The sequence below is a fragment of the Anaerovorax odorimutans genome, from assembly GCF_024459955.1.
Taxonomy (GTDB): Bacteria; Bacillota; Clostridia; order Peptostreptococcales; family Anaerovoracaceae; genus Hominibacterium; species Hominibacterium odorimutans_A.
Map to the genome: position 1 here is coordinate 1 of NZ_JANFXK010000013.1, position 115,343 is coordinate 115,343.

Sequence of the window (115,343 nt, forward strand, 5' to 3'; positions counted from 1 at the left end):
TCTTCACCATTTCTTGTTCTCTTGAATAACTGAAATCCATTTCTCTTCCTCCTGTAGTGTGGAATTATATTCTCTTCCTTTCGTGGAATTCTATCTGCCTACTTATATATCAAGAAGCGTGCCAAAACTTCCAGAGATGCGATTTATTTTTTTAATCGTTGAAATTTCAATGGTTTGATGTGGTTTTTCTGATGAGTTCCGGAAAGAATAAGATGGGACTTCAGTGATGCAGAAATTATATTGATGCCCGGGAGCATCAAGGGAATAATCCCATTTCTATGGAAGATGTTATAATTGAAATAAAAATTTCGAAATGATATACTCTAACAAGATGATTTTGCTTTTAATGCAATCAAACCGAGGTGTTTAAATTGAGTGAATATAAGCCGCCGTTTCATATGACGGATAACATGACCGTCTTAGTTGGAGAAATAAGTGAACAGGTGGGACGAATTACGGTCTTGCAGCAGGGCACCATAGGTCCGCATCTGCGGCGAGAAAACCGGATCAAAACCATCCATTCCTCTCTGGCAATCGAGCACAATTCGCTGTCTCTGGAACAGGTAACCGCCATACTGGACGGAAAGCGCGTGCTTGGAAACCCCAATGAAATCAAAGAGGTTCAAAATGCCTATGAAGCCTATGAAATGATGCTGCGGGTCAATCCCCTTTCAATAGATGATTTATTGAAAGCACATCGTCTGATGATGAATGGTCTGATCCGTGAAAACGGGACCTTCCGCTCCAAAGGCGTCGGGGTATTTGATGGTGAAGTACTGATGCACATGGCTCCCCCGGCAGAGTTGGTACCGGAACACGTTCATAATTTGTTTGATTGGTATCAGAAATCCCGAATGCACCCGCTGATTAAAAGCGCGATTTTCCATTACGAGTTTGAATTCATACATCCCTTTGCTGACGGCAACGGACGTATGGGAAGGATGTGGCACAGCATTCTTCTTGGACAGTGGAAGGAGTTGTTTTTCTGGCTTCCGATTGAAGAACTGATTCGGAGCAGGCAGAAGGAATATTACAATGCTCTCGGCATTGCCGACAAAGAGGCGGACAGCGCCTGCTTTGTGGAACTTATGCTGAAAATCATCAGAGACAGCCTGCAGCAAATGACAGTAGTCGGCAGCAAAAACGACCAAGATAGCGACCAAGATAGCGACCAAGATAATACTTTCGTAAATAAACTGCTGGAGGCTCTGGGTGATCATACCCTTTCTGCCGCAGAGCTTATGGAGCGCCTGGATTTATCTCATAGACCGACCTTTCGCAAAAACTATTTGAATCCGGCATTGGAAAAGCATTTAATCGAACGCACGATTCCCGATAAACCACGCAGCAAAAACCAAAAATATAAAAAAATCCGACGGCCCTAGCCAATCGGAAAGTCACGAGACCTCTGCCCTGTTAACGGGGCCGGGGTCTCTATTTTATTTATTACAAGTTGTATTTTCGAAGCTTTCTCACCACCGTGGACTGATTGACCTTTAGCTTGTCGGCGATCTCTCTGGTGGTACCGCAGGTTTCCCTTGCCCTTTGGAACATTAGTTTTTCAAGGGCTTCCGTTGCCTCATTCAATGACATGCCATCGCTGTTTTCCAAAACGGCGCCCACCATTTTCTGAGACGGGCTGCGCATTTCCTGGGTTACCCACGGCAGATCCTCCGTTTGCAGATAGTCGTTGCTGCTGACGATTACCATATTTTCAATGACATTTTTCAGCTGTCTTACATTGCCCGCCCACGGATATTTTTCCAGCTCCTTTATGACCTCATGGGTCAAAAGCTTTTCCTGATTATAAAGTTCATTATACCGACGCAGGTATAGAAAAGCCAGCGGCATGATGTCATCGACCCGCTTTCGCAGAGGCGGAACATCAATCTGCACCACGTTAAGCCGGTAATAGAGGTCTTCCCGAAAGGTTCCTTCCTCAACCATCTGAGCCAGATCCCGGTTTGTGGCGGCAATGATCCTCACGTCAATGTTTTTGGATTCTACCGCGCCCACACGGCGAATTTCTTTGGATTCCAGAAAGCGGAGCAGCTTTACCTGAAAGTCCAAAGGGGTTTCCCCGATTTCATCGAGAAATACCGTGCCGCCGTCAGCAGCTTCCAGCAGGCCTTCTTTTCCCGCCTGCACGGCGCCCGTAAAAGCGCCCTTCTCATAGCCAAACAGTTCTGATTCCAGCAAGTTGGCGGGAATTGCCCCGCAGTTGAGAACAACAAACGGTTTTTCGCTGCGCAGGCTATTGTTGTGAATATACTTGGCAACTTCCTCTTTCCCCACCCCCGACTCGCCCAAAATAAGCACGGTAGCCTGAAAATTAGCTACTTTTTTAGCCAAAGACAGAATGCTGCGCATTTCCTTGCTGGCTGCCAGGATCGGACTCTTTCCGTTATTCTCCATATAGCTTGCCGGCTCCGAATAGCTTTCCAGGTACATTTTTCCCATTTCCCTGGAGCGCTGCAGCTCTTCGGTCAGTTCATAGATCTCAGTGATATCTCTGGCATTGATAACAATTTTTTTGATATTGCCTTTTTTATCAAATACCGGGCGGCCTGTAACGATGATGTGACGGCCGGACTTTACAATTTGCCGCTTGGACACGGGCTGTTTTTGTTCTGCGACGATATATGCCACAGAATTGGGCATCCATACGGGATTTATCAGATCCTTCATGGTTTTGCCCTCCATGTCCTTCTTTCGAATCTCCGCCACCCGCTCATAAGAATGATTGGCATACAGAATTTTCCCTTCAGCGTCCGTCACCAGAATCCCGTCAAAGGACCCTTCCAGAATCTCTTCCAGTTCTCTGTTCAGTTCTTTTTGATAGGAAAGCTCTGACCGCAGGAGTTTGTTTTCATAAATATCGAGAATCAAAAATACGGTATCCTTCTGTTTGCCGCTTGTCTCCATTTGAAAAGGCAGCACGTAATAATCTTTATCGTTAATATTCGTTTTAAAGATCTGCTCATCCAGACTATCCACATCATTGAATTCAGGAATTATATCTTCCAGCTTTTTATGAATCGCAGAAGCCTCGTCTATGCCCCAGGCAGATTCCACAGCCCGGTTCAGCAGCCGGATCCGGTTGGCCTGATCCGTTACAATAATCCCATTGGGGCTGCTGTCAATAATATCTTTAAATAACTTTGAATCTTTTTCGTCTGGCATATGTATACACCTCTTTCTACTCCGCTCCTGTGCTTGATGCTATATATGCTCCTGTTTTATACAACGCAAAATTGCAAGGGTTCCCCTTTCATCAGCGAAACGGCATTTTGGGCGCAGATCATGCTTACTGCCTCCATCGCTTCTTTAGAGTACATTCCGATATGCGGCGTTATGACTACATTATCCAGGTCCCTCAGCGAGTTTTGAGCGCTCAGCGGTTCCCTTTCCAGGACATCCAGTGCTGCGCCGGAAAGCTTTCCCGAAACGAGCGCTACAGCCAGAGCCTGCTCGTCTGCGATGCCTCCTCTGGATGTATTGACAATAAAGGCTCCTGGTTTCATTTTTTCTATAGTCCCAGCCGATATAATATGTCTGGTTTCCTCGTTCAAAGGGAGGTGGGCTGAGAAAATATCACTCTCGGCCAAAACCAGATCTTTATGCGCAAGGGTTACAAAATCGGCAAATTCGTCGGGGATTCGATCCAAATACGGGTCGTATGCCAGAATCTTCATAGAAAAGCCCCTGGCCCTGAGCGCTACATTTCTGGCAATGGCGCCAAACCCCAAAAGTCCCAGAGTCTTGCCGAAAACATCGCAGCCTGTGACCGTCTTCCACTCCCCGTTTCGTACCGTGCGGTCCGCATAGGAGATCCTTCTTGCCAGGTCCAGAATCAGGCCAAAGGTCAAATCCGCCACTGCGTTGGCATTGGTTCCCGGTGCGTTGCAAACTTTTATTCCGGCTTCCCTGGCGGCTTTTAGCGGAATGTTGTCCAGCCCGGTCCCATGCTTTAAGATCAGCTCCAACCCCGTGCATCGTTTTATCGTTTTCGCAGGGAACTCGTGGCCGCCGATAATGAGAACCTGATAATCTCCAATTTTATTTTCGAATTCCGTCGGGTCGAAATCCCGGTTATAAAAATCCACTTGATACCCGGCGGCCTCCAGCATCCCCAGAGGCTCATCACTGATCTGCCCAAAGGATCTGGAAGTAATCAATATTCTTTTGTTCATTTCATTCTCCTCTTGACCGGATAATTTTTTCAAGTCCTTTTACTCCATAGGGCCGTTCATCCGTATCCCGCAGCCAGATGATTTCGGAAACCATATTGCTGTCCCGGAACAAACAACTGTACAGCTGGTACATAAATTCGTTTCCCATCAGGATCACATTTCTGCAGTCCGGCCATACGTTGGCGCAGTAGTACTCAATCGCCTGGCGAACGCCTCCGTTTATGACCCCCTCGGCAAAGGAAAACCGCTCTTTGGGGCTTCCCTGTTCAAAGATACGCATGGCGTGGGCAATGTAGATCGCCCGGTTAAATCCAAAGTCGATCAGGCTCCGATAGCCCCTTTCCACCATCTTCTCATTTAAATCCTCAGCCCCTGAAAGAATCGGCGCTAAGATGGTTTCTTCCTTCAGCGCGTAAAAAAGTTCTCCGGTAAAGCTGGAAAGGATTCCTTTTATCCTTTCTCCCTTTACATATGCCACATGGGTGTGGGATCCCGGCAGAATTACCGCCGAACCGCCGGGAAGCTCCTTGATCTCATCCAGCGCGCCGATCACCTGGATTTCTTCGCCCCTCATATTATTGACGAAAGAGAAATCAAAGCTGTCGGTTTTCAGGCCCGGAACCAGAATTATATCGCGTTGGAAACAAACGTCCTCTCTGTATCGGTACAGACTCCGGGAAAACTCGCCCACCGTTACAGGTGCCTGGCAGTGGGGAACTTCCTCCAACCCGTAAGGTGAAGTGACCATTCCCGAGGCAAAAATTTGCTCTACGTCGCAGTCTGTAAATCCGCGGGACGCAAGAGCCTCATCGTAGAGAGCTTTCATGCCTGTTATCAAAATCCGGCTGCTGCCGGATATGGCCGAATCCTTGGAGCCAATGGCCTTTTTCTTCCAGCAGAGGATATGAAAATTCCTATCCAGCAGATAGATTCTGGTGTTGGTTGTTCCAGAATCAAAATAGGCAATGATCCCATTCTTTCTGCTACTCATATTCCTGCCAGGACTTCCATATATTTTTCAGCAATATCCCTAATCGTCCCGAACTGTTTTTTCCTGACTAAATCAGGACTGACCAGTTTTCCCCCGCATCCCACTGCGCTGGCTCCGGCCCGGATAAAGGCCCCGCAGTTTTCCGGACCGATTCCGCCGACTGCTGTCAGCGGGATGTGCCCCAGCGGACCTCGCAGCGCTTTTATGTAGTCAGGGCCCAGCAGCCCGGCCGGAAAGACTTTGACCAGATCAGCGCCGTACCGGTAGGCCTCCGCCACCTCTGTGGCAGTCATGGCGCCGGGAATCGAAACCAGATCCAGTATTCTGGTTTTCTCAATTACTGCTTCATCCGTATTGGGGGAAATTATGTATTGGGCTCCGGCTTTTGCGGCCAGCTCCACCTGTACGGCGGACATGGCTGTTCCGGCTCCTACACAGAGCTTCCCGTCAAACTGCGTGCGGATTTGTTCTATGGAAGAAAGGGTATTTCTGAAATCACTGCCAGACTGATCAAATGTCACTTCCATGCAGGTGACGCCTCCCTGATGCAGCGCCTCTGCTAAATCCAATATTTCAGCACAGGATATGCCCCTGATAATCGCGATCAATTTGTTTTTCTTTATCTGTTGTAAAACCGTCTCTCTCATGTCTGTCACCTCATAACCGCTACAATCTTTCCCGACACATGGCGGGTTTTCAGCTCCGCCAGTCCTTCCGGGATTTCTTCCAGCCGGATCCTGCGGATGGCGGGAAGTTTGATCTTGGATTCCAGCAGCAGCCGGGTATAGCGTTCTCCGATTTCCGCAAGCTTTTTCTGCGCCCGAAGGTCCCCGTTTATATGGGCCCCGCCCAAGGCCACCTCATGGATGGACATACCCTTTTCATAAAACCGCAGTCTGCTGAAATCGGGAAGCTCCACAACGGCTACCAGCTCTCCGCTGAAGGCCAGCAGGTCAATATCCTTTGTGGCCGTCTCGCTGTCCACCGTGTTAACAACGTAATCTACACCCCGTCCATCGGTAAGCTCCAGAACTCTCTGTCCAATGTCCTCATCCCGGTAGTGAATAATCTCATCAGCTCCCAGGCTTTTGACATATTGGTCGTTTCTGGCCGAGCAGGTACTGAACACCCTTGCGCCTTTTAGCTTTGCCAGCTGAACTCCGTATCCGCCCACACCTCCGGCACCTCCGTGGATCAGTATGGTCTTGCTGGAATCCAGCTTCAGCTTTTCAATCACTGCCTGATAAGCGGTAAAGCCGGAGCATGGCAGCGCTGCCGCTGATTCGAAGTCAATTTCCTGCGGCAGTCTGCTCACAGTATGGGCCGTGGTACAGGCGTATTCGGCAAAACCCCCGCTGCATTCCGCCAGGCTTCCGTGGTAAAATACCCTCTCACCGGGAGCAAATCCCGTCACTCGGCTGCCCAGGGCATCCACAATCCCTGCCACATCCAACCCCAGAACCGGGGGCTGTTCCCACTGTACGTCTCCCCACCCCTCGGCCAGCTTATAGTCCACGGGGTTGAGTCCCACAGCCATTACCCGGACCCGAATTTCATTATCTCCGGGCTGGGGGATCTGCCTTTCTTCCGTATATTTCAAATTGTCCAAATGGCCGGTTTGCGTAAGTACGATCGCTTTCATTATTCATCCTCCTTTTCCATTCTTTTATCAGGACTGCGTTCATTTTGCTTTGCATCCAATTTTAAATTTTTCTTCATCCGTACAGAGGGGAAGCATGTTCTCCGATACTTGAATCTCTGTCAGATGCAGAGTGTCCTGAATTTTTACTACTTTGGCGTCGTTGACGTCGATACCGCTGCAGGTCTGGATCGCGGCCCGCAGCCCCTCTTCCTCATCCTTTACAATGACCGGAATCCTTCCCGCTTCCGGATTTCCCGAGGCAATGCAGTTGGTATACGTGGACGAAAACTCCATCTGCCGATACGCCTCCTCCGTTATAAAGTCCGCCACCCCGCAGCCGGTAGCGTTGTTGTGGGTTCCGGCTGACAGCCCCAGCACCAGGATTCGTTTAATATCCGGTCCGTCAAAATTTTCGATCTTACCTACGGATCTGCGGCCTGTGATGTTGGGGTCCATCCCGGCTCCGGTGATATCCTTGCCGATCTGCTCCACGATCAGCACATCGATTTGGTCAAACTGAAGGCGCGGCATCAGCTTCTTGCTGATTTCCAGCAGCTGCGGTTCTCGCTCCATAATGCAATCTCCCGGTACAGCCTCCACGTCGTAGGTCTCTTCATGGCCGTTCTCAATGATAGCTACACCAAAGGGAATGTTGAGCTTTTCCAGCATTACGGCCGCCACCTGCGGGATCAGCTTGGAAAAACGGTCAAAGCCTTCCTGATGCAGCCTGGAACAGCCGTTATGCTTGCCGCCTCCGATAGCCAGCATTTTACATAATCCGCTCTCAATAGGCCCGTCAAAATCCGTATGGACCTTGACTCTTCCCACCGGTACAATGCCGTCCGCCCCAAAGGCGTTTTTATCTATATGTACGGGCACCCCATCCGGAGTCTCCCCGATTATCTTCGTATCCATAGCAGCGATGACAGGAACGTCCATCTCTTTTTCCCCGATCCCGTAGCCTTGCAGAATTTTTTTCTGTTCCTCTGCGATCCCTCCGCCATGGCTGCCCATAGCCGGAATAATAAACGGCTCCGCACCCAGCAGCAGTAAGCTGTCTATCGTCTGCCTTACAATTATATCCAAGTTGGAGATGCCGCGGCTTCCCACAAGCAAGGCAATTTTCTGACCGGGAAGAATCCTTTTTCGGATTGCTTCCTTTTGTATTTCGCTTTTTACTTTTTCGCGAATATCTTTTAGTTTGTTATTGGGAAACAGCTGTGTGACGGAATACATTTTCGGCAGCTTAATATCGTACGCACTCTTTGGCAATATGGACATGTTTTCACCTCGATTTTCTATTTCTTTCCCTTTTTACCGCCGTATGCCGGATAGGGCACAAAGATATGCCTGCGGTCAAAGGCATCGTATAGTTTCTTTTTTGTTTGATAACTCACCTGCGGAAGGTGGATGGCATGATTATACGCATCTGTCAGATCTTCCGTCTTTATAAAAAATTCTGCGGCAAATGTCCTCTGAAGCAGCGCGGCAAAAATTTCCGCCCGTTTGTCGGTGGGAACAGCCTGCAGATTGTCCATGGACCTTCGAAGCATGTTGACCGACAGCAGCAGCCATACACAAAGAAATACGAACAGATACGGCAGGACAGCCGCCAGTCCCAGGTAAAGACCGGCCGTCTTCATACAGACGATCAGAACCACCGACACGGTCAGGACAATTGTCACAGCAATATTTTGTAGTTTACTCATAACTTTCACCTCCCTGGCTGCTACAGATTAAAAGGATCTCCGTAGGTCTTGTACACCCGCATCTTTTTCCCAAGTACCCGATATCTCATGAGCCACAGCGGCCGATAGATAATCCTGCAGTTTCTCATATCAATGTCATATTCTCTCCAAGCTTTCAGATTCTTGGGCAGGATTTTGAAAAGCAGTTCTTTTCTTGCTGTCTCCGTAATTTTTTCAACGTTAGGCTCCTGATATGCCACCATCCCGTCTTCCAGCGTCATCTCTTCGGTTCCGAAGTCCGCCAGATCGGTAAAGGATTTCATTCTTCCCGTGCCCAGCTCCATGCTCACATATATGTGCTGCATTCTCTTTGCTTTCTTTGTCTTTCCTACATTGGCTATGTTGAATTCCATGACAGCAAAGGGAACATAAAGGAGCAGCAGCTGTTCGATGGCATAGGTTCTTTTTAAAAATCTGGTTACGATCATTCCTTTAATGATATGGGCCAGTTCTTTTTCAGCATCCGCCTTTTCTTTCACTAACTCTGTTGCCAGAATTTGTCTCATTGCGCACCTCTTTTTATACAGAGCGCGCCGGCTGGCGCGCCCTGCTTCATTTAGAACCAAATTGTATGCTTCCACACTTTGCAGGCTTCCCCTGCTTTAAAGTTTCCTTCGTAGATACGGTCCTCTGTCAGACCGATGGTCCCCTGCTCATTTTCCGGAAGGGTCCCGATTATTTTTGCCCGGCATGATTTGGAACCGCTCCACCCGATGGAGGCGTAAACAAACTCGCCGACCTTTGCTTCGATCGCATCCAAATCCTTTTGCGCAAGCCATGCACCCACGACCACATTCGGCTCTTCATGCTTTTTTATAGTTAAAGATAATTTTTTAATAGCCATCGTTTACTCCTTTCTTCTCTATTTCTCAACAATCTCTTTGATTTCTTCTGTTGAAAGATCAATATAGCCTTTTCCTCCCTTTGCTATGGAAGCCCAGTAGATTTCCTCTAACTTGGAAGAAGGCTGTGCGAAGTAAACCATGCCGTAATATTCTTCATCGGCTTTTTCCTGTTTGTGCCAGATCAGCTGGCCAATTACCAAAGCTGCCAGTGCCCAGACTGTTCCGGCCAGAGAATTGTACCAGCTGCATCCCGGAGTGCCATATGTACCGAAGCAGAAAGGCTTTAGGAACACATCCGGTATAAAGATCGCCAGCATAACGCCTACGATACTGGCCAGAATGACTAACGTCGCCGTATTGGAATGAATTTTCTTGGTTACGATACCCAGAATCGCCGCTATTACCATTCCTGGCATTACGGCCGATGTTACGCTGTAGAGCGCTGTCATCAGGGAATCAAACTGCATGAAGTATTTGGCGAATACAAACGGTACCACGACCGCAACGACAACGGATGAAATTCTGGAAACCAGCAGGTAATGCTTATCCGATTTCTTATCCCAGATCTGCATATAGATATCGTTTACAAAGATCGTTACGCCTGAATTGATATAGGTACTTCCTGTTGACATCATCGCAGACAGCAGGAAGGCCACGATAACGCCCAGAACGCCGGGCTGCGCGATGAGTCCTACCAGCACCAGAAATGATGCGCTGGTATCCGCCGGAGCCGCGACGACACCCTGTTCAGCCAATGATCTTAAAATGATTCCCGGCATACCTGTAAACAATACGCCAATAGGCATCAGTATCCCCATAAATACGCCCGTAACCAGTCTCGCCTGGTTGAGCGTTCTGGCTGCCAGGATCTTTTGGATGTTTCCCTGGTGAGCAAAATACCAGGCGGCCGTAATGGCGAAAGCTCCCCCGAAGAACATTCCCAGCTGTGGATAGTTGGGATCCAGCAGCGGCGTAAATAAACTTCTGTGACCGGTTGGCAGATTTGTCATCATTTCTGTAAAGCCTCCGGCCATCTTGACCCCGCTGAATACGATAAATCCGCCCCCGACAAAGATCAGTACGGCCTGCAGGGTGTCGGTAATCATGACTGCCATGATCCCTCCGGCCGTGGTATAAATAGCCGTTATAATCGAAATGGCCATCATACCGATAAATACGTCCAATCCAAACATGGTGTTAAGCATAACGCCTACCGCATAGGCGTTGAAGGACATCAGCGCCAGCATGAAAATCAGCATGGCGATGGAGCTTACCACTCTTGTCTTTTTATCAAATCTCCGTTCCATATACTCCGGTACGGAATAGATTCCCGACAGAAAATAGATGGGAACGCCGATCGCCAGGAACAGTACCGCCCATCCGCAGTCATCCAGGTACATCTGGAAGGCCGCGAACCCCGCGTCGTACCCTGTCTGCGAATAGGAGACAATATCCTGCGCGCTGATCAGTACGGTCATAAATGCCAGTGAGCAGATCCACCACGGCAGCTTCTTACTGGCCACAAAGAATTCTCCCTGGTTTTTTACTCTTCTTCCGAAGAACAGGCCGATTCCGATAACTACTAAAATATATATTGCGATAATAACCCAGTCGATTTGATGCAAGGTAAATACTTTTGTTTCCACTTTATAATCACTCCTTCCTGGCTTGTCCTAAAGTATCGTGTCATGAAGCGGGAACATCTGCGGAAACACAAAATGCCAAATTGCTTCACCGATTGGGAATACCAAACAGATCCAGATAACGATTGCCAGCACGACTTTTCCTCCCGGCTTATCTGAAGAAAAATCTCCGGCTTTCCATAAAATAATAAATCCAATGATTGCGAGTGGAATATGCATCGCATATTCCACCAGCCAAGGTCCTACTTGCTCATATATAGGTGTCATAATTTATCCTCCTAACTCAGCTTACCTATTTCTATGCTCCGTTATATAAGAAACCTCCGTCTACAGGAATGGTGACTCCCGTCACATAGTTTCCCGCATCCGATGCCAGATAGACCGCACAGGCGCCTAACTCTTCCACATCGCCCCAATCGCCCAGAGGAATTTTATTTTTGATGCTTTCAAACAGCTCTTTGTTATCCTGTACCGGCTGGGTCAGCTCTGTCTTAAACCAGCCCGGCGCGATTCCGTTGACCTGAATGTTGTAGGGCGCGTATTCCAGAGCAGCCGCTTTAGTAAACTGAATGACGGCTCCTTTGCTGGCCGTATAGGCCGGCGCCTCTACGAGCCCCAGGAAAGAGGCCATCGATGCTACGTTGATGATTTTTCCTCTTTTGTTTTTAATCATTTCGTTGCCGAAAATCTTGGTTGCCAGAAATACGGAATCGGCATTGACGGACATTACCTTACGCCAGTCTTCAAATTTGTAGTCCCTGATATAGCCCCTCTGTTCGACGCCCTGGGAATTTACCAGAATATCGATTTTACCGAACTTTGCTATAACTTCATCTCTCAGCCGGTTAAGATCTTCTTCTCTCGTGGAATCTACAGAAGTCAGGAAGCTTTCCCTTCCCATGGCCTCGATTTCTTCCACTACTTTTTTCGCGTTTTCTTTGTTCCTGCTGGCCGGGATCACAACAGCGCCGTGATCGGCAAGGGTCAGTGCGATGCCCCTGCCGATTCCGCGGGTGCCGCCCAGGACAACCGCCACTTTACCAGTCAGGTCAAAGCTTATCTTCTTATAAGCCATCTCCTTCTCCTCTCGTAAAAAACGTTATTTTTTCAGTGTAAGGGCTTTTTCATAAAGCTTTTCAAAATCTTCGATTGTGGTTTCTCTTGGATTGGTGGATCGATCCCCGCCCTTCATAGCTTCTTCGGACAGTTTCTCAATATCGTCCTTGGTAACGTTCCAATCGGAAAGCGGCGGAATCGGCAGGGAATCAAGAAGCTCGTAAACCGTATCGACTGCCAGCTTAGCAGCCTCGATTTGATCCATTCCTGATGTATCTTTTCCGAACAGTTGCGCGATCTCAGCAATCTTATCCGGGTTGGAGTAAAGGTTGAACTCCATGGTCACCGGCAGACAAATAGCATTTCCTACGCCGTGAGGCACACCGAACATCGCTCCCAGAGGATGCGCCATGGAATGGGCGATTCCCAGGATTGTGTTGATAAAGCCCATGCCGGCCATCATGCTTCCCATCATCATGTCATAACGTGCGTCCTTATCGAATTCCCCCTTAAAGGTAGCTCTTTGCAGCGAACCTGCGATCAGCTTGATCGCCTTTCCGAGAATCGCGTCTGAAATAGGATCGCTGGCCCTGGAAATAAAACCTTCGATGGCATGGGTGAGCGCGTCCATTCCAGTGGCGGCTGTAAACAGCGGCGGAAGAGACGCCGTCAGCTCCGGATCACAGATTGCCAGCGAAGGGATATTGTAAGATCCACCGATAGCCATTTTCCACTCTTTTTCTACATCCGTTACTACTGCGAAGCAGGTGGCCTCTGCTCCGGTTCCCGCTGCTGTGGGAATGGCGATTACCGGCAGCGGAGCCTTCGGGAACAGGTCGCAGCCTTCATAATCACGAATGTCCCCGCCGTTGGTTACCATAATAGCTGCGGCCTTTGCCGGATCAATGGAGCTTCCGCCGCCCAGACCGATCAGCATATCCGCGTCTTTTGCCAGAGCCGTAACCTTTTCCACGGTTTCTACCGATGGGTTGGCTTCGCATTTGTCAAAGATGGAATATTCGATGTTGGCATCGCTGAGTGAATCAAGAACCTTCTGCGCCACACCGAACTTCACCAGGCCTTCATCTGTACAGACAACTACTTTTTTTCCGCCCAGACGTTTTACTTCGCTTCCTACCTTTTTAACGGCACCGTTTCCAAAGATAATGGACCCGGCCGGACTCCAGTTGAAAATTGAATCATGTCCCTTGAACAGATCATAATCCAACGGCAGTTGTGCAACTTGTCTAAACATATTTCTCCTCCATTTCTCTACTCTCTATTTTTAAAACGCCTTTATTTGTAAGCGTTTCTGAGTACGATTGATTTCACCTGACTCATTTCTTCCAGCGTATAGGTCCCGCCTTCCGCACCGATACCGCTCATCTTGTATCCGCCGAACGGCTGTCCGGGAGCACGATAGCAGCCTCCGCCGTTTACCACACAGCAGCCGGCTTCCATGGTTTTTGCTATGTGCATGCCCTTGTTGATATCGTTTGTAATAACCCCTCCTGACAAGCCATACATAGAAGCGTTGGAAATCTCACATGCCTCTTCTATTGTATCAAAGCCTATAATTGGCCACACAGGACCAAATATTTCCATGTCAAGCGCCACATCCATATCTTTCGTCACTTCAATCACAGTCGGTTCAATAAAGGTTCTGTCAAAGCGCTTGCCTCCCAGCAGCAGCTTACCGCCCTGCTTAATTGTCTCCTCTATATATCCTTCTACTTCGATGGCCGCTTTTTCACTGACCTGTGGGCCATACGTGCTTTCGGGGTCAAACTGGTTGCCCGGTTTTTCTTTTTTCAGCGCTTCGATCAGTTTTTCCGTAAATTCCCCTTTGATGGAGTTCTGTACCAGAATCCGCTTATTTGCGCAGCATACCTGACCGGAGCAGTAGGCCCTTCCGCCAATTACTTCCGCCACCGCGTAGTCCATGTCCGCATCTTCCAAAACAATCAGCGCGTCGTTTCCTCCCAGCTCCAGGGATACCCTCGTCAGGTTTTCCGCGCACTTCTTCGCGATTTCCGTCCCTACGGCCGTGCTGCCGGTAAAGGTAACGGCATCCACATCCTTGTTTGCGGTAATCCAGGAGCCTACTTTTCCGCCGCTTCCGGTAATAAAATTAACAGCCTTTGGCTCGACGCCCGCCTCCAGCAGCAGCCCAGCCATCTTCAGATTGCACAGTGGTGTTTCTGTCGCCGGTTTAATTACGACTGCGTTTCCCATCAGCAGCGCCGGAACGACTTTGTGGCAGAACAGCTCAAACGGGAAGTTGAACGGCAGAATGCACGCCACTACGCCGTGAGGCTCCCTTACGGTAATCATCATATCCGCTTCATTGGAATAATGATCTCCTGCCGGATAGGACTCACCCTTTAAGGTTCTGGCGGCATCACAGAAGTGTTCGATCAGACTGGCCGCATTGAGCACCTCCGCTTCCGCATGGCCCACTGTCTTACCCATCTCCTTCGCGGCCAATTCCACAAAGGCATCCTTTTCGCCAATGAATAGGTCGTGAAACTTCCTCAGAATGTCGATGCGCGTATGCAAGGGGATTTTCTCCCATACCTTCTGTCCCTCTTTCGCGGCGGCTACCGCCATTTTTACATCCTCCTCCGTAGCCATTGGAATGGTCTCGATGACTTCCATCGTTCCCGGGTCCAGCACATCTTTGACAGCCTTGTCAGAAGCATCTACATAGTTTCCTCCGATAATCATTTGCATAAATCAATTCCTCCTTATCGTTATTTTGTGCTTATATATAATCGCAAGCTCTGTGCCAAAATATTCTGAAACCATTTGCGCAACAAAAAAGGAGCTTGAAAATTCAAGCTCCAAAACAATAATTTTTTCTTTTTCGTCTTTTTTAAGTTTGATGCGTTTTTGCCTTTTAATGTAAAGTGTGTCCGTAATCCGAACAAGTCTGTCGAAATCCGGTCATTTTTTATGGGTTTTCAGAGGGTGCCCGTTTCATCCGGGTGCAGAATACATTTAAAAAAACCCTCTGGTTTTTCTCTGCGAACGCGCTCTATAAATTCGCCTCCCTCCGAAAGGGGTAGCATCCTGCTTATGGCATAATCGACACGGATCCGATCATTGGCGAGAAGCTCTATGGCCTCCGCAAGTTCTCCGCTGAAAGCACAGGATCCCTTTATGGTAAGTTCTCTGGTTATAAGTTTTGCCGCATTGAGAGAAAAAGAAGGCTTCAGATTGGCCAGAGTTACAAAAACGCCTCCCTTTCGCAGGATTTCGATTGCCTGGGAAAAGGTCGATTGCGCCCCTGCGGCATCCAGCACTTTATTGACTCCCCGGCCTGAAGTAATCTTCCGAATGGCAGATACTACGACCTGTTTGTTTGAGTTTATTACCCGATCGGCTCCCAGCTCTTTGGCAATCTCCATTTTCTTTTCGTTTCTTCCTATTACGATGATTTGAACTGGGTGAAGCAGCTTCAGCAATTGAACGCTGAACAGGGCAATGCTTCCCGTTCCCAGTACGGCAACCGTATCCTTTCTGTCGATCTTCATCTGTTTTATTGCATGAAGCGCTACAGATATGGGTTCTGCCAGCGACGCCTGGTCAAAGGTAATACTGGCTGGAATTTTATAGACAATATGCTCCGGTAAAACGATATATTGGCAGAAGGCTCCATGTTGGCGGTATTCGCTGCAGGAAACGCCCAGGACCCTGCGATGATTACACAAATTTACTTTTCCGTTCTGGCAGAATTCACATTCTCCGCAGTAGATCGTAGAATCGAAAGTAACGCGATCCCCTTTGGTAAATCGCGTTACTTTGCTTCCTGTCCGCTCTATAATACCACTGGCTTCGTGTCCCATTATAATAGGGGGAACTCTTCTTCCTGTGGTTCCACCGGCTCCTGCGATATCACTTCCGCAGACAGCTGCTGCTTTTATCTGAATCAAAACCTCTTTTGGACCTGGTACCGGTTTTTCTATATCAATGTATTCAAACTGCATATAGTCTTTCAGTATCAAGGCTTTCATGATTTTTCTTCCTCTTTTCGGCTGCGGCCAATAAAATCCGCTGCGAGGATGGCGTCCCTCAGGATATCCTGGTCAACATCAAAGGGCATATTGTGGGAAATGCCTATGTCGCTGCTGGCCTGTGCTGCGGCTGCAAGCTCTTCTTCCGTCAGGGAAAGTCCCAGTTCCGCGAGGCTCGTCGGCAGTCCGACTCTTTCAAAGAACGTATATACCTGTTCCAGTTCCGCGGCCGGAACATTTTCCGCAATCAGCTGCACTAACGTTCCGAAGGCAACGCATTCTCCATGTAGATAGCTGCCCTTTTTCAGCCGGGTAAACCCATTGTATATTCCGTGGGCAATGGCGCAGCCGTTGCTTTCAAAACCCACGCCGCTTAAATAAATGTTGGCTTCAATGACATTTTCCAGCGCTTTGGTGACGCAGTTGTTTTCTGCCGCCTGCTTTGCACGATATCCGTCTTCCAGCAGAATATCCCGGCAGAGGGCTGCCAGTGCAAAGGATGCATTGGTGCCCTTTCCCTGGAACATATTATCGGCATACGCATTTCGGCACGCGCGCGCTTCATAGAATGTGGCAAAGGCATCTCCGATGCCCGAAACCAGCAGCCTCACAGGTGCGCTGGCAATAATCTGTGTATCTGCCAATACCAGATCGGGATTTTGTTTAAGGAAAAAATCGTAGAGCCATTCGCCCTCACCGGAATACATAACGGCCAGAGAGCTGCAGGGCGCGTCCGTAGAGGCCGCAGTCGGAATTACAATCGTTTTAAAATTTCCTTTGCACCCCGCTGCTTTGGCGGCATCAATGGTTTTTCCGCCGCCGCAGCCCGCTATGGCCCCGCAGTTTTTTTCCTCGGCAAGTTTAATGACGCGCTCTACTTCCTCTTCCGTGCTCTCTCCGGAAAAAATTGCGAAGCAAAGCTCTGTTCCTGTATCGACTGTGCCTTTCTGAAGCTTATCCTTTACCAGCGGAAGGACATCCCGGTCCGCCAGCAGCAGGATTCGTTCTCCATAAGGCGCAAGATAGGTTCCGGCCCGCTCAAGAACGTCCCTCCCCTGTATGTATTTGGAAGGAGAGCCTAAGATATTTACATTCATTTTTTATATTCACCTCTTTTTCTGTCTTTAGTACGCACCCTCTTTATTGGTTATGTACTGTAAAAATACGGCCAGAACAATAATCAGGCCTTTGATGATCTGCTGCGGATAGGCTGCAATACTCAAAAGGGTCATTACGTTTGTGATGAGCCCCAGGACCAGAACGCCGATAATTGTGTTACCGACAGTGCCCTTTCCTCCCATCAGACTCGCGCCTCCGATTACGCAGGCCGCGATCGCGTCCAGTTCCATTCCTGTGGAAACCGCCGGAGAAGCCACTGCCACGCGGGAGGTCAGGATGAAGCCGCCCAGGGAGCAGAGCATCCCACAGATCGCATAGGCAAGGAACTTATACTTGTTTACATTGATGCCTGCCAGTCTGACCGCAGTCTCATTGCTGCCGGAAGCAATGACCAGCCGGCCGAAAACAGTATTGCGCATTACGAACCACATGAGAACGATGACGAGAATAATCAGGACCACCGGCCACGGAAGGCCGATCCCCGGTATTCCCTGGCTGCCGAATTTAACCATCATCTTGGATGTCTCATATTCAGTGGAGAGACGAATCGGCTGTCCATTTGAGGTCATGTAGGCCGCGCCCCTGATAATTGTCATGGTAGCCAGTGTTGCCACAAAAGGCGCCATTTTCAATACCACGACGAAGGCTCCCGACATACAGCCGATGAGAAATCCGATTCCCAGTACGACAAGAAGGATGACGATCATGGATGCGCCGGATACCATCCCCGCGTTTTCTATCATGATGGCCGTTATCATGCCTCCCATAGCGATGACCGAACCGACTGAAAGGTCAATTCCCCCGGTCAGTACCACGAGCAGCATACCCAGCGTGGCCAGTGTCATCGGCACCAGCTGTCTCAGTAAATTAAAAATATTTGTCACTGTAAAAAACGCATCGGAAAGAATCGTAGAAGCGATAATCAGTGCGATCAGTATCAAAACCGCGTTATACTTGAGTAACATATTTTTTATATTAAGCTGTCTGTTGTTTAATCTTTCTTCCATTTTTAAGACACCCCCATTGATAAATTAATCAGAGCTTGCTCTGTCAACTGCTGCTTTTCAACCTCTCCGGCTATCGTCCCGTTCCTCATTACATAGACCCGATCACTCATTCCGATGATCTCAGGCATTTCGGAGGATATCATAATAACCGCGGCCCCTCGCTCGGCCAGCTCATTCATTACTCTGTAAATTTCCACTTTCGCGCCTACATCAACGCCTCTGGTCGGTTCGTCAAAGATGATTACTTTTGAATCGGAGATCATCCATTTCATCAGCGCCACCTTTTGCTGGTTGCCGCCGGAAAGTGAAGATGCTTTGCTTTTGTAGGATCTCGCCTTTATGTTCAGTACGCCGATCATCTCTTCCACCTTTCGATTTTCCTTCGGGTGGTTGAGTATGCCTATGGCAGAAGAAAAATCCTGAAGGGAACTCATGGTTCCGTTTATTTTAATGGGCATATCCAGGAGCAGGCCCTGCTGTTTTCTGTCTTCCGGTACCATTCCAATTCCATTCTTGATTGCCTTTTTCGGCGTATTGATTTTTACGGACTTTCCTTCCAGGCGAATTTCTCCGCCTTCCGGTTTGTCAGCGCCAAATATAACGCGCATGGTTTCCGTGCGTCCGGCACCCACCAAGCCGGCGAATCCGACGACCTCGCCGGCTTTTACATGAAAGGATACGTCCTTTACCATCTTTCCGCTTTTGAGTCCGCTCACTTCCAGTAAAGTATTTTTGATCTCTGCGTGGCGTTCAGGGAACAGCTCCGAAAGATCTCTGCCGATCATCATCGTTACCAGCTGCTTTTCCGTAATATCCTTTACATTAACCGTATCCACGTTTTTTCCGTCCTTCAGGACGGTAATGCGGCTGCATATACGAAAGATTTCCTCCAATCTGTGGGAAATATAGATAACGCAGACCCCGGAATCCCGAAGCTTATAAATAACATCGAATAATTTTTCCACTTCCCGGTTGGTCAGTACAGCCGTCGGCTCATCGAAAACCATTACCTTGGCGTTTCTCGATATCGCCTTGCATATTTCAACGATCTGCTGATAGGCTACGGTCAGGTCGGCAACTCTTTTATTGACGTCGATGTCACCGAATCCCATCTTTTCAAGGACTTCCTTTGCCCTTTGCTTTAATCGTTTTCTGTTAACGAGTCCTTTGCCGTCGCCCAGACTGTCGATAAAAATATTTTCCGCTACGGTCAGGTCTTTTGCCAATGCAAATTCCTGATAGATTACGGAGATTCCCTGGTCTTGTCCCTGCCTGGGATTGGTTATTTCCGCTTCCTGTCCGTCTATGTATATCTTTCCCGTATCTTTCTCATATGCTCCGGCCAGACATTTCATCAGGGTGGATTTCCCCGCCCCGTTCTCACCTATGAGTGCGTGAATTTCACCTGCAAGAGCCTGAAAGCTTACATTATCCAGTGCGGCTACACCGCCGAAGGCTTTGCTGATTCCATCCATTCTTATCATTTCTCTTTGGTTGCTCATTCTGCTCTCCTCTTTCCTATAGCAAAGTTCGACATACAGGCCCGGGAGCAGAAACCCTCCCGGGCCTGTGGACAGCTATATTTCTTTTGCAAAGGTCCATAGAGCGGTTACTTTGAAGGAACCCAGTCTTCATAATAGGACCCGTCTTCAATCGCCTTGATGACCTCAGGAACGGTGAGAACTTCCAGCGGTGCTGTTTTATGGTACAGGTTTTCTTTGTCATCATCCCAATAGGTATCCATTGTATCCCTGTTAATGTTGAAGGCTTTGAAAGCGGTCAGCATCGGCAGGTTGTTGGCGTCCCACTTATTACTTCCGTCAGCCAGCGCTTTTATAAAGTTGATGGTTTCCATTGCGAAGGCCTGCCCGTTATGGGGACCGTCACACAGGAGCGTTCCATCCTTAACCTTTTCCAATTCAGTTTTCATTCCATTACCCGGGCAGGCTACGAGGACTTTATCCGTCAGCCCGTAATTTTTAAGCGCCTGTGCGGCACCGAGCCCCTGGAAGTCATTTTCTCCTATAAAGAGGTTGAGTTTATCCTGATTGGCGGCAATGATCGGTTCGGCCACGTCGATGCCTCCTTCAAAGGTCCAGTTTCCTTCACCGGAGCCCAGACAAGTCATATTCCATTTTTCTGAGTCAAAGGTACCTTTCTTTCTCAGGTCATTGAACAGATTGGTGGCATCCAGAGTCGCCTGTTCCATGGTGTAATCGACGCCCCTCTGCTGCGCGCGTTCATAGATCATACCGCTCAGCATACCGTTGACACGTGTTTCCGCAGTGGAGTTGCCCATAACGCCCAGAACAATTCCCATATTGATCGGTTCATCCTCTTTAAACTGACTTGCCGTGTACTTGCCCGCGGAATAACCTACGGAAAAGATGTTGGCGTTGATCGTTGTAACTACAGGAGCTCCAAAGATTTCAGATCCAAAACCGATACAAGGAATCCCTGCTTTCACGGCACGCTCAATATCGGCGGCAATGCCGGTTACGTCAACCGGATCGATTACGATAACGTCAACACCGCGTGAAATGTAGGAGTCGATATGCGCGCTTTGTTTGGAAAGCTCAAAGTCCGCCACATCGAAATAGAGGGTGTATCCGTATTTCTTTGCCCATTTCTCAGCGGAATCTTTTACAGAAACAAACCATGGGTCTCCCTGTGTCTGTTCCGTCCATCCAATCACCACATGGTTGGGATCTTTCGGTTTGAAGGGTAGAGCTTTATCAATATCTGTTCTGTCTTCCAGGGATGTCGGATCTAGAAAACCGGAAAGACAGGTGTCAGGAAGCATGGAATATAACTCCGTCTTCGCTTCTTCCGCGCTGAGATCTTTTTCGGAGCTGCCGTCTTTGCTCCCTCCGCATCCGGCAAGGCATGTGATAACCATTCCTATCGCCATTAGAATTGCCAGGATTTTTTTGTTTTTCTTTACCATTTTTATTTCTCCTTTCATCGTCTGTTGATTCCCGCTTCCCCTTACTGTCAGTTTGTATCGTATAAGACCGCAAAATATATGCCAAAATATTCTGAATAATTTCGGGTAATAAAAAGAAAGCTTGCAGTTACAAGCTTTCTTAGCAGTTATTATTTTATTTACTGGCAGCGAATTGTGTTTGCAGCCACCTTCTGAAAAACAAGACTGTACGAAAATCGAACATTTTGTCGAAATTCGATCACTTCTTCAAATACTCGGATAGCTCCGTGTTGTTTTTCAATTTCTGATACAGCGTACTCCTGGCAATGCCTAAGGCTTTTGCCGCAGCGCTGAGATTTCCGCCGGCCTTTTCAATTTCGTTTTTAATGATCTCTATTTCGGCTTCTTTCAGGCGGGTATTTTTCAGGCGAGTGTTTCTGGTTTTATTCACCATACGGTCGGGAAGCATAGAGGTGTTGATTTCTTCCCCTTCCTTTGACATGGCAATGACGCCTTCCAGTATGTTTTTAAGTTCTCTTACATTGCCTTTCCAATCGTAGTTTTCCAGCATGTCGTAAAAACTTTTGGGAACAATCAGTTTGCTGAGGCCCATGTTTTTCTTCAGCTGCTCAATATAGTAGTCAGCCAGCAGACGAATGTCTCCGTTTCGCTTTCTAAGCGGGGGGATTTTCAGGGTAATGGTATTAATGCGGTAATAAAGGTCTTCACGGAATCTTCCCTGCTCTGCTTCCAGGTAAAGATCGCTTTTGCTGGCGGAAATGATGCGAATGTCGATGGGAATCTCTTTGTTGGAACCCACCCTTGTCACTTTGAAGGTGGAAAGGACCCGCAGCAATTTTATCTGAACATCGAGAGGCATACTCTCCACTTCGTCTAAAAAGAGCGTGCCTCCGGAAGCCGCCTCCAGCTTGCCCGGACGCCCTCCCCGGCTGGCGCCGGTAAAAGAGCCTTCTTCATATCCGAAAAGCTCGCTTTCAATCAGTTCTCTGGGAATGGCTCCGCAGTTAATCCCGATAAAAGGCCCGCTTTTTCGCAGACTTTCATTATGGATGGACTGGGCCAGAACTTCCTTACCGGTTCCGCTCTCACCCCAAAGAAGAATCGGCGCGTCGATTTTCGCCACCTGCTTGGCGATTTCCGTCATCTCCTTCATTTCCTTGCATTCGCCGATCAGGTTATCAAAGGTATATTCTGTGGCGGACGGCCCTTTCTTTGTATTCCGGCTCCTTAGCTCAGCCTCTATGGCATCGACTATGGAAATAACGATACCCAGGGTGTGCTCCTGGTAGTCTTCTTTTCTTCCGGTCAGGGAAATGGCCCCTATGATCTCTCCGTTGGCGCCGTGGATGGGTGCTCCTGAACAGGTGTATTTTTTATGAACCAGATTGTAATGCTCTTCACCCCAAAAAACCATCGGCTTTTTCTCCTGCAGGCAGGTCCCGATGGCATTGGTTCCTACGTACCTTTCATTTCGGCTGGCTCCCACCACCAGGGAAGGATCGTATTCATACTGGCTCAGCAGATCTTTATCGCTGATGATGTCCAGCAGATAGCCGCGGCTATCACTGATAAAAATATAATAGCCGGTGGGTTTTATGACATCATAAATCTTGTTCAGATGTTTTCTCGCGGTCTCGATCAATACTGCGTTTTCCTGAACAAGCTTTTTTCTCTCTTTCTCATCCAGTTTTTTTACTTTCACAGGTGAGTTGTACTCAATATTGAACTTCCTTGATCTCACCCATGAATCGTAGATTTCAGGGCGGATAAACGAATAATCGTATGGTTCATTGCGAACAAAATGCTGAAAAGCCTCAATCAGCTTTTTTTCATATTCTTCGTTGAAGATGACCACGAATTCACCGCCTTTCTCGATTTAACACGTTCTCTAACTAAAATACAAGTTATTAGTAATATACTCCGGATCACAGGTTACGTCAATTCCCAGCGCTTTAACCGTCTGCTCGTCCCGCTCACTGAGAATGGCCGTACAGTGGGCCTGGCAGCCGCGCAGAGAAGGCAGTTTGCTGAGGGCTACTTCCGCCGACGGGTTGGTGGCCGCGGAAATAGTCAGGGCGCTCAATATCTCTTCGCAGTGGAGACTTGTTTTTTCATGAAGAAGAATATCGGTCTTCATATCCTGAATCCCTTTCAGCACATTGGGAGAAATGAGGTGAATCTCATCTGCCATGCCGCATAAAAGCTTAATGGCATTGAGAACCGCGGCGGCGGCGGCTACCATTCTGCGGGAGCTTCGCCCTGTGACAATCGTACCGTCCGGAAGTTCCAGGGACATGACAACGACGTTCTCGTAACGCGCGTTGCAGTTACGCTTGTACTCTGCGTACTCCCTGGCCGGCTTGACAACCTTTCTGTCCTCCACTTTCAGATCCAGCTCGTCCATCAGGAGCTTGGATCTTTCCAATGCTCCGTCATCGATCTTTCCTTTTTTATAATCACACAGAGCCGTCAGATATCTTCTTATAATTTCCTGACAAGCGGCCTCCTTGACGGCTTCATCGTCAATGATGCTGAAGCCGGCCCGGTTGACGCCCATGTCGGTGGGGCTCTTGTATTCGGATTCTTCCCCGGTTATCTTCTCGATGATCCTCTTTACAACCGGAAAAACTTCCAGATCCCGATTATAGTTTACCGCCATTTCTCCGTAAGCTTCCAGGTGGAAGGAGTCGATCATGTTGACATCCTTCAGGTCCGCCGTTGCCGCTTCGTAGGCGATATTTACCGGGTGCTTGAGAGGGATGCTCCAAATGGGGAAAGTCTCGAATTTCGCATAACGGACTTTTGTTCCTCTCTTATAATCATGGTAAAGCTGGGACAGGCAAGTGGCCAGCTTTCCGCTGCCGCCGCCCGGCCCTGTGACAACTACCAGAGGCTTGCTTACTTCTATGTAAGGGTTCGCACCGTATCCTTCATCGCTTACAATGGTCTCCACATCCGTCGGATACCCTTTGGTGAATCTGTGTTTGTACGTTTTAATGCCCCGACGGTCTAATTTGTTGAGAAACATATCGACTGCGGGGGCATCGTCTTCATAGCGGGTAACAACTACACTGTTGATGGCAAGATCGTATTTCCGAAACATATCGATCAATCTGAGAACTTCCAGGTCGTAGGTGATTCCAAAATCAGCCCTCGTCTTGCTGGTGGTAATATCTCCTGAGTAGATACAGATAATGATTTCTGCCTGATCCTTCATCTTCTGCAATAATTTTATTTTGGCATTTTCGTCAAATCCGGGGAGCACCCGCATGGCGTGTTTATCATGCACCAGTTTTCCGCCGAATTCCAGATAAAGCCTTTCACTGTCGCCTTCATTAATACGTTTCAGAATATACTTGGATTGTTCTTCAATATACTTTTCTGCGTCAAATCCTATCTTTGTCATCAAGTTCCTCTCCTTTACAGAAAAATAACCGCGCTGACTACGCTGGTCACTACCATTGCTGCTATAATGGCAATGGCTATTATACGAATCGTCTTTTGTTTCATCATAACTCCAAAACCCTCCTCTTATTTTACATAAGCTCTATGTTCAATTTATTTCTGCCTTCTACCAGCCCTTTCAAGCTGATATGGTAATCAATGTCAAGGCTTCCCTTTCCTTCTGCGGTCACGCTGTTTTCCACATGGTTTGTGAGGACTTCCATCTCAATGGCGCCGAAAGGCGTATCGTAATAGCCAGTGTAGCGTTTTCCTTTTTCGAATTCGATCTCCGTATCCAAACCAACGTTTTCCCCTACCCGCTTCATCTTTATAGTACCGTTTTTTAATTTCAAACGGGTTCTGCATCCGGGCATGCCGGATATCTCGCTTTCATCGTAGATCAGATAAAGGGCGTCCCCTCTCTGGTACAGCTTTCCTTCTGTTATGAATTCCAGCTGATCTTCTTCCAGGTCGGCCGTTACCTGTGTGCCGATGATTTTCATCATAATATTTTTCATTATGAAATTCCCTCCAATATTGCTTCCAGTTCTTTCTTGTTAAAATGATATTTCTTCAGGCAAAACTGGCACTGCAGCTCTGCCTGACCGTCTTCTTCTATGATCTCTTTCAGGTCTTTTTTTCCAATGGACATAAGCGCTCTTTCCAAACGCTGATGGCTGCAGTCACAGGACCAGTTCACTTCTCTATCGTCCAGCCTCTGTACCTGATATTCCGGCGGCATATCTTTGAATACCCTCTCCAGAAGGGCCTGCACCATTCCGCCCTCGCTTTTTCCCGCGGAGCTTTCCCTGACTTCATCGATCATCGTTGTCAGGGGAGGCAGACTGCCGATCATGGCTTCCAAAGCCTCCACTGCGCCTTCCTCTGCCTGTGGGAGCATCTGTATAATCATGCCTCCGGCAGCTCCCACATGATAGTCTCTCTCTATTTTTACGCCCAGGGCAACGGAAGTATTCTGCTGCTCGGAAATAAAAAAGTAAGCTGTCAGATCTTCAGCGATTTCTCCGCTCACCAGCGCAATGGTTCCCATATATGGCTCTTTCAGCCCCAGATCCTTGATTACGGTCAGATCGCCCAGACCTAAGGAACCGCCGACATCCAGCTTGCCTTCCTTTGTCAGGGGCAGGTCTACGTCCGGATTGGCGATATACCCCTTTACGTTGCCGCATCCGTCGGCCGTTGCCAGAATCTGCTTTGCCGGCCCCTCTCCTTTGAACTGGACCGTAAGCTTGTCCTGCGGATTTTTCAGCATGATGCCCATAAGACCCGCGGCTGTGAGAACTCTTCCCAGGCCGGCTGTCGCCAGCGGCGTGGTCATGTGTATATTGCGCGCCTCCTCGACCATATCCGTAGTGATCGTCAGATATACCCGGTAAGATCCGCTTTTATCAATTGCTATAATTGCTTTGCTCATATTCCTTATACCTCTTTTTTTATCTTTTCCTTTCAATTCTAACATAGTTGTAAGAAATTATTAATAACTTTATTTTAGATTTACACGGTTTCGACACAAAAAAATCATAAATGCCGTGTATATTAATCTCAACAAAAGGACAAAACGAATAAAGGGAGGAAAGATCTATGGATAACTTTGACAACAATGAATATAGATACACCAGCGGGCCGAACCCCGGACAGATGATTCCGACAGAGCCGATTCCTGATCCGGGTCAGCCGGGAAGGGGCCAAAGAAAAGCGAAAAAGAAGAAAAAAAGCAAACCGGTTCAGCTGACCAGGACCAGTTTGGCGGCGATCATCATGGTATGCGTTCTGCTCTCCAGCGCCTTTGGTTTTGGGGGAGCGATGCTGGCAGGCGGCACGGGCGTCTCTTCACCGTATTCGGCCGGCAAGGACAATACCACCAATGCCAAAACCACCGGCTTTAATCTGGAGGATGCCACCGGCAGCTCCATGACTGTTCAGGAAATTACGGCTAAAGCGCAGGATTCCGTGGTGGAGATCAAGACAGAGTCCGTTCAGGCGGATGCCTGGATGCAGCAGGCCGTAATAGAAGGTGCGGGAAGCGGTGTCATCATTAAGAGCAACGGCTATATTGTGACCAATAATCATGTAATTGAAGGTGCCGGTAAAATAACAGTAACTACCAGTGACAAGAAAGAATATGAAGCAAAGCTGGTAGGTACTGATGCAGATACAGATGTAGCGGTCCTGAAAATCAATGCAAAAAATCTGACTGCTGTTACTATGGGAAACAGCGAACAGTTGAATGTCGGAGACCTGGCTGTTGCCATCGGTAATCCTCTCGGTGAGCTGGGAGGAACGGTAACCGCCGGCATCATCAGCGCATTGGACCGCTCCATCAGCATTGATGGAAAGACCATGACACTCTTACAGACAGATTCGTCGATTAACCCCGGAAATTCAGGCGGCGGCCTGTTCAATCAATACGGACAGCTGATCGGCGTAGTGGTAGCTAAATCCTCCGGCTCCGATGTGGAGGGACTGGGGTTTGCCATTCCGGTTAATCGGGTCGCGGAGGTTGCCGACCAGTTGATGAAAGGCGGATATGTAAAAGGAAAACCTTCAACCGGGATGTCTTATGTTGATATGTCCGGGCAGCAGCAAGGCGGCAACAGCTTCTTCGGAGGCGGACAGCAGCAATCGGTGGGAGGCGTCTATATACAGGAAGTAACCGGCAGCAATGCTAAGAAAGCGGGATTTAAGTCCGGAGATCTGGTTTACTCGGTAGACGGTAAAGAAATCGACAACATTGATACACTTTCGTCGATCATCACATCCCACAAGGTTGGAGATAAGGTAACCTACATTGTTCTCCGAGACGGCCAATCAAAAGAAATAAAACTTACCTTAGAAGAGAAAACTTCCTCTTAATAAGTAATAATAAGATATGCGAAAAGACCGATATTCTAAATGATATCGGTCTTTTCGTTTTCTTTATTATTTAAGATTTCCATCAGCTTGGATTTTATTTGTATCTGCTGATCTTTGCTGTACCCCAGATCGTCCATGGCGTCTTCGTCTTCTTCGATGAGGCACAGCGGCGGAAAGAGAACGCACCACCAGTTTTGCCCTTTTCCGTCTCCCAGGGTAAGGTTCAGAGCCTCATAATTTCCTGCGGGAAAGTACATATCTCCGTAGGTCTTGGCCGGAATCCATCTTACTCCCAGGTCCGCCTGGGCTCCGTATTCTTTTCCATTTTCCTCAATAACCTTTGCAGCGACCTTTTCCATATCCCCCAGATGCTCCTCCAAATAGCTGCGGGACTCGTCGATATTCTGACTCTTTTCCAGGCTTCCCACTTCCTTAATAATCTGATCCCTTACTTTTAATTTCAGGTTCTGATCTTCCGCGCTGTCGCTGTTGGCAATGACGTGCAGCCGGATAATGCCGCTATATTGATTGGCCGGTTCATCCTCGTATGTATAAAAAAGGATAAAACCCATTACTATGACCAAAATCAGACTAAGAATACATTTTTCTTTTAAATCCGTGTTTTTCATAAAAATATCCTCCTTGTAGTTTCATTCTTCACCAAGGAGGACTTTTTTATACATTCACACTTTTTTATTTTACAATCAGCAGGCGCGTACCTTCCGACAAATTAGGCGATTCGTTCAATTCATTGATGCTTTTTATCGTTTCTATGCTGGTTTTATATTTTTTTGCGATTTTCCAGAGGCTGTCGTCTTTTCTGGTTATGTAAAGCACCATGGAAGAAGGTCTCTTGCTTTGATCGTTTTCAATAAAACAAGGATTTTTAATCAGTTTTAGAGAAGTTTCTTTTATGACGGCTGTTTCAATCTGCAGGCTTGCGTTTACTTCCGCCTGCTTGCCATTGATCTTATCGGACCAGAGATCCTTGATTCCAATCTGGCATTCCGTTTTCATTCCTTCCTTTGCCGCAGGTATATCCATCGCACCTCTGAAAGGAATATCCTGTCTGACTGCAAAAGGATGCTTTTCCGGGTCCTCCGGAATACATAGAATCGTTCCTTCCAGGATACCTTCTACCGTTGCTCTCCCCTGCTCCGCCCTTGCGTTTTGTTCTTTGATACGGCCGTTGATATAAAGGATTTTTCCGACAGGTCCGTTCTTTTCCGGTATGTCAAAGATTTCTCTTGCTGATACTTCTGTAGTGCTGGTTCCCAGAATTGCTTCAATATTTTTTTCCGTATAATCATACGTCGTATCCTTTGTGCTGTGGTACAGGTCGGAAACAACTTCCTTCTCAAGATTCTGATATACTTCAACCGAGGTGTTTACGGTTCCCTTGAGAATAAAGCCGTCTTCCTCTTCTTCATTAATTTCTACGTCCAGATCTTTATCGCTGAAGGAAACCTTGCTCATAGCCAGATTATCCTCTTTATTCATAAGAATAAATTGTGTAAAGTCTGCCTTTCCCTGGAAGAATGCGGGTCTTTGGATGGTTTCTCCATCCTTTTCTTCTTCTCCCATATAGAGAACATTTACTCTTACCGCTGCGTTGATAACCATTTTTTCAGAAGTCGTCTGTTTATGATTTTCTACCACGTTGATATCTGTTTTCAGAATTTTGATTGGTTTTGGATTTCCTTCCTTAATTTTCAGGTCTTCCGAGAGTTCAACCGACTCTTCCTTGCGAAGAGCTATATGGCTCATTTTAATGGTCTCTTTCAGAAGCTCCAGTTTTTCATTGCGAAGACTTTCAAAGAACTGAAGTTCTTTTTCTGCATATTCTTTCATGGAAAGTCCCAGCGTTATCTTGGCGCGGAATTTGCGTTCATTGATTACGGAATAGTCGATTCTTTCGATTGTCGGTTCGATAACCAGGTGGGACAGCGGCGAGGCTGTTACCTGCCAGTCGGTCTTGAACGGAAGTCTGGACTGTATAATGGAGATCGACTCCTCCTCTTTATCCTCCGGCAGATAGATTGTCTGCAGGGTCACTTCTCCCGTAACCTTAATGCTGTCGCCATCCCCCTGACCTACCTGTATTTCTTTACTGGAAAGAAAGGCTTTTCCATCCATAGAAAGAATGGATATCAGGTCCGGCTTTATGTCGGGAACAAGGATATCTTCTTCTACAAAGATCTTTGTTTCCAGGCATTGTGCGACTGCCGTCAGTTTCAGGTCATTGTAAACAGCCTGCCCTGCGAGCGGCATAATTTTTATTGGTTCTCCTGCCGGAATGGCTGCCGTATCTTTTGCTGTTTTTTCTCCTAAAAATACGGGTTGGATTTCCTCTTGTGCTTCGGGTGGCTGTTCTTCCCCCTCTGCCGCAAGTTCTTCAGACTGCTTCTGTGAAACTTGTTTCGCATCGCGTTCCTGCATTTCTTTCTGTTCTTCTGGTTTCTTATCTTCCGTTAATGTTTCTTCATCCTTTTCCTGCGCCGCAGGAGAATTCTGCGGTGCTTCTGCTGACTGTTCCGGGCTTTCATTTTCTTCCTGGCGGGCAGGCACTAAAAGTCTATCATAAGGAGTTGGATCAAAGCCGTCGTCCACCTGCGCTGTATCCGGATTCTCATCGGCTGCTTTTGCTGGCTGTAATGCAAATTCAGGTATTTTTTCTTCATAGGTCATGGTTGTTCCCCCTCTGTTTTCCTATACATATACTCGCTATATTGTATTCATAGATGGCAGGGTTCATGCTAAATAATTTTAAATTGCCTTAAGTTCTTTTTGGGTTAATATATTCGCTATTTCTTGCTATTTTTTCATAAATAGGATAAAATATTAGCTATGAATATGTTTAATTTAAATCAAAAAACACCCGGCGAGATCGAAATGATTATTGCGGGCCGTATCCGGGAAATCCGCAGGCGCCGGAAAATATCGCAAAAACGGTTGAGTGAAAAATCAGGGGTCAGCCTGGGTTCTCTAAAGCGCTTTGAGCAGCGTGGGGAAATTTCTCTGCGCTCCCTTATCAAGATCGCTATTGCATTGGGCATTGAGGATGAGTTAACCGCCCTGTTTGAGGAAGTTCCTTTTTTGTCAATCGAGGAGATTATAAATGGAAATTATTAAACAGCTGAATGTTTTTTATCATGAAAAAAAGGTCGGTACCCTGGCCGCTTATAAAGACGGATTAGCCGCTTTTGAATATGATCAGCAGTGGATAGCGGAAGGTTTTTCTGTCAGCCCTTTTTCTCTTCCGATTTCATCAAAGGTTTTTGTTCCTAAAATTGATCCTTTTGATGGGCTCTTTGGAGTCTTTGCCGACAGTCTTCCTGATGGCTGGGGCCGATTCTTGCTGGATCGCCTGCTTCTAAAAAATCGCATTGATCCTCATACCATCGGCAAGCTGTATCGCCTTTCTATTGTGGGAAGTTCCGGTATGGGCGCTCTTACTTATGAACCGGCGCGCCATTTTGAAACAGAAAAATCGGACCTGGATCTGGATCAAATTGCGGAAGAATGCGGTAAAATTCTTGAAACTGATTTTTCCGAGGATTTAGATAAGATCTTTTCACTCGGCGGTTCTTCCGGTGGTGCAAGACCCAAAATTCTCACAAGGGTTGATGGGGAAGACTGGATTATTAAGTTTCCGTCATCCCAGGACAGTAAGAAAATAGGCTTGCAGGAATATCATTATTCGCTTTGCGCAAAAGAATGTGGAATTCAGATGGAAGAAACCAAACTATTTCCATCAAAACAATGTGCCGGCTATTTCGGTACAAAGAGGTTTGACAGAAGAAGAGACGAGAATGGGAAAATAGAGCGTATCCATATGCTTTCTGTCAGTGGTATTTTAGAAACTTCCCATCGCGTTCCCAATCTGGACTACACAACGCTTATGAAACTGACGCTGGAAATAACCAAAGACTTTTTGGAGGTAGAAAAATTGTACCGGCTGATGTGTTTCAATGTCTTTGCCCATAACCAAGACGATCATTCCAAAAATTTTTCATATTTATATGAGGAGCAGGAAAATTGCTGGGTTTTGTCTCCTGCATATGATCTGACTTACAGCTATTCTCTGGGCGGAGAGCATGCTACAACTGTTTTTGGAAATGGCAAAGACCCGGGAATAAACGATCTTCTTGAAGTTGCCGCAGAGATTGGAATGAATCGTAAACATGCGAAAATCCTTGCTGAAGAAATTCGGGATTGTGTACAAAGCAGGCTGGAGGATTATTTGTAAGAACATATAGAAAAGCAGAACGTCTTTTCAGCGTTCTGCTTTTATTCTGCCTTATAGGCTTTCAGCCTGCCTCCGCAGCTGCAGCGGTAGTCGCTGGTATTGGTAATCAGTCGGGATTTTTTCTGCCTGTAGATCTTTTTGCCGCACCGTTGGCATACAACCATGTATCGAATGGTCTTCTTTTTATCCGGAGCCTTCAGGCCCAAAGCTTCATAAGTGGTAACCGTTTTAATATCGTACCCGTAATTGCGATTCATCATATCCGCATAAAATTTCCAACGGTCTCCATGATTATAACATCCGCAGCAGGTATGGAGCAGCTCATGGGCAAGAATGCTCTTTACTGTCATTCTATCTGTTCCCAAAAGGGATTCACATACTTCGATTTTATAGCACTCTTTACCGGCTTCCCTTTTACAGGCGGCAAATCTGCTCTTTGCTCTTCTGTTAATATATATCTGAGGATCAATTTTACCGCTTATGGGAATTTTAAGAGCTTTACATTCTGCCATAACCTCTTCCATACAGGCTTCTAATTCTGTTCTATTCATCTGTGTTTCACGTGAAACCTTTTTCTCTATCCCAGTGTTTTCAGCAGTTCAATCAATCGTTCCAGTTCTTCTCTGCTGTAATACTCAATTTCAATTTTACCTTTTCTACCCGATTGATTAAGGGTTACCTTTGTTCCTATAATATGTTTCAGATCCTCTTCCACTCTTTTGACGTCGGCGCTTTTCGCTGCCTTTTTTCTGGGATTTCTCTTTTTCGGGGAATGCTCTTCCTTTATAAGCTTTTCAATTTCCCTGACGGACAATTCTCCTTTTATCGTAAACTCAGCGAGTTCTATCTGCTTTTCTTTATCCGCAATTCCTGCTATGGCGCGGGCATGCCCGGTTGTAAGCTTTCCTTCTGAGACAAAGTTCCTGACTTCTTCCGGAAGTTTTAAGAGACGGAGCGAGTTTGTTATGTAAGGTCTGCTCTTTCCCACACTCTTTGAAACTTCCTCCTGTGTCATACCGAAATTTCCGATCATCTGGTTGAGTCCTTCAGCCTCCTCTATAGGGTTGAGGTCCTCACGCTGCATATTCTCAATAATCGCAACCAGCATATTCTGCTCATCCGTCAGTTCTTTAATAATGCAGGGAATTTCCTTAAGGCCGGCTTTTCTGCAGGCTCTCCAGCGTCTTTCTCCGGCAACGATTTCGTATCCCTTTTCCGCTTTTCTCAGAATTACCGGCTGAATCAGTCCATGTTCTCTGATGGAACTTGCCAGCTCCTGCAATTTTTCTTCATCAAATACCTTTCGGGGCTGATTTTCATTTGGTTTAATATCGTTAATATTAATAAAATCAATTCCCCTGGCCTGGATTTCTTCTTTCTTTTCAGCGGAAATTTCTTTTGTATCAATTTCCGAGCTGCTGAAAAGAGCGTCCAGACCCCTCCCAAGACCTCTGTTTTTTGCTGCCATTACTGTTCGTCCTCCAGATTTAAGAATTCATCAGCAAATTCCTGATACGCCTGTGCTCCTGCGGATTTCGGATCATACTGCATGATCGGCATTCCGTAGCTGGGTGCTTCGGCAAGTCTTACATTCCTTGGAATTACAGTGGTATAGACTTTTTCTTTAAAATATTTTTTAACCTCTTCCACAACCTGTACGGAAAGATTGGTTCTCCCGTCAAACATGCTGAGAATGACGCCCTGTATTTCCAGGTCAGGATTCATATTTTTCTTTACAATCTCAATGGTGCTCATCAGCTGGCTCACGCCTTCCAAGGCATAGAATTCACATTGAATTGGAATCAGCACAGAGTCTACTGCAGTCAGAGAGTTGATTGTCAAAAGACCCAAGGATGGAGGGCAGTCTATAAAAATATAGTCATAATCCGGTTTAATCTGGTCTAAAGCGTATTTCAGCCTTTTTTCTCTCCCCTGCAGATGTATCAGCTCAACCTCGGCGCCGGCCAACTGCACACTAGCCGGAATAATATCAAGATTCTGGACTTCAGTTTCCACGATAGCTGTCTTTGGATCTATATTATCTTCTACTAAAATTTCATAAGAAGTATTGCCTAATTCTTTTTTTGATAAACCGATTCCGCTGGTTGTGTTTCCCTGCGGATCGATATCAAGAATCAATACTTTTTTCCCCTTTAAAGCCAGACAAGCTGCCAGGTTGATATTCGTTGTCGTCTTACCTACCCCGCCCTTCTGGTTAAATATTGCAATTGCCTTTCCCAAAATAGTTCCTCCTTATTAAATTACAAGCAATTTTTCATATGATTCGATTATATACCATCGGGCTTTTTTTTACTATACTTTTTGCATAAAAAAAGGAATGTTTCACGTGAAACATTCCTTTATTGGTTAACTGCCTGTTTCTGTTTTGGAGTGTTTTTTGGTATGGTGATTTTTACTTCATAATACTCGCCTTTATCTTCCTGTGTGTACTTGGCCCCCTGTTCTACCTGAAAGATTTCATTAAAGGTTTTCCTTATTGTATTGAGGTACAGCTTATAACTTATGTACCTTATTTTATTTTGCTTCCGTTTTTCCTCCTGCTGTTTTTCCAGAACGTCTTCAATTAATTTTTCGCTCTGCCTTACATTCAGTCCATGGGATACAATGCGGTCTATCACCATTCTTCTTGTTTCGTCATCCGGTATCTTCAGCAGCGCCCGGGCATGACGTTCCGTCAGACGATTGGTAACAAGCTCTCTCTGAATATCCTCCGGAAGGCTGAGAAGCCTGATTTTATTTGAAATAGTTGACTGCTTTTTTCCGACTCTTTCGGCCAGCTCTCCCTGAGTAAGTTCAAATTCTTCCATAAGGCGGCTGTACGCCTGAGCCTCTTCCATGTAGCCCAGATTTTCTCTCTGTACATTTTCCACCAGGGCTATGATAGCGGCATCTTTATCATCCGCTTCACGAATGATGGCCGGTATTTTTGTAAGTCCTGCCATTGTGGCGGCTCTTAATCTTCTTTCTCCTGCTATGACTATGTATGAACCGTTATTATATCTTTTCAAAATAATCGGCTGTATGACGCCGTATTCTTTGATGGAATCTCTCAACTCAAGAAGCTCTTCCTCGCCAAAGATTTTTCTTGGCTGTTCCGGATTTGTAAAGATCATATCAATAGGAACTTCTGTCACTTTCTTGATTAACATTTCTGTCTCCCTCCTTGTCCTGAATTCATCTTATCAGGAGACTTGTCCCGGGAAAAGGGTTTTTTTTCAACAAAAAAACCCCTTATTTTCTATTTTAGGGGTTCTTTCGATGGAGTTCCCGCTTTTCTCGGATATTTCGAAGGGGTATCTCCCGTTTTTTCTATAAAGATAATCTTGTGTTCCAATTCAAAATTGGTCAATTGCGCCCGTTCTTCTCTGCGGATTTTTCCACCCAGGATGCGCAGAGCCTTCTCCGCATCTTTCAGTTCCTGCTCCGTATCCGGTCCTTTATAGGCCATGAACCATCCTCCTTTTTTAATAAAGGGCAGACAGTATTCGGATAATGTGGCCATATTGGCTACGGCTCTGGATACACACAGATCATATTTCTGTCTGTGCTTTTTATTTCGAGCCAGCTCTTCTGCCCTCCCATGTATGGGCCTCACGTTGAGGATTCCGATTTCCTGACAGAGTTCTTCTATAATCTTAATCCTTTTATTCAGGGAATCAATCAGAATAAAGTCCTTATCAGGAGCGGCCAGAGCCAGGGGAATTCCCGGAAATCCACCTCCGGTTCCTACATCTACAATTCTTTCCGCCTCTTGAAATTCTCTGTAAGGGACTGAAAGCAGCGAATCGATATAATGCTTTGTAATAAATTGCTCCGGATCTGTGATGGTGGTCAAATTCACCATTTCATTCCATTTCAATATGCCCTTCATATAATTCTCGTATTTCATTAAAACAGAAGTGTCATATTTTATATTCAATTCATCAAAAGCTTTTTCCAATTGTTTCATGATTTTTTCCTTCTCATTTTTTCCAGATGAATAAGCAGCACATTAATATCCGCAGGAGATACCCCTGATATTCTCGAGGCCTGCCCCAGCGATATCGGCTTAAACTGATTCAGCTTCTGGCGCGCTTCGATCCGAAGGCCGTCAACTTTATCATAGTCAAAAGAACTATCCAGTTTTTTATCCTCTAATTTTTTAAATCTCTTTATCTGCTGCTCTTGTTTTGATATATAGCCTTCATACTTAATCTGAACTTCCAGCTGAGCTCTGGCATGATCAGAAAGCTCAGGCCTTGAATCGTCTATTTTTTTAAGGGATTCATAAGTAACCTGAGGACGTTTCATCAGCTCCATCAAAGAAATTTTATTTTTAACCGGGGTGCTCCCCAATTCTTCCAATAAGGGATTGATTTCTTCAGGGGAAACCATTTTCTTTGTCAAACGATCTTTCTCTAATTCAACAATTTTCTTTTTTTGTAAAAATCTTTCATATCTTGATTTAGAAGCCAATCCAAGGCCATAGGAGCGCTCTGTCAAGCGCAGGTCTGCGTTGTCTTGCCTGAGAACCAGCCTATATTCCGCTCTGCTGGTCATAATTCTGTAAGGCTCATTAGTACCTTTTGTCACCAGATCGTCGATTAGAACGCCAATATAAGCCTCGCTTCTGTCGAGAATAAACGGATTTTTTTTGTCAATTTTTAACACTGCGTTAATTCCGGCCATCAAACCCTGTGCCGCCGCTTCTTCGTATCCGGAGCTGCCATTAAACTGTCCGGCGCAAAATAAATTTTCTATACTTCTATTTTCTAAATTTAATTTTAAATCTAACGGATCAATACAATCATATTCTATAGCATAAGCCGGCCTTACAATTTTAAGGTTTTCAAGACCTGGTATTGTTTTATAGAATTGTTCTTGAACATCTTCAGGGAGACTTGACGACATTCCCTGTATATACATTTCGTCTGTAGTAAGCCCTTCCGGCTCAATGAAAAGCTGATGTCTTTTCTTATCGGCAAACCGGTTTACCTTATCTTCAATGGACGGACAGTATCTTGGCCCTACCCCTTCGATCTGTCCGCCGAACAAAGCGGAGCGATGAAAGTTCTTTCGGATTACCGTATGGGTTTCTTCATTGGTATAAGTCAGCCAACAGGAAATCTGATTTTTTTTCAGATCATCGTTTAAAAAGGAGAAGGGAACGATTTTCTCATCTCCCGGCTGCTCTGTCATTTTCGTGTAATCCAGGCTTTTTCCCAGGGCTCTGGCCGGAGTTCCCGTTTTAAATCTTCTCATGGGAAGTCCGTATTTTCTCAGATTGTCGCCCAGCTCCACGGATGGGGCAAGCCCATTGGGACCGCTGTCAAACACGCTTTCTCCAATAAAGATCTTCCCTTTCAGAAATGTTCCTGTTGCCAGTATCACAGCTTTGGAACGATATACGGAATTGGTTTTCAGCACAACGCCGCAGGCCTTTCCATCCTCAATGATCAGATCCACTACCTCTCCCTGTTTTAAATCAAGGTTTTCCTGTTCTTCCAGGGTCTTTTTCATTTCCTCATGATAGCGGTTTTTATCGGCCTGGGCCCGCAGCGAATGAACTGCCGGCCCCTTTGCCGTATTGAGCATTTTGCTCTGTATAAACGTTTTATCAATATTAATGCCCATTTCACCGCCAAGGGCATCGATCTCACGAACCAAATGGCCCTTTCCGGTTCCTCCAATAGAAGGATTGCAGGCCATCATAGCTACCGCTTCCAAATTGATTGAAAGAATCAATGTCTTTTTTCCCATGCGCGCGCTGGCCAGGGCTGCCTCACATCCTGCGTGGCCTGCTCCCACAACGATCACATCATATTCTCCCATTAAAAATCTTGCCATCTTAAATCCTCTATTTTCCTAAACAAAATCTTGAAAAAACTTCATTTATGATATCATCTGAAACCGTTTCTCCTATGATCTCTCCCAAAGATTCATAGGCATTCTTTATATCTATTTCAATAAAATCAAGAGCTTCTCTTCCCAAAGTCATATTCCTGGCGTCTTCAAGTGAGCTTTTGGCTCTTTCCAGCAAATCTTTATGTCTTACATTGGTTACCATCAGGCTTTCATTCTGTTTTACTTTTCCGCCGTAAACCATATCTAAAATGACTTCTTCTATTTCCTCAATCCCTGTCTTTTCCAAAAGAGAGGTTTCTAAAACAGAAGAGTTTGGAAGAAGCTCTTCAATATCTTCCCTCTTCCAGGTTCTCCCCAGATCAATTTTATTAATCAGCACAATCGCTCTGCGACCGCCGATATATTGGATAATTTCCCTGTCTTCATCGGAAATATCCCTGCTGCTGTCCATTACGAAAATAATCAAGTCCGCTTCATTAAAAGATTTTTTGCTCTTTTCTATCCCTATCTTTTCGATTTTGTCTTCCGTCTCCCGGATACCTGCAGTATCTGTCAGCCTGATAGGTATATTTCTTATACTTATAATTTCTTCAATGGTATCTCTCGTTGTACCAGGTATTTCCGTAACGATTGCCCTTGTCTCTCTGAGAAGTTCGTTCATGAGAGATGATTTTCCTACATTGGGTTTTCCGATTATCGCAACCTTAAGTCCTTCCCGAATAATTTTTCCGGTATCTGCTGTAGCCAGCAGTTTTTCAACCATATCGCTTATTTGCGATATTTGAATTTCCAAATCTTCATAAGTGAGTTCTTCTATGTCCTCATCCGGGTAATCAATATTTACAGTCAGGTTTACCAGAAGATCCAAAAGAAGCTGACGGATATTAATTACCTTTTGAGACAGCTGTCCATCCAGTTGTTCCAGCGCCACATCGAAGGTTTTATCCGTCTTGGCCTTAATCATATCTATAACCGCCTCTGCCTGTGACAGATCCAGACGGCCATTCAAAAAAGCTCTCTTTGTGAATTCTCCAGGCTCAGCCAAACGCGCTCCCTTCCGCAGGACCAGCTCCAGAGTTTTTCTGAGAGCAACCATACTTCCATGACAGTTTATCTCAGCGACGTCCTCTCTGGTATAGGTATGAGGAGCTTTCATGAATACGCAGAGCACTTCATCTATTTTCTGTTCCTTTTCCCTGTCTTCTATATACCCGTATGTCATTTTGCGGTTTGAAATACCATCGCCTGCCGGAACGAAAACCTGTTCCAGAATTTCAAAAGTTTTGGGGCCGCTTACCCTGACGATTCCGATGCCGCCTTCTCCATATGCGGTGGCGATCGCAGCAATTGTATCTTCCATCTTTTGTCCTTTCAAAGAAAAGACCCGCAAATAGCGGGTCACTTTTATCTTTATTTTGTCAGCTCAATGATAACCCTTCTGTATGGTTCTTCACCTTCACTTTTGGTTGTTACATTTGGGTTGCTCTGAAGTGTCGCATGAATCACTTTTCTTTCATACGGATTCATAGGTTCCAGTCTTACACTCTTCTTGGTTCTTACTACCTTTTCCGCAAGTCTGTTGGCAAGCTGCTCCAGAGTCTTTTCTCTCTTAGCTCTGTAATTCTCCGCATCTACAACGACCCGGACATACTTTTCATTTTCCTTGTTTACCACAAGGCTGGTCAGATATTGGATAGCATCCAGAGTCTGTCCTCTTTTTCCGATGACGGTCCCTGAATCCTTGCCTTTAATATCCACATAGATACTGTTATCGCCTGTCTTTGCTGTGATATCCAAAGTCAGTCCCATCTTTTCTGTCGTTTCTTTCAGAAAGTCAAGAGCAGGATGTGACTCTACCACATTGAGGCTTTCCTCCGGCTCTCTTGGAATAACAGATCTTTTCTTTTCTCTTTTTCTTTTTTCTTTTTTCTTTCTCTGTTCCGGTTTTTTCTCCGTTTTGATCTCAACTTCTTCTGCTGTCTGTTTTTCCGGTTCTTTTATATGTTCTTTTATATGTTCAGGTTCCGGCTCCGGAACTGCTTCTTCCTTCTTAGGTTCTACTCTTACTTTGGCAAGCTTTGATCCGATTCCGAAAAAACCCTTGGAGGGCTCCTCCAAAACAGTTACTTCGACTTCGTCTCTTTCAAGCTTCAAATCGATCAGGGCCAGCTTGACTGCTTCTTCAACGTCCGTGCCCCATTTTTCTGAAAAATTCATAATTATTTTTCCTCCATTATATAACGAAAGGACCGGGTTATTTTTTCTTTTTCTTCTTCGCTTCTTCCTTCATCTTCTTCCTTACTGTCTTCAGATGTAAATTGAAGAAGATCTGCATAACCTGTCCTAAAGCCCAATATACCGCAAGTCCGGACGGAAAAGATCTGCCCATCCATACGATCATAATCGGAAAGACGTATTTCATCATCTTCATCATTCCGTTCATCTGAGCTGCCGCTCCGGCATCATCGGTCTGCTGCTGGTTTAATGAAAAAGCGATAAACGTCGCTATACCCGCCAAAATCGGTAAAATCCATTTATCAGGCTGACTCAGGTCCATGATCCACAGGAACTTTTCATGTACCGCGAACAGCATACTGTCATCGCTCATATAAGCCATTGGATTTCTAAGCAAAGCAAAGAGACCCATAATGATCGGCATCTGGATAAGCATAGGAAGACATCCGCCCATAGGGTTGAACTTCTCTTCCTTGTACAGCTCCGCCATCTTTATATTCAAAGTTTCCTTATCATTAGCGTACTTTCTCTGCAGAGCCGCCATTTTCGGCTGTATTTCTGACATTCTGGCTGTCGATTTGGTCTGCTTTATATAGAGTGGATAGAGACAAAGTTTTACGATAATCGTGAAAACAATGATTGTAATTCCGTAATTGTCTATAAATCCATACAAAAAACTAAGTAACCAGCCAAGAGGTTTTGCTATTACTCCTAATATTGTGTACATTCATTTCCTCCACTATTTTAAAGGATCATAACCTCCCGGATGAAAGGGATGACACTTTAAAATCCTTTTGATTCCAAGATAACTGCCTTTGAAAAATCCGTACTTTTCCAATGCCTGAATAAAATAGGTGGAACACGTTGGGTAAAATCTGCAAGTAGGTGGAAATAAAGGGGATATAAATTTCTGATAGCCCTTTATTAAGAGAATCAATATTTTTCTCAAAGCATCACCTTCTTATTTTTTCAAAATACCTGCTCTCTTGGTTGCGGCTTCAATCGATTTTTTCACATCCGCATATTTCGAATTGATAATTGTTTTTCTCGCTATAAAGATAATGTCATATCCCACAGCGAATTTTTCATTGATGTTTCTGTAACTCTCTTTCATAAGCCGTCTGGCTCTGTTTCTAGTTACACTGTTTCCTACTTTTTTGCTTGCTAAAAAAGCGATTCTGTTATAGGGGAGATTATTTTTCCTGTAAAACACAACAACAAAACGATCTCCCACAGATTTTCCCTTTTTATAGATGGAAGAAAAATCGCCGTTTCTTCTCAGTATTTCTTTTTTTAGCATAGCTTTTCTTTCTTGCGTGCCATTAAGAACAAAAAGACCACGATTGCGGTCTCTATGCTGATAACACTTTTCTTCCTCTTGCTCTTCTTCTCTTTAAAACATTTCTACCGTTTTTCGTCTTCATTCTTTTTCTAAAGCCGTGTTCTTTTTTTCTCTGCCTTCTCTTAGGCTGATAAGTCATTTTCATTTTCAAAACACCTCCTTACTATTTGGTAATTCCATATGTTGGATAAACAATTTAAAGCATGTACATATGCCCTACTATTATACCTTTGAGCCACCTCCATGTCAATTATTTTATCGCTGTTTCAATCGGTTCTGGTCTATATTTTTGGACAAAAATCAATATCTAGTTGCATCTGTTAAAACTTTGCACAATTTTGTCCACAACTAGTGGATAACTTTCAAGAATTTTATTTTTTCAACAAAAAAGATTTTACATTTGCCTGTGGATAACTTTTTTGTTATGATAGTCCTATCACAAAAATGAGAGATTAAAACAGATAAAAGAAAAGGGTAAGTATCGTAATGAAAGATATGAACGCAATTTGGGAAGAAATATTAAATCTATTTGAACAAGAGCTTACCGGCGTCAGCTACAGAACATGGTTTCTGCCCCTGATACCGAAAGAAATCAACGAAGAACTAAAAATATTTTATATGGAAACGCCCGATGAATTTTCTCAGAGAGTCCTGGAAACCAGATATATGGAGAATCTCCAGAGAAAAGTGGAAACTGTTCTAAAGGAACCGTATCGAGTGATTGTCCAGCTGAAAGCGGAAGAGAACGAAGAAACCATCGAAGAAAAAAAGATAAAAGAAAATCCGAAAAAAATACTCAAGGACGAATTTTACTTTAATCCAAGATACAATTTCGAAAACTTTGTGGTGGGCAACAACAATAAATACGCTCACGCAGCGGCCCTGGCTGTTGCCGACGCTCCTTCCATGGCTTACAATCCCCTTTTCATTTATGGAGGTTCCGGTCTTGGAAAGACCCATCTGATGCACGCCATCGGCCACTACATAATGGAAAATCATCCCGATAAAAAAGTCCTCTATGTTTCATCTGAAATGTTTACCAACGAACTGATTAAATCATTGGAAGACAGAAAACGGATTCGCGCCTTTAAACAAAAATACAGGAACATCGATGTTTTGCTCATCGACGACATCCAGTTCATCGAAGGCAAAGAAGCGACTCAGGAAGAATTTTTCCATACATTTAATACGCTTTACGATTTAAACAAGCAGATTATCATATCCAGCGACCGGGCTCCCAACAAGCTGGTCAACCTGGAAGATCGGCTCACATCCAGATTTCAATGGAACATGATCGCTGATATTCAGCCGCCGGACTATGAGACGAGAGTTGCGATCCTCCGAAAAAAAGCGGAACTGGAAAACGTGGAGCTGGACGACGATTTGTTTGAGGTAATCGGATTGATCGCGGAAAAGATCAAATTCAACATCCGCGAACTTGAAGGCGCTTTTACCCGAATCACCAGCTTTTCAACGCTTTTAAATGAAAAGATAACCGTGAAGTTTGCCAGAAACATCTTAAAAGATATTTTATCGGCTAGCGATTTTAACATTTCCTGCGAATCCATAAAGAAAACGGTCTGCAAGAAATTCAATATCAAAATAGCAGATATTGAGTCTGCCAAAAGGACCAGGAATCTGGCATATCCAAGACAGATCGCCATGTATCTTTGCAGAGAACTGACCGATACATCCCTGCCGAAGGTCGGTGAAGCCTTCGGAGGAAGAGACCATACCACCGTACTTCACGCTTACGACAAAATTTCCGCAGAACTGAAAACCAATCAATCCACGGTCGATATCATCGACGAGCTGAAAGACGAATTAAACGGAAAATAAAAGAAAAAGATATGCACATACCTCGTGCACAAAAAAAACAGGTTACGAACAATTTTTGAAGAACAAATTTCGTTCAAAAATAAAAGAGCAAGAGGGTTATCAACAATATCAACACCCCCTATTACTACTATTACTAAAAATATATATAAAAAGAATAACAGTCTTTTTGATCATTTTGGAGGTAACAAATATGAAATTTACATGCAGCCAGCAATCTCTGTCAAAAGCTTTAAATACAGTTTCAAAGGCAGTGACTTCGAGAACGACGATTCCAATACTGAAGGGAATCCTCTTAAAAGCATCGGCGGATGGCACTCTTACGCTGTCAGCTTCCGATTTGGATCTGAGTATCGAAAAAAAGATCTCTGTCAACGTAGAAGAAGAAGGATCCATCGTTGTGCTTTCCAAGCTCTTCAGCGATATTATCCGTAAACTGCCAAACGAAGATATCCTCATAGAGGAAAAAGAAAACAACAACGTGCTGATAAAAACATCTTCTTCAGAATTTACCATAGTTGGACTGGCAGCGGATGAGTTTCCCAATATCAGTGAGCTGGAAAACCAGTCGGGAACATTGTCCTTTGACAGAGAGATATTCAAAGAGATGGTAAGGAAAACCTCTTTTGCCGCAAGTATTGATGAATCCAAAGGAATTATTGTCGGCGCTCTTCTGGAAATCGAACCGGACACGGTGAATATGGTAGCTTTGGACGGTTTCCGCATGGCGGTAGCAAGAGAAACCATGAAAAACGACAAAAGTACGAAGATCGTAGTGGCGGCAAAGATACTCAATGAAATAAATAAGATCGTCTCCGAATCCGAAGAAGAAGGAGATATTCAGATTATACTCAGCGATAAGAAAGCTGTGATCCTGATTGAAAATACAAAGATCGTCATCCGGCTTCTGGAAGGTGAATTTATCAAGTATAAGGACATTATTCCCACTCAGAATCAGACAAAGGTGGAAGTGGGCAGAGATGTTCTTTTGGAAAGTATTGAAAGAGCTTCCCTTCTGGCCAAGGAAGGAAAAAACAATCTGATTAAATTAACCATAAAAAATAATCTTATGACGATTACTTCCAGATCCGAAGAGGGAAACGTAAAAGAAGAGATCATCATGGAAAAAACAGGTGAAGATCTGGAGATAGGATTCAACTCCAAATACGTGATCGATGTTTTAAAAGCTGTCAGCGACGAGCAGGTTCTCATGGAATTCAACACCAGCACCACACCATGCCTGGTGAAACCGATAATCGGCAACAGCTTCGAATATCTGATCCTCCCTGTAAGAATCGCCTCCAACTATTAATCATGTATATCAAAGAAATACAGCTCAAAGATTTTCGCAATTATAAAGAGCTGAACGTGCAGTTTCATAAAAACGTAAACATTTTCCTTGGGCAGAATGCCCAGGGAAAAACCAATTTATTGGAGAGTATTTATATCACTTCCATGGGAAAATCCTTCCGCACCAGCAAAGACCGGGAAATGATCCGCTTTGGGGAGGATTTTTTCAGAGTTAAGATAAAAGCCTTCAAAGACGATGACCTGGTCGTAGAGATCGCGGTCAACCAGGAAGGAAAAAAAGGAATCAAGGTAGACGGCGTCAAGGCTAGAAAGCTTTCACAGCTTTTGGAACAGATCTACATCGTTATTTTTTCTCCGGAAGACCTGCGGATCGTAAAGGACGAGCCTGAAAAAAGACGCAAATTCATAGATCGGGAGCTCTGTCAGATAAAGCCTTCGTACTACAGCAATTTGAACCGTTACAGAAAAGCTCTGCTTCAGAGAAACGCTTATCTGAAAGAACCCCGCATTGATGAAGGTATTTTGGATATCTGGGACAGCGAGCTGGCCGAATACGGGAGCAGGATCATTGTTCAAAGAGACGCTTTCGTAAAGAAACTCAGTCAAATGAGCAGCCAGATACATAAGGCCATTACCAACCAAAAGGAAGAGCTGGAAATTTTCTACGAACCCAGTATAGAGCTGTGCGGGGATCAAAAAAATAAATTTTATGAAATGCTCCAAAAATGCAGAGAGAGGGATATCAGGAACCGCACCACAGGTAAAGGTCCTCATAAAGATGATTTGCTGCTTAAAGCCAATGGGGTCGATATAAGAAATTTCGGCTCCCAGGGGCAGCAGAGGACCGCGGCGCTTTCTCTCAAACTATCCGAAATCAGGCTGATTAAGGAAGAGACAGGGGAAAATCCGGTTTTGCTTTTGGATGACGTACTTTCCGAGCTGGACCAGGAGCGGCAGAATTTTTTAATCCGCTCCCTGAGCGACACGCAGATTTTCATAACAACTACGGAAATTTCTCAGCAGGCCATAGAATCTCTGGGAGAAATACGCTATTTCAATATTGAAAACGGAAAAATTATTTCGTAAAAAGAGTTCCTATAGAATTTTAATACCCTGAGAAGCGCTAAATTAGCCATATAACCCTGTGAAACAAGAAAATAATAAAAAAAGACCAAAACGCACTTAAACTTGTAATAGGTGCGTTTTTGTTGTATAATATCATATCTGTGAAGTTTACAGATTCTCATAGCAGGATCATTATAAATCAAAGATAAAGAGGTGAAGCAATTAATGAGCGCAGATGTAAAGCAGCAGCAATATAATGCTGAACAGATTCAAGTGCTTGAAGGATTAGAGCCGGTCCGCAAAAGACCGGGAATGTATATAGGGAGTACAGGGGAAAGAGGCCTGCACCATCTGGTTTACGAGGTAGTAGACAACAGTGTGGACGAAGCGCTGGCCGGTTACTGCAGCACGATCAATGTGACCATACAGAAAGACAATTCGATTATGGTAGAAGACGACGGCCGTGGAATGCCGGTAGACAAGCATCCAAAGCTGGGGATTCCAGCTGTGGAAGTAATTCACACCGTACTCCATGCCGGCGGTAAGTTCGGCGGCGGCGGATACAAAGTGTCCGGCGGTCTTCATGGTGTTGGCGCATCGGTTGTAAACGCCCTTTCCACCAATATGGAAGTGGAAATTCGCAGAAACGGTAAGATATACAAGCAGACCTATGAAAAAGGAAAAACCACATCTCCTCTTACAGAGATCGGAAATGCCAGAAAGACAGGTTCAAAGACGACTTTTTGGCCGGATCCTGAGATCTTTGATGAGGTGGAATTTGATTACGGGACCTTGGAACACCGTCTCAGAGAAATGGCCTTTCTCAATAAGGGAATTAAAATAACCCTGAAGGATGAAAGAGCCGGTCAGAAAAAAGAAGAGGTCTTTCATTACGAAGGCGGTATTCGTGAATTTGTAAAGCATCAGAATCAGAATAAAGAAGCGCTTCACCAGGATATTATTTATTTTGAAGTTCAGAAAAAGGACATGGAAGTGGAAATCGCTATGCAGTACACAGATCGGTATAACGAGCTGATACTTTCCTATGCCAATAACATAAATACAACAGAGGGCGGCGCCCATATGGTGGGCTTTAAGACTTCTCTCACCAGAGTTTTCAACGATTACGCGAGAAAAAACAAGTTCCTCAAAGAAAACGACGATTCACTTTCAGGCGAAGACGTGCGGGAAGGATTGACGGCCATTATCTCCGTAAAGCTGACAAATCCGCAGTTTGAAGGGCAGACAAAAACGAAGCTGGGAAACAGTGAGATGAGGGGATTTGTCGAAAGTTCCACCAATGAGAACCTTACTGCATTTTTGGAAGAAAATCCGGCTCAGGCGAGAATTATTCTGGATAAATGCCTGCGGGCCGCAAGAGCGAGGGAAGCCGCAAGAAAAGCCAGGGAACTGACTAGAAGAAAAGGCGTTCTCGATGGGATATCTCTTCCGGGAAAACTGGCTGATTGTTCGGAAAAAGATCCCAGCGTATCGGAAATTTTCCTTGTCGAGGGAGATTCCGCCGGCGGTACGGCGATCAACGGCCGTGACAGAAAGAGACAGGCCATCCTTCCGCTGAGAGGTAAGATCCTCAACGTTGAAAAAGCAAGGCTGGATAAGATTTTAAATTCCGATGAAATCAAAAATATGATAACAGCTTTCGGCTGCGGAATCGGAGATGATTTTAACATTGAAAAACTCAGATATCATAAGATTATCATCATGACCGATGCCGATGTGGACGGCGCCCATATCAGGACGCTGCTTTTGACATTCTTCTATCGGTATATGACGCCGCTCATTGAAGGCGGTTATGTTTATGCTGCGCAGCCTCCTCTCTTCCAGGTGAAAAAGGGAAAAGAAGTTCATTATACCTATTCGGACGCAGAACAGGAAAAGCTCCTGGCTTCCATTGCTGAAAAACCAGGAAAGGCAGAAATTCAGAGATACAAAGGTCTTGGTGAAATGGATGAAAACCAGCTCTGGGATACGACCATGAACTTTGAGACCAGAACACTGGTGCAGATTACACTGGATGACGTGGCAGCGGCCGATGATATCTTTACGACGCTGATGGGTGACAAGGTTCCGCCGAGAAGAAAGTTTATCGAGGAACACGCAACCTACGCAAATCTGGATATTTAGAATACAGGGGGTAACAAGTGGCAAATTTAATCGAGGATCAAAAGCTGATCCAACATGAAATATACAAGGAAATGAAAGACTCCTACATCGATTACGCCATGAGTGTAATCGTTGGCAGAGCGCTTCCCGATGTACGGGACGGACTGAAGCCCGTACACAGAAGAATTTTGTACGGAATGAGCGGACTGGGCGTTACGCCGGACAAGCCATATAAGAAATCGGCTCGTATCGTCGGCGAAGTAATGGGTAAATATCACCCTCACGGCGACAGTTCCATTTACGATGCCATGGTAAGACTGGCACAGCCGTTTTCCACAAGATACATGCTGGTAGACGGGCACGGAAACTTTGGTTCCGTGGACGGACACGGCGCTGCGGCTATGCGTTATACGGAAGCCAGAATGACGCCATTTGCCCTGCAGATGCTGCGGGACATTGAAAAAGAAACCGTTGATTTTATGCCAAACTTTGACGAGGAAGAACAGGAACCTACCGTACTTCCTTCCAGAATTCCCAATCTTCTGGTAAATGGCAGCAACGGTATTGCCGTAGGTATGGCTACTTCCATTCCTCCCCACAATCTGGGAGAGGTTATTGATGCTGCCGTAAAAATGATTGAAGATAAGGACTGCACCATAGATGATCTGATTCAGATTGTAAAAGGTCCTGATTTCCCGACCGGCGCTATGATTATGGGCAAAAACAACATCAAAAATGCCTACCGCACCGGGCAGGGAAAGGTAATTGTCCGTTCAAAGACAGAAATTGAGGAGACTACCAGAGGCAGATCTCAGATTATCGTTACGGAGATTCCTTATCAGGTTAACAAGGCCAGACTGATTGAAAAGATTGCCGAGCTGGTTAAAGATAAGCGGGTTGACGGCATCTCCGATATCCGGGATGAATCCTCCAGCCGGGAAGGCATGAGAATTGTAATTGAGCTGAAAAAGGACGCCAATCCACAGATCACGCTCAACCGACTATTCAAACATACTCAGCTGCAGGAAAGCTATAGTATGATTATGATTGCCCTTGTGAGGGGCGAACCGAAAATCCTCAATCTTTATGAGATTCTGGATGAATATTTAAAGCATCAGTTCGATGTCGTAACCAGAAGAACAAAATATGACCTCAAAAAAGCGGAAGCAAGAGCGCATATCTTAGAAGGTTTGCGTATTGCCCTTGATAATATCGATGAGATCATTCGGATTATCCGTTCCAGCTACAACGATGCCAGAGAAAAACTGATGGAACGGTTCGGACTTTCTGAAATACAGGCTCAGGCAATTCTCGATATGAGACTTGCCCGTCTGCAGGGTTTGGAACGGGAAAAAATTGAAGACGAATACGCGGAATTGCAAAAACGCATTTCTTATTACAAAGAGCTTTTATCCGATGACGATAAGATGATGGGTGTTATTCGCGATGAGCTTATTGAGATAAGAGAAAAGTACAGCGATAAAAGAAGAACAAAGATCATGGCAAATGCTACGGAGATCGATGAGGAAGACCTGATTCAGGAAAAACAGGTAGCCGTTACCCTGACTCATATGGGATATCTCAAGCGGATTCCTGCAGATACCTATAAGACCCAGAGAAGAGGCGGAAAAGGAATCACAGGCCTGACTACCCGGGAAAACGATTTTGTAAAGAATTTGATTATGACATCGACCCACGATTATCTTATGTTCTTTACAAACACCGGAAAAGCGCATAAGATAAAGGCATACGAGATTCCGGAGGCTACGAGAACCGCCAAAGGAACGCCTGCGGTTAACTTCCTCAATCTCATGCAGAGAGAGAGAATCACCGCTGTAATTCCGATTCAGGAATTCTCAGAAGACAAATTCCTGATCGCTGTGACAAAGCACGGTACTATCAAAAAGACAGCGCTGGCCAATTTCGATACCAACAGAAAAACAGGTCTGATAGCCATCAATCTAAAAGAAGGCGATCAGCTTGTGGATATCAAGCAGACGACGGGAACGGATAATGTTATCATTGTTACGAAGCACGGAAAATGTATCTGCTTCTCCGAGGATGACGTGAGAGCTATGGGCAGAATCGCAGGCGGCGTTCGGGCCATCAAGCTGGAGGGCGATGATGAGGTGGTTTCCATGGAGCTGGTACAGTCAGACCAGCAGCTTTTAGTAGTAACCACCAACGGATACGGCAAGAGAACGCCTGTCAAAGATTATAAGATTCAGGTGAGAGGCGGAAAAGGCCTTCTGACCTACGATAAGGCTAAGTTCAAGAAGACCGGCGAACTGGTCGGAGCTATGGTCGTTGATGAAGATGACGAGATTCTGCTTATCAATTCCGATGGTATTGTGATTCGGATTGAAGCAAAAGAAGTTTCAGTTCTGGGCAGAGCTACGCAGGGCGTTAAGATCATGAAGGTTGAAGAAGATGCCAATATTATAGCCATGGCCAAAGTTATCAAAGAAGAAGATATCGAAGAGGAACTGGAAGAACAGAAAAATCCTAATGAAAAAGGCAGCGGCCAGATTCAGATGAAGACAGAATAGGAGAAATTAAATGGGTGATTTGTTAAAATTTTCAATACCGGGTAAACCCGAATATGTGAAAATAGCCAAGCTGGCTGTTGGGTCCGCCGCGGGAACGGCAAATTTTAATATAGAAGCCATTGAAGACATTGAGATTGCAGTGGGGGAGGCATGTAAGAACATTACATGCCACGGTTTTGATGGGTTCAGCAATTTTTATGAGGTAGAATGTCAGATTGATGAGGAAAGACTGGTTATCACAGTTTCGGACAAATCCTGTGAACACGGTCTTGAAAAGCATAAAAAGCCTTGTTTGGATTGTCCCAACGAAGGAAACCTGGGCGTATATATTATTAAATCACTGATGGATGAAGTAGAAATCGTTAAGGCAGAAGACGGAAACAACAGTATCAGAATGGTGAAGAATAAATGCTGAAGGAAGAATTGTTCAACCAGTATCAGAAGACGAAAGATTTGTCATTGAGAAATGAAATTGTGGAATCTTATCTGTACATGGTAGATATTTTGATTCGAAAATATTTGAACAAGGGCGTGGAGTACGATGATCTGTATCAGGTTGGAGCCATGGCCCTGATTTCCGCTGTGGAAAGATTCGATCCGTCCAAGGGTTATGAATTTTCCAGCTTTGCTACGCCCACCATTATTGGAGAAATAAAAAAATATTTCCGCGATAAGGAATGGAGCGTCAAGGTGCCAAGAAGGCTGAAGGAACTTTCCGGAAAGCTGCAGTCCGCGAGGGAAGAGCTTTTCAACAGTCTGCAGAGGAATCCGACGATTCCTGAATTAGCCAAATATACCGGCTATTCGGAGGAGGACGTGCTGCAGGCTATGGAGGGAAGCATGGCTTACAACGCTTATTCTCTCAACCAAACCTTTGATGACGTGGGAGAAGAAGGTGAAGGGTCGGCCCTTGAAAAATACGCAGCAATCGAGGATGCCGGGTATGACAGACTGGAATACGGAGAGATGATATCGAAGGTACTGGATGAACTCAGCGATACCAATAAATACATTTTCAAAAAAAGATTTGTAGAAGATCGGTCACAGGCGGAAATAGCAAAACGTCTGGGAGTATCTCAGATGACTATTTCCCGTGCGGAAAAAAATATAAAAGAGCGTTTTCAGCGGGAAGCGCAATGCTAGGAGGAATTGAAGAAGATGAAAAGAGTCTTTTCGGGCGTACAGCCCACAGGAAATATCCATATAGGAAACTATCTGGGAGCGCTAAAGCAATTCGTAGAGCTTCAGGAAGAAAATGAATGTATCTACTGTATCGTCGATATGCATTCAATCACGGTTCCTCAGGATCCAAAGGAACTGAGAAAAAATACCCTGGATGTAGCCGCCTTATATCTGGCGGTGGGAGTAGATCCTTCCAAGTCCATCGTATTTGTGCAGTCCGACGTACCGGGACATGCTGAGCTTTCATGGGTGCTGACCTGCAATTCCTATACCGGAGAACTTTCCAGAATGACTCAGTTTAAGGACAAGAGCAAGGGAAGAGAATCAGCCCCGACAGGACTCTTTACTTATCCGATTCTGATGGCTGCCGATATTCTTCTGTACGATACGGACATTGTTCCTGTGGGAAATGACCAGAAACAGCACATTGAGCTGTGCAGGGATATTGCCATCCGCATCAACAATAAATATAAAAAGACCTTTGTGGTTCCTGACGGAAGATTCCTTAAAGCAGGGGCCAGAATTATGGCTCTGGATGATCCTCAAAAGAAAATGAGCAAGAGCGCGGAAAACATTCACAGCAGAATTTCCCTGCTGGACGAACCTTCTAAGATAAAAAAATCGATTATGCGGGCGACCACGGATTCGGAAGGAAGCATACGCTTTGATGCTGAAAACAAGCCGGGAATCAGTAATCTGCTCAATATATACAGCGTTTTTTCCGGCAAGGAAATTGCAGATATTGAAAAGGATTATGAAGGCCGGGGATACGGAGATTTTAAAAAGGATCTTGTGGAGGTCACAATGGAGGCGCTTACTCCGATCAAAGAAAGATTCGAAGAAATACGCAATTCCGACGAGCTGATAAAAATACTGCGGGATGGAGCTGAGAAAGCCAATGCCATCGCAGAAAAGACCATGAAACGGGTAAAAGATAATTTTGGACTGGGAATTTAAATGAAAAAAGGCCGCTGACCAGGCGGCCTTTTCCATACTTGCCCTTCCTGACCAAACTTGATATAATCTATTAAAATCCAGAAAAAGGAGTGTTTACTATGGCGCTTTTAAAATGCCCGGAATGCGGCGAATATGTTTCGGAATTCGCAAATTCGTGTCCACACTGCGGATGCCCGATGTCCGATATTGCCCAGGAAAATCAAATTGATGACAGAAGTTGGGAAAATAGTAAGAAAAAAAGCAATACCAACACTCAGGTTTACAGCCAGGAGGAGTTGGAGCAGGCCCTGCAGGAAGCAAAAGCCGGTCGGAGTCAGCGGGGGCAGCAGAGAAAACCCGGACAGAAACGGGTTGTAAAAAATTCGGAAAGCACCTTTTCCGCAAAGAAAAAGCCTAAAAAGAAAAAAGAGAGTAAAAAAGGGCTGAAAATAGCTCTTATTGTGATAATCGCTATTGTTGTAATTGGAGGAGGTGTCGCATATTATTTCGCAATGGTCGGCCCTTCCAAGGCAAGCAAGGACCCGTCGGATATGACGGACCCTGCTGATATGACGACGCAGGAGACCTATCAAAATTACGAATCGACAAAACAATCCACAAAGGAGACAACAAAGGAAAAAAAGAAGAAAGAAACAAAGGCAACGGAGAAATCCACAAAATCTACGACTCAAAAACAGACAACCAAACAGCCGACAACGCAGGCGCCGACTCAGGCACCGACTGAAGCTCCGGATACGCCTGCCAATGAATAGAGGATAAGAGAATTTTTTAAAAGGGGGAATCAATATGGCATTAGTAAAATGTCCGGAATGCGGTCATCAGGTATCGGAATATGCGGATACCTGTCCACACTGCGGATGTCCGATGGATCGGGAGCTTCCGTACGAAGACGAATATGATGATGAATATGGGACTGGGAGATCCGGGCGCAGTAAGAACAAAAACAAACGCTCTTCCAGAACGACAGTTAAAAAGTCGGGCAGGGGAAAATCAGCAAGACCGGTGGTACATAAGCACGTCAATAAGAAAAAGACCAGCATTTTGCCGGCCGTTCTTTTGATTATTATTATACTGCTTTTTGCTGCGGCAGGAGCCTATTATTATTTCTTTGTCTATAAAAGCGACGACAGCCAAAAAAGCGATTCGACCGTACCGACAAAGCAGGAGCAGACCATAGAGCAAACGCAGAGACCTACGGAAAAAGAAACGCAGGCACCGACTCAGCAGCCGACAGAAAATCAAAACGATGATGAGGAAACCGACGGAAACGACGTTCCCGGAGGCGCGGACGCATAAAAGAATTGCATTAAAAAAGTTGCCGTATTTTGCGGCAACTTTTTTATTCTTAATGTTAATCTTCGTTTTTCCTTCATCTTTCACCCTGCAGCTTCTGCAGCTCTGCAATTCCATCCTTCACCGTTTTTTCAACAGCCAGGCACATTTCCTTTTCCTCTTTTCTGGAAAGTCCCTTTGTTTCCACCGGAGGATGAATCATGACATCGATTCTCGTTCCTTTCAAAATTCCGGTCTCCTCATACATTTTATAGCTTCCGGAAAGAGATACGGGAATGATAGGAACTTCTGGCTTCACCGCAAGCTTAAAGGCGCCTCTTTTAAAGTCACCGGGCTGAGGGCCTTTGCTTCTGGTTCCCTCGGGAAAGATCATCAGTGAAAACCCTTTCTTTATCAATTCTATGCCCTCATCGATAGCTTTTAATGAGGCGCGGGGGTCATCCCTTTTTATAAGAACGCTTCGTATTCTGCGAATCCATTTTCCGTATAAAGGAATATTACCCAGATCTTCCTTTGCCACAAATCCAAATTGAATCGTATTGAGCGCCGCCGCATAAGCGATAATGTCCGCATAACCTTGATGGTTACCGATATAAACAACGGGACCTTCCTGTGGAAGATTTTCTTCTCCGTGTACCACCAGCTCAGATCCGAACATCTTCAAAACATTGCGGGACCAGACTTTTTCAGCCTGAAGGATATTGTAGCACTCCCTTTCAACATCGCCCTTTGCTTTGGCATCCTCTATTTCACCTTTGTATTGGTTTAATTCCTTGAGAGTTGTACAGAGTTTAAAAAATCCCGGAATATTGCGTATTATCTTCATAAATCCCTCCTGAATCTTAGTATATCTACTATACCACAATTTTAGTGTATTTTTAATGGAAAAAGTATATAATTAAAAGAGAAAAGGGAGGACGGTGATTATTAAGATTATGTCGAAAAAACAAACGATTGTCATGCTCTCAGGGCTGGCCGGATTCATTATTATCGCCTGTTTTGTGGCGACCGGAAAAGAGCTGGCGTTTGATACGGTAATACGGGAATGGATTTATTCTCTGAGAAACGATGTTTTGACTCCAATTCTCAAGGTCATTACATATATGGGAAATTGGCAGAGCATAACGGCTCTTTGTATCCTGCTGCTGATTTTCAGGCAAACTAGATTTCGCTACGGAATACCGGTTTCCGTGGGAGCTATCACAGTTACGGCGCTCAATAAAATTATCAAAGTGATTTTTCAGAGGCCCCGTCCGGATGTGAGCCTGCATTTGATCGAGCAGGGAGGGTATTCCTTTACAAGCGGCCACTCCATAACCAGCATGGTTGTTTTCGGGATGTTGATTTATCTGGTCAGGCGATATGTGAAGGACAAGAAAAAAGCCAACCTTTTGACTGTACTGCTGGCTATTCCCTGGATCTTCATCGGATTGAGCCGTATTTATATGGGCGTGCATTTTCCAACGGATGTTTTGGGAGGCTGGTGCCTGGGTCTGGCAATTCTGATGATACTCATTTTCATGGAAGAAAAATATACAAAAAAAGAAATGCCCTGAGTAAGTTCAGGACATTTTTTTATCTTTTATTTAAACCATCACATTGTCAGGATCGCGGTCAAAATAGATGCTCTTTGAGGAAGTGGAGAGAGGAATTCCAAAGCAGACTCTGACCTTGGAAGGAAAACATCCCATCCGCAGAGCAGCTTGTCCTGCTGAAAAGAGTACTCGGTTATCAATGCGGTTGTCAGCTGCGATGGAAACAGCAGATCCCACTGCGATACCCAGATCCGTTACGTTAAAGGCGCAGTTGGCTCCGGCTTTCGCCATTTCGCCGCAGTTTTCAAACCCGCACATACCACAGTTATCCAGTCCCAGCGGATCGTTGATAACGCCGATCATAACGATACAGTGACTGTTGTCCACATTATTGGCGTCCCGGTTAAAGAAATCAGCGCCTGTCTCTTTGGCAATATCGCGCATGTGCGCGCAGAGAATATCTTTATCGTTTCCATCTAAAATAAGAGATACGACTTTATCCTCACCGCAACCCTTCGGTGCTGTCTTAGCAGCAGCAACCATTTTATCGGCTACGGCAAATGCGCTTCTCTTTTCTGCGTCTTCACTTTTATAAATCATAGAGAAACCTCCTAAGGCCTTGATATAAATTGATTATACAACGGTTTTCTCTGTTCGTAAAGAGCAAAGAACTTTTTCTTTTTTATCGAGTTATCGCTTTGACTCATAAAAGCGTAAGGAAGTCCTTTCTGCTCCTTAGCGCGTTCCCATAATTCCTCCGGCAGAGCCTGGGAATCCGCCACGAGTACCTTATTTTTTTCCAGTATTTCACGGCTCATATCATCCAGAAAAACGCCGTCGCCGCAGGATACTACAATTCCTTCCTCTTCCTGTAACTGGCAAAGCATCTCATATTCCTGATTCCGATATTCATGCTCGCCCATCATCATGCAGATTCTTTGAATGGTGCGGCCATCTTTCTTTTCAATCAGCTCATCCAGATCAAGAGCGCGATACCCTCGCTTTTCCGCTTCGGCCCTTGCCAGCCCCTTTCGGTCGCTGCCCATAAAACCGATTACAAAGATTCTCGGAGCTTTTTCCTGTTCCATCTTTTACCTCGCTTGTTTGTAATTTTAACATATTCAATTTTACGGCAACGCCGTATATAGAGAAGATTATATCTAGTATACGACAGATACGGCCTTACAGCAAGCTTGCGGGCAGGTGAAATTCATCGTATAATAGAATCATTATGAAAAAAGAGAGGGAGCATTATGAAAGAACCAACTTTAATTATAATGGCAGCAGGGATGGGTTCACGATACGGCGGGCTTAAACAGATGGATCCCATCAGCGACAAGGGTGAAATTATTCTCGACTTTTCTCTGTATGACGCGATGATGGCCGGTTTTAAAAAAGTCATCTTTGTTATTAAGGAAGAAATGGAAGCTGATTTTCGGGCTTTGATTGATGAGAGAGCGGGAAAACACATGGAAGTGCGTTATGCTTTTCAAAAGCTGGATGATATTCCGCAAGGCTACCAGGTTCCCGAAGGCCGGGAAAAACCCTGGGGTACAGCTCATGCGGTACTCAGCTGCAGACATCTGATCGACGGGCCGTTCGTAGTAATCAATGCTGATGATTATTATGGGGCCAGCGGCTTTGCAAGCATTTACGATTTTCTTGTCAATCATCAGGACGGACAGACTTATTCGTATTGCATGGTGGGCTTTAAGCTGGAAAATACCATTACGGAAAACGGACATGTTGCCCGGGGCGTATGCGATATTACGGAAGACGGAAATCTGACTCAGGTCACTGAGCGTACTAAGATCATGCGCCGCCCGGAAGGAATCTGTTACTCAGAGGATGAAGGTCAGACCTGGGTACCTCTTGCTGACGGGACAACGGTATCTATGAATTTTTGGGGATTCACCAAGAGCATGATGGAAGAGATGGAAAAAGGCTTTCCAGCCTTTTTAAATGAGACTTTGAAGGAGAATCCGCTGAAGGGAGAATATTATCTGCCGATGGTTGCGGACAGGTTGGTGAAAGAAGGAAAAGCGACAGTAAAAGTTCTTCCTTCCCAGGATAAATGGTATGGTGTTACTTACCGGGCTGACAAGGAAAATGTTGTTGCGGCGCTGCAGTCCATGAAGGATAAAGGTCTTTATCCGGACAAGCTATGGAAATAAAATAATTAATAAGAATTTGAAAAAAATAAAATTAACAAACAGAAATGTTTGTTAATTTTATTTTTTGTTGCTTTTCTTTGTTAATTTTGTTAAAATAAATTAACAAAACAACAAAGAAGGTGTTTTTTATGCAAACAACGGATTTGATAGAATTAGCAAAAATAATTCAGAAAAGGCAGGCCGAAGCGCAGGTCATTGAAGTAAAATCCGCACATGAAGGCTGCCCGAAAAAATTATATGATACCTTATCCTCCTTTTCCAACCAGGACAGCGGTGGAACGCTGGTTTTCGGTTTAAATGAAAAAAAACAGTTTGAGGCTGTGGGCGTGTACGATCTGCAGGATTTGCAGAAAAGAATTACGGAGCAGTGTAATCAGATGGAACCGCCGGTGCGGGCCGTCTTTACGATTGCGGAGTATCAGGGAGTAAATATCTGCTGTGCGGAAATCCCGGGAATTGAGCTGACAAAGAGGCCTTGTTATTATAAGGGGATCGGCAGAGTAAAGGGCTCTTATATACGAGTGGGCGATGCCGATCTGCCGATGACCGATTATGAGCTGTATGCGTATGAAGCATATCGCGCTCATCTTCATGACGATGAGAGGCAGGTAGAGCGGGCGTCCTTAAAACTGCTGAACCAGGATAAAGTCGCGGCCTACATCCATGAAAAAAAGAATGAACGACCCCAGTTTTCTCTGATGGAAAAGGAGCAGATTTATGAAATGCTTAATTTAACCAGAGAAGGTATCCCGACACTTGCGGCACTGCTGAATTTCTGCGTCTATCCCCAGGGACTTTTTCCTCAGCTGGGAATAACGGCAATTGTTGTGCCCGGCTATGAAATAGGGGACGTGGGTGAATATAATGCCAGATTTATCGACAATAAACGGATTGAGGGAACCATAGCGGAAATGGTTGAGGAAGCTATCACCTTCTGCAAACGGAACATGAAAGTAAAAACAATCATAAACCCCGATACCGGAATGAGGGACGATAAAACCGAATATCCGATCAAGGCGATCAGAGAAGCTGTTTTAAATGCGCTCATCCATCGGGATTACAGCTTTCATACGGAAGGGACACCCGTGCAGATCAATTTTTTCGCAGACCGCCTGGAAATCCACAGCCCCGGAACACTGTACGGCAGGCTGACCGTAGAGCAATTGGGTAAAGTAAAGGCAGATCTGCGGAATCCGGCTCTTGCGGTTATGACGGAAAGCATTACCGGAGCAGAAAATCGCTATTCGGGAATTCCCACGATTATACGTGAAATGAAGGAGTGGGGACTTCCGGCGCCTGTCTTTGAGAACAGGAGAAATGAGTTTGTCGTGACCCTGTACAATGGCAGCGAAAAGTCGGGAAGCATGATGGTGGCTGAGGAAGTGAAGCCTTATGATGAAGGCAAGACTCCTGAGAGCCTGCTGGAATTTTGCCGGGAACCGAAATCAAGAAATGAAATCGCGGAGTTCCTGGGGGTAAAGACCGTATTCTATGTGATGAAGCGGTATATCAAACCATTGCTGGAGAGCGGCGAATTAGCTATGACCATGCCGGAAAAACCAAAAAGCAAGCTGCAGAAATATTATACGATTTTTCCCAATTAAAAGCGGAATTGCCGCAAGGTCGAAGCCTTTTTAAGCAATATGCGTATTATGTTCAACAATGAGTGCGTTTTGCCTCGGTTGTTGAAGTATTTCCAAGGCTTGCGGCCTCTGTTCCTGTCCAAAGCTATATCTTGAGCGAAATTTTGTGCTGGCAGGGTCTATATCCTTGAAAAAAGTTCAACAAAAGCTCAGTTTTTCGCTGTGTGTTGAGAAAAATCGCAATTTGCCTTTTGGGTCGCTTTTCATATGGATCAATCCCTGCAGCGCGGCCGGTTCGATCGCGGCAATAGCACAAATTGTCATTTTTCACGGTTTCGAACTTTTGCAGACCCACAACTTTGCGTAACTTTACATTAATTTTGAGAAAAGTTACCACAACGAAGAACTTTCACTATTTGCGACCAAGGTGTGTCTTTTTGGCTAATGGTTGCGGGATTTGCCGGGAAAATTGAAGTTTGGTCGCAAACCTGCGGCCCTTCCCTGCTTCTGCCGGGCGGTGTACAAGGGGATCTTAAAAAAGTAAGTCTTCAAAAAAAGTTTACCGCCCCGGAGAAGAACTTCCGGGGCGGCATATGTACATAGGAATCTTTGATTCCGTCATGCACACGTTTTTTATTTGAGCATTTCATTCAGCTCTCCCATGGCTTTTGTCTCTGCGGCCATGGTATTTTTTAATCCATTCTGCTGCTGTTTTAGAGCTTTTCCGTAGATGGAAAGTTCCTTTTCATAAGTTGCCTTTCCGCCCTTTTCAACAGTTGCCGCTTTTTCAAGGATTGAAAGAGTGGCATCCTTAGTATCGGCCAGTTCAGAGCCTTTTCCGGTTCCCCAGAAGATATTGCCTTTATTTGTTTTTTCAAGAAGTGTGTTTTCTGATGCTTTGCAGGTTTCGGGGCTGAAATTATAATAGCCGAATTCTGCGCCGCCATTAATGTTCCAGGCGATGTCCAGAGCGCCGGACTTTTCATCCTCGTTGGAAAGATCACCTTTTTCCAGGGCTGCGGTTACGCCGGAAATCAGTTCAATGTTGGACTGATAAGCAAGATGCTTGACAACCACATCCGAAGTGAGGATGATGCCGATAAAATGATCCTGAACATATTTGAATGCTTCCAGGGTCTTCTTGTTCAGCGCTTTTCCCTCCTCGCGGATAGCCTGAAGAGTTTCTTCCGGTTCTCCGTCAGAGACAGCTTTTTCATAGCGGTCATTGATATCGGCAATTTTTTTATTCCAGCCTTCCGCAGCGTTCCGGAGATTGGAGACAGCTGTCTTATAAGCGGTGGAGTCGGCCCCGGCAGCCTTAGCCATATCTTCATTCAAGGCTTCGTCCAGATCATCGCAGGTAGCGGTCAGATCCAGAGGAAGCGCAGGCGTCTGATCCAGGTAAATAGCCAGAGAACCATAGGTATTGAGATTTGTTGTCATAACATCCTCGCTGTAAGTATCCTTATCGTCGGCTACCGTATGGTAACGCTGCTGCATCCAGCCTTTATCGCCGTCCTGTGTGCCCGGTATGTTAATAAAGTAAGGAACTCCGCTGGCACGGTAAGAAACGCCATCCTCCAGACAATTGGTATCAACGGAAGTGCTGCTGATGCCCTTTGGATAAATATCATTTGCAGGAGATGCGGCAAGCCCGGAGCTTTCCACAAAATTCTTAACAATGGAAGCGAATTCCGGTACGCAACTGATCTGACTTTCTTCCATTCCATCATAGAAAGCAGGAAGTTCAAAGTTAATCATGGCGATGGTTTTTCCGGCCCATTCAGGATGAGCGTGATTAATCATTTCCCAGGCGCCGGTGGTCCAGTCGAACTGGCTGCCCGTAGCGCCCCATTCTTCCGACCCGTGGGCTACAAAGACAATATCGTTTTCAGGCGTATACTCCGAATCCTTCATGGCCTTAGCCATACCAAGAACCAGTCCTATGGCGCAGCTGTCATCCTGGAATCCGTTGAAATATACATCATAATGGCCGGAGACAATGATCTGCTGGTCGGAGGACTTTCCTTTAATTTTTCCGATTACATTATAGCTGGTGCCCTTGTCCGGCTCCATAATATTATCTACTTTCAGCGTTGCCTGAGAGTTTCCGGATTTTATGGCCTCTGCCAGCTCTTTGTATTGATTTTTACTGATGCTGACACAGGGAATTACATCCTTTGAGCAGACATCCTGCATATTGATCATATCGTCGGAATAGGTCGCATAGCCGCCTGTGTCGTATGTAACAATGGCTGCGGCGCCATGAAGGGCGGCTTCGTTCATATATTGGTCGATCCAGGCCACATTCCATTGGTCCACACCGGCAAGCGCGATTTTACCCTTTAAATCTTTTCCTTCATAATCAGCGGCAAAACCGTTTCCAACATCGACGATTTCGGCGGTGATTCCGTTTTTATCCGTGCCGTTGGTCGCATAGGAAGCAGGCATGATATCGATTTTCGTACCTTCTACGGTTAGAGAAGCATCGTTGAACTGCCATTTATCTACTGTTACCGGTACTTTTTCCACATCTTCCAGTCCCAGACCTTCCATTTCACCGGCCAGATAATCAGCAGCCTTGTGTTCTGCGTCAGAGCCGGCGGTTCTCCATCCGAGATCATTGGAAAGATACGTTTCATCGTAGGCAAGAGTTTTCGCTATATTATAGGAATACTCATGGTCTACCTTTTCCAGATACTTTTCAACGGAGGGAGCCATAGAAAGATCTGATTTTATGCTCGATCCGCCGCCGCAGGCTGTCATGGAAAAAATGAGCGCGGCCGCTGCCGCGACACAGATTATTTTTCTTAGCCTTCGTTTCATTGTTTTGCTCTCCTTTCAAAATAAGAATAATAAAATATTTCTGACGATTCTAATTTTTACTTAAAGAGCCCCTGAATTACAATGGTCCACCTGGACCATTTTCCTGATTTACCAAATGAACGAGTTCCATTCTTGTTGAAATATCAAGCTTTTCAAATATATTGTGCATATGGCGTTTCACCGTGTACTTGGAGATAATCAGTTGATCCGCAATCTCTGGATTCGTCAGCCCTTCATAGGCCAATTCCAGAACTTCCCGCTCCCGTTCGGTCAAAGAATGGGTCTGGGCGATAAAATCCAGCCGGCTGTTTATGTCGTTTTCCGGCTCTTTTTCTTCAATATGAAAAAGGGCTGTAAAATCCTCATGCCACAGTAAAAAGATTGTTAAGAGATTGGTGATGAGAAGCAAAAGAGAAGTGGGATCGACAAAGCTCGGATACTGGGGATCCAAAGAACCGATCATAATACCAATAACCAGAAAGGCGTTCCAAAGCCCGTTTGCCATGAGAACGATGGAAATAGAAGTTACAAGCCGCCGTATCTGTTTTTGCACGATCTCGGACAAACCTTTAAAGAGGTGCCAAATCGTAATAAACGTAAGGAATACGCAGACCAGGACTTCGCTGAACAGAGAAAAGCTTCTTTGGAAGCCTGCTGAAACAAGATAATAGCCATCCATGAGAAAACCGTAGCAGATACCGGAAAAAACCAGGCAGATAACACAGAAAATCAAAGAAAACAACTTCATTTTTTCATTCTTTGTCTCCGGCAGCTGGCTTTTTTCGCGGATATAGGCAGTCCAAAAGTAAACCTGACCGATAAACGTAAAGATATCCAGAACCCTCACAAGCGCCGGGGCCGAATGGAATCCGGTTTTAAGCACGGTGTAGTCAATATAGAAATAGAGTGCGTCAATAAAGGCTGTGCAGATCATGAAATTGCGGATGGAGGCGAGAAGTCGCTTGTTTCCCGAAGACCAGTATTTTGCCAGCAGTACCACCAGAAGAATTACTAGAAAGCCGACGAATCCGGCAAAAATATATGTAAAAAAGAAAATTCCTTCGAACATGGAGTACCTGGCCTTTCTCCCTCTTATTTCATTCTACTCAGCGCTTCGCTGTGCCTTTTGCTGATTACGGCATAATATTCCTTCATGTAATTGCCCACTTTGGCATACCACTGGGGGTTAGCCGCATAACGCTTGTTGACACCTTTAACGGTGGGACTTCCTCCATAGAGGCTGGCGCCCGGTTTCAAATATTTCGTAGAAAGCCCCTTGGCGACAACGTTGATTCCCTCAGCCTTTGAAGAAAATCCGGACCGACCGTAGCCAAACATATTGTTGGGCCTGAACATCATGGTTCCCTTAGCGCTCTCAAGGGAGGCGATGGACATGAGAAAGACACAGTTTACCCCGTACTTTTCCTCCGCATCGACAAAGGCATCCTCAAGCCCCACAAGGCCAGCGCTTGTCACCAGTTTTAAATCCGCCGCCGTTACACCGCTGGGCTTGCGAAGATCCAGATTGTATATTTGATCAATCGAGTAGGCAGGTATGGACTCCTGCTTTGTCAGCCGATCAGCCGTGTAAGTGCGCAGCGCGTTGGGAATGTTCACGGTCTTTGCTTCCTTATACATGGCTTCTACTTTAGCCGCTTCGTTTCTTTCCGCTTCCTTCACCAGGTTCTGTGCGGCCCAAAGCACGCCCAAAACAGAAGCGCATATAACAATCAAAAGCAGAAGATCTATAGCAAGGAGAATCCAAAAGCTTTTCCGCGATTTTTTCTTTTTCGTAACAGCAACCATAAGCCTGTCCTTTCCTGATACTCTTCTTATTTTACTTTTTTCTAATCAAAATGTCAAAATTTGAGATGGCTTTTTATAATATAGGAAATATCTAATGCGTGGCATTTTCGTACCGGAGAAAAACGCCTGCATTGAACCGCAGGCTTTAGATATGCTATAATGAAAACATGCTGTAACACGACAGTTGATATGGAGAAATGATATGAAAAAAGCGATAGCCTTGTTGATGGCAGCCCTTATGACGTTAGGTCTGTGCGGATGCAGCCTTAAAGACTTTACGAAAACCTTGACACTCACCGAGCCGGAGGAAGTAACGGAAGCGTTTTTTAACGGGCTGAAAACAAAAAATGAAGACGCACTGATTTTATACACAGCCAATGAAGATATCAACATGCTTCTCCACAGTTCTGGGGATAAAGAGGATTTGAACCTGATCTACGATAGCTTGTTTAAAAACTTTACTTACAAAATCGGTGCTGTGAAAAAGAATAAGGATGAAACCGCGGCAACGGTGGAAGTGGAAGTCGCCAATTCGGATTTCAGCAAGGTGCTGAAAAAGTACCAGGAAAAGGCGTATTCCTATATGGAGGAAAATCTCTATTCCGGCAAGGTAAACAAGAAAAATCTCAACGCCAAATGCCTGTCCATCTTCGCTGAGCAAGTGGAAAAGGCCAGCAAGTCAGAGCCGGGACAGGCGCAGAAGCTGACGGTCAAGCTGACCAAGAACGATAACTACAGCTGGGACATGGAGCTGACGGAAGAAATGATGAAAACCATCATGGGCGGGCTGATTATTCCGTTGTAGCCGGGCAGGTTTAGGCAGGCAGATGCAAGAAAAACTTGAGATTTTTTCTTGCATTTTTTTGGGATTCGTGTATAATAGAAAGGCATTGAAATTTTTAATGCTCTCTGCGCCGGCAGAAGGCGGGCGCCATTTAGTCCACAGGGAGGTGAAACGAATGACAAATTATGAAGTTATGTTCATTATCGACCCAGTTCTCGAAGAGGAGAAGAAGGAAGCGACTGTTGAGACTGTAAAGCAGATCATCAGCGCCGACGGCGAAGTCTCCAAAGTAGATGTATGGGGAATGAGAAAACTTGCTTATCCGATTCAGAAGAAAAATGACGGATACTATGTCGTTGTCGAATTCAAAGCCAGCGAAGAGCTGCCTAAAGAATTAGACAGAAGACTCAAGATCTCAGATAACGTAATGAGACACATGATCATCAACAAAGATGAGAAATAAAGGGGTGCGGGTATGAATAACGTAGTACTGATCGGCAGATTAACAAGGGACCCTGAAGTAAGATATACTTCCGAAACACAGATGGCGGTTGCCAGATTCAGCGTGGCTATCGACCGTCCTGTAAGATCCGGAGGCGAAAAGCAGACCGACTTTCCCAACGTCGTTGTGTTTGGAAAACAGGCGGAAAACTGCGAACGTTTCCTGAGAAAAGGCAGACTCGTAGGAGTGCAGGGCCGTATACAGACGGGAAAATACACCAACAAGGACGGAGCAACCGTATACACAACGGAAGTTGTTGCCAATAACGTAGAATTTTTAGACTGGGGTGATCGGAACGAAAGAAGCGATAGACCGGCACCACAGCAGGCCTCTTCTCCACAGAAGGATGACATGGGCATCCCGGAAGGATTCCAGGCCATCGAGGATGAGGACATCCCATTCTAAGAGAAAGGAGATAATGTCATGGATAGAAGACGCGGCGGCATGAGAAGAAAAAAAGTATGCCAGTTCTGTGCGGACAAGACAGAAACCATAGATTACAAAGACGTTGAAAAACTGAAAAAGTATGTAACGGAAAGAGGTAAGATTCTTCCTAAGAGAATTACCGGAACTTGCGCAGTACACCAGAGAGAAGTAACAAAAGCAATCAAGAGAGCAAGAATCGTTGCACTGCTGCCATACACAGCAGACTAAGAGAAAAAACAAGCGGAATCAGCAGGCTTAACGCATGCGGGTTCCGTTTTTTCTTTAGAACGGTATAGAAAGAAAGGATCGAAGATGGGCAAGAACAAGCACCAGGATTTTCAGCTGACGCCGGAGGAATGCAAACGGATACTGGATCATATCGGCGGCCTGGTTGTCATTGATCAGGAAGGAAAGATACGCTACCTTTCGGAAGATATGCGCGAAAGGATTTCCAGCATCAGCGGCGAGCGCCTTCCTGAGCAGGTGGTAGGAAAAGATATCCGAGAAATCCATCCCACCAGCAAGTTGATCGATTTGCTGGAATCGGGAAGCAACGACGATCTGGCCGTATATCTTACGATGGGTTTCATCAACATTGCCAGAGTGAGGCCTTTGTATGAGGACGGGAAGCTGGCAGGGGCCATGGACTTTGATCTGTTCGGCAATGCGGAAGATCTAAAAAAGCTTTTTGACAAACTGGTGAAACTAACGGAAGAAGGAATTTTGGATTTTTCCGACAGCATCGATTTGATTACAACCAAAGACAAGCGGCTGAAAAATATCAAGTATTCCATTTCCGACATTCTGGGAGAAAGCCCGGGTATTTTAGACTTGAAGAAACAGCTGTTTCGTATGTCCGATTCGGAATCGATGGTTCTCATTGAAGCGGAAACAGGCTGCGGGAAAGAGTTGGTGGCCCATTCCATACATAACCTGAGCAAGCGGCGGAAAAATCCTTTGATCGAAATCAACTGCGCCGCGATTCCGGAAAACCTTTTCGAGTCGGAGCTTTTCGGCTATGAAGAAGGCTCCTTCACCGGCGCGCAGCATGGCGGGAAAGCAGGAAAGCTGGAGCTGGCGGAAAAGGGAACCCTTTTTCTCGATGAGATCGATAAGCTGCCCTATCATATCCAGCCAAAGCTTCTGCGGGTGCTGCAGGAAAGGGAGTTTGCCCGGATCGGCGGAAAAGTAAAGCCCATGGATGTGCGAATCATCGCCGCTTCCAACAAAAATCTGGCGGCGCTGGTTCGAGAGGACAAATTCAGGGAGGACCTGTACTACCGTCTCAATGTGATACGTCTGACAATCCCACCTCTCCGGGAAAGAAAGGAAGATATCGGTCTCTTTGTAGAGCAGGGAATCCGCGAAATGAACGACCGGTTGAACAAAAATGTTGAAGGAGTTTCCCCGCAGGTCATGAAGGTCTTCAATGAATACGGGTGGCCCGGAAACGTGCGGGAGCTAAAAAATCTGATCGAACGGGCGATGAACCTCTGCGGCGGCAAGCGTATCGAATTAAGCGATCTGGGCGACTTTCTTTCGGAAGCGCTCTACCCGGAGCTGGACGGCGATTTTCTGTCCGAAAGCAATCCGCTTCAGCGCGCCAGAGATCTGGCGGAACAGAAAGTGATCTTAAAGGCACTGGATCTCTGTGGCGGCAATAAACAGAAAACCGCAGAACTTTTAAAAATTTCCCGGGCAACGCTATACAATAAACTCGATGGCATCAGCAAAAGTGTATAAATTTATAGACAATGTATAATTTATTAGACACAACAGGCGGAAAAATAAAATAATTCCTTAAAAAAGTGTATAGTTTTTTATACACTTTTTTAAAACGCAAAGGAAAAACAGAAGAAAAGAGTGTGTTTATTCCGTATTTTCAGACATTTTTGGTGGCACGTATCTTGCAAATTATAAAATTAAATTTGCGCAAATGATCGTTTTAGTTTTCTGTAATATGAGGAGGAACCAAAAATGGGAAGGTTTTTAAACGTGGGCATTATACAAATGCCGATATCAAAGGATACAGCCCAAAATTACGAGTATCTGGAAGATGCTCTTTCTCGCATCATGTCCGGCTATCACAAGCCGGAGCTGGTGGTGGGCGTAGAATGTCTGCAATGCTATACGCCGGAGCCGATACCCGGCCCGTCATCGGACTATTTTGCCCGGTTGGCAAAGCAATATGAAATTTATTTTATCCCGGGCACAGTCTATGAGTACAGTGAGGAGCTGCCAAAAGGAATGTACTACAATTCGGCTCCTATCTATGATCCGAAGGGTCGCCTGATTGATGTCTACAGGAAAATGTGTCCATGGTATCCGTCGGAAGAATTCGCAGCGCCGGGAAATCATTATGTGGCCTTTGACCTCCCGGAAAAACAGACCAAGATAGGCGTACAAATTTGTTACGACATGAATTTCCCCGAAATTTCCAGAAATGAAACTCTCATGGGCGCCGAAGTCCTGATTAAGCTGACCATGGACCCACAGGAGCTCTATCAACTGAATAAACATGTCCATTACACCAGAGCGCTGGAAAATCAAGCGTACCTGGTTTCCACCAACTGTGTGGGCAAGTTCGGAGCGTTTCAACTGTATGGACACTCGCAGGTTATTTCACCGGAAGGAAATTTACTTTGGGAAGGGGAGCAGGAAGAGGCTATAGCGACGGTGACTTTGGATCTGGACCTGGTAAAACGATGCCGGGAATACGGGACTTGCTTTATGGACCACTATCTGCAGCATCTCAAGCTTTTCTCCCCACCCATGCCCTTTGCGGAAGATGTAACAGCTGCTCCTGTTTTTCATAATATGACAGCACCGGCTAGGAATCCGGAAGAATATGAAAAGCGGATGCAAAAAATCGGCGCCTCTCAGCTTGGTAAAAAAGCTGCCGCGCAGGCAGACATCGAAAAATATCAAAAGAACCTGAAAGCATTTTTCGAGGAAAGAAGGTGAGGATATGAATCGTACGGAGAAACTTCCTTATAAGGTTAAGCTTGGGTATGGGATAGGTCAAATGGCCGATTCGATTCCTTATAATATGTTTAGTATCTATTTTCTCTTTTTCCTGACGGATGCGGCGGGATTGCCCGCAGCGCTGGGTGGGACAATCTCTATGATTGCCCTATTATGGGATGCTGTCACAGATCCGGTGGTCGGGCATATGTCGGACACCTGTACTTCCCGCTTCGGCAGGAGGAGGCCGTTTATGCTGGTTTCGCTTTTGCCTTTATCCATAACTATGGTGCTGCTCTTTGTTCCCGTTGCCTTTGGAACTGCGGCTTCCATTGCGTACTATGTACTGATTGCACTGCTATTCAGAACCTTTTACACCGGCTTTGTAATTCCATATTTTTCACTGGGGGCAGAAATTACGCAGGATTACGACGAACGCGTAACGATCCAGTGCATGGCGGGTTATTTCATATACATCGCAGTATGGGCTGTTACAGCAGGGCCGATGGTGGTCATCGACAGGGTGGTTAAAAGTGGAGTAAGCTATGGCAACGCATGGACGATCGCTGCCGCAGTGTTTGCTGTAGTGGGACTTTGCTGCGGACTTGTTTCATGGCGCTCCCTCAAAGGCCGCGAGATGGCGGACCAGAGGACGCTTCACATGGACCAGCGAGCAGTCAGTCTGAGCAGCGTATTCAAAAGCTATCTGCCTCTGCTGAAAGATAAAATCATGATTTATCTAATTTTACTTCGCCTGACCTTTATCTTTTCAGGTGCGGTAAGCACAGCTGCCTTTGTTTATTTAATGTCTTCAAACCTGGGGCTTAACGAAGCACAACAAGCGTTGTACTGGACTTTTTATTCGATCATTTATATCATAGCTATCGCCATATGCAATGTCTTGTCGAACAAAACAGAAAAAAAGGCGGCCCTTATTGCTACGGTCACCTTATCCATAACCGCAAGTGTTTTTTTCTATTTCCATAATATTAATTCCTTTGGGGAGCTGATTGTGTTCACATGCCTTTGTTCCCTCTGTAGTGCGTGCTTTTGGACCGTTGGCGCAACGTTGGTCTATGATTATAACGAGGTGGTGGAGTTCAAGGGAGGCAAAAGACAGGAAGGTGCCATTTCCGGACTGATTCTGTTTTCGCAAAAGGTAGGTTCGGCTATTGCCATATGGCTGAGCGGCCTTCTGCTTTCCGGCGTGGGGTATGACGGTATGGCAGAAGTTCAGACGGAGACTGTTAAACAAGGAATCCTTTTTTTGAATACACTGGCGCCTGCCATCATTTCACTGACATCGATCATTTGCGTGATTCTCTATCCGATAAACAGGAAGAATTTTGCTTTGTTGAAAAAAGCGCTGGCCCTGAAAAACGAAGGAAAAGAATACTCGACAGAAGGGTTTGAGAAGCTGCTGTAGGTTGCTGTTTCAAACTAACCAAGCCAGCCCGGTCCGGGCTGGCTCAGCTGCTCCGGCCCGACCCCGGGCGGTAACTTTTTCGAAAAAAAGAGAAAAGTTACGCAAAGATGTGGGTTTGCGGGCCCTCAAAGCGGCAGAAAGTGAAAATTTGTGCTTCCGGTCGTTTCCGAGGCCGTGAAATCGTTGAAAAGTGCGTAACTTTCTTCAAAAAAAGGCCTCGAGTTACCACAATCGTTATATCTTGGAAAGAGGAGATAATAAAATGAAAGCCATAGATTTTTTTCACAAATTTAGAAACCTGATGCAGGAAGACAATACATATAAGGATGGGCGTAAGTATAAAGAAATCTATAAAAAAGATGCACCGGAGTTTACAAAACTTGTAAATAAGCAGATAGTACCTGCTATTATTGGTTCGGAAAGCAACGTGGGATGCAGCCAAGAGTACTATAGAATAGATGTAACAAGCTGGATCAATAGAAAAGACGAGTTTAAAAATTCTCGGTAATTGCAGAGGATATGAAGATTATACGGAGTTCGATTACAGAGGATATTTATATAGTTATGAAAAAGAAAAGTTTGAACAGCTTACATAATGATATGGGAAAAGTTGATCTAGGCCCAACCCTGCCCGGCCAGGGCGGTAACTTTTTCGAAAAAAAGAGAAAAGTTACGCAAAGATGTGGGTTTGCGGGCCCTCAAAGCGGCAGAAAGTGAAGATTTGTGCTTCCGGCCGTTTCCGAGGCCGTGAAATCGTTGAAAAGTGCGTAACTTTCTTCAAAAAAAGGCCTCGAGTTACCATAGAGCCCGAGGCGAGCCGAACTGGCCCGGCCCGGATCGGCATGGTCACCCAGCTCCGGCTCGGCCCGGATCGCTTCAGACTGAGGCGCCCGGTTCCGGCCCAGGGCTACTTCTCAAAGTGCTGGTAATCTTTCAGCGAATTCCAGTCCCCTCCCCAGGAAAAGCCATGTTTCTTAAAAAGAGTGTAGATAAAATCACCCCGCTGTATCATAGCGGAGGCGTATTTTCCGGTACATTTTTTCTCGTCCCGCTGCGCATAGGCTTTGCCGTTTGCGGGCAGCACTGTATTCCCCTTCACATAAGGGTTTATTTGGGGGTTGATGTCGATGGCCATGCCGCAGGCGTGGCGGGACAAACTGCTGCTGCCGGTGATCTTTCGATAGTTAAAGGATGTGGTGTTATTGGCTTCCATGGATTTTTCATCGCTGGCCCCGTAATTGTCGATAAGAGAGACCTCTTCCAGAGGATATTCATGTTTATACAATTCATAAAAAATTTCCGCGATATCCTTGGCGATTCTGCGATTGACAATCAGCTCTCCGCTTTTTTCGTTTCCTTCAAAATCCACATACTTGATTTTCACGTATCGCAGGTCATCCAGAGAGATGTCCGGATTTTCCCGGTAGGAACTTCCTGTAATTCTCGATTCAATAGCAGGGGAGATTTCGTGATAAGAAAAACCGTCTTTATAAACGGTGCCGGGGGTATTGGATATCTGAGGAAATACGGATGTGGATGCCATCAAGAGACAGCTGACCAGGCATATAGTCATTTTATTCAAAAAAACACCCTCCTTTCCTATAAGGTATTTTAGCAGAAAAAAGGCACAACATCTAGTGGCAGACAAGAGCTCTTAATTATGTTATAATGAACTTCAACCATCGATTTGCGGTACTGCCGCGAGGAAGGAACCTTTCATGTATTTGACTTTTATCTTTATAGCGGCGCTCGTTCTGCCTGTTCCCGTGATGATACCGGCCATGGGAAAGAAACTGTCGCCCTACCGGGTGGTACTGGAAGGAATCTTTGCAGGAGTTATCGGATCAATTCTTATCATGATAATTGCTTCTGCCACAGGAAACGGGATCTTAGACACGATCCAGGAAAGTGTCCGCTATATGGCCCAGACAGTGGCAAAGGACCCAATGATTGGGGAACTGCTTGGAAAAGAGACCACTGAGACAGAAAGGGTACAGCTTTTAATTCAGGTGTATGGACAGGCTGCTAATTTAGTGCCCTCCACCATTTGCATCTTTACAGCAATCGCAGCTTATATCGAATATATTATACTTAGCAGAATTGTAAAACCGGAAGGTATCCCCGCGCTTAGGATGCCGAAGTTCCGAGAATTTGATCTCCCAAGAAATGTTATTATCGGTTGGGTAGTAATATTCCTGTTATCTTGGATTTTAGCAAAAACAGGAATGCATGCGGGAGAGCTGCTGTATGGAAACATAAACGCATTGTTTAACTTTGTGTTCTGCCTTCAGGGGATGTCCGTTCTTTTCATGTTCTGTTATAAAAGAAAGGCACCCAAGGCAATCGCTGTTATCATCATCATCTTCTTTCTTTTTTCCGGTTTCGGAAAGCTTGTTCTGCTGATCCTGGGATTTGCGGACGTAATATTCAGACTGAAAGAAAAACTAAAATGATGATACAGGAATAGGAGATTATACTTCATGTATGTAAGTCGGATAGAAAAATTGCTTGCCGCATATTCCCCGGTACCTCTTTGTGTAGTCAATCCACAGGGAAAGGTATCGAGAGCCAGCTCGAAAATCGACGAGGTTTTCATTTATGATGGAATCAGGGGAGCGGATGTATATGCCCTCACGGGCATCAAACATTCGGAGATTATTGCGGCAACGAATGAAAAAAGATCACTGACCATTTCCCGTAACGACAAGATATTTAAGATCTTGACCTCCTTTATCGGAGACGGTGAACTGGCCAGTATTGCTATGTACTTTTTCGATGTTACCACCTATGAGATGCTGAAAACGCTTCACAATCAGGAGAGAAGCTGCATGGCCATCGTCAATGTGGATAATTTTGACGAGCTTACTTCCAGTGCGGGAGAGGAAAAGCAGATGATGCTCGCCTCGGACATTGATAAGGTCATTCGCACCTGGGGCGCGAGAATGAACGCGTCCATCACCAGGTATAAAGAACACCTGTATTTCATGGTCTTTGAGTATAAACATTATGAAAAGCTGGTGGAGACAAAATTCCCGATTCTGGACGAAATGCGGGAACTGGAAACGGAATCGGACTTTCCTGTGACCTTGAGCATAGGAATCGGCGTGGCCGGTAAAACTCCGATGGAAACGGAACAGTATGCCAACGACGCGCTGGAGATCGCACTGGGACGAGGCGGAGACCAGGCAGTCGTAAAGAATGTAAGGCGCATTGAATATTACGGCGGCAAGATGCAGACCGTGGAAAAGCGCAACAAAGGAAAATCCAGAGTTATTGCCCATGCTTTAAAGCAGCTGATCGAACAGTCTTCAAGGGTCATTATCATGGGACACCGCAATCCGGATATGGATTGCTTTGGCGCGGCGCTGGGCATTTTTCGGATCGCTGCCAACATAAAAAAAGAAGCGTACGTTGTTATTAACGGATACAATGAGGCCCTCACAGCGATTTACCAGGCTGCCAGGGAAACGGAAGAATACAGCTTCATCAATTCGGAGAAAGCCATTTCCCTGTGTGATGAAAACGCTTTGATTGTGGTTCTGGACACCCACAGGCCAAGCCTGGTAGAATGTCCGGAGCTTCTGAACATGGAAAAAATCGTAGTCATAGACCATCACAGAAAGGCGGAGGAAGCAATTCCCAACATGATCCTTTCTTACATGGAGCCATATGCGTCTTCCACATCCGAACTGGTGACAGAGATCATCCAGTATTCAGGTGATAAGAAATCTTTGAAAAAGATGGATGCCGAAGCGCTGCTGGCTGGTATCACAGTAGATACCAACCGTTTTGCCGTAAAGACCGGGGTGCGTACCTTCGAGGCCGCTTCATGGCTGAGACGCTGCGGCGCGGACACGGTAACGGTAAAAAAATATTTTCAGGCTGATCTGGAAAGCTTTCAGATTCGGGCAAAATGCATCGCAGGCGCGCAGTTCCTGGATGACGGTATCGCCATGTCGGTCTGCCAGGGAAGAAATCCCAACGCACAGATTGTCAACTCTCAGGTAGCCGATGAATTGCTGACTGTGCAGGGTGTGCGGGCAACCTTTGTGGCCGGACAGAACGAACACGGACAGACCGTGGTCAGCGCCAGATCTCTTGGGGATGTCAACGTACAGCTGATTATGGAACAGCTGGGTGGCGGCGGACATCTCAACACGGCCGGCGCGCAGGTAACGATGACGCCGGAAGAAACTTTGGAAAAACTGAAGGAAATTCTTAAGGATTTTCTTTAACTTATCACATTAGGAGGTTACAATAAAATGATAGTAATATTGCAAAAAGATTTAAAAGGGACAGGCAAAGCAGGCGACGTGGTAAAAGTAAGCGACGGATACGCCAGAAACATGCTGATACCAAAAGGAATCGCAAAGGAAGCAACTGAAGGAAATATAAGAAACCTGGAAAAGCAGAAAGAAATCGCAGCGGAAAAAAAGGCTGAGCAGAAAGCAGCAGCCGAAGAAAACGCCAAGAAGATCAGCGGGCTTTCCGTGACGATCAAAACAAAAGGCGGCGAAGGCGGCAGACTCTTTGGTTCCATTACATCCAAGGACATTGCGCAGGCCCTTGCCGATCAACATAAAATCAAGGTTGACAAGAAAAAGATTGATCTGGACAGCCCGATCAAACAGACCGGAGATTTTACCATCCCAATCAAGCTGTATCCGGAAGTGACGGCTCAGCTGAAGGTGACGGTTACAGTCTAAAGGGAAGAGGCAACAGACATGGAAAGAATTCCTCCTCATAACGAAGAGGCCGAACGTTCTGTCCTGGGCTCCGCCCTTTTGGATAAGGACGCCCTGTTCGATGTGGTAGAACTGCTGGTACCGGATGACTTTTACAGTGAAACCCATAAAGAGATTTTTAAAGCCATCACAGATTTATATAAACGAAGCGCGCCGGTAGACGCGCTGACGGTCTCCGAGGAGCTGAAAAAACGAAACTCACTGGAGATGGTAGGCGGCAGAGCATATGTAGCGACTCTTTCCGCAGATGTTCCATCCACATCCAACGCAGCCGAATACGCAAAGATCATCGCCCAAAAGGCATCTCTTCGAAGGCTCATCACTACGGCCGACGATATCGTCCAAAAGAGCTACGAAGAAAATATGGATACCAATGCGATTCTGGATTTTGCGGAACAGGGAATCTTCGAAATTGCCCAAAAGGGACAAAAGAGCGATTTTGCGCATATCAAGGACGTTCTGCTGGAAAACATCAATATTATTGATAAAATTTCCCAGCTGGAAGGAAACCTCACCGGTTTGACCACCGGATTCCGGGATCTGGATCAGATGACCTCCGGACTGCAGAGGTCGGATCTGATTATTCTGGCGGCGAGACCTGCCATGGGAAAGACCGCCTTTGCTCTGAGCGTAGCTCAGCAGGCAGCCATTAAGGGCGGCGCCAGCGTAATGATCTTCAGTATGGAGATGTCCAAGGAGCAGCTGGGTCAGAGACTGCTGTCCATGGAATCCCGCATTGACATGCAGAACTTAAAAACAGGAAACCTGGAAAGAAAAGACTGGGACCAGATCAACATGGCGCTCGATGTCCTTTCCAGAGCCAACATTAATATTGACGATACCCCGGGTATCAGCATTATGGAGATGAAGAACAAATGCCGCCGGCTTAAAGCAGAAAGCGGATTGGATCTGATTGTCATCGACTATCTCCAGCTGATGAATCTGGAGGGCAAAAAAACGGACAGCAGAACGCAGGAGATCTCAGCGCTTTCCAGAAACCTGAAGCTCCTGGCAAGGGAGCTGGACTGTCCGGTCATTGTTCTCTCACAGCTGTCCCGTGCGCCCGAGCAGAGGCCCAATCACAGGCCGATGCTGGCCGACCTTCGTGAATCAGGGTCCATCGAGCAGGACGCGGACATCGTAATTTTCCTTTATCGGGATGAATATTACAATGAGGACACCGATAAGCCCGGAGAATGTGAAGTTATTGTTGCCAAGCACAGAAGCGGACCTACCGGGACCGTGGACGTGACATGGCTGGGTAAATATACAAGATTTGCTGACAAGAGCAGCATTGGGAGGTAACCATGAAGGAAATCACCAAAGATATGATGATTTGCGAGATACTGGACATGAATCCTCAGCTGGAAGATGTCTTTATCTCTCACGGACTGAACTGTGTGGGCTGCCCGGGCAGCAGCGGGGAGACCCTCCAGGATGCGGCAGAGGGCCACAGCGTCGATCTGAGCAAACTATTGGAGGATCTAAACAAAGCTAATGAACTTTAGGCGGGAACAGACAAAGGACTATTATTTGCTGGACACAGATGTTGAGAATATTTTTATCAATGAATATATGGCTTCCGCTCCCGGCGATTATGTGAAGGTCTACCTTTTTGCTCTCATGTATGCCAACCTGGGTGAGGAGATGGAAAACGAAACCATTGCCAAACAGCTTGGCCTGCAGGAAGAGGATGTTCTGAAAGCATGGACCTATTGGGAGAGCATGGGTGTCATTTCCAAGTGCCGAAAAAACGCAGATGATAAATTCAATTACGAGGTGGAATTCATTAACCTCAAAGAGCTGCTGTACGGCAAGACACCGAAGAAAAAAAAGAAGCCTGTGGATGACAGCACAAAAGCTGTCATGGCGGATAAAAACATTCAGAGCATGTTTCGTTCCATAGAACGTGTCGTAGGCAGGGTGATCAGCGGCGCCGAAATGATGGAGATCCTTTCCTGGATCAACGATTTCAATGCTTCGCCGGAGGTCATCGTTTACGGATATTCCTACTGCGCTTCCAAAGAAAAGAAAAACATTCGATATGTGGCCGCAGTGGTAAAGGGCTGGGTCTCAGAAGGGCTGAGCGATGTGCTTGCGGTAGAGGAATATCTGAAAGAAAGAGATCAGAGGCACTATCTCTATAAGAGAGTGCTTAAAGCTTTGGGATTTGATCGAAACCCGACGGAAGAAGAAAAGAAAATCATGAACCGTTGGTTCGATGATATGAATTATACCATCGACAAAGTGCTTGAGGCCTGCGGCAAGACCAGCGGCATATCCAATCCCAACATCAACTATGTCAACAAAGTCCTGCTCAACTGGTACGAAGAAAAGACCGGGACAGTGGGAGGAAAGCCGAAGCCAGTCTCTGTTTCTACGGTACTCAAATATTACAGCTATTTGAGAAACAAAGAAGAAGAGGAGGCCGACGCTCACAAAAGGGATCTGTATGAAAAAATCCCGCGCCTGCGGGAAGTGGAAGAAGAGATGAACTCCTGCAGAATGAAGATGTCAAAGGTCATCATTTCTGACAGGATTGATAAACAGGCGGAAATCAAAAGACTACAGGACACCGTAGACAGCCTGAGCAGAGAGAGAGCAGTTCTTTTGACCGACAATGACTTTGAACTCGATTATCTGGATGTGCACTATAAGTGTAAAATATGTAAGGACACCGGAACTAACGACGAGGGTGAGCGCTGTGAGTGCTTTAACCTCCGGACGAAAGAGGCGGAACTATGGCAGAAAAATTTGACAACCGAATAAACACATTAACAGAAAAATTGAATACAAAAAAGCCGGGCAAATTTGCCCAATTTCGAAAATTCTCGGAACAGCATAGAAAACTATTTTTAGCGGTATTTGCGGCATTTATTATAGCCACGGTTGGAATGCTGGGCATCTTCAATCACTATATGGCGTACGAATACTCCTACAATGGAAAAGTTTTAGGAGTTGTTAAAGACAAGGAAGACGTGCTCAGAATTACCGACCTGGTACAGAGCGCCCTTACCGAAGAAAGAGACATTGAAGTCATCATTGACAAGAAAAAGGATATAAGCTTTAAGCGGGTATCCGCCTTTGGCAAGGACACTCACATTGATACTTCGGAAGAAGTTCTCAAACGGCTTACCTATGTAGGCGATGTCAACGTCAAGGCCTACAGCATCACTGTCAACGGAAAACATGCCGCAGTAGTTGACAGCGAAGAATCCGCAAAGAAGGTTCTCAGCGCTCTTAAAGACGATTACACCGACGAAGGTGAGAACGTAGTAGTTGAAGACGCGAAGTTCGTTGAAGACGTTGAGATCAAAGAGGTCAATACGGACCTGGAAAACCTGCAGCAGGAAGAGGATGCGAAAAATGCGCTGAAGACTGGAAACGTTGTTGAAAAGACGCATGTCGTTAAAGCCGGAGAAACCTTGGCGGACCTGGCGAAGGACAGCAGCATGACAGAAGAGCAGATCATAGAAATGAATCCGGAAATCAATCCGAAAAAGCTGGAAGTGGGAAGCGAAATCAAGATGCAGGAAGAAGAACCGGTGGTTACGCTGAAGGCTTCCGAACTGGTCACATATGAAGAACCGATCGACTATGAGACCGTAGAAAAGAAATCCGATAAAATTTATGAAGGCGAAAAGGAAGTAAAGACCAAGGGTAAAAAGGGTACAAAGGTCATTACGGCCAGAGTAGAAAAAAGCAACGGTGAGGAATCCACAAAGGTTCCAATCGTAGAAAAAGTTGAAAAAGAACCGACAACAGAGGTTGTTCTCGTGGGAACCAAGGAAAGACCTCCGACGATCGGATCAGGAAAATACATATATCCGGTTACCAACTATCGCATATCCTCACCATTTGGCGCACGCTGGGGCAGAAACCATAACGGCGTAGACCTGGCCTGTGCGATGGGAACCGATGTAATGGCCGCTGACGGCGGAACGGTTACCTGGGCAGGATATAAAGGAAGCTTCGGATATCTGGTAATCATCGACCACCAAAACGGCATGGAAACCTATTATGGACATAACTCCAAGCTCCTTGTTAAGGAAGGCGATAAAGTGTATCAGGGATATCATATCGCAGAATCAGGCAGCACCGGCAGAAGCACCGGCCCGCATTGCCACTTTGAAATCAGAGTCGATGGTAATCCGGTCGATCCGATGCCATATCTTCCAAAATAAAGAATAAAACTGAAAATGCTTGTTATGGACGGCGTAGCCTTTGGCTACGCCGTTTTTACACCGTGAGTGGTCAATCGCCATTCTCTGCTCTATGTCGAGGTCCGTATGAAGGGTTATTTTTTTACTCCCATATATCCGTACAGGCAAACAGATTCTCCAACTACATTTCTTGGGAAATGTTTTTCCTTGCTGCTCGTCTTTCCCAGCACTTTCTTTTCGCTTACATAGAGTCCCTGTTTTTCCCATGCGTATTTGAGTGAAGAAAAGGTCATTCGTTCCGGACGGAAATTGGGATGGTCCTGCCTGAAGCCCTGCAGACTTTGGGGAGTTTTATCATAATGTGATAGGTACTGCCTGATTTTCTTTATCCGCTTTAAGGAGGGATTAACAACAAGATAGGTATGCTCGCTTCCCAGCTTTTCAATATATTCTAAAAGAAAATTCAGCGTAAAGGGACCCGCCAGAACAAAACTGGGTGACTGAAGCCTTGATGATATCTGATTGTACATCCACAAGTAGGTTTTTTCAATTAACAGGCGGTAGGACGGGCTGTATTCATTGTTGATCCGACGAGAGTATCGGCAAAAGCCTATTATAGAAGCCTTCCGTTCCTAATGGCCGAGGAGGGACCGGATGAAAAAAGCATCCAACTGATCGACCAATGTATCGCAGCGATCGGCGGCAATGAAAGATTCTTTAGCAAGGAACCCTTCTTAGCCGGAATCGCGCAAAATAAAGATGCTGATATTGTCAATAAAGTAATGGGATAACTTATCGAAAAACACCTTTGTAAAGGCGGCCCCGGCCCTGCGTGTTGCGGTCCGCCTTTTTTATTGGCTGAGCCGCCTCGATCAATGCGCTTTTGACCTCCAAGGGGTGCGCCTGAGGATATTTCGCGCAGTAGACCGCAGCCAGACCGGCTACATAAGGCGCGGACATGGAGGTTCCCGTTTGTGAAAGATATCCCTTGGGATTTTCTGCGGATAAGGAAATGATGTCAACACCGGGAGCCAGTACGTCCGGCTTTGGCAGACCCGCTGGGGAAGGCCCGCGGCTGGAAAAATCGGGCACGCTGTTTTCATTGTCGCAGGAGCCTACGGTCAGAACCAGAGGACTGGTACCCGGTGATGTAATGGTCCGCTTTTCAGGACCGCTGTTTCCTGCGGCGGCAACAACGCAAAGCCCTGCGCAGACCAGCGCATTGGCGCCCAAAACCAGGGGATCAAGCTGCGTACCGGGAGATGCGGCGATACCCAGAGAGAGGTTGACTACTCGTATGTTGTAGCGCCGGTGATTATCATAAATCCACTGCATGGCGGCCAAGATATCGGAGGCGCTGCCGTTGCCTTCCCGATCCAGCGCTTTCAGCGAGACCAGGGCAGCCCCGGGAGCAGTTCCCAGAAACTTGCCTGAGGAATATCCGTTTCCCAGCGCGATTCCGGCAACATGAGTACCGTGGCCGTCATCGTCATAAGGCAGCTTCTTTCCGTTGACAAAGTCTTTAAAATAAAGAATCCGGTTGAACGGCCGGATCAAATCGTAATGAGGAGCAACGCCAGTATCTATAATCGCAACGGCAACTCCGTCTCCCCGCATCCGGGATCGCCTGCGGCATCCCAAAGGGCTGTTTCGGGGAGGGCCGCTTTGTATGGGCAGCTTGGATACTTCCGCGTCCTCCGACATCATAGCAACGCGGCGATTGGTTTTCATTGTCTGGACCCTTTCTTCAGGGATTTCCACACATAAGGCATTGAGAAAGGGCAGTTCATATTTGATGCGGCCGAAGTTTTCAAGGACGCATGAACGAATGTCCTCAATATCCTGCCGCGGATATAAAATAAAGGGGCAATTTCGCCCTTGTTTCTGTTCCATTAAAAAACCTCCAAAACCTGGTCATTTGTATATGTATATGAATACATACGAGTAAATGTACCAGGCTTTGGAGGAAGCATGGGTCGTTTTATCTGGGTTTTGATACAATCGGCTTGATCTTGTAGCTGATAACAAAGTCAGGCACCGAATGCTGGCTGTAAAAAGCCTTCTTTACACGCTCCATCGCGATAGTACCTGTTTTGTGATTGATGGCCGGCAGCAGGATCGCGAACTGCGATGGGCCGTATCTGGAAATGGTATCACCTTTTCTCAGGTTGTGCTTGAGGGCATCCAGGAACATATCCATTACCTTGTCCAAAAGGAGCAGATCCGTATGTTCCTTTTTATCCGCAGGAAGGATGGTAATGAGTCCGAGGAAAATCGTGATATTCAGTCGTTCCAGATTGCGCATGTTCAGCTTGTAGATATCCTTGAAGATGGAATAGTCGCAGACAAAGGCAGTGCTGTCCTCTTCCTCTGACTGCAGATCCTGACAGATGATATCCAGGCTGGCGTTGGAATCGTGTTCAATTTTTACCAGATCCTTGTAAAAGGAAAGTATTTCCGTAGAAGGCGTTACGCCCAGCTGTGTATAATGAAGATTGACCGTATAATTGTAATGAGACATGGCCTCGTTCTTCATACCCAGCTCAAGCAGGGAGGTCATCAGATGAAGATTCAGCTTGGAATCGAACATGTCAACTTCCAGACCTTTTCTCGCCAGGTGCATAACATCATTGTACCGCTGCTGTTTTTCCAAAAGGCTGATTTGCAGGTACAGAACCTTCAGATACAGATTGTGGAAATACATGCTCTTAGGCACGATCCAAGTCTCCGTATCATATCCGGATAAAAGATCCCCCTGATACAACCGCAGAATTTCATCGAAGATCGGTTCCGTTTCTTCCGTCAGATCAGAAGCCTCCAGTGCCTTCTGGCAGAGATCGTCGAAGCGATAAATATCAATATCCGCATTCAAAGCATCGTTCCAGCGATAGGCGCCCTGCTTAGTGATGATCGCTTTGTCCAATCCTTCCTCTTTCAAATTCTGGCGGAGGCGGCTGATTAAGGTTTTCAGCGAACTTTCGGGATTGGCGTTTTCTTCTCCCGGCCAGATGCTTTCAAAGAGACTGAAATTCGTGATGTTCGTATCTCTATTTAAAAGCAGGTACTGTAAAAGAGCCAGTTTTTTCTTGGAATTTCCCAGTTTAGGGACAATATCGATTCCATCGACAACGATCATAAATCGTCCCAGCATATAAATTTCTACTTTAGCCATAGTGTCCTCCCTATAGTTTTCTAGCAAAGGCATCCGGCGAGAAACTGTGCGCCGCTGCCGTGTGTTTATCAATCATACCTGACTGATACAGCTCAATCAGGCTGGAATCCATACTAATCATGCCGTCCTTTGCGCCCGAGTGGATGGCGGACTCGATTTGATGCGTCTTAGCGTCGCGAATCATCGTCCGGACCGCAGGCGTTGCTTTCATCAGCTCGAAAGCCGGTATCAGAGAAGAATCCTCCGCGACTAAAAGCTGCTGTGAAATGACAGCCTGCAAAACCATGGACAGCTGCAGCCGTATCTGGGGCTGCTTTTGGGACGGAAAGTTATCGACGATTCGGTCGATCGTGTTGGCCGCTCCCAGTGTGTGCAGCGTGGATATGACCAGATGACCCGTTTCCGCCGCTGTCATGGCAACGTTGATCGTTTCGGGATCTCGCAGCTCTCCCAGCAGAATCACATCCGGCGTCTGTCTCAGAGACGCCCGCAGGGCGGTCAGGTAGCTCTCCGTATCCAGAGAAATCTCTCTCTGGCTGACAATGCTCATCTTGTGAGGATGCAGAAACTCGATCGGCTCCTCCAATGTGATAATATGCGAATTCCGCGTGGAGTTGATGCGGTCGATCAGGCAGGCCAGGGTAACGGACTTCCCGCTTCCCGAAGGGCCGGTTATGAGGACCAGGCCTTTTGTATATTTGGCCGTGTCCATGACCTGACTGGGAATGTGCATTTTATCCGGATCGGGAAGATCAAAGGAGATAACCCGAATAACGGCCGCCAGTGAACCCCTCTGCTTATATATGCTGGCTCTGAATCTGGCGATTCCGGCAATGGCAAAGGAAAAATCATCGTCACCGGAACGCAGCAGCTTTTCCGTTTCCCGGCCGCCGGCCAGACCGTAGATTTCAAAAATCAGTTCCTTCGTTTGCTTGGGCATCAGCATCTGGTCGGAATAGTTTACAATCCGGCTGTTGATCTTAAAGCCAAGTGGCCTTCCGGCAATAATAAAAATATCCGAAGCGTTCTTTTCCGAAGCATCTTTTAATACATCCGTGATGTTCATACTGCTACTTGCTATCCTCCTGTGATATATTCTCTGTTTCCCATTTCAGGATCGTCATGTGGTCAAAAGCGCTGAATGCCGCTTCTACCCGCAATTCTTTCCCTTTACTGACAGGCACCTGAAAGGCAATAATCTGCTGTCTGTCAGAATTAGTTACATTATAACCTTTTTTTGCGATAAAGTCTTGCACTTTTCCATTTTTTATTGCGACAGAAATTTCCGCCAGTATTTCGTTGGCTTTGGCATCGGCGCGATAATATGCGGTTACGGAGTTTTGGCTCTTTTCGCTGAGCTTATATTCGCTGTCAGCGGAAACATAGGTAAGGACCGCAAAGCAGGTAATTGTAAGGATAATCAGGATGACTGCCAGCGATACGGCACCCATGCCGACAAATGATCTCAGACCTTTTCCTCTCATGGCAGCTCCTCCCCTAAAAATTCTTTTGTTTCCAGACGATATATGACCGCTCCGTCTTTTATGCGGGTAAAAGAAATAACGGCAGTCAGGAGCAGGCCCTTCTCACGGCAGGAAACATCAGCCCGGTAAACCTTTTCGCCGCCGGTCTTCCAGTCTTTATCATAATAGATGGTAAAGGCATCGTCGGCATCCAGAAGATCCCTTGCTTCATCGAGGTCATTTTTACAGGCTTTTATGGTATCCGCTACGGATACGGCCTTTACGACCGCGCTGCTGAGGTCATTGGCATCGTTATTTTTATTGCCGGAAAAAACGAAAAGCGTGACGCAGACCACTGCCGCGATAATAAAAAACAGCAGCAGAATTCCGATTTCCAGTAAGAACATGCTTCTGCCGGAATTATTTTTCTTCATGTTTCACCTCCGGCTCGCAGGCCCGTATAAAAAGATCCGTCTGTGAGCGCACGCCCTCCGGCGACACTGCCGTTATTCGCAGCAGATTGTCCTTCACTAAACGGAAGTTCAGGTCCTTTAGAGAAAGCACCGGCTGGCCGAAGCTCTCAGTCACAGAAGTTCCTTTTTTCACCATCGCTTCCCGGAGCTGTCCGTCAGCGAGAAAAATCCAGGTTTCATATTCGTCCTCGGCCAGAACGAGCGCCTGCTGGCCGCTTTTCAGGCTGGTGAGGGACACTGCGTCCTGCCTGTCCCCCTGATGGAGCTTTTGGCTGAAATAAAGCGAGGCGGTACGGATCTGATAGGCCTGCTGATTGTGGGATACGGTCTTTTTATAGACGTTTGCGCCCAGGACCACCAGGACTACGGAGGAAAGGGCAAAGGCTCCTATGAGAATGACTATGAACAAAATATCGATCATGTGGCGTCTTTTTTCCATGCTTTCACCTACCGCTCCTTTTCAAAGACAGATATTTCGGGCACCAGGTTGGAACCGATGAATTTATAATGATAGACATATTTATCTCTGTTCAGATCCAGCGTGTAATTGTCCTCCAGATATTTCAGATCCTTGGGATATTCCCCTTCCAGAGCATAGCACTGCACGGCATAGTTGCGGATCGATTCCTCCAAAAGCTGCTGCCGGTCCCGGTTCACCCTCTGATCCAGAAGGCCGGAGACAAATACGGCACAGCCGATAATAACCGCCAGGGATAACAAAAGCAGCACTGCGTTTCGGGAAGCTTTCTTCATAACAGCCTCCCTACATGGACGTCATGATCTTCATCAGAGGAAGCATGACAGACAGAAGGACAGAACCGATAATGAGACACATGATAATGACAACCGCCGGCTCAATGCCGGAGATGACGCGGTCAATGAACCGGTCCGTATCGTCACTGAGGCGTTCGGCCGCCAGATTCATCATTTCTTCGGTGCTTCCTGTTTTGAGGCCCACGGCGATCATGGCCGAATAGCGGGAAGTCAGAACGCCGCTGGCCGTGAGGGCGCTGGGAAAGGATTCTCCCCGGTCCATAAGGGCTTTAAGTCCGGAAAGCTTTTCCCTGGCTTTTGAGGAGCGGGTAAGCTCAAGGACCATGTCCACGGCTTCGTCCACATTGATGCCGCTGGCTAAAAGAAGGGCCATAGAATAAGCGAACTTATTGGATTCGGCTTTCTCGGCAATGCCTGCGGTGAGGGGAAAACCTTCGTAAATCCGGGTAAGGAGCAGACGTCCCTTTTCCGTCCTGCGGGCAAGGCCATAAAAAATCAGTCCCACAGCGACCAGGGCCAATACGCAGACCGAAACGACAGCCACCGTGCTGCCGGAATCGGCCGCCGCTGCCAGCGGAGCCGGGAGCTGAGCGCCCACCTGATCGAATACCTGTGAGAATACGGGAAGGACTTTAATCATCAGTACGGCCAAAATAACCAGCATAACGAGGATCATGACCAGCGGATAAACGACAGCGCTGCGGATGCTGCTTTTCAGATGTTCCTGCCGCTGATAATAAAGGGCCAGGGAAGAAAAAACTTCTTCCAGCTTTCCCGAATTTTCACCGATGCGGATCATCCGTATCATATAGTCCGGAAAGCATCCTGCCCGGGTGAGGGCATCGGAAAGGTCGCTGCCCTGCTCAATGTCCTCAGAAAGAGCATGGTAGAGCTGACGGTCGTCAGCAGCCTCGGTGTTTTCCTCCATAATCAGAAAGGCGTCATAGAGGGGAATGCCTCCACTGAAAAACATTCCCAGCTCGCTGAGAAGCAGGGAAATCTCCTGCGGTTTTTTCTGTCGGGTTCTTTTATCCATAGCCGGTCTCCTTCAATCAATAGAAATAGAGCGCATTGTATCTGCTGTCATTGGTGATGTCGTCCATCTCGCCGCTGGAAGCCGCGGTGGTGGGATCCATCATGGTCCAGTTCTTACCGTCAAACTGAATGATGTTATCCACCCAGCCTTCATCCTCCGTGTATACACTGATCCAGGCATGGTATACGTCCCCTGCGTAGCCGATCACCAGCTTGGTGGGGATGCTCTGGATGCGGAGCATGGAACTCATGACAGAGGCATAGTCAAAACAGATGCCCTTTTTCTTTTCCAGGACCTGATCGATATCCGGGAGGTAATCCGTAGCCACGCTTTCTGCCAGATCATAGTCGTAATCAATGGTTTTGGTGACGTAGTTAAAGACATCCTCGACCTTTTTCAGGTCGTCTCCGCTTTTCGCCGTCACCTCATCGCTCAGGGCTACAATGGGGTCGTCAGCCGTATATTTGACGTATTCGTTGGGATAGAGGAAAGGAAGGTTTTCGTCTTCCAGCTTGACATTTACCTTCTCGGAACATGCCTGCATGTACTGGCTCCCGCCGGCATTCTCAAAGATCGCGATGGTATAGTCGCCACTTCCGTCAAAGAATGGAAAGATTTCATAGCTTCCGCGCTTGAGAAGGTTGTAGGTGTAGGTTTCGCCGTCCTTCGTCATCTGCATCTTAACCTTTTTGTTGTTTCCCAGATACTTGACGCAGACGTACCCCTGGGATATGTTGGAAACGTCAATTTCGGCCGCGTCATTCTTTATGATTTTCTTCCCTTCGGCCTTGGCGATTAGCACAGGCCCTCTCTCCTTATGGGAACCGGAGGAGGCGTTGTCCTTTTGCGCGTCCTGGCCGCCGCCTCCGCAGGCGCAGCAGGCAAGCAGAAGAACCAGGAGCAGAGAAATAAAAGATATTCGATGAATTTGTTTTGTTTTCATGATTTATGTACCGCCTTCTGATGCTGATTATTGCCACTCAATTATACCAAACCGCAGCGGGTTTGGCAATTTAACAGGGAGGAATAAAAGAGACCCGCGGGTCTTCTGCAAGCCCGCAAGTCTCCTCATGGAAAATTATTTTATGCCTTGTTACAGAACACTCATCATATCTTCCAGTGTCTGTTTCTTCTCATATCCTTCCAGCAGTTTTGCCGATTGATTGACATCGCCGATGAGAATACCGCCTGTGAAACGATTGTTCACGAAGTACAGTTTCTTGTAGATGCCCTTGGCCGGGTCTGCCAGCTGGATTGCTTTGTAATTGAGTCCTTCCTTCTTGCCGTTGTCACCGATGGCAAAGAGGTTGATACCCATTCCGCTGTAAGAGTTGGACGGAGTTACAGGCTTGTAGGTCAGGCTGTCTCCGGCTGCGTTGGCACCGGCGACCTTTCCCATTTCCAGGCCCTGGCTCCAGATTCCTATGCTGACGCCGTTTAATGCGGCCACATCACCGCAGGCATATACGCCCTCAGCGCTGGTCTCCATTTTCTCATTGACCTTGATCCAGCGGTCGCCTTCAATGCCGGCTGTAACAGCAACGGCAGAGTTTGGCTTGACGCCTGCGGAAATGATCACCATCTGTCCGGCAATCTTCGTTCCGTCAGCCAGGTCTACGCCGGATTCTGTGATCTGCTCAATCTTAGCTCCCGTAATAACGGTAAGCCCGGATTTTTCAGCAGCTTCCTTCAGCAGCTGAGCTGCCTGCTGATCCAGCTGGTTTTTCATCAGCCCGTCGGATACTTCCAGAATGGTCACGTTTTTTCCTGCTCTGCGGAATTCCCAGGCTGCTTCCAGCCCCAATACGCCGCCGCCGATAACAGCGATATCGTTTACCTGATTGATCCGTTCGCGGATCGCGTTGGCGTCTGCCAGTTTTCTGATGGAGAAAACATTGGCATTGTCCGCACCCTTGATCGGCGGGATGTTGCATTCCGCGCCGGTCGCCAGGATCAGCTTGTCATATTTGCGCTCCTGACCTCCGGAAAGGGTGAGCTTTTTCGCCGATGTGTCGATGGCTTCCACGGTGGTATCCAGGGTCAGCGTAATGTTGTTTTCCTGGTACCAGTCCAGCTGCTTCGTGAAGAAGTTGAGCGCATCGAATTCGGAAAGGATTCCCTTTGTCAGCATCGGCCGATTGTAGCAGAATACGCTTTCGCTGGAGATAATCTCAATTCCGCATACCTGATTTCTCTTTCTGATTTCTTCGCACGCGGAGAGAGCGGCAATTCCGCTGCCTACGACTACGATATTGTCTCTCTCTGAAGAGGAGAAGGTAACTTCTTCATAAGGCACTTCTACGAACTGCTCCGGACCAACTCCGCAGACCGGACAGCTTTCAGGCGGCTTCGGCCCCTCGATAATTTCTCCGCAGACCAGGCACTTCCATCTTCTGTTTCCTGCGCTTACCGGTTCCGGTTCAACGATCGCTCCCTCGATGACAGAGCGTCCAAAGTTATATCCGAACTCATAGGCTTCCGCCAGCTGAGCCTCCGATGGCTTGAAGCGCACTCTCAGGCCCTTGCCGTATACTTTCATGCGCAGCTGTTTGAGCCGTTCCACCATATGGGGAACTGCTTCGCCGCTCCATCCGTAGGAGCCGAACGCAGAAGCGATTTTGCCTCCGTGTGTCACCGGATAGATGGAGGTGGTCAGGTCCCAGATCGGTTTCAGGGCTTCGCCGAGGATGGTCGGTGTTCCGAAGAGGATTCCGTCGGCCCAGTACAGTTCGCCGAGGACCTCCGCCTGATCGGAAGTTACCATGTCGAAGAGTTTTACTTCCACATCGCCGGAAGCCTTGATTCCTTCCGTGATCTTGTCTGCCAGAACCTGTGTGTAACCGTAAGCGGCCACATAAGGAATTACTACGGTTTTCTTTGTGTTGGGGTTGACCTCGGTGGACCAGCCTTTGTAAATGTTGATGATCTTCCATGGATCTTCATCCAAAACAGGGCCGTGTCCCGGGCAAACCATGTCGATTTCCAGGTCGCGGATCTTGTCGATGGCTTTCAGCACGTAAGGTTTGAAGGGGCCCATGATGTTGTCGAAATAGTAGCGGAGGGCGCTCATATACGCATCCTGATCGGTGATCTTGGAGCTGAGGATCTGGTCAAAGCTGTAGTGCGCCCCGAAGGAGTCGCAGGTCAGCAGGACTTTATCCTCTTCCACATAAGTATACATTGCGTCCGGCCAGTGGAGGTTCGGCGCCGCGATGAACCTGAGCGTCTTATCTCCCAGGGAGAGTGTGTCGCCTTCTTTAACAATGACAGAAGAGAATTCCGTATTGCAGATTTCTTTCATAAAGCTGATGGCGGTCGCGGTACCGACCAGCTTGATGGCCGGGTTCATCTCGATGAGCTTTTCGGCGGAGCCGGCGTGGTCCGGTTCCGTGTGATCTACGATGATGTAGTCGATATCTTTGATATCGATCAGAGATGTGAGCTTATCCAGATACTCGTCCATGCACTTTGCCTTAGCTGTCTCAAAGAGCGCTGTTTTTTCAGAGCCTTTGAGCAGGTAGGAGTTATAGGTCGTACCGTATTCCGTATTCATGATGATATCAAATACCCGCAGCTGCGGATCCAAAATTCCTGTCCAGTAAAGTCCTTCTTTCAATTTCAATGTTTTCATAAAACAACCTCCCCAATTACTAGTTTCAAATTTTCCATGTAACTATCCTATACCCTTTGGTAAAAAAAGAAAACACAAAGTTGAAGATTTTAGGTAAAATTTTTTGGACGGGAAAGGCGCATATCGCGGTTTCTGCGCCGGATAAACCAGCGAAGCTGATTTTCCGTCAATCCCAGCGCCTGCTTCATCTGCGCAAAGGAAAGCGTTCCCCCTCGCCACCGCTGGTAATAGTCCTCAAATCCCTTGGGAAACGGGGACTTCCTGCGTCCCAGGTGTACGCCCTTTGCCCGGGCCACGGCGATGCCCTCCGCCTGCCGCTGGCGGATATAGTCCCGCTCGGTCTGTGCCACATAGGATAAGAGCTGCAGCACGATATCCGCGATGAGCGTGCCGGTCAGGTCCCTGTGGACACGGGTATCCAGCAGGGGCATGTCCAGTATCACAATGTCCGCTTCCAGCTCTTTGACGATATACCGCCATTCCTTTAATATCTCTTCATAGTTGCGCCCCAGACGGTCAATGGATTTTACTACCAATATGTCCCCTCTTTTCAGCTTCTTACGCAGCTTCTGATAGTTGGGGCGGGCAAAGTCCCTGCCGGACAGCCTGTCAGCGAAGAGCCTCTTTTCCTCGATTCCCCAGCTTAGCAGCTCCATGCGCTGCCGTTCCATGTTTTGGTCGGAACTGGACACCCGCATATAGCCATAGAAAATTTGCTTCAAATAAAAACACCTCCTGTCTGCTTTACAGAGGTATTTTATGAGAAATTTGATTTTGAAGAAAGGTGTACTTTTCTTCAAAAGAAAAATCTCTCGATTTTTTACGCCGTTTTGCTCCGAAAAGCAGGAAAACGATTGTTTATACAGCCATTTGATGGTATGATTTGTAAAGAAACAGACGAAAAAAGCCTTTGAGTAAAAGTACACCTTTACTCAAAAGCTCGTTAAATAAAAAGACAAGTACTTTTTAAAGAAGAGGAGTGGAAGAATGAGCGGAATGAAGAGGCTGCAGGCGGTGTTTCTTGCGGTATGCCTGACGCTGCTTAGCGTCATTGGGACAAACGCTGTGGAGGTCCATGGGGTTGTCGAGGATACTTTTACTGCTAAAATCACCAATACATTGCCGGGCGGTCAAAAGCAAATGATCAACTGCACGTTTAAGATTTTGGAAGAACCGGGAGACAGCGGTAAGGGCAAGGTACAGGTTGGTAATGGGAAAGATATAGCTATTGACCGATCTACTAACGGAAGCATTGAGATAACAGACGAAGTGAAGGATAGCGCAACCGACAAGACATACACTGTCGAAAGCATTGGTGATCAGGCGTTTTTGTCCTGTAGAAGTTTGAAAAGCACAGGATTGGGAAACAACAGCAGCATCAAAAGCATTGGTTACAAAGCATTTACTGATTGTTGGAATTTAACAAGCACAGGATTGGAAAACAACAGCACGGTAAAAAGTATTGGTTACAGTGCATTTGGCCTGTGTGGTTGTTTAACAAGCACAGGGTTGGAAAACAATAGCATGATCGAAAGCATTGGTGATTCTGCGTTTTCCAACTGTAGCAGTTTGAAAAGCACGGGACTGGAAAACAACAGCACGGTAAAAAGCATTGGTATCGGTGTATTTTCCTCCTGTAGCAATTTAACAAGCACAGGGCTGGAAAACAACAGCACGGTAAAAAGCATTGGTCTCAGTGCATTTGCCATGTGTAGCAATTTAACAAGCACAGGACTGGAAAATAACAGTACCATCGAAAGCATTGGTGAAAGGGCATTTTTCCAGTGTTCCAGCCTGAAAACCGTAACCCTGCCAAAGGACAGCAAGGTAGCTACGATTGGAGATCAAGCATTTAAGGACTGTACGGAACTGACATCTTTCGTGATTAAAGGAGATAAGGTGCCAGCCTTTGGAGCGAACGTATTTGAAGGCGCGGCAAGTGGTTTCGCTATTTATTACCCCGTTCATGTGACCAATGGCAGCGTGGCCGCAGATCCGGGAAAACAAATTGACAACAGTTTTGCTAAAGGCACAGAGGTTACTATCACAGCTGATTCTGCAGAAGGAAAGAAATTCAAGAACTGGTCGGTAGACAGCGGCAACGTGTCGCTTACCGATCGCGAAAGCGCCTCAACCACCTTTGCCATGCCGGAAGAGGTTGTGAAGGTCACGGCCAATTATGAAAACATCGAATATACTGTCACCGTGGGCGGCGGCACCGGCGGCGGAAAGTACGTCATGAACGACACGGTGACCATCACCGCCGATCCGGCCCCGGAAGGCAAGCGCTTCAAGGAATGGCAGATAGTGAGCGGCAAGGCCGTTTTAGCGGATCCGGCAAAGGAAACAACCACCTTCACCATGCCGGCCGGAAACGTGGAAGTGAAAGCGGTATATGAGGATATACCTGCCGGACATGAGGGAGAAACAACCCCGCCGGGAAACGATGACAGCGCAAAGCCAGCCGCGCCCCAGACAAGCGATCCGTCCAATCCGGGATTGCTCCTGTTCATCATGCTGGGAGCGGGAATCACAGCGGTGGTTTCCTATAGGACCAGAAAGAAGAAAGCGCAATAAAGAGGAATGCTGAGGCCGGGGGAAAAAAAGTTATCCAGATTCGCTTGTTTTAAGTGGAATCTGGATAACTTTGCAACGGTTCCAGCGGTTCATTTTTTAAAATCCGGCCATTTGGCGCGAAATAGGCCAAAACAGGCCCCTCCAGCCCACAACTTTTATCCATAAAGAAGGTTTTTTTGCTGAATATGGGTAAAAGCCCCGGTTCCGCATAACCCGGCCTCAACTCCCCGGACACCAAAGATAGAGAAGCAAACTAAAATCCGGTCTTTCGGGTCACAAGAAAACAAAAAAGGCTGGCGCATCAGCTTTATCAGCTAACGCGTCAGCCTTTTTCATTGGCCGTATTAGTCGTCGTAGTCGTGATGATCGTCATGGTCGTCGTGGTCGTCATTGTGATGCTTGTACTGATCCAGAACCTCGGTGTCGTAATCCATCACTTTGCCGGTATAGGCATTGATTTCATATTCGTATTCCCGGCTGCCGGAGATGAATTCAATTTCATAGGTTTTAACGCCGTCATCCGAATCCAGCTTGGCTTTCGTTATCTTTGCCGCCGATGCGGAGACGCCTGCGTGTTTGAATGCGATGCTCTTGGCCTTGTCGATGCCAATGTACTCCGATGAAGAGGCTTTGCCCGAGGGATTGGCGGCCTGCTGAGTCGGCGTCACGGCAGCGGCATCAGTGCCCGAACCGGCCGGATTTGATGTTCCTGCCTGCGGAAGCGGGGCCTGTGCGGTAATCGCTTCGCTGCTCTTTTCCAGAATATTTCCCGTTTTAGCCTCAATTTCAAAATCATATTCATTGGAAGCTGTATAAAATTCGATGTCATAAACCACAGGTCTTTCGGAGCGGTCGATCTCTACCTTTGTAAAAGTGGCTTTGGCTGGCGAAACCCCTACGCTTTCAAGGGCGATGGTCTTTGCCTTCTCCGCGCCGATGTAATTTCCGCTGTCGTGGGCGAGGGATGTTTTTACCATCATCCCCGCTGCGAATCCAATGGCGCAGAGCACAATCGCCGCGACCACGATCACCAGCGTTTTATTTTTTAGAATCTTCTCTTTCATTTTCATTTTCCTCCTTTTTTAATTCTCTGTTTAGCGGCAGTGAAATGGTGAAACGTGTTCCCTTCCCCGGAACGCTGTCGGCGGTAATCGTTCCGCCGTGGGCCGACACGATCCATTTGACCATGGACAGGCCCAGACCGGAACCGCTTCCGGTGCTGCGGGAAGGGTTGACCTGATAAAAACGATCCCAGATCTTTGGCAGATCTTCCGGGGAAATGCCGATACCGTCGTCGATCACCTGGCTGATGACCATGTCATCTTCTTTTTTCAGGGTCACCCGGATAAAGCCGCCTTCCTTTCCGTACTTGATTCCGTTGGAAATCAAGTTGATGTAGATACGCATGAACAGGGTTTCATCCACACAGGCGAAGACGTCCGGCTGGATATCCCGCTGAATGGATATATTCCTGCGGGCGGCCAGATCGGCCTGCTCCAGCGCCACCATGTCGGCAATATCGCTGACATTGATCCTTTCGAATTCCAGCTGCGCGGTTCCCTGATCGGCACGGGCCAGCATCAGCAGCTGACTGACCAGAGCGGACATGGTCTTTGACTGGGCAAGGATGACATCCAGGGCAGCCTGGGCTTCTTCCAGCGAGGATGCCTTTCGCAGCGCGTATTCGCACTGAGCCATGATAACGGAAATCGGTGTCCGCAGCTCATGGGAAGCATCGTTGGAAAACTGCTTTTCCGCTTCAAACGAGGACTGCAGGCGGTCCAGCATGCGGTCAAAGGTGGCGGCCAGCTCATAGAGTTCGTCTTTGCTGTTGATCCGCACGTCCAGCCCGATCCGCTGGGAAAGGTCCTTGCTCGCTTCGATGCGGCGGGCCGTTTCACTGATCCGAAAGACCGGACGGAAGGCCCTTTTGGTAATGTAGTAGCCGCCCAATGCCGCCAGAAGAATCAGCAGCGGCAGCGCGATCAGGAACATTTTCATCATAAAGGCGATTGCCGGGTCGGACTTGGCAAGATCCGCCGAGGTTACGCCCCGTACCCACACGTCGTCGAAGTTTTCATCGCTGATCAGATGATCGTATACGTAGAACTCTCTTCCGCCGTCCGTTTCCCTGCGCACCTGCCCCGATTTAAAGGGAATCTCTTTTTTCACCCCTGCGGGCAGCGAGCCGGTGACCACGAAGTTGTTTTCCTTATATACCAGAATGTACACGCCATCCCGATAAGTTACCATATCATCGTCAATTTCCAGGATTCCGTCTTTGATCTTTACGTCCCGGCAGCTGTCCTCCACTGCGGCGGTCAGATCTCCCATGACGTTTTTCTGAATCAGCCGGTTGCTGGTATAGATAAGGGAAACAAAGACCAGGCACACCAGAATGATCAGAAAAAAGACGTACCAGATGGTGACTCGGGTTCTTATGGAAAACTTCCTCATTTTTCGTTCACCTTCAATACATAGCCTGCCCCGCGAACCGTGTGGATCAGCTTTGGCTCATAGCCATCGTCAATTTTTTTGCGAAGGTACCGGATATAAACGTCGATCATATTGGAGGAACCTTCGTAATCATAGCTGACCACATGACGTTCCAGAGTATCACGGGAAAGCACCATGTTTTTGTTCATAATCATGTATTCCAGAATGGAAAATTCTCTGGAAGAAAGAGAGATCTGCGTATCGCCCCGCTTTACCTCGCGGCTTTGGCTGTTTACCGTCAGGTCCGCCAGGGTATGGATGTTGGTCTTGCTGCCGTTTTTTTTGCGGGTCAGTACGCGGACCCGGGCCAGCAGTTCTTCGAAAGCGAAAGGTTTGGTCAGATAATCGTCCGCCCCCAGATCCAGTCCTTCGACTCTGTCGGATATGCTGTCCCTGGCCGTGAGGAACAGAACCGGCGTATCGCTTCCCTGGCTGCGCAGCTGTCTGAGCACATCCAGTCCGTTCACCTTGGGCATCATGATGTCGAGAACAATGGCATCGTAGTCCGCTGCGGCGATATAGTCCAGAGCCTCCGAACCGTCCAGGCAGGAGTCAACGCTGTAGCCGCTGTCCTTGAATTGCTGGGTCAATATTTTATTGAGATTTTTTTCGTCTTCGGCAATCAGTAAACGCATATTTGCACCTCTCTTTTGATTATGGCATAAGGATAACATGAGAAAATTAAAGTTAAATTAAAAAAGCGCGACATTCTTGGAGATAAAACTTTCGAATGTCACACTTTATTTATTACAAAATCTTTGGCTTATCAATCCGTTTCCCGAATTTTATTTCAACGGAATTTCCTGCTCCTGGCTGATCTTTTTCGCGAGATTTTTCTCCGACTGGTCGGTTACTCTCAAGGTGATTGGCGTTTCTTTGTCCTGGAGGGTGTAGATTAAGGCAATTTTTGTTTTGTTTCCTTTCTGCACGTCCTTGGCAGCGTTGAGCAGTTCCTTGTTGTCCTCCTCCGTAATGCCCATGGGACATTCTGTGTCGCCCTGGAATACCTGGGGATAGAAAGTTATCTGCGCAGTGCTGGGCTCTTCTTTTTTATTGGTATAATTAAAGTAAACAAGTACCGCCGGGTTGCCGTCATAGTCTTTGGTCGTCTTGATTTTCAGGTACTTCAGAGTGCCTTCATCATTATCCATATTGATCTTGTCAACCCTGGTCGCTTTGCTCTTTTCTTCCGTAGTCTGTGTGGCCGCGTCTTTTTTGTCCTTACTGCCGTTGTCGCTGCCGCCCAGGATTCCGGAAAAGGCAAGAACCAATGCGATAACGATGACCACAGCCACGGCTGCGATGATTAAGTACTTCTTTTTCTTTCCGGGAACATCGTCGTCCTCTTCCCAATCCTGCTGAGGCTCCGGTTCCGCTGCTTCTGCTGGTTCTGCGGGTTCCGGCGGTTGCTGCGGAGCAGTCTGAGGATTCTGCGGTGCGGCCTGCGATTCCTGAGGCGCGGCCTCGGCAGCCGCGGAAGTCTCGGGAGTTTCCGGCTCCGACTTTTCATAACTGCCGGTTTGTGGAGTTTCCGGTGCGGACGGCTGCTGCGGGGTAAAAGCAGGCTGGGTTTCGTTCTGCTGCTGAGCCATGGCGGCCCGCTGCGCTTCCTGCCGCTTTTTGTCTAAGGCCGCGACCTTTTTAAAGATGTTCATGACCGTAGCTTTATCCTTGGGGTCATAAGGCAGCGCCAGCCGTTTGCCGTTGTAGTCGAATACGAACGCGGGCTGATCCCCGCTGCGGTGGGCGATGTTTGACATATTCCGGTAATAAAGTTCGTATCCTGCGTAAGTAACCGACTGGCCTGTAAAAACCAGAGGCTTTCCGTTTACCTGTAATGCGATCTTGTCCATAAATTCACTCCTGATAAATACTATATCCACTGTTAATAACAACAATTAAGATGCAAGCTCATACACTCATGCACCTATTGTACCATGTTCTCCGCGGTGTTCTCAATAGATTTGACGTGAGATTCTGATGTTTTATGCAAAATATCAGGACATGTTTTCATGTTTCCGGCTCCATAAGCAGTATTAATTCCTGAAATAAGGATGCGAATTTCAGCTTTTTCTCACTGGGAAGCTCTGAGACGGTATCAAGGGTTTTTAATAATAAGAGCGCGCTTTCCAGATGCTTTTCCGAAGAAGAAAAAGAGAGCAGCGTCAGCGGATCGACTTCCAGGCGGCCGGCGATATGCTCCACGGTATCCATTCTGGGGTTTCCGGTACCTTTCAGCAGCTTCTGCGCAGAGGAACGCGAAATCCCCAGCTCTTCCGAAAATTCAGAAATGGATTGGCCACGACTCGTTCGGATGGCATTCATCATGTTCGACAGATTTTTCTGTAATGTCACAAATAATCACTCCCTTCTACAGTCATACGGGAGAAGAATCAAAAAATACAGCTTGTCAGATCGAAATGTTGTACCGTTATTTCGACATGTTTCGAATTTTTTCGACAGATTTTGACAAAGCGCCTCTATTATAGCTCCTGTCATACGCAAAAGGATAAAAATGCCATCAAAGGGATGCACGAAAGAAGGGGGCTGACCCGGAGAGCGTCTTCCCGGAAATTTAAGAAAAATCTATTAGAACCGTAAGAAGATCGTAATAAACGGAAGCGATTTTTGGACTATAATAAGAAAGCAGCGCAGAGTACATAAAGGTAATCGTTCTAGGAAACTTTCCCGGGCAATATACTGCTAATAAGGAGGGATTTGCCTATGGAAAACCATGTAATTACCATTGATAACAGGGAAAAGATAACGGTCACGGAAGTGGCTGATATCGACAACTTCGATGAAGAAGAGATCTGCGCCAATCTGAAGACGGGGGGCCTGCTGATTAAAGGCAAGGGACTGCACATCCAGATGCTCGATCTGGGTGAGGGAAAAGCTGTCATTACGGGAGAGATCAATTCGCTCGCTTATACGCAGAAAAAAGACAAATCGGAAAAAGGACTCATTAGAAAGATTCTTAAATGAGTATACAGCTGACCGATCTGATAAAGGAGCAGGCCAGCCAGTGTCTGGTCATGCTGGGAGCGGGCATCGCTTTCATGCTTTTCTATCAGTTATGCTCTTTTCTTTGCGGGCAGGTGAGAATTCACAAATGGGTTCGCGTGTTTCTTGAAATCTTCTTCTGGCTGGCATCCGCGGTGATGACATCCCAGTTCCTGTACTACTGCGCCTACGGCCGTATCAGCGTCCACGCGGTCTGCGCGTTTGCAATAGGGGTTTTGTTGTGGAAGAAATGCTTTTGTGGTATAATACTCCCAACTTACTGTGAGGGAAAAAGGACAAGAGGTTTGAGAAAGAGACATGGCAAAAAGAAAAAGGAGCAAACAATTTAAAGATACCAGCCAGGTAATCGATATTGAAGAGGCTCGCAGGAAGAGGCAGGAGAAGAGGAGCCGCCAGCATAAAAAGGGGAGACTGAACCAGCGGCCCGCGCCCGAGCGGCCTGTCAGGGCGAGCGTAAAACAGGCGAGAAAAAGAAGGAGCATCATCTATGCCGCTATAATCCTTGCTATTGTAGCGGTAATTGGTGTATCTATTTATAATATTATAACGCTGAAACAGGAACAAAAGGAAATTCTCAGACAGCAGCAGGAACTGCAGGAACAGAAAGCGGAACTCAAGGAAGAGCTGGAACAGCTCAGCAACCCGGAGTACATCGAGGAGCAGGGAAGGACACAGCTGCGCCTGGTGCTGCCGGGAGAAAATATCTATGTGCCGTCCGCTTCCGATAAAAAGAAAGGGAACGGCAATGAAGATTAAAGAAACGATCGTAGTGGAAGGCAGGGACGATACGGCGGCGATAAAACAGGCGGTAGATGCCCATACCATTGAGACTCATGGCTACGGGATTAAAAAAGATACTTGGCAACTCCTTGAAAAAGCGTATAATGAAAAAGGCATCATCATTTTTACCGACCCGGACTACGCGGGGACGGAGATCCGCAAACGGCTGACGGAAAAGTTTCCCAAAGCAGGTCAGGCCTATCTGTCCAGAAAAGACGCTGAGAAGGCCGGAGATATCGGCATTGAGAACGCATCGCCCCGGAGTATCCGTCAGGCTCTTGAAAATGCCCACTACACCCTTGAGGAAGCCAGGGACGAATTTACCATGGAGGACCTGAGGGAATACGGACTGACCGCCCACCCCCAGGCAGCGGACAGAAGAGACAGGCTGGGCAGAGTTCTGGGGATCGGATATGGAAACAGCAAATGCTTTTTGAATCGACTGAATCAGTATGGAATTACCAGAGATCAGTTTCTCAAAAAGCTTGAGGAGATATAAATGAAGCTTTACGCGCCATCAACAATAAGAGAGATCAGAGAAAAACACGGCTTCAGGCTTTCAAAGAGCCTGGGCCAGAATTTTCTTACCGATAAAAACATAATTGACAGGATCATCGAAAGCTCGGACATTGGAGAAGAGGATCTGGTCGTTGAGATTGGACCGGGAATCGGAGTGCTGACAGCAGAGGCGGCGGAGTACGCAGGGAAAGTAGTCGCTGTGGAAATCGACCGCAACCTGATCCCCATACTGGAAGAAACGCTGGGAGCGTACCCCAATGTGACAGTCATCAATCAGGATGTGCTGAAAACAGACCTTACCGGGGTGGTGGAACGCTATCGGGGAAACGGCGGCGTGAAGATAATCGGAAACCTTCCTTACTATATCACCACGCCGATCATAATGAAGATTCTGGAGGACCGCGTGCCGGCCGACAGCATTACCATTATGATGCAGAAAGAGGTGGCGGACCGGATCAAAGCCGCGCCGGGTTCCAAGACTTACGGGGCCTTATCGGTTGCCGTGCAGTATTACTGCACCATCAGCCAGGTGGCGGCCGTTCCCAAAGAAGTGTTCGTTCCACAGCCAAAGGTCGATTCTTCGGTTCTGCGGCTGGATATCCGCAAGGAGCATCCGGTGGAACTGATCGATGAAAAAATGTTCTTTGTATGTATCAAATCCGGGTTCGGGCAGAGGCGCAAAACGCTGCTCAACTCTCTGACAGGGGCCGCAGGACTTTCTAAGGATGCGGTCAGAGAGGTATTGAACGCGGCGGACATCGACCCGGTAAGGCGGGCGGAAACGCTGAGCCTTGAAGAATTTGCTGCCATTGCCAATCATATGACAAGGCACATAAAAAATCATCAGGAGTAGAGGAATATGGAGAAGTTGAAATCTTTTTACAGAAAATATTTGCGAAACAGTATTGTATTTTCCGCGGTGCTGGCATTGGCAATGAATCTCTTCATTGAAACGATGGCAAGGCATTCTCTCATTGAGAGCTTTCGTTTTTTTGCGCAGAACCCTGCGGTCTTTTTATTTAACACGTTCATCATTTTTGCCACCTATTCGATCGTTCTGCTTTTCAGGCGAAAGATATTCTGGTATGTGGTGATTTCCGCGCTCTGGATGGCGCTGGGAATTACCAACGGCGTTATTCTGCTCAATCGTATGACGCCTTTTACGGTCAAGGATATGGCCAATCTGGGGGACGGGCTTTCCATTGCGACCAATTACTTGTCCACAGCCACGCTCATTCTGGCAATCGTGGGCATTCTGGTTCTGGTGGCGGGGTTGATCCTTTTGTTTCTCTTCGCACCCAAATCAAAGCGCAAGGTCAATTACAAAAGGAGCATTATCTCCATTCTGATTATCGCGGCAGCCACCTTTGGTGTGTGGCAGGGTGCGGTTAAAACCAAGACGGTGGCCACCTTTTTCGGAAACCTGGCGTACGCTTATCAGGATTACGGCGTTCCTTACTGCTTTATCAGTACCTGGCTGGATACGGGAATCAAAAAGCCCGACGGTTATTCGGAGCAGGCGGTCAAAGGCATATTTAAAAATGGCGAGCTGGGCAAGGACGGCACCTATCAAATTGAGCAAAAGGACGAAGACGAAAAGCATCCCAACATCATTTTCCTGCAGCTGGAATCTTTCATCGATCCTACGCTTGTGGATGGTTTCAGCTATTCCAGGGATCCGATGCCCAATTACAGAAAGCTGATGAAGGAATATTCGTCAGGCTACCTGACGGTTCCATCTGTCGGAGCGGGTACGGCCAATACGGAGTTCGAGTCCATGACCGGAATCAGCGTAAAATTCTTTGGCCCCGGGGAGTATCCGTATAAATCCGTGCTTTTGGAGAAAACCTGCGAAAGCATTCCCTATGATTTGAAAAATATCGGCTATTCCACCCACGCCATCCATAACCACAGAGGCGCTTTCTACGGCAGAAACAAGGTTTTCCCCAACCTGGGCTTTGACACCTTTACCTCTCTGGAATACATGAACAATGTAGTCAAGACAGCGAAAAACTGGTCCAAGGACGGGCTCCTGACGGATCAGATGCTTGACGCCATGAAATCTACGGAGGGAAGGGACTATATCTATACAATCTCTGTGCAGGGACACGGAAAGTACCCCACTGAGCAGATTCTGGAAAACCCAGCGGTTACCGTGACCGAAGCGCCGTCAGAAGAGCAGAGATGGCAGTATGAGTATTACGTGAATCAGGTATATGAAATGGATCTGTTCGTCAAGGATCTGACGGATCGGCTGTCCCAGTTCGATGAGGATGTGGTTCTCGTCATGTACGGCGACCATCTTCCGGCCCTGGATATGTCGGAAGATCAGATGAAAAACAATGACCTGTTCTCTACGGAATATATTATCTGGAACAATTTTGGTATGAAAAAAGAGGATAAGAACCTGGCGGCTTACGAGATTGGCGCCGAAGTTCTGGATCGTCTTGGCATCCATGACGGACTGCTGACACAGTACCATCAGAAATATCAAAACAGCGCCGACTATCTGAAAAACCTTGAGACGCTGGCCTATGACATGCTCTACGGTGAGGACTATATTTACGGAGGAAAGAGTCCTTTCGAGCCGACCGACATGAAAATGGGTATCAAGAAAATTAAGATTAACGATATTGTAAAGATCGGTGAGGACTATTATATTAAGGGCGAAAACTTCACTGAGTACAGTAAGATTTCCCTCGACGGGGAGGTCCTGGATACGATCTATCTGGGGCCAACGATTCTGGGCCTCAGGGAAAAGGTAGACCCCGATGATGTGAGCCGGATGAAGATCAGTCAGGTGGAGAAGAATAAGGAAATATTGAGTACGACAGAATAAAGAAAAAATTCCGCGGCAGGTTTTGGTGCCGCGGAATTTTTTTCTTTTTACTTGTGGCCGACCCGGGCGGGGGCGGGGCCGCGCAGACTTGTGGTCTCGGGTGCAGGTGTTGGCCCGGCTCGCGGCCCGCGGTAACTTTTTTCGAAAAAGGGGCCCTGGTTACGCAAAGTTGTGGGTTTGCGGGGTGTTGATACAGTTGAAAATGAAAATTTGTGCTGACAGGCGTCCGGAAGGCCGCGAGAACGTTGAAAAGTGCGTAACTTTTAGAAAAAATAAGGATAAGTTACCGGGCCAGCCTCCCGGGGTGTCCAGATCAACATTGAAAAATAAGGAAGAACATCAAAATTTTAGGTGATGCACATATTTGTTCAACAACGGACTCATTTTGCCTTTGTTGTTGAAGTATTTCCAAGGCTTATAGGCCCTGTGCCTGCTCAAAGCAGCGTAATTGATCGAGATTCTGCGTCTGAATGTCTTGTATCCTTGAAAAAAGTTCAACAAGAACCAGATTTTTCGCTGCATGTTGATAAAAAATGAAAACTTGTATTTCCGGGCGGGTTGAAGGCTGCGGGACTGTTGAAAGGTTACAGATTTTTGATGATCCTGCGGTCCTTCAAAGAGCAGGTAGCACAAATTTTCATTTCTTACGGTTTCGAATACCTGTAAACCTACAACTTTGGTGCGGCCCTGCAGGGTCCGGCCCCGGGCCCGGCTCCGCGGTAACTTTTTTCGAAAAAGGGGCCCTGGTTACGCAAAGTTGTGGGTTTGCGGGGTATTGATACAGTTGAAAATGAAAACTTGTGCTGGCGGGCGTCCGGAAGGCTGCAGGAACGTTGAAAAGTGCGTAACTTTTAGAAAAAATAAGGATAAGTTACCGGGGCAGCCTCTCGGATCAGCCTCCCGGGCCTGCCCAGATCAACATTGAAAAATAAGGAAAAACATCAAATTTTTAGGAAATGTATATATTTATTCAACAACGGACTCATTTTGTCTTTGTTGTTGAAGTATTTCCAAGGTTTATAGGCCCTGTGCCTGCTTAAAGCAGCGTAATTGATCGAGATTCTGCGTCTCAATGCCTTGTAGCTTTGAAAAAAGTTCAACAAAAACTCGATTTTTCGCCGCATGTTGATAAAAAATGAAAACCTGTATTTCCGGGCGGGTTGAAGGCCGCGGGACTGTTGAAAGGTTACAGATTTTTGATGATCCTGCGGTCCTTCAAAGAGCAGGTAGCACAAATTTTCATTTCTTACGGTTTCGAATACCTGTAAACCTACAGCTTTGGTGCGGCCCTGCCGGGTCCGGGCCCGGCCCGCGGTAACTTTTTTCGAAAAAGGGGGCCTGGTTACGCAAAGTTGTGGGTTTGCGGGGTGTTGATACAGTTGAAAATGAAGATTTGTGCTGGCGGGCGTCCGGAAGGCCGCAGGAACGTTGAAAAGTGCGTAACTTTTAGAAAAAATAAGGACAAGTTACCGGAACGGCCTCCCGGGCCTGCCCGGACCAACATTAAAAAATAAGGAAGAACATAAAAATTTTAGAAAATGTACATATTTATTCAACAATGGACTCATTTTGCCTTTGTTGTTGAAGTATTTCCAAGGCTTATGACCCCTGCACCTGCTCAAAGCAGCATGATTGATCGAGATTCTGCGTCTCAATGCCTTGTAGCTTTGAAAAAAGTTCAACAAAAACTCGATTTTTTGCTGCATGTTGATAAAAAGTGAAAATCTGTGTTTTTGGGCGACTGGAAGGCCACGGGACCGTTGGAATCTTGCGGCTTTTTCAACGATCCTGCGGTCCTTCAAAGAGCAGGTAGCACAAATTTTCATTTTTTCGCAAAACTCGCCTATGGTTACCGGGCCAGCCCCCCGGCCCTGTCGACTTTATTTCCAGACTTGGCTTGGGCGTGCCCGCCCAAGCCAAGTCCACAAAAAAAGCTGCCGCAGATTAGAAAAGAGCTCTAATACGTGATGCGGCAGCCTGTTTGCAAAACTATCGCTTAATGCTTGTTGTTTCTTCAGGAAAAATAAGGGCAGATTTTTTAACTTGATTCAGGTCTACGAGGCGTTTTATTGCTGTATCATAGCGGCGGGCAGCAGGGACAAGGGGTACACACTCTCTTTGTTCGCTGGACCTCAGGACGGGCCTTAACTTTCTCATGGTGTTTCAGATACACGCCATCCTTGAACCGGTCCAGATCCACCAGACCGTCGATACCGGAAATCCGGCCCCGGTCGCTGTACTGAAAGCCTTCCCAGGCCCGCCAGTGTCCTGTGCTATAAGGTTCGTCCCTCCCGTAATCGGCCACCCACAGAGGATAGCGGGCCAAACGGCGGTCCCATAGATTCTGGGCGTTGCTGGCATCGGAATAGACCATAGGTTTCAGGCCGGTCAGCTTTTCCAGCTCTTCCATATAGGCCCTGGCAATGGCATTGATTTCACGTTTGCTCAGATCACCAAACTGCTCAAAATCCATAGCCGGACGGCATTCCATATTTTTTTCGTTTATTAAAGACGCGAAAAAATGCGCCTGCCTGCGGCCCTCATCCACGGATCTGGCCGTAACAAAATGATAAAAACCGATATCCAGACGGTGCTTCCTGGCTTCCCGGTAGTTTCTTTCAAAATATGGGTCTACGAATTGGGAACCCTCTCCCGCTTTCATATATACGACCCGAATTCCTGCGTCCCGCACTCTTGCGTAATCGATTCGCCCCTGCCACTGACTTACGTCAATGCCCCTGTGCTCACTGGCAGCAAAGGCCGGCTGGGCAAGGGAAAAGCAGAGTATCAGAACGAGGACAGCACTCAATACTTTTTTCATGGTGATATTCCTCCTAATAATACGTTATGCAAAACTTTGATAAATGGGTACTTTCTATGGTATAGTTATAGGGCAGGAGGTGATTATGAGAAAACTGGAGACTGACAGGCTGATTCTTTCCCCGTGGACCAGGAAAGACGCGGCCGACCTTTATGAATACGCGAGGAATCCCAACGTCGGCCCTCACGCCGGCTGGAAACCTCACGCGGATATAAAAGAGTCCAGAAAAATTATTAAGACTGTTTTCCAACCGAACAGGGTCTGGGCCATCCGGGACAAAGAGAACGGCAGGGCCATTGGCAGCATTGGTTTTGATACGGATAAATACAGGCCGGGCGTCAACAGCAGGGAACTGGGGTACTCCCTGTCGGAAGATTACTGGGGAAAAGGACTGATGACCGAAGCGGCAACGGAAGTGATTCGCTACGGATTTGAAGAGATGAAGCTGGATATGATCTGTATCTGCACCGGTCCGGAGAACAAACGGTCCCAGAGCGTAATCCGGAAATGCGGGTTCACATATGAAGGAATGCTCCGCCGGGCCTATCGGATCTACGACGGTACATTGCGGGATGTTTTATGTCATTCATTAATGAAGGAAGAATATTATGGAAATTAAAGGATTGTATAAATTAAAAAAAGAAGACCGGGAAAAATTGATTCAAACGTATAAGGACGCTTTTACCTATTATCCCAAACTGATGGCGGCTTTTCCCGATGAACGGGCAAAAGAGGCGGCTCTTGAAGCCACGCTCCGCTACTATGTGGCATATGATATGGAGTACGGGCAGGCTTTTGCGCTGGATGAAGAAATCAACGAAGGGGTCTGCCTGGTGTATTCCCAGGACATGAATTACACGGAAGAGAGGCATATCCGCGCCGGCAGCTATTCCCCGGAGTACAAAGCGGCAATGGCCCGGCTGACAGAGGAAGAGCAGCAGCGCAGGGTTGAACTCTTCGATGAACTGGATCGGCTGGAGGAGCAGGTGGATATCCCGTATCCGCATCTCTATGCGGATTTTCTGGGCGTAAAGGAAGCTTATCAGAAGCAGGGAAGAGGGCGCAGGCTGATGAGCGCTGTCTGTGATTTCGCTAAAGAAGAGGGGCTGCCAATCATGCTTTTCACCAATACGGATGATGACGTGGCCTTTTACGAGAGCCTGGGATTTCACGTAATCGACGTGGTACATTCCGATGAATTCGGCTTTACCAACACCTATCTGGTAAAGGAGGCGCGCTAAAATGAGCCGCGGCAAGCAGAAGACCAACGCGGTGCGGATTATCGAAGCCAAAAAGATTCCTTATGAGGTTTACGAGTACGATGCTCCGGACGGATTTCTCGACGGCGTGTCAGTGGCCAGAGCGACCGGAATGCCCCTGGAAAAGGTGTTTAAAACTCTGGTGCTGCAGGGAAGCAGCCGGGAATACTATGTCTGTGTGATACCGGTGGCCAAAGAGCTGGATCTGAAAAAAGCAGCCAGACACTTTAAAGAGAAAAAGATCGAGATGATCCCGGCCAGGGATATCACCAGGGTTACCGGCTATATAAAGGGCGGATGCTCCCCCGTGGGAATGAAAAAACTGTTCAAAACCGCTGTCGATCAAAGCGCTGCTCATCAGGAAAAAATTATTGTCAGCGCCGGAAAAGTAGGACTTCAGATGGAAGTTCCCTTGGAACCGTTGTTGAAAACAGTAGCTGCTGAACTGGCCGATTTGACAGATTAAAAATTTTTTTTAAGGGTTACAGCGTGATGTAACCCTTATGTAACCTTTTGGGCGTATACTGTTATTAAAGATGAGGAAAGAACAGGAGAATCCCATGAGAAAACAAAAACGTTTGATAAGAATTATAAGCATTACAGCAATTTTGATGCTGTTTGGCCTGCAGGCGGCAGGCAGCAGTTTTGCTGCGGAAAAGGAAACGGAACCTGCGGCTGCGCAGACAGAAACAATTTCTCAGAACAGCGCGCAGGAAAACGGCGAATCCGCAAAGACGGAGACACAGCAGGAAGACAAAAATGCGAACGCAAAAGACGAGAGCGTAAATAGAGAAACAAAAGATACAAAAGAAACGCAGGAAACAAAAGCAAAGTCCGCGAAAAAGGCGGGAAAAGCGAAAGCTGCAGCCTCAGCCGTATCCGAGCTGGATCTGGCTGACGGCGATATTCTCATTACAAACAAAACTGTTTCACAGGGAACTTCTTCATTTGATCATAAAAATTCCGTTACAGTAACAGGTAAAGGCAACACGCTTACCACAGAGGGATACAAAGGAACCATCGTATTAAAAAACGCTGAGATCGAGAAATCCATGAAGCTGACAAAGAACTCCGATGTGACGCTGGTTCTGGAAGGAAAGAATCAGATCACCGGAGATAAAAATACGGCACTGCAGGTTACAGCAGGAAATAAAGTGACAATCCAGGGAGACGGAGAACTGACCGCGGAAGGCAGCACGAATGGAGCCGGAATCGGCGGTACTGCCAATGACGGCTCTTATAAAAAGGCGGACCGCGCCTGCGGAACAATAATCATCACCGGAACGGCAAAGATTATTGCTAAAGGAGCAGGCGGCGGAGCAGGGATCGGTGGCGCCAATCATTGCGACGGCGGTGTGATTACCATTACCGGCGAGGCAGACGTGACAGCCACAGGCGATGGCGGCGGAGCGGGAATCGGCAGCGGATTGGGAAGCCATCAGGTTGGCGACACTGACGATGACAAGGGCCCCGGTCACTATCATGGAGGAACCATTACCATAAGCGGGAACGCTAAGGTAAAGGCAAAAGGCGGCAGAAGCGGAGCGGGAATCGGCGGCGGAATGTACGGCGACAGCGGAAACGTTATTATCAACGGCGGAACCGTGGAGGCCATCGGTGCCCAGGGAGAAACCAGAAATCATGGCGGATCGGGAATCGGCGGAGGTTATGAAGGTCACGGAAACGTTACCATTACCGGAGGCAATATAACGGCTGTGGCCGAAGGAACTGCCGACAGAAGCAGCGCGGCCGGTATCGGCAGCGGCGGAACACCCAACAACAATCAAGAACGAGCTAAAAAGAAAACCGGCAGAGGAAACGCTGCCCTTCTCGATAAGACAACCGTAGCCATTTCAGGCGGCAATGTAACTGCTAAGGGAGCAGCCGGAAGCGGAGCCGGAGTCGGCGGCGGGTCCGGTGCCGACGAAGTTACTGTACGCATCAGCGGCGGAACGATCGACGCAACAGGCGGAGCAAGCAACAGAAGCGATAAGCTGGGCGGAGCCGGAATCGGTTCAGGAGATCCCAATACCAGCAAATACGCTTCCGATACGAAGCTGGACATTACGATTGAAGACGGAACTATAAAAGCGACCGGCGGATGGGGCGCGTCCGGAATCGGATCCGGTGCCAAGAACATCCAGGCAGGCCATATTTCCATCAGCGAAAAAGCAACCGTTACAGCCCTGGCCGATGGCACAAAATTTGCCATCGACACCTTCGACAGGAGCGAAAGCAAACGAAAAGCAACAGGCGGAGCGAAAATTCTGCAGGGAACGTTCATGAACAAAGCCGCATATGAGGGCCTGGACGTAACTGTTTATAAGGATGAGATGCCTGACAGCGGAGTTGATCTGTTTTACAGCGAAAAAGTAACGGAACTGGCTCTGCCGGAAGGATACCGTTCCTTTGCGGTAACCGTTGAAAAGAACCAGCCTTACCTGGTTCAGGGCGGAGATGAGTGGTTCAGCATGGATGTTGACGGAGCAAAAGAAGATGAGGCCGTTGAAGGCGCGTCACACACAGCCCACTATGCCACAAGCGATGCACACCTCAGCGACAACTGCTGGCTGTACGTGCGAGATGATGTTTATGCGGAACTGATTGTTCCTGACAACAGCGATCCGAGGCAGGATGATACCACCACCACAACTACAACAACTACCACGACGACAAGTACGACAACTACCACAACGAGGCAGACCCCAGCGGGCGGTACGGCCGCAAATGGGGCCGCAGGAGGCGGTGCCGCCGCTGCGCCTGCTGCAGCAGCAGCGCCGGCCGCGGCAGCTCCGGTTGTGATCCCGCAGGGTCAGGTACCGCTGGCAGCCGGAGTGCAGGCCAACGACCAGGACGCTGCGCCGGTAACCATCGAAGACCAGCCGACCCCGTTGGCATCGGGAACAGATGCTCACTGGGCGCTGCTCAACCTGATCCTGGCCATCGTGACCGCACTTCTCAGCATCCTGCTGTTGGTTCTCTACTTCACGAAGAGAAAACAAGAAGCTGACGAGGAAGAAGAGCAGCCGGAAACAGAGATCAAGCGCAGAGGCATTCTGCGGATATTCAGCGCAGTAGTAGCCGTAGCCTCAATTATCGTGTTCATCCTTACGGAGGATATGTCCCTGCCGATGCAGTGGACGGATAACTGGACGATCGTAATGGCCGTGCTGGCCGTTATCCAGGTCCTGACCGCTATTTTCTCCAAGAAAAAGGAACAGGAAAAAGAAGAAGAGGAAACTTACGCTTAAAAATTAAAAACAGCAGGTCATTCCGGCGATAAAAAGCCGGGTGTGACCTGCTGTTTTCGTATCTGAAAGTAAGTAAATTTTCTACCCACTGTAAAGAAGAATATAATGAATGGTAATGAATTTCTTTACCGATGTTGTTCCAATTATTCCTGTTGGATATAATGGTTAATAAACTTTAACGAAAGGAACAGGAATATGAAACAGCATCGATTGATGGTCGATACAAACAAGTGCGTCGGCTGTGGAGTATGTGCCAGGGTATGCGCTGCACAGAACCTGGAAATAGATCGTAAAAAGGTAAAACTACGACTGGATGACTGCATTCTGTGCGGGCAATGTACCGGGGTCTGCCCGACAAAAGCCATTTCCATCAGCGGTTACGATAGTGAACAGATTGATAAAAAAGGGGATACCCGTCTGAACCCGGATGAGGTCTTGGACGTTATTCGTTTTCGGAGAACCATCCGGCAATTTAAACAAAAAGAAATTCCCGGGGAAGTGATTGAAAAAATTTTGGAAGCAGGCAGGCTTACTCATACAGCGAAAAATATGCAGGACGTATCCTTTGTTGTACTCGATCAGGAGAAGAATCGTATGGAGCAGGCGGCGGTTAGCATGTTTAAGAAGATAAAGCCTTTGGCAGATTTGTTCAGCCCGATGGCAAGGAACACGCAAATAGACGATCACTTTTTCTTTTTTAACGCGCCTACGGTCATTGTGATTTTAGCAAAGGACAAAACAAATGGTATTCTCGCCGCGCAGAATATGGAGTTTGAAGCGGAAGCCAATGGACTGGGCGTGTTATTCAGCGGTTTTTTCACAATGGCTGCCAATGCTTCGCCTAAAATTAAGAAAGCGCTTAAAGTTCCAAAAGGAAAGCGGGTGGCAATGACGTTGGTACTTGGCTATCCTGACGTGAAATTTCTCCGCTCCGTGCAGCGCAAAAAATTAGATGTCAGATATATGTAGAGGACTTAAAATGGAAAAAGAATGTGAAGAGAGACTGCGGAAAATTATAAATGGGTTTCAGGAATGCAGAAGCGCGTTTACTGCCATTGGGGACGAAACAAGGCAGCTTATTTTGCTGGTGCTTTTAGAGAGTGATTTGTCAGGAATTCGTGTGGGGGAAATTGCTGAAAAAACCCATTTGACAAGACCCTCCGTGTCTCATCACCTGCAAATACTCAAAGAGTCCGGGATTGTCGCAATGCGCAGAGAAGGAACAAAAAATTACTATTACTTGAGCGCGGATGAAACAAGATGGAAAGAGATTGCCGATTTAACCGGCCTTATTTATGCAAGTGTCCGGCATATCAGTTCGCAGCCCGAGTGAGGCGATTGCGTGCGGGAAACATGTCCGTATTACAAAGATTACCCATATTCCCTTTAAAACGAGAGAATATGGGTAATTTTGCAACGGTCCTGGCGATCCATTTTTTGAAATCCGCCTATTTGGCGGGAAATCATCCAAAACGGACCCTTCCAAGCCACAACTTTTATCCATAAAGAGGGATTTTCCGCCGGAAATGGGTAAAGTGGATGAATATGGAGAATCCATCTTCCCAACATCTGACTCCGAACTTCCGAACCGCGTCCCACCCTACTGATGAAACAGAAGCGTTTTATAAAGTTCCAGCCCCTGGCTCAGAACCTGCTCGTCAAAATCAAAGTTGTTGCTGTGGAGCGCGATTCCGGTGCCGGTTCCCAGGAAGAAAAACAGGGAAGGCACCCGCAGTCCATAAAAAGAGTAGTCCTCCGAGATCATAGCGGGAGTTTCCATCTCTTCATAAGGCAGATGTTCCTTTACTGCGGGCAGCACCTGACGGTAAAGCTCTCTGCTGTTGAACACCGGCGGATATCCTTCGCTGTGGGCCGCTTTAATCTGACAGCCATATTCCTGGGACAGCTTCTCAGCCGTTTCCTCCAGGATTGCTACAAGCCCTGCGAAATCTTCATCGGAAAAGGCGCGCATCGTCCCTAGCAGAGCGCTGTAGCCGGATATCACATTGCGGGCCGTGCCGCTTTCCATTTTGCAGATCTGAATGATCGTCCGCTCCTCAGGCGTAGGATTGGGCCTGGAACGCTCCCGGTGGAGCGCGTACACCTGCTCAATATACTTGCAGCCGATGAAAAGCGCGTCGATGCCGTTTTCCGGAGCCGTAGCGTGGGAAGTGCGGCCAAAGACTTCAATGGTAATCTCGGAAGAACGGGGCATCATCGGGCCTGCTTTGCCGCAGATCTTTCCTGCCTCTATGAACGGCCACATATGAATGCCGAAGATCCGGTCCACATGATAAGCTTCAAGAATCCCGGTCTCGCAGATTTCCTTCGCGCCGCCCGTCGTTTCCTCCGCCGGCTGAAAGATGCACAGAACGTTGGACGGGAGGTCCTTTACCGTGTCCACATACTGAGCCAGGGCAAGGACCATCGCCGTATGGCCGTCATGGCCGCAGGCGTGCATTCTGCCGCTGTGGACAGAGGCGTATTCCACCTGGTTTACCTCTGTTACAGGCAGGGCGTCCATATCCGCCCGGTAGGCGGCCGTCGTAGCCTTTCCCCGGTCAAAATACGCGTAGAGCCCGGATTCCATGACCTCGAAAACCTGACAGTCCAGCGTCTCAAGGACCGACTTCACGTAGGCTTTCGTCTTGGGCAGGTCACGGCTGAGCTCGGGAATTTTATGTAGTTCTCTCCGATGGAGAGTAAGCTGCTTTTGAAAATCCATCAAATTTATCCCTTTCTGTTTTTTAGAACATGATACTATCCCTGCGGCGGCTTGTCAAAGAAAAACTGGCGGCCTTGCATAAACAAAACACAGAAATCCTAAAAAAATTGTACAAATTCACAAAAAAGGGTTGCAATACAGGCCAATATCTAGTACACTAAGCACAAGTTGATAGAGGCGCGAAGCAAAAGAAGGATCAGAGAGCCGGCAGGCATAGACCTGATCTGGAGGTAACCTTCGCCGAATCGAAGTTTCCAGGCATGGCGCTTCGGTGGGCATATAGTTAATAGCTATGTGACTGTCTGTTTTGGAGTTAACTTCAAAACAGTTGAGCTATCCGTTCGTGACATTTGATTAACTCAGTTTCATCTGGACGGCGTTTTTCGTCATCAGAGACTGTTATTTAGGTCAGCGAGGATTGCTCGCTGGCTTTTTTTCATTCGATCAAAGGCTTGCGGGACCATATCAACAAAAACACAAAATAAAAAGGAAAAGAGAAGTAACAACATGGCAACGTTAGAAATCGGAGGAATTGACTGCCAAAGGCTGGCAGAAATTTCAGGAACACCGCTCCTGGTCTACGACGAAGCAAAAATTGAACAGCAATTCACAGCAGCCACGGAAAATTTTCAATCCGATCAGTTTGAGACGGAGGTGGTCTATGCGGCCAAAGCGTTTTCCTGCAAAGCGATCTTTGAGAAAGTACGGCAGGCGGGCGCCGGCCTGGATGTAGTCAGCGGCGGTGAGCTGTACTGCGCGCATCAGGCGGGCGTACCTATGGAAAAGGTTTATTTCCACGGAAACAACAAGTCCGAGGAAGAATTGAAGATGGCCCTTGAACTGGGCTGCGGCACCATTGTTCTGGATAACAAAATGGAATGTCAGCGGCTTACGGAGCTGGCGGCACAGCTGAAAAAACCCATTCAGGTCCTGCTGAGGGTCAACCCGGGAATCGAGGCCCACACCCATGAGTATATACGGACATCCGGCTCTGATTCCAAATTCGGTATTTCCATCGCGAAGAAAAACGAGATCAAATCTCTGGTCAGCCAGGCCATGCTCAGCGATTACGTGCAGTTCAAAGGCTTTCACAGCCACATCGGCTCGCAGATCACTGAGACAACAGCGTTTGAAGAGGCGCTGGCCATCATGCTGGGCTTTATCCGCGAAATGCGGGACGACTACAACATTCAGACGAGATCTCTCAGTATAGGGGGTGGATTCGGCATCAGATACACTGCCGATGATAAACCGATCCCCTTGGGGGAAATGGCAGACATACTGGCCCGGACATGTGAAAAGCTTTCGGCTGAGAAAGGCGTCCGGCTGGAAAAGCTCCTGATCGAACCGGGAAGATCCATCGTAGGGGAGGCGGGATATTCACTTTATACAGTGGGGTACAGTAAAGACACCGACACCAAGCATTTTCTCTTTGTGGACGGCGGCATGAGCGACAATATAAGACCGGCCCTTTACCAGGCCGAATACAGCTGCGATATAGCCAACCGCCTTGGAGAACCAAAGAACAAAACCTACTGCGTAGCCGGAAAGAACTGCGAATCAGGCGACATCCTCGTCAAAGAGGCGGAGCTTCCTGATACGGCCCGTGAAGGCGACCTGCTGGTTATGTACGCCACAGGGGCTTACGGCTATTCCATGGCAAGCAATTACAACCGGGCCGGAAGACCGGAAGTGGTTTTTGTAAAGGACGGAAAAGCCCGCAGAGTCCTGAGAAGGGAAACTTACGAAGATCAGCTCAGGCTGGATACGGACGAACAGCTGACAATTTAGATTTTAGCCGGAGCGTAAAAGCGCGGGATCTTATCATAAAAGAAAGGATAATGAAGATGAATGTAGTACAAAAATACAATGGCAGGTGCGTCGATACCATTGATAAAATAAAAGCCATAGCAAAGCATGTGGCTGAGACGAGACAGGAAGGCGACGGACTGGTTATCGTAGCCAGCGCCATGGGGCGGACAACCGATCGCCTGATGAAAATGGCTCAGGAAGTAGGAGAAGATATTCCGAAAAGAGAGCTGGATGCGCTTCTTGCCACCGGAGAGCAGCAGTCAGTAGCGCTGCTTGCCATCGCCCTCAACAATCTGGGAGTACCGGCGGTATCCATGACCGGATTCCAATCCGGATTCATTACCAACGATTATCACACCAACGCCAGGATCAAAGAGATCAATACGGAAAAGGTGGAAGAAATCATCGCCCAGGGAAAAGTCGCCGTAGTGGCGGGTTTCCAGGGTGTCAGTGAGGACGGAGACGTAACCACCCTCGGAAGAGGCGGCTCCGACATCACAGCCGTAGCCATCGCGGCTCATCTGGAATGGCCGTGCGAGGTGTACAGCACCACGGACTGCCTCTACACAGTAGATCCGGAGGTTTATCCCCAGGCAAAACGTCTGCCCAGCATCACTTACGAAGAGATGATGGAGCTGGCCAATCTGGGAGCCGACAAGCTGGAGACGCGCAGCGTTGAGCTGGCCAAGAAATACGGCGTTAAGTTATTTTTAGGAAAATCATTGGAAAGGGATAAAAGTAAAGGAACATACATTATGAACAACGATAATTTATTAGTAGAAGATATGCCGGTTACAGGCATGAGCATCCAGGAAGATATCGCTATTTTCACACTGAAGAATGTAAGAAACGACGGCAGAACCGTTGCTGAGTGCTTCAAGATGCTGGGAGAGCTGGACATCAACGTTGACATGATTTCGCAGCAGAGCACAGGGAAAGACACATGTTCCGTATCCTTCAGCTGCACCAGAGCCCAGGGAAAAGAACTGAAAAAGCACATTGACGCTGACAAGGCATTTACAGGTGTGACGGTTGACTGTGAAGAGGATCTGGCAATGATTTCTCTGGTAGGCGTAGGCATGGCCACACACTCCGGAGTTGCCAGCGAAGTGTTCAACGTTCTGGCGGCCAACGACATTAAATACTATCACATCACCACTTCCGAAATCTCCATCTCAGTAACGGTGGATATGGAATGGAAGATCAAGGCAGCCATCGCACTGGCCGAAGCCTTCGATCTGTAAGGAGCGTATAAATGATTCAATTTGCCAAGTATCACGGATGCGGGAACAACTTTATCATTGTGAAGGAAGAAGATGCGCGCGGGCAGGACTACAGCGCGCTGGCACAGGCCGTATGCAGTACGGCTACCGGTATCGGTGCGGACGGACTGATTATCGTCAGGGAAGATCCGCAGCTGGAAATGGTCTTTTACAATATGGACGGCAGCCGCGCTCCCATGTGCGGCAACGGCATCCGGTGCTTTGCGGCATATTGCTTTGATAACGGGATTCGAACGGAAAAAGTTTATCCGGTCCAGACCCTGGCCGGGGAAATGATCGTCAATATGATGGAAACTTCCCCCTTTCTGGTTAAGATCAGCATGGGTAAGCCCAGTTTCAAATCGGCTGATTTCGGCGTTTTGAACGGATCGGAGACTTTCCTCGACCAGCAGCTGGAAACTACGGAAGGCGCTTTCACCGTCAGCAGCTGCTTCATGGGAACGGTCCATACGGTAGTATGGGTTGACGAATTTCCTTCGGAAACGGCAGCCGGTCAGCTGTCCAACCACCCCGTTTTCACAGAGAAAACCAACGTAAATTTTGTAAAGAGAATTGATTCCAAAACTCTGGCTATCAAGACCTATGAACGAGGCGTAGGCTTTACCTTCGCCTGTGGCACGGGGGCCTGCGCGTCTCTGGTTATGGGACTGAGACAGGGAAAATGCGAGAGCAAGGTGACCGTTCGTCTGCCATACGGACAGCTGATTATTGAGCAGCTGCCGGACGGCGAGGTGACGATGGCGGGTCCTGCGGTGAGAGTTGCGGAAGGTACATATATTCAGGAGGAAATTTAAAATGATAAGAGGCTCAATGGTGGCGTTGATAACACCATTCAATGAAGACGGAAGCGTCAATTACGACAAGCTCAGGGAGCTGGTCGAATGGCATATAGCCGAACAGACTGATGCGATCCTCGTACTGGGGACTACAGCGGAAACTCC

At 46.9% G+C, this 115,343-nt stretch carries 112 protein-coding genes and 1 riboswitch (1 of these 113 running past the window's edge); of the genes, 50 read left to right on the forward strand and 62 right to left on the reverse strand.

Going from position 1 to position 115,343, the window contains the following annotated elements:
• Window positions 1-371 precede the first annotated feature (371 nt).
• Complete coding sequence (locus NE619_RS11725; protein WP_256132611.1) at window positions 372-1,385, forward strand: Fic family protein; 1,014 nt, start codon at window positions 372-374, stop codon at window positions 1,383-1,385.
• A 61-nt stretch (window positions 1,386-1,446) separates the two neighbouring features.
• Here the strand turns inward: NE619_RS11725 and NE619_RS11730 are convergent, their stop codons facing one another.
• The 23 genes from NE619_RS11730 to hslO form a co-directional block, all read right to left on the reverse strand.
• Window positions 1,447-3,183 carry a sigma 54-interacting transcriptional regulator gene (locus NE619_RS11730; RefSeq protein ID WP_256132612.1) on the reverse strand — a complete coding sequence of 579 codons (1,737 nt, stop codon included), beginning with the start codon at window positions 3,181-3,183 and terminating at the stop codon, window positions 1,447-1,449.
• A 56-nt stretch (window positions 3,184-3,239) separates the two neighbouring features.
• Complete coding sequence (locus tag NE619_RS11735; RefSeq protein ID WP_256132613.1) at window positions 3,240-4,193, reverse strand: phosphoglycerate dehydrogenase; 954 nt, start codon at window positions 4,191-4,193, stop codon at window positions 3,240-3,242.
• A 1-nt stretch (window position 4,194) separates the two neighbouring features.
• Window positions 4,195-5,184, reverse strand: coding sequence for a 2-dehydro-3-deoxygalactonokinase (locus NE619_RS11740; RefSeq protein WP_256132614.1), 990 nt, complete (start codon window positions 5,182-5,184; stop codon window positions 4,195-4,197).
• Entirely contained in the window at window positions 5,181-5,831 is a 651-nt protein-coding gene (locus NE619_RS11745) for a bifunctional 4-hydroxy-2-oxoglutarate aldolase/2-dehydro-3-deoxy-phosphogluconate aldolase (RefSeq protein WP_256132615.1), read from the reverse strand. Before NE619_RS11745 ends, NE619_RS11740 begins: the two co-directional genes overlap by 4 nt.
• A 5-nt stretch (window positions 5,832-5,836) precedes the next feature.
• Window positions 5,837-6,826 (reverse strand): zinc-binding dehydrogenase, encoded by a 990-nt coding sequence (locus NE619_RS11750; RefSeq protein WP_256132616.1) that lies wholly within the window; start codon window positions 6,824-6,826, stop codon window positions 5,837-5,839.
• Window positions 6,827-6,865: 39 nt separating this feature from the next.
• On the reverse strand, window positions 6,866-8,107 hold the full coding sequence (locus tag NE619_RS11755) for a lactate racemase domain-containing protein (RefSeq protein WP_256132617.1): 1,242 nt from the start codon (window positions 8,105-8,107) through the stop codon (window positions 6,866-6,868).
• A gap of 17 nt (window positions 8,108-8,124) precedes the next feature.
• On the reverse strand, window positions 8,125-8,535 hold the full coding sequence (locus NE619_RS11760; protein ID WP_256132618.1) for a hypothetical protein: 411 nt from the start codon (window positions 8,533-8,535) through the stop codon (window positions 8,125-8,127).
• A gap of 20 nt (window positions 8,536-8,555) precedes the next feature.
• The gene (locus tag NE619_RS11765) at window positions 8,556-9,080 is read right to left on the reverse strand and encodes a hypothetical protein (protein ID WP_256132619.1); all 525 of its coding nucleotides are present in this window, start codon (window positions 9,078-9,080) and stop codon (window positions 8,556-8,558) included.
• 50 nt (window positions 9,081-9,130) lie between these two features.
• On the reverse strand, window positions 9,131-9,418 hold the full coding sequence (locus NE619_RS11770; RefSeq protein WP_256132620.1) for a hypothetical protein: 288 nt from the start codon (window positions 9,416-9,418) through the stop codon (window positions 9,131-9,133).
• Window positions 9,419-9,436: 18 nt separating this feature from the next.
• Window positions 9,437-11,065, reverse strand: coding sequence for a sodium:solute symporter family protein (locus NE619_RS11775; protein ID WP_256132621.1), 1,629 nt, complete (start codon window positions 11,063-11,065; stop codon window positions 9,437-9,439).
• A 27-nt stretch (window positions 11,066-11,092) separates the two neighbouring features.
• Window positions 11,093-11,329 carry a hypothetical protein gene (locus NE619_RS11780; protein ID WP_256132622.1) on the reverse strand — a complete coding sequence of 79 codons (237 nt, stop codon included), beginning with the start codon at window positions 11,327-11,329 and terminating at the stop codon, window positions 11,093-11,095.
• Between the two features lie 31 nt (window positions 11,330-11,360).
• Window positions 11,361-12,137 (reverse strand): SDR family NAD(P)-dependent oxidoreductase, encoded by a 777-nt coding sequence (locus NE619_RS11785; RefSeq protein WP_256132623.1) that lies wholly within the window; start codon window positions 12,135-12,137, stop codon window positions 11,361-11,363.
• A gap of 24 nt (window positions 12,138-12,161) precedes the next feature.
• Entirely contained in the window at window positions 12,162-13,373 is a 1,212-nt protein-coding gene (locus tag NE619_RS11790) for an iron-containing alcohol dehydrogenase (RefSeq protein WP_256132624.1), read from the reverse strand.
• A 41-nt stretch (window positions 13,374-13,414) separates the two neighbouring features.
• A complete protein-coding gene (locus NE619_RS11795; protein WP_256132625.1) occupies window positions 13,415-14,851 on the reverse strand; it encodes an aldehyde dehydrogenase family protein in 1,437 nt (478 codons plus the stop codon).
• A 230-nt stretch (window positions 14,852-15,081) separates the two neighbouring features.
• On the reverse strand, window positions 15,082-16,134 hold the full coding sequence (locus NE619_RS11800; protein ID WP_256132626.1) for a zinc-dependent alcohol dehydrogenase: 1,053 nt from the start codon (window positions 16,132-16,134) through the stop codon (window positions 15,082-15,084).
• The gene (locus NE619_RS11805; protein ID WP_256132627.1) at window positions 16,131-17,231 is read right to left on the reverse strand and encodes a glycerol dehydrogenase; all 1,101 of its coding nucleotides are present in this window, start codon (window positions 17,229-17,231) and stop codon (window positions 16,131-16,133) included. The genes NE619_RS11800 and NE619_RS11805 overlap by 4 nt, the downstream gene beginning before the upstream one ends.
• A gap of 27 nt (window positions 17,232-17,258) precedes the next feature.
• Complete coding sequence (locus NE619_RS11810) at window positions 17,259-18,260, reverse strand: ABC transporter permease (protein WP_256132628.1); 1,002 nt, start codon at window positions 18,258-18,260, stop codon at window positions 17,259-17,261.
• A gap of 2 nt (window positions 18,261-18,262) precedes the next feature.
• On the reverse strand, window positions 18,263-19,762 hold the full coding sequence (locus NE619_RS11815) for a sugar ABC transporter ATP-binding protein (RefSeq protein ID WP_256132629.1): 1,500 nt from the start codon (window positions 19,760-19,762) through the stop codon (window positions 18,263-18,265).
• 107 nt (window positions 19,763-19,869) lie between these two features.
• A complete protein-coding gene (locus tag NE619_RS11820) occupies window positions 19,870-21,207 on the reverse strand; it encodes a sugar ABC transporter substrate-binding protein (protein WP_256132630.1) in 1,338 nt (445 codons plus the stop codon).
• A gap of 238 nt (window positions 21,208-21,445) precedes the next feature.
• Window positions 21,446-23,062, reverse strand: coding sequence for a sigma-54-dependent Fis family transcriptional regulator (locus tag NE619_RS11825; protein ID WP_256132631.1), 1,617 nt, complete (start codon window positions 23,060-23,062; stop codon window positions 21,446-21,448).
• A 33-nt stretch (window positions 23,063-23,095) separates the two neighbouring features.
• Complete coding sequence (locus NE619_RS11830) at window positions 23,096-24,613, reverse strand: DUF1846 domain-containing protein (RefSeq protein ID WP_256132632.1); 1,518 nt, start codon at window positions 24,611-24,613, stop codon at window positions 23,096-23,098.
• 130 nt (window positions 24,614-24,743) lie between these two features.
• A complete protein-coding gene (locus NE619_RS11835) occupies window positions 24,744-25,169 on the reverse strand; it encodes a DUF1934 domain-containing protein (RefSeq protein ID WP_256132633.1) in 426 nt (141 codons plus the stop codon).
• Window positions 25,169-26,086 carry an Hsp33 family molecular chaperone HslO gene (gene hslO / locus NE619_RS11840; protein ID WP_256132634.1) on the reverse strand — a complete coding sequence of 306 codons (918 nt, stop codon included), beginning with the start codon at window positions 26,084-26,086 and terminating at the stop codon, window positions 25,169-25,171. Before hslO ends, NE619_RS11835 begins: the two co-directional genes overlap by 1 nt.
• Before the next feature lie 167 nt (window positions 26,087-26,253).
• Here hslO and NE619_RS11845 point away from each other — a divergent pair, with 167 nt between their 5' ends.
• Window positions 26,254-27,525, forward strand: coding sequence for a S1C family serine protease (locus tag NE619_RS11845; protein ID WP_256132635.1), 1,272 nt, complete (start codon window positions 26,254-26,256; stop codon window positions 27,523-27,525).
• Between the two features lie 35 nt (window positions 27,526-27,560).
• On the opposite strand, the gene spoIIR is transcribed toward NE619_RS11845, so the two are convergent.
• Entirely contained in the window at window positions 27,561-28,154 is a 594-nt protein-coding gene (spoIIR, locus tag NE619_RS11850; RefSeq protein WP_256132636.1) for a stage II sporulation protein R, read from the reverse strand.
• A gap of 64 nt (window positions 28,155-28,218) precedes the next feature.
• Window positions 28,219-30,213, reverse strand: coding sequence for a DUF3794 and LysM peptidoglycan-binding domain-containing protein (locus NE619_RS11855; protein WP_256132637.1), 1,995 nt, complete (start codon window positions 30,211-30,213; stop codon window positions 28,219-28,221).
• A gap of 159 nt (window positions 30,214-30,372) precedes the next feature.
• Here NE619_RS11855 and NE619_RS11860 point away from each other — a divergent pair, with 159 nt between their 5' ends.
• Together NE619_RS11860 and NE619_RS11865 are read left to right on the forward strand one after the other, a co-directional pair.
• The gene (locus tag NE619_RS11860; protein ID WP_330640732.1) at window positions 30,373-30,657 is read left to right on the forward strand and encodes a helix-turn-helix transcriptional regulator; all 285 of its coding nucleotides are present in this window, start codon (window positions 30,373-30,375) and stop codon (window positions 30,655-30,657) included.
• A complete protein-coding gene (locus tag NE619_RS11865) occupies window positions 30,644-31,774 on the forward strand; it encodes a type II toxin-antitoxin system HipA family toxin (RefSeq protein ID WP_256132638.1) in 1,131 nt (376 codons plus the stop codon). Before NE619_RS11860 ends, NE619_RS11865 begins: the two co-directional genes overlap by 14 nt.
• Window positions 31,775-31,815: 41 nt before the next feature.
• On the opposite strand, the gene NE619_RS11870 is transcribed toward NE619_RS11865, so the two are convergent.
• The 12 genes from NE619_RS11870 to rpmH form a co-directional block, all read right to left on the reverse strand.
• Window positions 31,816-32,325 carry a SprT-like domain-containing protein gene (locus tag NE619_RS11870; protein WP_256132639.1) on the reverse strand — a complete coding sequence of 170 codons (510 nt, stop codon included), beginning with the start codon at window positions 32,323-32,325 and terminating at the stop codon, window positions 31,816-31,818.
• A 26-nt stretch (window positions 32,326-32,351) separates the two neighbouring features.
• Complete coding sequence (locus NE619_RS11875; RefSeq protein ID WP_256132640.1) at window positions 32,352-33,242, reverse strand: ParB/RepB/Spo0J family partition protein; 891 nt, start codon at window positions 33,240-33,242, stop codon at window positions 32,352-32,354.
• Window positions 33,242-34,015 carry a ParA family protein gene (locus NE619_RS11880; protein ID WP_256132641.1) on the reverse strand — a complete coding sequence of 258 codons (774 nt, stop codon included), beginning with the start codon at window positions 34,013-34,015 and terminating at the stop codon, window positions 33,242-33,244. The genes NE619_RS11875 and NE619_RS11880 overlap by 1 nt, the downstream gene beginning before the upstream one ends.
• Window positions 34,016-34,134: 119 nt before the next feature.
• Window positions 34,135-34,944, reverse strand: coding sequence for a ParB/RepB/Spo0J family partition protein (locus tag NE619_RS11885; protein ID WP_256132642.1), 810 nt, complete (start codon window positions 34,942-34,944; stop codon window positions 34,135-34,137).
• A gap of 89 nt (window positions 34,945-35,033) precedes the next feature.
• Entirely contained in the window at window positions 35,034-35,744 is a 711-nt protein-coding gene (gene rsmG / locus NE619_RS11890) for a 16S rRNA (guanine(527)-N(7))-methyltransferase RsmG (RefSeq protein ID WP_256132643.1), read from the reverse strand.
• Window positions 35,741-37,621 (reverse strand): tRNA uridine-5-carboxymethylaminomethyl(34) synthesis enzyme MnmG, encoded by a 1,881-nt coding sequence (gene mnmG, locus NE619_RS11895; protein ID WP_256132644.1) that lies wholly within the window; start codon window positions 37,619-37,621, stop codon window positions 35,741-35,743. Before mnmG ends, rsmG begins: the two co-directional genes overlap by 4 nt.
• 10 nt (window positions 37,622-37,631) lie before the next feature.
• Window positions 37,632-38,999, reverse strand: a complete 1,368-nt coding sequence (gene mnmE / locus NE619_RS11900) for a tRNA uridine-5-carboxymethylaminomethyl(34) synthesis GTPase MnmE (RefSeq protein WP_256132645.1) — start codon at window positions 38,997-38,999, stop codon at window positions 37,632-37,634.
• 50 nt (window positions 39,000-39,049) lie between these two features.
• On the reverse strand, window positions 39,050-39,856 hold the full coding sequence (gene jag, locus NE619_RS11905) for an RNA-binding cell elongation regulator Jag/EloR (RefSeq protein ID WP_256132646.1): 807 nt from the start codon (window positions 39,854-39,856) through the stop codon (window positions 39,050-39,052).
• 37 nt (window positions 39,857-39,893) lie between these two features.
• Window positions 39,894-40,601, reverse strand: a complete 708-nt coding sequence (locus NE619_RS11910; RefSeq protein WP_256132647.1) for a YidC/Oxa1 family membrane protein insertase — start codon at window positions 40,599-40,601, stop codon at window positions 39,894-39,896.
• A gap of 12 nt (window positions 40,602-40,613) precedes the next feature.
• Window positions 40,614-40,823, reverse strand: a complete 210-nt coding sequence (gene yidD, locus NE619_RS11915; RefSeq protein WP_256132648.1) for a membrane protein insertion efficiency factor YidD — start codon at window positions 40,821-40,823, stop codon at window positions 40,614-40,616.
• 12 nt (window positions 40,824-40,835) lie between these two features.
• Entirely contained in the window at window positions 40,836-41,174 is a 339-nt protein-coding gene (gene rnpA / locus NE619_RS11920; protein ID WP_256132649.1) for a ribonuclease P protein component, read from the reverse strand.
• Window positions 41,175-41,226: 52 nt separating this feature from the next.
• On the reverse strand, window positions 41,227-41,361 hold the full coding sequence (gene rpmH / locus NE619_RS11925) for a 50S ribosomal protein L34 (protein WP_256132650.1): 135 nt from the start codon (window positions 41,359-41,361) through the stop codon (window positions 41,227-41,229).
• 341 nt (window positions 41,362-41,702) lie between these two features.
• Between rpmH and dnaA the strand changes: the two genes are divergently transcribed.
• The 10 genes from dnaA to NE619_RS11975 all read left to right on the forward strand — a co-directional run bounded on the left by dnaA (window position 41,703) and on the right by NE619_RS11975 (window position 53,536).
• A complete protein-coding gene (gene dnaA / locus NE619_RS11930; protein ID WP_330640734.1) occupies window positions 41,703-43,055 on the forward strand; it encodes a chromosomal replication initiator protein DnaA in 1,353 nt (450 codons plus the stop codon).
• A 190-nt stretch (window positions 43,056-43,245) separates the two neighbouring features.
• Window positions 43,246-44,364 carry a DNA polymerase III subunit beta gene (dnaN, locus tag NE619_RS11935; protein WP_256132651.1) on the forward strand — a complete coding sequence of 373 codons (1,119 nt, stop codon included), beginning with the start codon at window positions 43,246-43,248 and terminating at the stop codon, window positions 44,362-44,364.
• Between the two features lie 2 nt (window positions 44,365-44,366).
• A complete protein-coding gene (recF, locus tag NE619_RS11940; RefSeq protein WP_256132652.1) occupies window positions 44,367-45,449 on the forward strand; it encodes a DNA replication/repair protein RecF in 1,083 nt (360 codons plus the stop codon).
• 204 nt (window positions 45,450-45,653) lie between these two features.
• Window positions 45,654-47,573, forward strand: coding sequence for a DNA topoisomerase (ATP-hydrolyzing) subunit B (gene gyrB / locus NE619_RS11945; protein WP_256132653.1), 1,920 nt, complete (start codon window positions 45,654-45,656; stop codon window positions 47,571-47,573).
• A 17-nt stretch (window positions 47,574-47,590) separates the two neighbouring features.
• Complete coding sequence (gene gyrA / locus NE619_RS11950; RefSeq protein ID WP_256132654.1) at window positions 47,591-50,101, forward strand: DNA gyrase subunit A; 2,511 nt, start codon at window positions 47,591-47,593, stop codon at window positions 50,099-50,101.
• Between the two features lie 10 nt (window positions 50,102-50,111).
• Window positions 50,112-50,516, forward strand: a complete 405-nt coding sequence (locus tag NE619_RS11955) for an ATP-binding protein (protein ID WP_256132655.1) — start codon at window positions 50,112-50,114, stop codon at window positions 50,514-50,516.
• Window positions 50,510-51,244 carry a SigB/SigF/SigG family RNA polymerase sigma factor gene (locus tag NE619_RS11960; RefSeq protein ID WP_256132656.1) on the forward strand — a complete coding sequence of 245 codons (735 nt, stop codon included), beginning with the start codon at window positions 50,510-50,512 and terminating at the stop codon, window positions 51,242-51,244. Before NE619_RS11955 ends, NE619_RS11960 begins: the two co-directional genes overlap by 7 nt.
• Window positions 51,245-51,259: 15 nt before the next feature.
• On the forward strand, window positions 51,260-52,240 hold the full coding sequence (trpS, locus tag NE619_RS11965) for a tryptophan--tRNA ligase (protein ID WP_256132657.1): 981 nt from the start codon (window positions 51,260-51,262) through the stop codon (window positions 52,238-52,240).
• 98 nt (window positions 52,241-52,338) lie between these two features.
• On the forward strand, window positions 52,339-52,992 hold the full coding sequence (locus tag NE619_RS11970) for a zinc ribbon domain-containing protein (RefSeq protein WP_256132658.1): 654 nt from the start codon (window positions 52,339-52,341) through the stop codon (window positions 52,990-52,992).
• 34 nt (window positions 52,993-53,026) lie between these two features.
• Window positions 53,027-53,536, forward strand: coding sequence for a zinc ribbon domain-containing protein (locus tag NE619_RS11975; protein WP_256132659.1), 510 nt, complete (start codon window positions 53,027-53,029; stop codon window positions 53,534-53,536).
• A 73-nt stretch (window positions 53,537-53,609) separates the two neighbouring features.
• On the opposite strand, the gene NE619_RS11980 is transcribed toward NE619_RS11975, so the two are convergent.
• Entirely contained in the window at window positions 53,610-54,359 is a 750-nt protein-coding gene (locus NE619_RS11980) for a lysophospholipid acyltransferase family protein (RefSeq protein WP_256132660.1), read from the reverse strand.
• 94 nt (window positions 54,360-54,453) lie between these two features.
• Between NE619_RS11980 and NE619_RS11985 the strand changes: the two genes are divergently transcribed.
• The gene (locus NE619_RS11985; protein ID WP_256132661.1) at window positions 54,454-55,089 is read left to right on the forward strand and encodes a phosphatase PAP2 family protein; all 636 of its coding nucleotides are present in this window, start codon (window positions 54,454-54,456) and stop codon (window positions 55,087-55,089) included.
• 30 nt (window positions 55,090-55,119) lie between these two features.
• Here NE619_RS11985 and NE619_RS11990 read toward each other — a convergent pair whose 3' ends face one another.
• Both NE619_RS11990 and NE619_RS11995 read right to left on the reverse strand, forming a co-directional pair.
• Complete coding sequence (locus NE619_RS11990) at window positions 55,120-55,668, reverse strand: ferredoxin domain-containing protein (RefSeq protein WP_256132662.1); 549 nt, start codon at window positions 55,666-55,668, stop codon at window positions 55,120-55,122.
• A gap of 11 nt (window positions 55,669-55,679) precedes the next feature.
• Window positions 55,680-56,156 (reverse strand): shikimate kinase, encoded by a 477-nt coding sequence (locus tag NE619_RS11995; RefSeq protein WP_256132663.1) that lies wholly within the window; start codon window positions 56,154-56,156, stop codon window positions 55,680-55,682.
• A 165-nt stretch (window positions 56,157-56,321) separates the two neighbouring features.
• On the opposite strand from NE619_RS11995, the gene NE619_RS12000 reads away from it, so the two are divergent.
• Together NE619_RS12000 and NE619_RS12005 are read left to right on the forward strand one after the other, a co-directional pair.
• Complete coding sequence (locus tag NE619_RS12000) at window positions 56,322-57,242, forward strand: nucleotidyltransferase family protein (protein WP_256132664.1); 921 nt, start codon at window positions 56,322-56,324, stop codon at window positions 57,240-57,242.
• 128 nt (window positions 57,243-57,370) lie between these two features.
• On the forward strand, window positions 57,371-58,846 hold the full coding sequence (locus NE619_RS12005; protein WP_256132665.1) for an ATP-binding protein: 1,476 nt from the start codon (window positions 57,371-57,373) through the stop codon (window positions 58,844-58,846).
• A gap of 612 nt (window positions 58,847-59,458) precedes the next feature.
• On the opposite strand, the gene NE619_RS12010 is transcribed toward NE619_RS12005, so the two are convergent.
• From NE619_RS12010 to NE619_RS12020, 3 genes are all read right to left on the reverse strand, one after another.
• Window positions 59,459-61,651 (reverse strand): M28 family peptidase, encoded by a 2,193-nt coding sequence (locus tag NE619_RS12010; protein WP_256132666.1) that lies wholly within the window; start codon window positions 61,649-61,651, stop codon window positions 59,459-59,461.
• Window positions 61,652-61,727: 76 nt separating this feature from the next.
• Entirely contained in the window at window positions 61,728-62,720 is a 993-nt protein-coding gene (locus tag NE619_RS12015) for a response regulator transcription factor (RefSeq protein WP_256132667.1), read from the reverse strand.
• A gap of 23 nt (window positions 62,721-62,743) precedes the next feature.
• Complete coding sequence (locus NE619_RS12020) at window positions 62,744-63,457, reverse strand: glucosaminidase domain-containing protein (RefSeq protein ID WP_256132668.1); 714 nt, start codon at window positions 63,455-63,457, stop codon at window positions 62,744-62,746.
• A 202-nt stretch (window positions 63,458-63,659) separates the two neighbouring features.
• Here NE619_RS12020 and NE619_RS12025 point away from each other — a divergent pair, with 202 nt between their 5' ends.
• From NE619_RS12025 to NE619_RS12060, 8 genes are all read left to right on the forward strand, one after another.
• Window positions 63,660-64,262, forward strand: coding sequence for a DUF5105 domain-containing protein (locus tag NE619_RS12025; RefSeq protein WP_256132669.1), 603 nt, complete (start codon window positions 63,660-63,662; stop codon window positions 64,260-64,262).
• A 154-nt stretch (window positions 64,263-64,416) separates the two neighbouring features.
• On the forward strand, window positions 64,417-64,704 hold the full coding sequence (gene rpsF / locus NE619_RS12030) for a 30S ribosomal protein S6 (protein WP_256132670.1): 288 nt from the start codon (window positions 64,417-64,419) through the stop codon (window positions 64,702-64,704).
• A 12-nt stretch (window positions 64,705-64,716) separates the two neighbouring features.
• Window positions 64,717-65,148, forward strand: a complete 432-nt coding sequence (locus NE619_RS12035) for a single-stranded DNA-binding protein (RefSeq protein WP_256132671.1) — start codon at window positions 64,717-64,719, stop codon at window positions 65,146-65,148.
• An 18-nt stretch (window positions 65,149-65,166) separates the two neighbouring features.
• On the forward strand, window positions 65,167-65,397 hold the full coding sequence (gene rpsR, locus NE619_RS12040) for a 30S ribosomal protein S18 (RefSeq protein WP_256132672.1): 231 nt from the start codon (window positions 65,167-65,169) through the stop codon (window positions 65,395-65,397).
• A gap of 84 nt (window positions 65,398-65,481) precedes the next feature.
• Window positions 65,482-66,912 carry a sigma-54 interaction domain-containing protein gene (locus NE619_RS12045; RefSeq protein WP_256132673.1) on the forward strand — a complete coding sequence of 477 codons (1,431 nt, stop codon included), beginning with the start codon at window positions 65,482-65,484 and terminating at the stop codon, window positions 66,910-66,912.
• 234 nt (window positions 66,913-67,146) lie between these two features.
• On the forward strand, window positions 67,147-68,133 hold the full coding sequence (locus tag NE619_RS12050) for a carbon-nitrogen hydrolase family protein (RefSeq protein WP_256132674.1): 987 nt from the start codon (window positions 67,147-67,149) through the stop codon (window positions 68,131-68,133).
• A 4-nt stretch (window positions 68,134-68,137) separates the two neighbouring features.
• Window positions 68,138-69,559: an MFS transporter gene (locus NE619_RS12055; RefSeq protein ID WP_256132675.1), complete on the forward strand. Its 1,422-nt coding sequence runs from the start codon at window positions 68,138-68,140 to the stop codon at window positions 69,557-69,559.
• A 262-nt stretch (window positions 69,560-69,821) separates the two neighbouring features.
• Window positions 69,822-70,067: a hypothetical protein gene (locus NE619_RS12060; protein ID WP_256132676.1), complete on the forward strand. Its 246-nt coding sequence runs from the start codon at window positions 69,822-69,824 to the stop codon at window positions 70,065-70,067.
• 399 nt (window positions 70,068-70,466) lie between these two features.
• Here the strand turns inward: NE619_RS12060 and NE619_RS12065 are convergent, their stop codons facing one another.
• Window positions 70,467-71,132 (reverse strand): M15 family metallopeptidase, encoded by a 666-nt coding sequence (locus tag NE619_RS12065; RefSeq protein WP_256132723.1) that lies wholly within the window; start codon window positions 71,130-71,132, stop codon window positions 70,467-70,469.
• Between the two features lie 145 nt (window positions 71,133-71,277).
• Here NE619_RS12065 and NE619_RS12070 point away from each other — a divergent pair, with 145 nt between their 5' ends.
• The 8 genes from NE619_RS12070 to NE619_RS12105 all read left to right on the forward strand — a co-directional run bounded on the left by NE619_RS12070 (window position 71,278) and on the right by NE619_RS12105 (window position 79,258).
• Complete coding sequence (locus NE619_RS12070) at window positions 71,278-72,012, forward strand: DUF2232 domain-containing protein (protein WP_256132677.1); 735 nt, start codon at window positions 71,278-71,280, stop codon at window positions 72,010-72,012.
• A gap of 27 nt (window positions 72,013-72,039) precedes the next feature.
• On the forward strand, window positions 72,040-73,794 hold the full coding sequence (locus NE619_RS12075; protein ID WP_256132678.1) for a DHH family phosphoesterase: 1,755 nt from the start codon (window positions 72,040-72,042) through the stop codon (window positions 73,792-73,794).
• 27 nt (window positions 73,795-73,821) lie between these two features.
• Window positions 73,822-74,265, forward strand: coding sequence for a 50S ribosomal protein L9 (gene rplI, locus NE619_RS12080; RefSeq protein WP_256132679.1), 444 nt, complete (start codon window positions 73,822-73,824; stop codon window positions 74,263-74,265).
• Between the two features lie 18 nt (window positions 74,266-74,283).
• Window positions 74,284-75,609, forward strand: coding sequence for a replicative DNA helicase (dnaB, locus tag NE619_RS12085; protein ID WP_256132680.1), 1,326 nt, complete (start codon window positions 74,284-74,286; stop codon window positions 75,607-75,609).
• Window positions 75,610-75,611: 2 nt separating this feature from the next.
• A complete protein-coding gene (locus NE619_RS12090; RefSeq protein WP_256132681.1) occupies window positions 75,612-75,812 on the forward strand; it encodes a DUF1858 domain-containing protein in 201 nt (66 codons plus the stop codon).
• The gene (locus NE619_RS12095; RefSeq protein ID WP_256132682.1) at window positions 75,802-77,073 is read left to right on the forward strand and encodes a DnaD domain protein; all 1,272 of its coding nucleotides are present in this window, start codon (window positions 75,802-75,804) and stop codon (window positions 77,071-77,073) included. Before NE619_RS12090 ends, NE619_RS12095 begins: the two co-directional genes overlap by 11 nt.
• Window positions 77,046-78,488, forward strand: a complete 1,443-nt coding sequence (locus NE619_RS12100; protein ID WP_256132683.1) for a M23 family metallopeptidase — start codon at window positions 77,046-77,048, stop codon at window positions 78,486-78,488. Before NE619_RS12095 ends, NE619_RS12100 begins: the two co-directional genes overlap by 28 nt.
• Before the next feature lie 614 nt (window positions 78,489-79,102).
• Window positions 79,103-79,258, forward strand: coding sequence for a hypothetical protein (locus tag NE619_RS12105; protein ID WP_256132684.1), 156 nt, complete (start codon window positions 79,103-79,105; stop codon window positions 79,256-79,258).
• 1 nt (window position 79,259) lies between these two features.
• Here the strand turns inward: NE619_RS12105 and NE619_RS12110 are convergent, their stop codons facing one another.
• The 11 genes from NE619_RS12110 to NE619_RS12160 form a co-directional block, all read right to left on the reverse strand.
• Entirely contained in the window at window positions 79,260-80,360 is a 1,101-nt protein-coding gene (locus NE619_RS12110) for a S8 family peptidase (protein WP_256132685.1), read from the reverse strand.
• An 88-nt stretch (window positions 80,361-80,448) separates the two neighbouring features.
• Window positions 80,449-81,639, reverse strand: coding sequence for a BTAD domain-containing putative transcriptional regulator (locus NE619_RS12115; RefSeq protein WP_256132686.1), 1,191 nt, complete (start codon window positions 81,637-81,639; stop codon window positions 80,449-80,451).
• A 10-nt stretch (window positions 81,640-81,649) separates the two neighbouring features.
• On the reverse strand, window positions 81,650-82,705 hold the full coding sequence (locus tag NE619_RS12120; RefSeq protein WP_256132687.1) for a type IV pilus twitching motility protein PilT: 1,056 nt from the start codon (window positions 82,703-82,705) through the stop codon (window positions 81,650-81,652).
• 4 nt (window positions 82,706-82,709) lie between these two features.
• Window positions 82,710-83,123, reverse strand: coding sequence for a hypothetical protein (locus tag NE619_RS12125; protein ID WP_256132688.1), 414 nt, complete (start codon window positions 83,121-83,123; stop codon window positions 82,710-82,712).
• Complete coding sequence (locus NE619_RS12130; protein ID WP_256132689.1) at window positions 83,120-83,536, reverse strand: hypothetical protein; 417 nt, start codon at window positions 83,534-83,536, stop codon at window positions 83,120-83,122. The genes NE619_RS12125 and NE619_RS12130 overlap by 4 nt, the downstream gene beginning before the upstream one ends.
• Complete coding sequence (locus NE619_RS12135) at window positions 83,523-84,014, reverse strand: DUF4860 domain-containing protein (protein WP_256132690.1); 492 nt, start codon at window positions 84,012-84,014, stop codon at window positions 83,523-83,525. The genes NE619_RS12130 and NE619_RS12135 overlap by 14 nt, the downstream gene beginning before the upstream one ends.
• 8 nt (window positions 84,015-84,022) lie before the next feature.
• Window positions 84,023-84,328: a hypothetical protein gene (locus tag NE619_RS12140; RefSeq protein ID WP_256132691.1), complete on the reverse strand. Its 306-nt coding sequence runs from the start codon at window positions 84,326-84,328 to the stop codon at window positions 84,023-84,025.
• 10 nt (window positions 84,329-84,338) lie between these two features.
• Window positions 84,339-85,385: a type II secretion system F family protein gene (locus NE619_RS12145; protein WP_256132692.1), complete on the reverse strand. Its 1,047-nt coding sequence runs from the start codon at window positions 85,383-85,385 to the stop codon at window positions 84,339-84,341.
• A gap of 16 nt (window positions 85,386-85,401) precedes the next feature.
• A complete protein-coding gene (locus tag NE619_RS12150; protein WP_256132693.1) occupies window positions 85,402-86,328 on the reverse strand; it encodes a transglutaminase-like domain-containing protein in 927 nt (308 codons plus the stop codon).
• A 150-nt stretch (window positions 86,329-86,478) separates the two neighbouring features.
• Window positions 86,479-89,016 carry an FAD-dependent oxidoreductase gene (locus tag NE619_RS12155; RefSeq protein ID WP_256132694.1) on the reverse strand — a complete coding sequence of 846 codons (2,538 nt, stop codon included), beginning with the start codon at window positions 89,014-89,016 and terminating at the stop codon, window positions 86,479-86,481.
• 89 nt (window positions 89,017-89,105) lie between these two features.
• A complete protein-coding gene (locus NE619_RS12160; RefSeq protein WP_256132695.1) occupies window positions 89,106-89,738 on the reverse strand; it encodes a recombinase family protein in 633 nt (210 codons plus the stop codon).
• 265 nt (window positions 89,739-90,003) lie between these two features.
• On the opposite strand from NE619_RS12160, the gene NE619_RS12165 reads away from it, so the two are divergent.
• Complete coding sequence (locus tag NE619_RS12165; protein WP_256132696.1) at window positions 90,004-91,593, forward strand: leucine-rich repeat protein; 1,590 nt, start codon at window positions 90,004-90,006, stop codon at window positions 91,591-91,593.
• 344 nt (window positions 91,594-91,937) lie between these two features.
• Here NE619_RS12165 and NE619_RS12170 read toward each other — a convergent pair whose 3' ends face one another.
• The 5 genes from NE619_RS12170 to NE619_RS12190 form a co-directional block, all read right to left on the reverse strand.
• Window positions 91,938-92,657 carry a PepSY domain-containing protein gene (locus tag NE619_RS12170; RefSeq protein WP_256132697.1) on the reverse strand — a complete coding sequence of 240 codons (720 nt, stop codon included), beginning with the start codon at window positions 92,655-92,657 and terminating at the stop codon, window positions 91,938-91,940.
• Window positions 92,632-94,050, reverse strand: a complete 1,419-nt coding sequence (locus tag NE619_RS12175; RefSeq protein ID WP_256132698.1) for a sensor histidine kinase — start codon at window positions 94,048-94,050, stop codon at window positions 92,632-92,634. Before NE619_RS12175 ends, NE619_RS12170 begins: the two co-directional genes overlap by 26 nt.
• Window positions 94,047-94,724 carry a response regulator transcription factor gene (locus NE619_RS12180; protein WP_256132699.1) on the reverse strand — a complete coding sequence of 226 codons (678 nt, stop codon included), beginning with the start codon at window positions 94,722-94,724 and terminating at the stop codon, window positions 94,047-94,049. The genes NE619_RS12175 and NE619_RS12180 overlap by 4 nt, the downstream gene beginning before the upstream one ends.
• A 150-nt stretch (window positions 94,725-94,874) precedes the next feature.
• Window positions 94,875-95,942 (reverse strand): DUF5067 domain-containing protein, encoded by a 1,068-nt coding sequence (locus NE619_RS12185; RefSeq protein ID WP_256132700.1) that lies wholly within the window; start codon window positions 95,940-95,942, stop codon window positions 94,875-94,877.
• Window positions 95,943-96,099: 157 nt separating this feature from the next.
• Complete coding sequence (locus tag NE619_RS12190) at window positions 96,100-96,444, reverse strand: helix-turn-helix domain-containing protein (RefSeq protein ID WP_256132701.1); 345 nt, start codon at window positions 96,442-96,444, stop codon at window positions 96,100-96,102.
• 369 nt (window positions 96,445-96,813) lie between these two features.
• Between NE619_RS12190 and NE619_RS12195 the strand changes: the two genes are divergently transcribed.
• The 6 genes from NE619_RS12195 to NE619_RS12220 are packed head-to-tail and all read left to right on the forward strand — an operon-like array spanning window position 96,814 to window position 101,251.
• Window positions 96,814-97,074, forward strand: coding sequence for a YabP/YqfC family sporulation protein (locus NE619_RS12195; RefSeq protein WP_148397113.1), 261 nt, complete (start codon window positions 96,814-96,816; stop codon window positions 97,072-97,074).
• A complete protein-coding gene (gene yabQ / locus NE619_RS12200; RefSeq protein WP_256132702.1) occupies window positions 97,071-97,442 on the forward strand; it encodes a spore cortex biosynthesis protein YabQ in 372 nt (123 codons plus the stop codon). The genes NE619_RS12195 and yabQ overlap by 4 nt, the downstream gene beginning before the upstream one ends.
• Window positions 97,411-97,869 (forward strand): FtsB family cell division protein, encoded by a 459-nt coding sequence (locus tag NE619_RS12205; protein WP_256132703.1) that lies wholly within the window; start codon window positions 97,411-97,413, stop codon window positions 97,867-97,869. Before yabQ ends, NE619_RS12205 begins: the two co-directional genes overlap by 32 nt.
• Entirely contained in the window at window positions 97,859-98,392 is a 534-nt protein-coding gene (gene rnmV, locus NE619_RS12210; RefSeq protein WP_256132704.1) for a ribonuclease M5, read from the forward strand. The genes NE619_RS12205 and rnmV overlap by 11 nt, the downstream gene beginning before the upstream one ends.
• Window positions 98,393-99,265 (forward strand): 16S rRNA (adenine(1518)-N(6)/adenine(1519)-N(6))-dimethyltransferase RsmA, encoded by an 873-nt coding sequence (gene rsmA, locus NE619_RS12215; RefSeq protein WP_256132705.1) that lies wholly within the window; start codon window positions 98,393-98,395, stop codon window positions 99,263-99,265.
• 6 nt (window positions 99,266-99,271) lie between these two features.
• Entirely contained in the window at window positions 99,272-101,251 is a 1,980-nt protein-coding gene (locus tag NE619_RS12220) for an LTA synthase family protein (protein ID WP_256132706.1), read from the forward strand.
• 2,077 nt (window positions 101,252-103,328) lie between these two features.
• Here NE619_RS12220 and NE619_RS12225 read toward each other — a convergent pair.
• Complete coding sequence (locus NE619_RS12225; RefSeq protein WP_256132707.1) at window positions 103,329-104,072, reverse strand: GH25 family lysozyme; 744 nt, start codon at window positions 104,070-104,072, stop codon at window positions 103,329-103,331.
• An 85-nt stretch (window positions 104,073-104,157) separates the two neighbouring features.
• Between NE619_RS12225 and NE619_RS12230 the strand changes: the two genes are divergently transcribed.
• From NE619_RS12230 to NE619_RS12255, 6 genes are all read left to right on the forward strand, one after another.
• On the forward strand, window positions 104,158-104,691 hold the full coding sequence (locus NE619_RS12230) for a GNAT family N-acetyltransferase (protein WP_256132708.1): 534 nt from the start codon (window positions 104,158-104,160) through the stop codon (window positions 104,689-104,691).
• Window positions 104,681-105,313: a GNAT family N-acetyltransferase gene (locus NE619_RS12235; protein ID WP_256132709.1), complete on the forward strand. Its 633-nt coding sequence runs from the start codon at window positions 104,681-104,683 to the stop codon at window positions 105,311-105,313. The genes NE619_RS12230 and NE619_RS12235 overlap by 11 nt, the downstream gene beginning before the upstream one ends.
• 1 nt (window position 105,314) lies before the next feature.
• A complete protein-coding gene (gene ybaK / locus NE619_RS12240; RefSeq protein ID WP_256132710.1) occupies window positions 105,315-105,797 on the forward strand; it encodes a Cys-tRNA(Pro) deacylase in 483 nt (160 codons plus the stop codon).
• A 94-nt stretch (window positions 105,798-105,891) separates the two neighbouring features.
• Entirely contained in the window at window positions 105,892-108,582 is a 2,691-nt protein-coding gene (locus NE619_RS12245) for a hypothetical protein (RefSeq protein ID WP_256132711.1), read from the forward strand.
• A gap of 195 nt (window positions 108,583-108,777) precedes the next feature.
• Window positions 108,778-109,551, forward strand: a complete 774-nt coding sequence (locus NE619_RS12250; RefSeq protein ID WP_256132712.1) for a nitroreductase family protein — start codon at window positions 108,778-108,780, stop codon at window positions 109,549-109,551.
• A gap of 10 nt (window positions 109,552-109,561) precedes the next feature.
• Entirely contained in the window at window positions 109,562-109,915 is a 354-nt protein-coding gene (locus NE619_RS12255) for an ArsR/SmtB family transcription factor (protein ID WP_256132713.1), read from the forward strand.
• Window positions 109,916-110,182: 267 nt separating this feature from the next.
• On the opposite strand, the gene NE619_RS12260 is transcribed toward NE619_RS12255, so the two are convergent.
• Window positions 110,183-111,307, reverse strand: a complete 1,125-nt coding sequence (locus tag NE619_RS12260) for a M20 metallopeptidase family protein (RefSeq protein WP_256132714.1) — start codon at window positions 111,305-111,307, stop codon at window positions 110,183-110,185.
• Window positions 111,308-111,471: 164 nt separating this feature from the next.
• A riboswitch (Lysine riboswitch) is annotated at window positions 111,472-111,651 on the forward strand.
• 163 nt (window positions 111,652-111,814) lie between these two features.
• Between NE619_RS12260 and lysA the strand changes: the two genes are divergently transcribed.
• The 4 genes in view from lysA to dapA are tightly spaced (at most 56 nt apart) and all read left to right on the forward strand, a layout consistent with a single transcriptional unit that may run on beyond the window.
• A complete protein-coding gene (gene lysA / locus NE619_RS12265) occupies window positions 111,815-113,098 on the forward strand; it encodes a diaminopimelate decarboxylase (protein WP_256132715.1) in 1,284 nt (427 codons plus the stop codon).
• Between the two features lie 56 nt (window positions 113,099-113,154).
• Window positions 113,155-114,363 carry an aspartate kinase gene (locus NE619_RS12270; protein ID WP_256132716.1) on the forward strand — a complete coding sequence of 403 codons (1,209 nt, stop codon included), beginning with the start codon at window positions 113,155-113,157 and terminating at the stop codon, window positions 114,361-114,363.
• An 11-nt stretch (window positions 114,364-114,374) separates the two neighbouring features.
• Window positions 114,375-115,196 carry a diaminopimelate epimerase gene (dapF, locus tag NE619_RS12275; RefSeq protein ID WP_256132717.1) on the forward strand — a complete coding sequence of 274 codons (822 nt, stop codon included), beginning with the start codon at window positions 114,375-114,377 and terminating at the stop codon, window positions 115,194-115,196.
• 1 nt (window position 115,197) lies between these two features.
• Window positions 115,198-115,343, forward strand: the 5' end (the start) of a protein-coding gene (gene dapA, locus NE619_RS12280; protein ID WP_256132718.1) for a 4-hydroxy-tetrahydrodipicolinate synthase. 730 nt of this gene lie beyond the right edge of the window; only the first 146 of its 876 coding nucleotides appear in the window; the start codon lies at window positions 115,198-115,200; its stop codon lies off the right edge, out of view.

Coding starts and splice junctions, on each gene's coding strand:
- NE619_RS12245 (WP_256132711.1), top strand. CDS start 105,892: ATGAGAAAACAAAAACGTTTGATAAGAATTATAAGCATTACAGCAATT.
- jag (WP_256132646.1), bottom strand. CDS start 39,856: ATGAATTTTTCAGAAAAATGGGGCACGGACGTTGAAGAAGCAGTCAAG.
- NE619_RS12155 (WP_256132694.1), bottom strand. CDS start 89,016: ATGAAAACATTGAAATTGAAAGAAGGACTTTACTGGACAGGAATTTTG.
- mnmG (WP_256132644.1), bottom strand. CDS start 37,621: ATGGCAAGATTTTTAATGGGAGAATATGATGTGATCGTTGTGGGAGCA.
- NE619_RS12165 (WP_256132696.1), top strand. CDS start 90,004: ATGAGCGGAATGAAGAGGCTGCAGGCGGTGTTTCTTGCGGTATGCCTG.
- NE619_RS12120 (WP_256132687.1), bottom strand. CDS start 82,705: ATGAACATCACGGATGTATTAAAAGATGCTTCGGAAAAGAACGCTTCG.
- NE619_RS12070 (WP_256132677.1), top strand. CDS start 71,278: ATGTATTTGACTTTTATCTTTATAGCGGCGCTCGTTCTGCCTGTTCCC.
- NE619_RS11970 (WP_256132658.1), top strand. CDS start 52,339: ATGGCGCTTTTAAAATGCCCGGAATGCGGCGAATATGTTTCGGAATTC.
- NE619_RS11780 (WP_256132622.1), bottom strand. CDS start 11,329: ATGACACCTATATATGAGCAAGTAGGACCTTGGCTGGTGGAATATGCG.
- NE619_RS12110 (WP_256132685.1), bottom strand. CDS start 80,360: ATGGAACAGAAACAAGGGCGAAATTGCCCCTTTATTTTATATCCGCGG.
- NE619_RS11805 (WP_256132627.1), bottom strand. CDS start 17,231: ATGAATGTAAATATCTTAGGCTCTCCTTCCAAATACATACAGGGGAGG.
- NE619_RS11975 (WP_256132659.1), top strand. CDS start 53,027: ATGGCATTAGTAAAATGTCCGGAATGCGGTCATCAGGTATCGGAATAT.
- NE619_RS11770 (WP_256132620.1), bottom strand. CDS start 9,418: ATGGCTATTAAAAAATTATCTTTAACTATAAAAAAGCATGAAGAGCCG.
- NE619_RS11885 (WP_256132642.1), bottom strand. CDS start 34,944: ATGTTAATCAAGAAAGTGACAGAAGTTCCTATTGATATGATCTTTACA.
- NE619_RS11870 (WP_256132639.1), bottom strand. CDS start 32,325: ATGAATAGAACAGAATTAGAAGCCTGTATGGAAGAGGTTATGGCAGAA.
- NE619_RS12175 (WP_256132698.1), bottom strand. CDS start 94,050: ATGAGGAAGTTTTCCATAAGAACCCGAGTCACCATCTGGTACGTCTTT.
- mnmE (WP_256132645.1), bottom strand. CDS start 38,999: ATGGAAGATACAATTGCTGCGATCGCCACCGCATATGGAGAAGGCGGC.
- dnaB (WP_256132680.1), top strand. CDS start 74,284: ATGGAAAGAATTCCTCCTCATAACGAAGAGGCCGAACGTTCTGTCCTG.
- NE619_RS11830 (WP_256132632.1), bottom strand. CDS start 24,613: ATGACAAAGATAGGATTTGACGCAGAAAAGTATATTGAAGAACAATCC.
- NE619_RS12255 (WP_256132713.1), top strand. CDS start 109,562: ATGGAAAAAGAATGTGAAGAGAGACTGCGGAAAATTATAAATGGGTTT.
- NE619_RS12180 (WP_256132699.1), bottom strand. CDS start 94,724: ATGCGTTTACTGATTGCCGAAGACGAAAAAAATCTCAATAAAATATTG.
- NE619_RS11955 (WP_256132655.1), top strand. CDS start 50,112: ATGGGTGATTTGTTAAAATTTTCAATACCGGGTAAACCCGAATATGTG.
- NE619_RS12060 (WP_256132676.1), top strand. CDS start 69,822: ATGAAAGCCATAGATTTTTTTCACAAATTTAGAAACCTGATGCAGGAA.
- NE619_RS12125 (WP_256132688.1), bottom strand. CDS start 83,123: ATGAGAGGAAAAGGTCTGAGATCATTTGTCGGCATGGGTGCCGTATCG.
- rpsF (WP_256132670.1), top strand. CDS start 64,417: ATGACAAATTATGAAGTTATGTTCATTATCGACCCAGTTCTCGAAGAG.
- NE619_RS12055 (WP_256132675.1), top strand. CDS start 68,138: ATGAATCGTACGGAGAAACTTCCTTATAAGGTTAAGCTTGGGTATGGG.
- NE619_RS11790 (WP_256132624.1), bottom strand. CDS start 13,373: ATGTTTAGACAAGTTGCACAACTGCCGTTGGATTATGATCTGTTCAAG.
- dnaN (WP_256132651.1), top strand. CDS start 43,246: ATGAAATTTACATGCAGCCAGCAATCTCTGTCAAAAGCTTTAAATACA.
- NE619_RS12090 (WP_256132681.1), top strand. CDS start 75,612: ATGAAGGAAATCACCAAAGATATGATGATTTGCGAGATACTGGACATG.
- NE619_RS12205 (WP_256132703.1), top strand. CDS start 97,411: ATGGCAAAAAGAAAAAGGAGCAAACAATTTAAAGATACCAGCCAGGTA.
- NE619_RS12105 (WP_256132684.1), top strand. CDS start 79,103: ATGGCCGAGGAGGGACCGGATGAAAAAAGCATCCAACTGATCGACCAA.
- rpmH (WP_256132650.1), bottom strand. CDS start 41,361: ATGAAAATGACTTATCAGCCTAAGAGAAGGCAGAGAAAAAAAGAACAC.
- NE619_RS12135 (WP_256132690.1), bottom strand. CDS start 84,014: ATGGAAAAAAGACGCCACATGATCGATATTTTGTTCATAGTCATTCTC.
- yabQ (WP_256132702.1), top strand. CDS start 97,071: ATGAGTATACAGCTGACCGATCTGATAAAGGAGCAGGCCAGCCAGTGT.
- NE619_RS11845 (WP_256132635.1), top strand. CDS start 26,254: ATGGATAACTTTGACAACAATGAATATAGATACACCAGCGGGCCGAAC.
- NE619_RS12145 (WP_256132692.1), bottom strand. CDS start 85,385: ATGGATAAAAGAACCCGACAGAAAAAACCGCAGGAGATTTCCCTGCTT.
- NE619_RS11730 (WP_256132612.1), bottom strand. CDS start 3,183: ATGCCAGACGAAAAAGATTCAAAGTTATTTAAAGATATTATTGACAGC.
- NE619_RS11860 (WP_330640732.1), top strand. CDS start 30,373: ATGAATATGTTTAATTTAAATCAAAAAACACCCGGCGAGATCGAAATG.
- NE619_RS12260 (WP_256132714.1), bottom strand. CDS start 111,307: ATGGATTTTCAAAAGCAGCTTACTCTCCATCGGAGAGAACTACATAAA.
- NE619_RS11980 (WP_256132660.1), bottom strand. CDS start 54,359: ATGAAGATAATACGCAATATTCCGGGATTTTTTAAACTCTGTACAACT.
- rnpA (WP_256132649.1), bottom strand. CDS start 41,174: ATGCTAAAAAAAGAAATACTGAGAAGAAACGGCGATTTTTCTTCCATC.
- NE619_RS12270 (WP_256132716.1), top strand. CDS start 113,155: ATGAATGTAGTACAAAAATACAATGGCAGGTGCGTCGATACCATTGAT.
- NE619_RS12220 (WP_256132706.1), top strand. CDS start 99,272: ATGGAGAAGTTGAAATCTTTTTACAGAAAATATTTGCGAAACAGTATT.
- NE619_RS12195 (WP_148397113.1), top strand. CDS start 96,814: ATGGAAAACCATGTAATTACCATTGATAACAGGGAAAAGATAACGGTC.
- dnaA (WP_330640734.1), top strand. CDS start 41,703: ATGAAAGATATGAACGCAATTTGGGAAGAAATATTAAATCTATTTGAA.
- gyrB (WP_256132653.1), top strand. CDS start 45,654: ATGAGCGCAGATGTAAAGCAGCAGCAATATAATGCTGAACAGATTCAA.
- NE619_RS11735 (WP_256132613.1), bottom strand. CDS start 4,193: ATGAACAAAAGAATATTGATTACTTCCAGATCCTTTGGGCAGATCAGT.
- NE619_RS11820 (WP_256132630.1), bottom strand. CDS start 21,207: ATGGTAAAGAAAAACAAAAAAATCCTGGCAATTCTAATGGCGATAGGA.
- NE619_RS11910 (WP_256132647.1), bottom strand. CDS start 40,601: ATGTACACAATATTAGGAGTAATAGCAAAACCTCTTGGCTGGTTACTT.
- NE619_RS12020 (WP_256132668.1), bottom strand. CDS start 63,457: ATGGTTGCTGTTACGAAAAAGAAAAAATCGCGGAAAAGCTTTTGGATT.
- NE619_RS11760 (WP_256132618.1), bottom strand. CDS start 8,535: ATGAGTAAACTACAAAATATTGCTGTGACAATTGTCCTGACCGTGTCG.
- NE619_RS12095 (WP_256132682.1), top strand. CDS start 75,802: ATGAACTTTAGGCGGGAACAGACAAAGGACTATTATTTGCTGGACACA.
- NE619_RS12250 (WP_256132712.1), top strand. CDS start 108,778: ATGAAACAGCATCGATTGATGGTCGATACAAACAAGTGCGTCGGCTGT.
- rsmG (WP_256132643.1), bottom strand. CDS start 35,744: ATGAAACAATTGGAAAAAGCTTTTGATGAATTGAATATAAAATATGAC.
- NE619_RS11875 (WP_256132640.1), bottom strand. CDS start 33,242: ATGGCAGCAAAAAACAGAGGTCTTGGGAGGGGTCTGGACGCTCTTTTC.
- NE619_RS12235 (WP_256132709.1), top strand. CDS start 104,681: ATGGAAATTAAAGGATTGTATAAATTAAAAAAAGAAGACCGGGAAAAA.
- NE619_RS11855 (WP_256132637.1), bottom strand. CDS start 30,213: ATGACCTATGAAGAAAAAATACCTGAATTTGCATTACAGCCAGCAAAA.
- NE619_RS11815 (WP_256132629.1), bottom strand. CDS start 19,762: ATGAGCAACCAAAGAGAAATGATAAGAATGGATGGAATCAGCAAAGCC.
- NE619_RS12005 (WP_256132665.1), top strand. CDS start 57,371: ATGCAAACAACGGATTTGATAGAATTAGCAAAAATAATTCAGAAAAGG.
- NE619_RS11810 (WP_256132628.1), bottom strand. CDS start 18,260: ATGGAAGAAAGATTAAACAACAGACAGCTTAATATAAAAAATATGTTA.
- NE619_RS12100 (WP_256132683.1), top strand. CDS start 77,046: ATGGCAGAAAAATTTGACAACCGAATAAACACATTAACAGAAAAATTG.
- NE619_RS11795 (WP_256132625.1), bottom strand. CDS start 14,851: ATGCAAATGATTATCGGAGGAAACTATGTAGATGCTTCTGACAAGGCT.
- NE619_RS12045 (WP_256132673.1), top strand. CDS start 65,482: ATGGGCAAGAACAAGCACCAGGATTTTCAGCTGACGCCGGAGGAATGC.
- NE619_RS12140 (WP_256132691.1), bottom strand. CDS start 84,328: ATGAAGAAAGCTTCCCGAAACGCAGTGCTGCTTTTGTTATCCCTGGCG.
- rpsR (WP_256132672.1), top strand. CDS start 65,167: ATGGATAGAAGACGCGGCGGCATGAGAAGAAAAAAAGTATGCCAGTTC.
- recF (WP_256132652.1), top strand. CDS start 44,367: ATGTATATCAAAGAAATACAGCTCAAAGATTTTCGCAATTATAAAGAG.
- NE619_RS12010 (WP_256132666.1), bottom strand. CDS start 61,651: ATGAAACGAAGGCTAAGAAAAATAATCTGTGTCGCGGCAGCGGCCGCG.
- lysA (WP_256132715.1), top strand. CDS start 111,815: ATGGCAACGTTAGAAATCGGAGGAATTGACTGCCAAAGGCTGGCAGAA.
- NE619_RS12000 (WP_256132664.1), top strand. CDS start 56,322: ATGAAAGAACCAACTTTAATTATAATGGCAGCAGGGATGGGTTCACGA.
- ybaK (WP_256132710.1), top strand. CDS start 105,315: ATGAGCCGCGGCAAGCAGAAGACCAACGCGGTGCGGATTATCGAAGCC.
- NE619_RS12230 (WP_256132708.1), top strand. CDS start 104,158: ATGAGAAAACTGGAGACTGACAGGCTGATTCTTTCCCCGTGGACCAGG.
- NE619_RS11995 (WP_256132663.1), bottom strand. CDS start 56,156: ATGGAACAGGAAAAAGCTCCGAGAATCTTTGTAATCGGTTTTATGGGC.
- NE619_RS12015 (WP_256132667.1), bottom strand. CDS start 62,720: ATGTTCGAAGGAATTTTCTTTTTTACATATATTTTTGCCGGATTCGTC.
- hslO (WP_256132634.1), bottom strand. CDS start 26,086: ATGAGCAAAGCAATTATAGCAATTGATAAAAGCGGATCTTACCGGGTA.
- NE619_RS12035 (WP_256132671.1), top strand. CDS start 64,717: ATGAATAACGTAGTACTGATCGGCAGATTAACAAGGGACCCTGAAGTA.
- NE619_RS11750 (WP_256132616.1), bottom strand. CDS start 6,826: ATGAAAGCGATCGTACTTACGCAAACCGGCCATTTGGACAATTTGAAA.
- NE619_RS12170 (WP_256132697.1), bottom strand. CDS start 92,657: ATGAAAGAGAAGATTCTAAAAAATAAAACGCTGGTGATCGTGGTCGCG.
- NE619_RS11960 (WP_256132656.1), top strand. CDS start 50,510: ATGCTGAAGGAAGAATTGTTCAACCAGTATCAGAAGACGAAAGATTTG.
- NE619_RS12115 (WP_256132686.1), bottom strand. CDS start 81,639: ATGGCTAAAGTAGAAATTTATATGCTGGGACGATTTATGATCGTTGTC.
- NE619_RS12150 (WP_256132693.1), bottom strand. CDS start 86,328: ATGAAAACAAAACAAATTCATCGAATATCTTTTATTTCTCTGCTCCTG.
- NE619_RS12185 (WP_256132700.1), bottom strand. CDS start 95,942: ATGGACAAGATCGCATTACAGGTAAACGGAAAGCCTCTGGTTTTTACA.
- NE619_RS11765 (WP_256132619.1), bottom strand. CDS start 9,080: ATGAGACAAATTCTGGCAACAGAGTTAGTGAAAGAAAAGGCGGATGCT.
- NE619_RS12050 (WP_256132674.1), top strand. CDS start 67,147: ATGGGAAGGTTTTTAAACGTGGGCATTATACAAATGCCGATATCAAAG.
- NE619_RS12065 (WP_256132723.1), bottom strand. CDS start 71,132: ATGACTATATGCCTGGTCAGCTGTCTCTTGATGGCATCCACATCCGTA.
- NE619_RS12075 (WP_256132678.1), top strand. CDS start 72,040: ATGTATGTAAGTCGGATAGAAAAATTGCTTGCCGCATATTCCCCGGTA.
- NE619_RS11990 (WP_256132662.1), bottom strand. CDS start 55,668: ATGATTTATAAAAGTGAAGACGCAGAAAAGAGAAGCGCATTTGCCGTA.
- NE619_RS11865 (WP_256132638.1), top strand. CDS start 30,644: ATGGAAATTATTAAACAGCTGAATGTTTTTTATCATGAAAAAAAGGTC.
- trpS (WP_256132657.1), top strand. CDS start 51,260: ATGAAAAGAGTCTTTTCGGGCGTACAGCCCACAGGAAATATCCATATA.
- rplI (WP_256132679.1), top strand. CDS start 73,822: ATGATAGTAATATTGCAAAAAGATTTAAAAGGGACAGGCAAAGCAGGC.
- NE619_RS12130 (WP_256132689.1), bottom strand. CDS start 83,536: ATGAAGAAAAATAATTCCGGCAGAAGCATGTTCTTACTGGAAATCGGA.
- NE619_RS12025 (WP_256132669.1), top strand. CDS start 63,660: ATGAAAAAAGCGATAGCCTTGTTGATGGCAGCCCTTATGACGTTAGGT.
- NE619_RS11800 (WP_256132626.1), bottom strand. CDS start 16,134: ATGAAAGCCTTGATACTGAAAGACTATATGCAGTTTGAATACATTGAT.
- NE619_RS11745 (WP_256132615.1), bottom strand. CDS start 5,831: ATGAGAGAGACGGTTTTACAACAGATAAAGAAAAACAAATTGATCGCG.
- NE619_RS11740 (WP_256132614.1), bottom strand. CDS start 5,184: ATGAGTAGCAGAAAGAATGGGATCATTGCCTATTTTGATTCTGGAACA.
- rnmV (WP_256132704.1), top strand. CDS start 97,859: ATGAAGATTAAAGAAACGATCGTAGTGGAAGGCAGGGACGATACGGCG.
- spoIIR (WP_256132636.1), bottom strand. CDS start 28,154: ATGAAAAACACGGATTTAAAAGAAAAATGTATTCTTAGTCTGATTTTG.
- NE619_RS11785 (WP_256132623.1), bottom strand. CDS start 12,137: ATGGCTTATAAGAAGATAAGCTTTGACCTGACTGGTAAAGTGGCGGTT.
- NE619_RS12225 (WP_256132707.1), bottom strand. CDS start 104,072: ATGAAAAAAGTATTGAGTGCTGTCCTCGTTCTGATACTCTGCTTTTCC.
- NE619_RS11835 (WP_256132633.1), bottom strand. CDS start 25,169: ATGAAAAATATTATGATGAAAATCATCGGCACACAGGTAACGGCCGAC.
- dapF (WP_256132717.1), top strand. CDS start 114,375: ATGATTCAATTTGCCAAGTATCACGGATGCGGGAACAACTTTATCATT.
- rsmA (WP_256132705.1), top strand. CDS start 98,393: ATGAAGCTTTACGCGCCATCAACAATAAGAGAGATCAGAGAAAAACAC.
- NE619_RS11755 (WP_256132617.1), bottom strand. CDS start 8,107: ATGTCCATATTGCCAAAGAGTGCGTACGATATTAAGCTGCCGAAAATG.